Annotated in this window: 102 protein-coding genes and 1 tRNA gene; 43 read left to right on the forward strand and 60 right to left on the reverse strand. The window is 73.8% G+C overall.

Annotation, left to right across the window (positions count from 1 at the left end; translation table 11 throughout):
- The 4 genes from SM418_RS29090 to SM418_RS29105 all read right to left on the reverse strand — a co-directional run.
- On the reverse strand, positions 1–891 hold an 891-nt coding region (locus SM418_RS29090), incomplete at its 3' end, for an FGGY family carbohydrate kinase (protein ID WP_371944344.1).
- Positions 892–926: 35 nt separating this feature from the next.
- The gene (locus SM418_RS29095; protein WP_371944343.1) at positions 927–1,772 is read right to left on the reverse strand and encodes an MIP/aquaporin family protein; all 846 of its coding nucleotides are present in this window, start codon (positions 1,770–1,772) and stop codon (positions 927–929) included.
- 197 nt (positions 1,773–1,969) lie between these two features.
- Positions 1,970–3,682, reverse strand: coding sequence for a thiamine pyrophosphate-binding protein (locus tag SM418_RS29100; RefSeq protein WP_371944342.1), 1,713 nt, complete (start codon positions 3,680–3,682; stop codon positions 1,970–1,972).
- Positions 3,679–4,452: a cyclase family protein gene (locus SM418_RS29105; RefSeq protein WP_371944348.1), complete on the reverse strand. Its 774-nt coding sequence runs from the start codon at positions 4,450–4,452 to the stop codon at positions 3,679–3,681. The genes SM418_RS29100 and SM418_RS29105 overlap by 4 nt, the downstream gene beginning before the upstream one ends.
- Before the next feature lie 266 nt (positions 4,453–4,718).
- On the opposite strand from SM418_RS29105, the gene SM418_RS29110 reads away from it, so the two are divergent.
- Entirely contained in the window at positions 4,719–5,564 is an 846-nt protein-coding gene (locus SM418_RS29110) for a siderophore-interacting protein (protein ID WP_371944341.1), read from the forward strand.
- Positions 5,565–5,630: 66 nt separating this feature from the next.
- Here the strand turns inward: SM418_RS29110 and SM418_RS29115 are convergent, their stop codons facing one another.
- Complete coding sequence (locus SM418_RS29115) at positions 5,631–6,986, reverse strand: ABC1 kinase family protein (RefSeq protein ID WP_371944340.1); 1,356 nt, start codon at positions 6,984–6,986, stop codon at positions 5,631–5,633.
- A gap of 92 nt (positions 6,987–7,078) precedes the next feature.
- Positions 7,079–7,717, reverse strand: a complete 639-nt coding sequence (locus SM418_RS29120; RefSeq protein WP_371944339.1) for a QsdR family transcriptional regulator — start codon at positions 7,715–7,717, stop codon at positions 7,079–7,081.
- Between the two features lie 90 nt (positions 7,718–7,807).
- Here SM418_RS29120 and SM418_RS29125 point away from each other — a divergent pair, with 90 nt between their 5' ends.
- Entirely contained in the window at positions 7,808–8,644 is an 837-nt protein-coding gene (locus tag SM418_RS29125) for a cyanophycinase (RefSeq protein ID WP_371944338.1), read from the forward strand.
- 2 nt (positions 8,645–8,646) lie between these two features.
- Positions 8,647–11,286, forward strand: coding sequence for a cyanophycin synthetase (cphA, locus tag SM418_RS29130; protein WP_371944337.1), 2,640 nt, complete (start codon positions 8,647–8,649; stop codon positions 11,284–11,286).
- Here cphA and SM418_RS29135 read toward each other — a convergent pair.
- From SM418_RS29135 to SM418_RS29185, 11 genes are all read right to left on the reverse strand, one after another.
- Positions 11,283–12,086 carry a phosphatase PAP2 family protein gene (locus SM418_RS29135; RefSeq protein ID WP_371944336.1) on the reverse strand — a complete coding sequence of 268 codons (804 nt, stop codon included), beginning with the start codon at positions 12,084–12,086 and terminating at the stop codon, positions 11,283–11,285. The genes cphA and SM418_RS29135 overlap by 4 nt on opposite strands.
- Positions 12,087–12,167: 81 nt before the next feature.
- Positions 12,168–14,363 (reverse strand): MMPL family transporter, encoded by a 2,196-nt coding sequence (locus SM418_RS29140; RefSeq protein ID WP_371944335.1) that lies wholly within the window; start codon positions 14,361–14,363, stop codon positions 12,168–12,170.
- Between the two features lie 141 nt (positions 14,364–14,504).
- On the reverse strand, positions 14,505–15,662 hold the full coding sequence (locus tag SM418_RS29145; RefSeq protein ID WP_371944334.1) for a 4-hydroxybenzoate 3-monooxygenase: 1,158 nt from the start codon (positions 15,660–15,662) through the stop codon (positions 14,505–14,507).
- A gap of 51 nt (positions 15,663–15,713) precedes the next feature.
- On the reverse strand, positions 15,714–16,526 hold the full coding sequence (locus SM418_RS29150) for an IclR family transcriptional regulator (RefSeq protein WP_371944333.1): 813 nt from the start codon (positions 16,524–16,526) through the stop codon (positions 15,714–15,716).
- Between the two features lie 172 nt (positions 16,527–16,698).
- Positions 16,699–17,091: a 4-carboxymuconolactone decarboxylase gene (gene pcaC, locus SM418_RS29155; protein WP_371944332.1), complete on the reverse strand. Its 393-nt coding sequence runs from the start codon at positions 17,089–17,091 to the stop codon at positions 16,699–16,701.
- Positions 17,088–17,888 (reverse strand): 3-oxoadipate enol-lactonase, encoded by an 801-nt coding sequence (gene pcaD / locus SM418_RS29160; RefSeq protein WP_371944331.1) that lies wholly within the window; start codon positions 17,886–17,888, stop codon positions 17,088–17,090. The genes pcaC and pcaD overlap by 4 nt, the downstream gene beginning before the upstream one ends.
- Positions 17,885–19,072, reverse strand: coding sequence for a 3-carboxy-cis,cis-muconate cycloisomerase (gene pcaB, locus SM418_RS29165; protein WP_371944330.1), 1,188 nt, complete (start codon positions 19,070–19,072; stop codon positions 17,885–17,887). Before pcaB ends, pcaD begins: the two co-directional genes overlap by 4 nt.
- Positions 19,062–19,613 (reverse strand): protocatechuate 3,4-dioxygenase subunit alpha, encoded by a 552-nt coding sequence (gene pcaG, locus SM418_RS29170; RefSeq protein WP_371944329.1) that lies wholly within the window; start codon positions 19,611–19,613, stop codon positions 19,062–19,064. Before pcaG ends, pcaB begins: the two co-directional genes overlap by 11 nt.
- Positions 19,613–20,278 carry a protocatechuate 3,4-dioxygenase subunit beta gene (gene pcaH, locus SM418_RS29175; RefSeq protein ID WP_371944328.1) on the reverse strand — a complete coding sequence of 222 codons (666 nt, stop codon included), beginning with the start codon at positions 20,276–20,278 and terminating at the stop codon, positions 19,613–19,615. The genes pcaG and pcaH overlap by 1 nt, the downstream gene beginning before the upstream one ends.
- 265 nt (positions 20,279–20,543) lie before the next feature.
- A complete protein-coding gene (locus tag SM418_RS29180; protein ID WP_371944327.1) occupies positions 20,544–21,533 on the reverse strand; it encodes a sigma-70 family RNA polymerase sigma factor in 990 nt (329 codons plus the stop codon).
- A 176-nt stretch (positions 21,534–21,709) separates the two neighbouring features.
- The gene (locus SM418_RS29185; protein WP_371944326.1) at positions 21,710–22,207 is read right to left on the reverse strand and encodes an XdhC family protein; all 498 of its coding nucleotides are present in this window, start codon (positions 22,205–22,207) and stop codon (positions 21,710–21,712) included.
- Between the two features lie 155 nt (positions 22,208–22,362).
- Here SM418_RS29185 and SM418_RS29190 point away from each other — a divergent pair, with 155 nt between their 5' ends.
- The 3 genes from SM418_RS29190 to SM418_RS29200 are packed head-to-tail and all read left to right on the forward strand — an operon-like array spanning position 22,363 to position 24,442.
- A complete protein-coding gene (locus SM418_RS29190) occupies positions 22,363–22,917 on the forward strand; it encodes a universal stress protein (RefSeq protein ID WP_371944325.1) in 555 nt (184 codons plus the stop codon).
- Between the two features lie 44 nt (positions 22,918–22,961).
- Positions 22,962–23,606 carry an adenylate kinase family protein gene (locus SM418_RS29195; protein ID WP_371944324.1) on the forward strand — a complete coding sequence of 215 codons (645 nt, stop codon included), beginning with the start codon at positions 22,962–22,964 and terminating at the stop codon, positions 23,604–23,606.
- Entirely contained in the window at positions 23,603–24,442 is an 840-nt protein-coding gene (locus tag SM418_RS29200; protein WP_371944323.1) for a 1-aminocyclopropane-1-carboxylate deaminase/D-cysteine desulfhydrase, read from the forward strand. Before SM418_RS29195 ends, SM418_RS29200 begins: the two co-directional genes overlap by 4 nt.
- Positions 24,443–24,481: 39 nt before the next feature.
- Here SM418_RS29200 and SM418_RS29205 read toward each other — a convergent pair whose 3' ends face one another.
- The 3 genes from SM418_RS29205 to SM418_RS29215 form a co-directional block, all read right to left on the reverse strand.
- The gene (locus SM418_RS29205; RefSeq protein ID WP_371944322.1) at positions 24,482–25,555 is read right to left on the reverse strand and encodes an acyl-CoA dehydrogenase family protein; all 1,074 of its coding nucleotides are present in this window, start codon (positions 25,553–25,555) and stop codon (positions 24,482–24,484) included.
- Complete coding sequence (locus tag SM418_RS29210; protein ID WP_371944321.1) at positions 25,552–26,745, reverse strand: acyl-CoA dehydrogenase family protein; 1,194 nt, start codon at positions 26,743–26,745, stop codon at positions 25,552–25,554. Before SM418_RS29210 ends, SM418_RS29205 begins: the two co-directional genes overlap by 4 nt.
- A 134-nt stretch (positions 26,746–26,879) precedes the next feature.
- Positions 26,880–27,278, reverse strand: coding sequence for a nuclear transport factor 2 family protein (locus SM418_RS29215; RefSeq protein WP_371944320.1), 399 nt, complete (start codon positions 27,276–27,278; stop codon positions 26,880–26,882).
- An 81-nt stretch (positions 27,279–27,359) separates the two neighbouring features.
- On the opposite strand from SM418_RS29215, the gene SM418_RS29220 reads away from it, so the two are divergent.
- The gene (locus SM418_RS29220) at positions 27,360–27,953 is read left to right on the forward strand and encodes a TetR/AcrR family transcriptional regulator (protein ID WP_371944319.1); all 594 of its coding nucleotides are present in this window, start codon (positions 27,360–27,362) and stop codon (positions 27,951–27,953) included.
- A gap of 36 nt (positions 27,954–27,989) precedes the next feature.
- Here SM418_RS29220 and SM418_RS29225 read toward each other — a convergent pair whose 3' ends face one another.
- Complete coding sequence (locus SM418_RS29225; protein ID WP_371944318.1) at positions 27,990–30,059, reverse strand: HelD family protein; 2,070 nt, start codon at positions 30,057–30,059, stop codon at positions 27,990–27,992.
- 119 nt (positions 30,060–30,178) lie between these two features.
- On the opposite strand from SM418_RS29225, the gene SM418_RS29230 reads away from it, so the two are divergent.
- Positions 30,179–30,982 (forward strand): SDR family NAD(P)-dependent oxidoreductase, encoded by an 804-nt coding sequence (locus SM418_RS29230; RefSeq protein ID WP_371944317.1) that lies wholly within the window; start codon positions 30,179–30,181, stop codon positions 30,980–30,982.
- 114 nt (positions 30,983–31,096) lie between these two features.
- On the forward strand, positions 31,097–31,903 hold the full coding sequence (locus tag SM418_RS29235; protein WP_371944316.1) for an ATP-binding cassette domain-containing protein: 807 nt from the start codon (positions 31,097–31,099) through the stop codon (positions 31,901–31,903).
- Here SM418_RS29235 and SM418_RS29240 read toward each other — a convergent pair.
- On the reverse strand, positions 31,836–35,051 hold the full coding sequence (locus SM418_RS29240) for an acetyl-CoA carboxylase family protein (protein ID WP_371944315.1): 3,216 nt from the start codon (positions 35,049–35,051) through the stop codon (positions 31,836–31,838). The two genes, SM418_RS29235 and SM418_RS29240, sit on opposite strands and share 68 nt — an antisense overlap.
- A gap of 190 nt (positions 35,052–35,241) precedes the next feature.
- Between SM418_RS29240 and SM418_RS29245 the strand changes: the two genes are divergently transcribed.
- Positions 35,242–35,832, forward strand: coding sequence for a TetR/AcrR family transcriptional regulator (locus tag SM418_RS29245; protein WP_371944314.1), 591 nt, complete (start codon positions 35,242–35,244; stop codon positions 35,830–35,832).
- Positions 35,833–35,983: 151 nt separating this feature from the next.
- Positions 35,984–37,504: an RtcB family protein gene (locus SM418_RS29250; protein WP_371944313.1), complete on the forward strand. Its 1,521-nt coding sequence runs from the start codon at positions 35,984–35,986 to the stop codon at positions 37,502–37,504.
- Between the two features lie 19 nt (positions 37,505–37,523).
- On the opposite strand, the gene SM418_RS29255 is transcribed toward SM418_RS29250, so the two are convergent.
- Complete coding sequence (locus tag SM418_RS29255) at positions 37,524–38,945, reverse strand: aldehyde dehydrogenase family protein (RefSeq protein ID WP_371944312.1); 1,422 nt, start codon at positions 38,943–38,945, stop codon at positions 37,524–37,526.
- 134 nt (positions 38,946–39,079) lie between these two features.
- Between SM418_RS29255 and SM418_RS29260 the strand changes: the two genes are divergently transcribed.
- Complete coding sequence (locus SM418_RS29260) at positions 39,080–40,261, forward strand: acyl-CoA dehydrogenase family protein (protein WP_371944311.1); 1,182 nt, start codon at positions 39,080–39,082, stop codon at positions 40,259–40,261.
- A gap of 173 nt (positions 40,262–40,434) precedes the next feature.
- Positions 40,435–40,869 carry an SRPBCC family protein gene (locus SM418_RS29265; protein ID WP_371944310.1) on the forward strand — a complete coding sequence of 145 codons (435 nt, stop codon included), beginning with the start codon at positions 40,435–40,437 and terminating at the stop codon, positions 40,867–40,869.
- 89 nt (positions 40,870–40,958) lie between these two features.
- On the opposite strand, the gene SM418_RS29270 is transcribed toward SM418_RS29265, so the two are convergent.
- The 3 genes from SM418_RS29270 to SM418_RS29280 all read right to left on the reverse strand — a co-directional run bounded on the left by SM418_RS29270 (position 40,959) and on the right by SM418_RS29280 (position 43,529).
- A complete protein-coding gene (locus tag SM418_RS29270; RefSeq protein WP_371944309.1) occupies positions 40,959–41,747 on the reverse strand; it encodes an enoyl-CoA hydratase/isomerase family protein in 789 nt (262 codons plus the stop codon).
- On the reverse strand, positions 41,720–42,709 hold the full coding sequence (locus tag SM418_RS29275) for an alpha/beta hydrolase (protein WP_371944308.1): 990 nt from the start codon (positions 42,707–42,709) through the stop codon (positions 41,720–41,722). Before SM418_RS29275 ends, SM418_RS29270 begins: the two co-directional genes overlap by 28 nt.
- Positions 42,710–42,779: 70 nt before the next feature.
- Positions 42,780–43,529 (reverse strand): gamma-glutamyl-gamma-aminobutyrate hydrolase family protein, encoded by a 750-nt coding sequence (locus SM418_RS29280; RefSeq protein WP_371944307.1) that lies wholly within the window; start codon positions 43,527–43,529, stop codon positions 42,780–42,782.
- Positions 43,530–44,081: 552 nt separating this feature from the next.
- On the opposite strand from SM418_RS29280, the gene SM418_RS29285 reads away from it, so the two are divergent.
- Complete coding sequence (locus SM418_RS29285) at positions 44,082–45,284, forward strand: globin domain-containing protein (RefSeq protein ID WP_371944306.1); 1,203 nt, start codon at positions 44,082–44,084, stop codon at positions 45,282–45,284.
- Here SM418_RS29285 and SM418_RS29290 read toward each other — a convergent pair.
- The gene (locus SM418_RS29290) at positions 45,199–45,999 is read right to left on the reverse strand and encodes a helix-turn-helix domain-containing protein (protein ID WP_371944305.1); all 801 of its coding nucleotides are present in this window, start codon (positions 45,997–45,999) and stop codon (positions 45,199–45,201) included. The genes SM418_RS29285 and SM418_RS29290 overlap by 86 nt on opposite strands.
- Positions 46,000–46,110: 111 nt before the next feature.
- On the opposite strand from SM418_RS29290, the gene SM418_RS29295 reads away from it, so the two are divergent.
- Positions 46,111–46,515 (forward strand): PaaI family thioesterase, encoded by a 405-nt coding sequence (locus SM418_RS29295; RefSeq protein ID WP_371944304.1) that lies wholly within the window; start codon positions 46,111–46,113, stop codon positions 46,513–46,515.
- 20 nt (positions 46,516–46,535) lie between these two features.
- Here SM418_RS29295 and SM418_RS29300 read toward each other — a convergent pair whose 3' ends face one another.
- Both SM418_RS29300 and thyX read right to left on the reverse strand, forming a co-directional pair.
- Positions 46,536–47,237 carry a dienelactone hydrolase family protein gene (locus SM418_RS29300; RefSeq protein ID WP_371944303.1) on the reverse strand — a complete coding sequence of 234 codons (702 nt, stop codon included), beginning with the start codon at positions 47,235–47,237 and terminating at the stop codon, positions 46,536–46,538.
- Between the two features lie 121 nt (positions 47,238–47,358).
- A complete protein-coding gene (thyX, locus tag SM418_RS29305) occupies positions 47,359–48,090 on the reverse strand; it encodes an FAD-dependent thymidylate synthase (protein WP_371944302.1) in 732 nt (243 codons plus the stop codon).
- A gap of 198 nt (positions 48,091–48,288) precedes the next feature.
- On the opposite strand from thyX, the gene SM418_RS29310 reads away from it, so the two are divergent.
- Entirely contained in the window at positions 48,289–49,290 is a 1,002-nt protein-coding gene (locus SM418_RS29310; protein WP_371944347.1) for a helix-turn-helix transcriptional regulator, read from the forward strand.
- Here SM418_RS29310 and SM418_RS29315 read toward each other — a convergent pair.
- The 3 genes from SM418_RS29315 to SM418_RS29325 form a co-directional block, all read right to left on the reverse strand.
- Entirely contained in the window at positions 49,274–50,191 is a 918-nt protein-coding gene (locus tag SM418_RS29315; RefSeq protein ID WP_371944301.1) for an SDR family oxidoreductase, read from the reverse strand. The genes SM418_RS29310 and SM418_RS29315 overlap by 17 nt on opposite strands.
- A gap of 72 nt (positions 50,192–50,263) precedes the next feature.
- Positions 50,264–50,410: a GPGG-motif small membrane protein gene (locus SM418_RS29320; RefSeq protein ID WP_165959128.1), complete on the reverse strand. Its 147-nt coding sequence runs from the start codon at positions 50,408–50,410 to the stop codon at positions 50,264–50,266.
- A 260-nt stretch (positions 50,411–50,670) separates the two neighbouring features.
- Complete coding sequence (locus tag SM418_RS29325) at positions 50,671–52,893, reverse strand: anthranilate synthase component I (RefSeq protein WP_371944300.1); 2,223 nt, start codon at positions 52,891–52,893, stop codon at positions 50,671–50,673.
- Positions 52,894–53,391: 498 nt separating this feature from the next.
- Between SM418_RS29325 and SM418_RS29330 the strand changes: the two genes are divergently transcribed.
- Both SM418_RS29330 and mctP read left to right on the forward strand, forming a co-directional pair.
- A complete protein-coding gene (locus SM418_RS29330) occupies positions 53,392–53,637 on the forward strand; it encodes a DUF3311 domain-containing protein (protein ID WP_371944299.1) in 246 nt (81 codons plus the stop codon).
- A 3-nt stretch (positions 53,638–53,640) separates the two neighbouring features.
- Positions 53,641–55,251, forward strand: a complete 1,611-nt coding sequence (mctP, locus tag SM418_RS29335; RefSeq protein ID WP_371944298.1) for a monocarboxylate uptake permease MctP — start codon at positions 53,641–53,643, stop codon at positions 55,249–55,251.
- 39 nt (positions 55,252–55,290) lie between these two features.
- Here mctP and SM418_RS29340 read toward each other — a convergent pair whose 3' ends face one another.
- The 5 genes from SM418_RS29340 to SM418_RS29360 all read right to left on the reverse strand — a co-directional run bounded on the left by SM418_RS29340 (position 55,291) and on the right by SM418_RS29360 (position 63,188).
- The gene (locus SM418_RS29340) at positions 55,291–55,938 is read right to left on the reverse strand and encodes a TetR family transcriptional regulator (RefSeq protein WP_371944297.1); all 648 of its coding nucleotides are present in this window, start codon (positions 55,936–55,938) and stop codon (positions 55,291–55,293) included.
- 133 nt (positions 55,939–56,071) lie between these two features.
- The gene (locus SM418_RS29345; protein WP_371944296.1) at positions 56,072–58,948 is read right to left on the reverse strand and encodes a M36 family metallopeptidase; all 2,877 of its coding nucleotides are present in this window, start codon (positions 58,946–58,948) and stop codon (positions 56,072–56,074) included.
- 332 nt (positions 58,949–59,280) lie between these two features.
- Entirely contained in the window at positions 59,281–60,510 is a 1,230-nt protein-coding gene (locus tag SM418_RS29350) for an acyl-CoA dehydrogenase family protein (RefSeq protein WP_371944295.1), read from the reverse strand.
- A gap of 118 nt (positions 60,511–60,628) precedes the next feature.
- Complete coding sequence (locus SM418_RS29355) at positions 60,629–61,612, reverse strand: glucosyl-3-phosphoglycerate synthase (protein ID WP_371944294.1); 984 nt, start codon at positions 61,610–61,612, stop codon at positions 60,629–60,631.
- Positions 61,613–61,751: 139 nt separating this feature from the next.
- Entirely contained in the window at positions 61,752–63,188 is a 1,437-nt protein-coding gene (locus SM418_RS29360) for a helix-turn-helix domain-containing protein (RefSeq protein ID WP_371944293.1), read from the reverse strand.
- Between the two features lie 149 nt (positions 63,189–63,337).
- On the opposite strand from SM418_RS29360, the gene aceA reads away from it, so the two are divergent.
- The 5 genes from aceA (at position 63,338) to SM418_RS29385 (ending at position 69,074) form a co-directional block, all read left to right on the forward strand.
- Complete coding sequence (aceA, locus tag SM418_RS29365) at positions 63,338–64,621, forward strand: isocitrate lyase (RefSeq protein ID WP_371944292.1); 1,284 nt, start codon at positions 63,338–63,340, stop codon at positions 64,619–64,621.
- Positions 64,622–64,829: 208 nt separating this feature from the next.
- On the forward strand, positions 64,830–66,338 hold the full coding sequence (locus tag SM418_RS29370) for a M1 family metallopeptidase (protein WP_371944291.1): 1,509 nt from the start codon (positions 64,830–64,832) through the stop codon (positions 66,336–66,338).
- 146 nt (positions 66,339–66,484) lie between these two features.
- Positions 66,485–67,273, forward strand: coding sequence for an ABC transporter permease (locus SM418_RS29375; protein WP_371944290.1), 789 nt, complete (start codon positions 66,485–66,487; stop codon positions 67,271–67,273).
- Positions 67,266–68,084 carry an ABC transporter permease gene (locus tag SM418_RS29380; protein ID WP_371944289.1) on the forward strand — a complete coding sequence of 273 codons (819 nt, stop codon included), beginning with the start codon at positions 67,266–67,268 and terminating at the stop codon, positions 68,082–68,084. The genes SM418_RS29375 and SM418_RS29380 overlap by 8 nt, the downstream gene beginning before the upstream one ends.
- A 12-nt stretch (positions 68,085–68,096) precedes the next feature.
- Positions 68,097–69,074, forward strand: coding sequence for an ABC transporter ATP-binding protein (locus SM418_RS29385; protein ID WP_371944346.1), 978 nt, complete (start codon positions 68,097–68,099; stop codon positions 69,072–69,074).
- 63 nt (positions 69,075–69,137) lie between these two features.
- Here the strand turns inward: SM418_RS29385 and SM418_RS29390 are convergent, their stop codons facing one another.
- A complete protein-coding gene (locus SM418_RS29390; RefSeq protein ID WP_371944288.1) occupies positions 69,138–69,635 on the reverse strand; it encodes a hypothetical protein in 498 nt (165 codons plus the stop codon).
- Between the two features lie 299 nt (positions 69,636–69,934).
- Here SM418_RS29390 and SM418_RS29395 point away from each other — a divergent pair, with 299 nt between their 5' ends.
- The 3 genes from SM418_RS29395 (at position 69,935) to SM418_RS29405 (ending at position 73,485) form a co-directional block, all read left to right on the forward strand.
- Positions 69,935–71,962 carry a DUF6077 domain-containing protein gene (locus tag SM418_RS29395; protein ID WP_371944287.1) on the forward strand — a complete coding sequence of 676 codons (2,028 nt, stop codon included), beginning with the start codon at positions 69,935–69,937 and terminating at the stop codon, positions 71,960–71,962.
- A 111-nt stretch (positions 71,963–72,073) separates the two neighbouring features.
- Positions 72,074–72,748, forward strand: coding sequence for a hypothetical protein (locus tag SM418_RS29400; RefSeq protein WP_371944286.1), 675 nt, complete (start codon positions 72,074–72,076; stop codon positions 72,746–72,748).
- Between the two features lie 5 nt (positions 72,749–72,753).
- On the forward strand, positions 72,754–73,485 hold the full coding sequence (locus SM418_RS29405) for an MSCRAMM family adhesin (protein ID WP_371944285.1): 732 nt from the start codon (positions 72,754–72,756) through the stop codon (positions 73,483–73,485).
- 50 nt (positions 73,486–73,535) lie between these two features.
- On the opposite strand, the gene SM418_RS29410 is transcribed toward SM418_RS29405, so the two are convergent.
- Complete coding sequence (locus tag SM418_RS29410; protein WP_371944284.1) at positions 73,536–74,954, reverse strand: alpha/beta hydrolase; 1,419 nt, start codon at positions 74,952–74,954, stop codon at positions 73,536–73,538.
- A 156-nt stretch (positions 74,955–75,110) separates the two neighbouring features.
- Between SM418_RS29410 and SM418_RS29415 the strand changes: the two genes are divergently transcribed.
- The 3 genes from SM418_RS29415 (at position 75,111) to SM418_RS29425 (ending at position 78,361) form a co-directional block, all read left to right on the forward strand.
- Positions 75,111–76,520 (forward strand): aldehyde dehydrogenase family protein, encoded by a 1,410-nt coding sequence (locus tag SM418_RS29415; protein WP_371944283.1) that lies wholly within the window; start codon positions 75,111–75,113, stop codon positions 76,518–76,520.
- A 186-nt stretch (positions 76,521–76,706) separates the two neighbouring features.
- Positions 76,707–77,456, forward strand: a complete 750-nt coding sequence (locus SM418_RS29420) for a hypothetical protein (protein WP_371944282.1) — start codon at positions 76,707–76,709, stop codon at positions 77,454–77,456.
- Between the two features lie 53 nt (positions 77,457–77,509).
- Positions 77,510–78,361 carry a helix-turn-helix domain-containing protein gene (locus tag SM418_RS29425; RefSeq protein ID WP_371944281.1) on the forward strand — a complete coding sequence of 284 codons (852 nt, stop codon included), beginning with the start codon at positions 77,510–77,512 and terminating at the stop codon, positions 78,359–78,361.
- Positions 78,362–78,372: 11 nt separating this feature from the next.
- Here the strand turns inward: SM418_RS29425 and SM418_RS29430 are convergent, their stop codons facing one another.
- Genes SM418_RS29430 through SM418_RS29440 form a run of 3 tightly spaced genes read right to left on the reverse strand, consistent with a single transcriptional unit; the run spans position 78,373 to position 80,745 of the window.
- Positions 78,373–78,702, reverse strand: a complete 330-nt coding sequence (locus SM418_RS29430) for a DMT family transporter (RefSeq protein ID WP_371944280.1) — start codon at positions 78,700–78,702, stop codon at positions 78,373–78,375.
- Positions 78,702–79,571 (reverse strand): LLM class flavin-dependent oxidoreductase, encoded by an 870-nt coding sequence (locus tag SM418_RS29435; protein ID WP_371944279.1) that lies wholly within the window; start codon positions 79,569–79,571, stop codon positions 78,702–78,704. The genes SM418_RS29430 and SM418_RS29435 overlap by 1 nt, the downstream gene beginning before the upstream one ends.
- A 40-nt stretch (positions 79,572–79,611) precedes the next feature.
- Positions 79,612–80,745 carry an RsbRD N-terminal domain-containing protein gene (locus SM418_RS29440; protein ID WP_371944278.1) on the reverse strand — a complete coding sequence of 378 codons (1,134 nt, stop codon included), beginning with the start codon at positions 80,743–80,745 and terminating at the stop codon, positions 79,612–79,614.
- A 128-nt stretch (positions 80,746–80,873) separates the two neighbouring features.
- Between SM418_RS29440 and SM418_RS29445 the strand changes: the two genes are divergently transcribed.
- Entirely contained in the window at positions 80,874–81,668 is a 795-nt protein-coding gene (locus SM418_RS29445; protein ID WP_371944277.1) for a class II aldolase/adducin family protein, read from the forward strand.
- Positions 81,669–81,716: 48 nt separating this feature from the next.
- Here SM418_RS29445 and SM418_RS29450 read toward each other — a convergent pair whose 3' ends face one another.
- Positions 81,717–83,141 (reverse strand): ATP-binding protein, encoded by a 1,425-nt coding sequence (locus SM418_RS29450; protein WP_371944276.1) that lies wholly within the window; start codon positions 83,139–83,141, stop codon positions 81,717–81,719.
- 50 nt (positions 83,142–83,191) lie between these two features.
- Positions 83,192–84,838 carry an NAD(P)/FAD-dependent oxidoreductase gene (locus SM418_RS29455; RefSeq protein WP_371944275.1) on the reverse strand — a complete coding sequence of 549 codons (1,647 nt, stop codon included), beginning with the start codon at positions 84,836–84,838 and terminating at the stop codon, positions 83,192–83,194.
- A gap of 118 nt (positions 84,839–84,956) precedes the next feature.
- Here SM418_RS29455 and SM418_RS29460 point away from each other — a divergent pair, with 118 nt between their 5' ends.
- Entirely contained in the window at positions 84,957–86,012 is a 1,056-nt protein-coding gene (locus SM418_RS29460) for a Gfo/Idh/MocA family oxidoreductase (RefSeq protein WP_371944274.1), read from the forward strand.
- 89 nt (positions 86,013–86,101) lie between these two features.
- Here SM418_RS29460 and SM418_RS29465 read toward each other — a convergent pair whose 3' ends face one another.
- The 7 genes from SM418_RS29465 to SM418_RS29495 form a co-directional block, all read right to left on the reverse strand.
- A complete protein-coding gene (locus tag SM418_RS29465; protein ID WP_371944273.1) occupies positions 86,102–87,121 on the reverse strand; it encodes a coiled-coil domain-containing protein in 1,020 nt (339 codons plus the stop codon).
- Between the two features lie 216 nt (positions 87,122–87,337).
- Positions 87,338–87,778, reverse strand: a complete 441-nt coding sequence (locus tag SM418_RS29470; protein WP_371944272.1) for an HNH endonuclease — start codon at positions 87,776–87,778, stop codon at positions 87,338–87,340.
- 27 nt (positions 87,779–87,805) lie between these two features.
- Positions 87,806–87,936 (reverse strand) — tRNA-OTHER (locus SM418_RS29475).
- 243 nt (positions 87,937–88,179) lie between these two features.
- On the reverse strand, positions 88,180–89,154 hold the full coding sequence (locus SM418_RS29480; protein WP_371944271.1) for a GNAT family N-acetyltransferase: 975 nt from the start codon (positions 89,152–89,154) through the stop codon (positions 88,180–88,182).
- A gap of 55 nt (positions 89,155–89,209) precedes the next feature.
- A complete protein-coding gene (meaB, locus tag SM418_RS29485) occupies positions 89,210–90,190 on the reverse strand; it encodes a methylmalonyl Co-A mutase-associated GTPase MeaB (protein ID WP_371944345.1) in 981 nt (326 codons plus the stop codon).
- Entirely contained in the window at positions 90,190–92,388 is a 2,199-nt protein-coding gene (gene scpA / locus SM418_RS29490) for a methylmalonyl-CoA mutase (RefSeq protein ID WP_371944270.1), read from the reverse strand. Before scpA ends, meaB begins: the two co-directional genes overlap by 1 nt.
- Positions 92,385–94,208, reverse strand: coding sequence for a methylmalonyl-CoA mutase family protein (locus SM418_RS29495; protein WP_371944269.1), 1,824 nt, complete (start codon positions 94,206–94,208; stop codon positions 92,385–92,387). The genes scpA and SM418_RS29495 overlap by 4 nt, the downstream gene beginning before the upstream one ends.
- Positions 94,209–94,331: 123 nt before the next feature.
- Between SM418_RS29495 and SM418_RS29500 the strand changes: the two genes are divergently transcribed.
- The 3 genes from SM418_RS29500 to SM418_RS29510 all read left to right on the forward strand — a co-directional run bounded on the left by SM418_RS29500 (position 94,332) and on the right by SM418_RS29510 (position 96,039).
- Positions 94,332–95,510, forward strand: a complete 1,179-nt coding sequence (locus tag SM418_RS29500; protein ID WP_371944268.1) for an acyl-CoA dehydrogenase family protein — start codon at positions 94,332–94,334, stop codon at positions 95,508–95,510.
- A gap of 113 nt (positions 95,511–95,623) precedes the next feature.
- Entirely contained in the window at positions 95,624–95,833 is a 210-nt protein-coding gene (locus tag SM418_RS29505) for an HGxxPAAW family protein (protein ID WP_371944267.1), read from the forward strand.
- Between the two features lie 17 nt (positions 95,834–95,850).
- Positions 95,851–96,039 (forward strand): hypothetical protein, encoded by a 189-nt coding sequence (locus SM418_RS29510; RefSeq protein WP_371944266.1) that lies wholly within the window; start codon positions 95,851–95,853, stop codon positions 96,037–96,039.
- A gap of 39 nt (positions 96,040–96,078) precedes the next feature.
- On the opposite strand, the gene SM418_RS29515 is transcribed toward SM418_RS29510, so the two are convergent.
- On the reverse strand, positions 96,079–96,207 hold the full coding sequence (locus SM418_RS29515) for a hypothetical protein (RefSeq protein ID WP_371944265.1): 129 nt from the start codon (positions 96,205–96,207) through the stop codon (positions 96,079–96,081).
- A 183-nt stretch (positions 96,208–96,390) separates the two neighbouring features.
- Between SM418_RS29515 and SM418_RS29520 the strand changes: the two genes are divergently transcribed.
- The 7 genes from SM418_RS29520 (at position 96,391) to SM418_RS29550 (ending at position 103,948) form a co-directional block, all read left to right on the forward strand.
- The gene (locus SM418_RS29520) at positions 96,391–97,479 is read left to right on the forward strand and encodes a carboxylate-amine ligase (protein WP_371944264.1); all 1,089 of its coding nucleotides are present in this window, start codon (positions 96,391–96,393) and stop codon (positions 97,477–97,479) included.
- Positions 97,480–97,688: 209 nt separating this feature from the next.
- Complete coding sequence (locus tag SM418_RS29525; RefSeq protein ID WP_371944263.1) at positions 97,689–98,639, forward strand: anti-sigma factor RsbA family regulatory protein; 951 nt, start codon at positions 97,689–97,691, stop codon at positions 98,637–98,639.
- 131 nt (positions 98,640–98,770) lie between these two features.
- Complete coding sequence (locus SM418_RS29530; protein ID WP_371944262.1) at positions 98,771–99,214, forward strand: MauE/DoxX family redox-associated membrane protein; 444 nt, start codon at positions 98,771–98,773, stop codon at positions 99,212–99,214.
- 66 nt (positions 99,215–99,280) lie between these two features.
- Positions 99,281–99,916, forward strand: coding sequence for a GNAT family N-acetyltransferase (locus SM418_RS29535; protein WP_371944261.1), 636 nt, complete (start codon positions 99,281–99,283; stop codon positions 99,914–99,916).
- 325 nt (positions 99,917–100,241) lie between these two features.
- On the forward strand, positions 100,242–101,108 hold the full coding sequence (locus tag SM418_RS29540) for an SAM-dependent methyltransferase (RefSeq protein WP_371944260.1): 867 nt from the start codon (positions 100,242–100,244) through the stop codon (positions 101,106–101,108).
- 223 nt (positions 101,109–101,331) lie between these two features.
- A complete protein-coding gene (locus tag SM418_RS29545; RefSeq protein WP_371944259.1) occupies positions 101,332–102,663 on the forward strand; it encodes an acyltransferase family protein in 1,332 nt (443 codons plus the stop codon).
- A 103-nt stretch (positions 102,664–102,766) separates the two neighbouring features.
- Positions 102,767–103,948, forward strand: a complete 1,182-nt coding sequence (locus SM418_RS29550; protein ID WP_371944258.1) for a PucR family transcriptional regulator — start codon at positions 102,767–102,769, stop codon at positions 103,946–103,948.
- A 54-nt stretch (positions 103,949–104,002) separates the two neighbouring features.
- Here SM418_RS29550 and ligA read toward each other — a convergent pair whose 3' ends face one another.
- The 8 genes from ligA to SM418_RS29590 all read right to left on the reverse strand — a co-directional run bounded on the left by ligA (position 104,003) and on the right by SM418_RS29590 (position 112,222).
- Complete coding sequence (ligA, locus tag SM418_RS29555; protein WP_371944257.1) at positions 104,003–106,087, reverse strand: NAD-dependent DNA ligase LigA; 2,085 nt, start codon at positions 106,085–106,087, stop codon at positions 104,003–104,005.
- Positions 106,088–106,247: 160 nt separating this feature from the next.
- Positions 106,248–107,135 (reverse strand): DMT family transporter, encoded by an 888-nt coding sequence (locus SM418_RS29560; RefSeq protein ID WP_371944256.1) that lies wholly within the window; start codon positions 107,133–107,135, stop codon positions 106,248–106,250.
- On the reverse strand, positions 107,135–107,278 hold the full coding sequence (locus SM418_RS29565) for a hypothetical protein (protein ID WP_371944255.1): 144 nt from the start codon (positions 107,276–107,278) through the stop codon (positions 107,135–107,137). Before SM418_RS29565 ends, SM418_RS29560 begins: the two co-directional genes overlap by 1 nt.
- A 154-nt stretch (positions 107,279–107,432) precedes the next feature.
- Positions 107,433–108,743 (reverse strand): ABC transporter substrate-binding protein, encoded by a 1,311-nt coding sequence (locus tag SM418_RS29570; protein ID WP_371944254.1) that lies wholly within the window; start codon positions 108,741–108,743, stop codon positions 107,433–107,435.
- Positions 108,664–109,848 (reverse strand): branched-chain amino acid ABC transporter permease, encoded by a 1,185-nt coding sequence (locus SM418_RS29575; protein ID WP_371944253.1) that lies wholly within the window; start codon positions 109,846–109,848, stop codon positions 108,664–108,666. Before SM418_RS29575 ends, SM418_RS29570 begins: the two co-directional genes overlap by 80 nt.
- A gap of 4 nt (positions 109,849–109,852) precedes the next feature.
- A complete protein-coding gene (locus SM418_RS29580) occupies positions 109,853–110,731 on the reverse strand; it encodes a branched-chain amino acid ABC transporter permease (RefSeq protein ID WP_371944252.1) in 879 nt (292 codons plus the stop codon).
- The gene (locus SM418_RS29585; RefSeq protein ID WP_371944251.1) at positions 110,731–111,450 is read right to left on the reverse strand and encodes an ABC transporter ATP-binding protein; all 720 of its coding nucleotides are present in this window, start codon (positions 111,448–111,450) and stop codon (positions 110,731–110,733) included. Before SM418_RS29585 ends, SM418_RS29580 begins: the two co-directional genes overlap by 1 nt.
- On the reverse strand, positions 111,443–112,222 hold the full coding sequence (locus tag SM418_RS29590; RefSeq protein ID WP_371944250.1) for an ABC transporter ATP-binding protein: 780 nt from the start codon (positions 112,220–112,222) through the stop codon (positions 111,443–111,445). The genes SM418_RS29585 and SM418_RS29590 overlap by 8 nt, the downstream gene beginning before the upstream one ends.
- 231 nt (positions 112,223–112,453) lie before the next feature.
- Here SM418_RS29590 and SM418_RS29595 point away from each other — a divergent pair, with 231 nt between their 5' ends.
- Complete coding sequence (locus tag SM418_RS29595; protein ID WP_371944249.1) at positions 112,454–113,062, forward strand: TetR/AcrR family transcriptional regulator; 609 nt, start codon at positions 112,454–112,456, stop codon at positions 113,060–113,062.
- A 261-nt stretch (positions 113,063–113,323) separates the two neighbouring features.
- The gene (locus SM418_RS29600) at positions 113,324–113,653 is read left to right on the forward strand and encodes a PadR family transcriptional regulator (protein ID WP_371944248.1); all 330 of its coding nucleotides are present in this window, start codon (positions 113,324–113,326) and stop codon (positions 113,651–113,653) included.
- The last annotated feature ends 90 nt before the right edge of the window (positions 113,654–113,743 follow it).

Here is a 113,743-nt window from a genome sequence, read left to right on the forward strand (position 1 = left end):
CTGGTAGCAGACGGTCGTGAGCATCCCCGCCTTGGACCGGACGAGCTCCTCGCCCGTGTTGAGGAGCAGGAAGTTGCCGGTGCCGTAGGTGTTCTTGGCCTCGCCGGGGGCGAAGCACACCTGCCCGACCGTCGCCGCCTGCTGGTCGCCGAGGATGCCGGTCAGCGGCACCTCGCCGCCCAGCGGCCCGTTCGCGCGGGTCGCCCCGTACGGCTCGGGCGCCGAGGACGGCTTGATCTGCGGCAGCATCGAACGCGGGATCCCGAAGAACGACAGGAGCTGGTCGTCCCAGGTCAGGGTCTCCAGGTCCATCAGCATGGTGCGGCTGGCGTTGGTGGGGTCGGTGACGTGCACGCCGCCGTCCGTCCCGCCGGTGAGGTTCCACAGCACCCACGTGTCGATGTTGCCGAAGATCGCGTCGCCGTTCTCGGCGGCCTCGCGAACCCCGTCGACGTTCTCCAGGATCCACTGGACCTTGCCGCCGGAGAAGTACGTGGCGGGCGGCAGCCCGGCGCGGTGCCGGATCGTCTCGCCCCGTCCGTCGCGTTCGAGCGCGGACGCGATGCGGTCGGTGCGGGTGTCCTGCCAGACGATCGCGTTGTAGTAGGGGCGTCCGGTGCGGCGGTTCCACACCACGGCGGTCTCGCGCTGGTTGGTGACGCCGAACGCGGCCAGATCGGTGTGGCTCAGGTTCGCCTTGTTCAGCGTGGTCTCGACGACGGCGCGGGTCCGCTCCCAGATCTCGGTCGGGTTGTGCTCGACCCAGCCCGCCCGCGGCAGGATCTGCTCGTGCTCCAGCTGGTGGCGGGCGACCTCGCCGCCGCCGTGATCGAAGATCATGAAACGGGTGCTGGTCGTGCCCTGGTCGAGGGCTCCGACGAAGTCGGCCATGGACTTCTCCCTTCGTTCCGGCGGGCGGGACCCCGTCAGGAATCATCCTGGTCCAGGGTGGGCTCAAGCGACGGGGGCACTTCCTCCTCTTGCGGGATGTTGCGCCCGATGAGCAGCATGTAGAGGGCGGCGCCGAGGAGCCCGCCGATCAGGGGCGCGGCGATGGGCACCCAGAAGTAGAAGTGCCCGTACTGGTCCCTCCACGCGCTCCCGTATCCCGTGGCGTACTGGGCGAGGCGGGGGCCGAGGTCGCGCGCCGGGTTGATCGCGTAGCCGGCGGCGGAGCCGAACGCCATCCCGATCGCGACCACCACCAGCCCGATGATGAGCGGGGCCAGGTTGGCCAGCGGCGGCGCGTTGCGCGGGTCGACGAGGACGAGGACGAGGAAGAGCAGGATCGCCGTGCCGATGATCTGGTCGCGGAACGCGCCCCAGGTGTGGATCGGCAGCGTCCCGTTGCCGGGCATCGTGGAGAACACGAACTGGGTCTTGGCCGTCAGGCCGGGATCGAACTTGTGCAGGATCTCGGTGTAGTTCCACCGGACGATCAGCGCGGCCACGAAGGCGCCGAGAACCTGCGCGAAGCAGTACGGCAGCACCTTGCGCCACGGGAAGCCCCAGAAGGCGGCGAAGGCGACGGTCACCGCCGGGTTGATGTGCCCGCCGCTGATCCGCGCCGAGGTGTAGACGCCCAGCGTCACGCCGATGCCCCACGCCCAGGCGATGGCGTCGTGACCGCCGAGGCTCTGCGGCAGGCCGAGGCCGCTGCCCGCGACGACCTGGGCGACGACGCCGCAGCCGAACAGGATGAGGATCATGGTCCCGGCGAACTCCGCGGTCATCTCCCGGAGGAGGTCGGGGACCATCGGCCGTCGCGTCATGTCTCCTCCTGGACGTGCGACACAAGGCACAATCGCGGCGAACCTGGACATGCCCGAAGACGTGGGGCAACAGGTCCCTGTCGACGATGTCGAGGCCACACGCCGCCCATCACATCCCCCCGCCTCATGATCGAGATGGGAGTGATGCTTCCCAGGAGGAGCCGCGTTACACGGTCGGTGACCGCGGCATTACACGGTCAGTGACCGCGGAACGCCTCCGCCAGCCACCAGGCGGGCCGGCCTCGCGTGACCTTGGCGTCGACGACCATCGGCCGGTCCCGCGGGCCGGCCAGCCAGCCGGCCACCGCGGCGAGGTCGTCCGGGCGCCGGACGGTCGCCGCCGCGCAGCCGAAGCCGCCTCCGACGGCGGCCAGATCCACCGGCGGGAACGTCACCGTGTCGAGCGGATGCCCGCCCGGGCCGAAGTGGTGCACCTCCGCGCCGTACGCCTCGTCGTCGTAGACGACCACGAGCAGGCCGAGCCCGAGCCGGACGGCGGTCTCCAGCTCCGCGACCGACATCAGCGCGCCGCCGTCGCCGAGCGCGGCGACGGTGAGCCGGTCGGGACGCGCCAGGGCGGCGCCGATCGCGGTGGCGAGGCCGAGCCCGACCGACTGGAACGCCTGGGTGAACACGAGCCCGTCGCCGTCGGGGACGTCCAGGAACATCGCGGGGTAGCCCATGAAGTTGCCCGAGTCGACGGCGACGGTGCGCTCGCGGGGCAGCATCGCGTCGAGGGCGATCGTCAGCGTCCGGGGGTCGATGCGGGGCCCGCCCGCCCCGTCCCCGCCCGCCTCGTCCCCGGCGTCCGGGTGCTCCTCGTACGGGACGTCCTGCCAGCGTCCCTCGCGGGCGAGCAGCTCCGCCACCTCGGGCGTCCGGTAGCCGGCGGCCTCATGCCCGCGCGACCGCAGTTCGGCGGTCACCGCCCGCGCCGTCTCGGCGGCGTCGCCGATCAGGCCGAGGTCGACCGGGCGGTGCGCGCCGAGGGCGCGGGCGTCCACGTCGACCTGCACGACCTTGGCGTCCGGGCCGACGAGGGCGCCGTGCCGCGTCGTCCACATGGTCAGGGAGCAGCCCCAGCCGACGATCAGGTCGGCGCCGCGGATCAGCGTCGCGGCGGCCGGGGTGGCGAACCCGCCGCTGACGTCCAGCGCGAACGGGTCGCCGGTGAACAGGCCGCGCGCGACGGCGGACGTCGCGGGCAGCGCGCCGCAGCGTGCGGCCAGCTCGGCGAGCGGCTCGCGCGCGCCCGACAGCCGGGCGCCCCGCCCGGCGATGAACACCGGCCGCCGGGCCGCCTGCAGCGCGTCGGCGAGCCGGGCGACCGCCACCGGCGGCGGCACCGGCAGCGGCGGGATGCTGGGCGGTGCCGGCCGGCGGCCCGCGGGCGGCGCGGACCGGCGCGCCCGCTCGTCCGGGAGCGCGGCGCCCTGCACGTCCAGCGGCAGGCCGAGCAGCACCGTGCGGCGCTCGGCGACCGCCGTCCGGCAGGCGCGCGCCACGTCGTCGAGCGCCGTCTGCGGCGAGTGGACCCGCTCGGGCACGGCTCCCACGGCCGCGGCGATCGCCGCCTGGTCGATCCGGAAGTTCGACCGGACCGCGGCGGCGGCCACCTCGCCCGCGACCACGAGCAGCGGCGTGCGGCTCTTGGCGGCCTCGGCGATGCCGGTGACCGCGTTGGTGAGGCCGGGCCCCTGGTGGACGGTGACGACGCCGAGGCCGCCGCTCATCCGCGCGTAGGCGTCCGCCATCGTCACGGCGCCGCCCTCGTGCCGGGCGGCGACGTACCGGGCGCCGTTCGCGACGAGCGCGTTCGTGACATGGAAGTTCCCGCTGCCGACGACCCCGAAGGCGGTGCCGGCGCCGAGCCGCGCGAGGGCCTCCCCCACGGCCTCCGCGACGTTCATCGCTCGATCAGCGCGAGCACGCGGGCGGGGCTGCCGGAGCCGCCGACGATCGGCAGCGGCGAGGCGAGCAGCACGGCGCCGCGGGCGGGCAGCCGGTCCAGGTTCCGCAGCTGGGTGAGGCCGTACTTGCCGGCGCCGAGGAAGTAGGAGTGGCAGGGGAACGGCGGGTCGAACCCGTGCGCCGCGCCCGCGTCGGTGCCGACGGTCTCCACGCCGAGGCCGAGGACGGGGGTCTCCTCGGCGAGCCACCGGGCGCACTCGGCGGAGATCCCGGGCGTGTGGGGGCCGTTCTCGTCGGCGTTGAGGAAGGTGTCCTGGTCGCCGGACCGCGCGTCCCAGCCCGTCCGGTAGAGCAGCCAGCCGCCGTCCGGGAGCGGGCCGTTGGCCTTCTCCCAGTCCCGGACGTGGTCGATCTCCAGCAGGAAGTCGGGATCGTCCGCGACGTGCCCGGAGGCGTCCAGCACCACGGCCGGGGCGACGAGGCGGCCGGGCGGGACCTGCGCGACGTCCTCGCCGTCGCGGCCGGTGGCCCAGTGCACGGGCGCGTCGAAGTGGGTGCCGACGTGCTCGCCGGTCTCTATGTCGTTCCAGTACCACGCGGGGCCGCGGTCGTCGTACCGGCTGATCTCCTTGAGCCGGAAGGGGACGGTGTTGGCGAAGGGCTCGGGCAGCCGGAGGATCGGCGTCCGGTCCGACAGCGGCGCGGTCAGGTCGACGATCTCCACCGAGCCGTCGGCGACGGCGGTGAGCAACTGGGCGAGCACGGACATCATTCCTCCGGGCACGGGCGGCTGAGGGGGTCGCGGGCCCCCCGAACGTATCGCAGAAGGCCCTGCTCGGAGGGTCGTCCGGCCCAGGCCGCGCGGGTTCCCCGCCGCCCGGGCCGCATCGAGGGGCCACATCGAGGGGCCACATCGCCGGACCGTCCGCCCGGCGGTGATCCGGCACCCGCCGCGGGGCGAGAGGCGGGAACAAACCAGGCGTCCTCGCAGGTTAGCCTTGCCTAATACTGTGATCCGGATCATCGGAGGACTGCATGGCCACGGAACCGGCACGCAAGGGACGCGGGATCCACCGGGGGACGGTGCTGCGCACCGAGCGCCTCACACCGCACATGATCCGCGTCGTCCTCGGCGGCGCCGGGCTCGCGAACTTCGACGCGGGCGAGTTCACCGACCACTACGTGAAGCTGCTCTTCCCGAAGCCGGAGGTCGCCTACCCCGAGCCGTTCGACATGGAGCGGGTGCGCGCCGAGCTGCCGCGCGAGCAGTGGCCCAGCACCCGCACCTACACCGTCCGCGCGTGGGACGCGGAGGCGCGCGAACTGACGATCGACTTCGTCCACCACGGCGACAAGGGGCTCGCCGGGCCGTGGGCGGCGGGCGTCCGGCCGGGCGAGGAGATCGCGTTCACCGGCCCCGGCGGCGCCTACGCGCCCCGCGCCGATGCCGGCTGGCACCTGCTCGCCGGCGACGAGAGCACCCTGCCCGCGATCGCCGCGGCCCTCGAACGCGTCCCGGCCGGGGCCCCCGCCCGCGTGTTCATCGAGGTCGCCGGGCCCGAGGAGGAGCAGGACCTCCGGGCGCCGGACGGCGCCGAGATCGTCTGGCTGCACCGGGGCGCCGGCCAGACCGGCGACCTCCTGGTGGAGGCCGTCCGGAAACTGGACTTCCCGGACGGCGTGGTGCACGCGTTCGTCCACGGCGAGGCCGGCTTCGTCAAGGAGCTCCGCCGCCACCTCCGCGTCGAGCGCGGCCTGCCCCTGGAGCGGCTGTCGATCTCCGGCTACTGGCGCCGCGGCCGCGACGAGGACGGCTGGCAGGCCGGCAAGCGCGACTGGAACCGCCAGGTCGAGCAGGAGGAATCCGCGGCCCTGTCCTGAACGCGGGGACACGATCCCGGTGGACGCTCCGCCGCCCGCGCTCTCCGGCCGCTCCGGACGGGCGGGTCAGGCGGTGGCCTCGGTCTGGTCGTCCAGAGGCGGGTCGTCGTCGGCGAAGCCGGGGAGCCAGCGTTCGGCTTCGCCGCGGAAGGCGCCCTCGGCCTCCAGTTGGCAGAGGACGCCGCCGCAGCCGGAGAGGGCGCGGCTGACGGCGAGGTACTGGGGCGGCAGGCGGAAGGCGCGGGCCAGTGCGCCGGGACGCATGTCGGACGCGAGGCCGAGGCCGCGGGCGGTCTGCTCGCGGAGCCAGTCGCGGGAGTAGCGGAAGCGCTCCACGGCGAACGGGGCCGCGTGCGGGGCGACGAGGGCGGCGACCTCGTCGGGGTCCACCTCCGCCTCGGGGGCGAGGAAGCCCTCCTCGCAGAGAGCGTCGACGATCTCGTCGGGGTCGCCGAGGGTGCCGATGCGCAGCAGGCGGCCGATCGACCACTGGAGTTCGGCCGGGACGTGGGCGGCGCCGCCGAAGTCCAGGACGCCGAGGCGGCCGTCGTCCAGGAGGCGGAAGTTGCCCGGGTGCGGGTCGATGTGGATCATCTCGCAGCGGGCCGGGCCGGACAGCAGGAAGCGGAACAGCAGCAGGCCCGCGCGGTCGCGGGCGTCCTGGTCGCCCCCGGCGATGACCTTGGCGAGCGGGGTGCCGTCCAGCCACTCGGTGACCAGCACGTTGCCGGACTGGGCGACGACGGCGGGCACGGCGAAGTCGGGGTCGCCGGCGTAGGCGTCGTGGAAGGCGGTCTGCGCGCGGGCCTCGTCGACGTAGTCGAGTTCCTTCTCCAGGCGGCGTTTGAGGTCGGCGACGACGGGCTTGACCTCGACGCCCGGGAACAGCGGGGTGAAGAGCCTGCTGAGCCGGGCGATCTGGTTGAAGTCGCTCATCAGGGCCTGCGCGGCGCCGGGGTACTGCACCTTGACCGCGACCGTCCGGCCGTCGTGCCAGACGGCCTTGTGGACCTGCCCGATGGACGCGGCGGCCGCCGGGCGGTCGTCGAACTCGGCGAACCGGTCGCGCCAGTCGGCGCCGAGGCCCTCGGCGAGCACCGCGTGGGTGGTGGCGGCGGGCATCGGGGGCGCCGACTCCTGGAGCCGGGTCAGGCTGGCGCGGAACGGCCCGGCGATCTCCTCGGGCAGCCCGGCCTCGAAGATCGACAGCAGCTGGCCGACCTTCATCGCGCCGCCCTTCAACTCGCCGAGCACGGCGAACAGCTGCTCGGCGGTGCGGCGCTGGACCTCCAGCGCGACGGCCTCGGCGGGGCGGCCGAGGGTCCGCTTGCCGAGCCCGAGGGCGGTGCGCCCGGCGAACCCCAGCGGGAGGGTCGCCAGCTTGGCGGTGCGCGTCACCGCGCGGCGGGGGATGTCACTCACGGCCCGGCCGTCCCTCTTTCGACGATGCGTCCAATGACTAAGCCTCTCATGGCGAGCGCGTGCCACATAGTGGTCACTCCCCCGCAAAGGATTCAGCGTCGGGCCGGACCGGAAGATTCCCGGCCGTCCGTCCCGGCGCCCGGCGCGCACGGGCGCAGCAGCAGCTCGACCACCTCCAGGGCCTGCTCGATCTCCGGCCGGCCCCCGCCCAGGTAATGGGCGTACATGAATGAGTCGGCGACCCGGACGATCGCCTGCGCGAGCGTCCGGGTCGGCAGCGGGACGCGCAGCGCGCCGCGGTCGATCTCCGCCTGCAGCTCCCGGGTCAGCAGCTCGGTCGCGCGGTCCTCGATGGTGCCGGGCATGGTGGCCAGCCGCATGAACAGCCGCGGCTCGCGCTCGGTGAACGCCTTCAGCGGCGCCGCCTCCACGACCGCGCGCATGAACCGCTCCAGGACGGCGAGGATCCGCGCCCCGCCGGCGCCGCCCACGCCGCGCACCGCGACCCGGTACGTCCGCTCGGTCATCTCCGCGAGGACCGAGCCGAGGAGCTGCTCGCGGCTGCCGACCCACCGGTACAGGGTCGCGCGCCCGACCCCGAGCTCGGCGGCCAGCGCGGACATGTCGACCGGCTCGCCCCGCAGGTAGTGCGCGGACGCGGCGGCCAGCGCGGCGGACGGCCCGGCCGGGGACCGGGCGGGGACGTCCGGCGGAACGGGGCTGCCGCTCATCCGCACAGCATGGCACAGCGGCGGGACCGGCCCGCCCGCTCTCCCCGCGATCGGGCGACTACCCTGCGCAACCAGGGGTAGCTAGCTGACGTGAAGGCCAAAAACGGGGGTGCCGGACGCAAGGGCCGGCTGCTGATCATCGGTGGTGCGGAGAACCGGACCTGCGGGTCGGGGCCGCTTGAGACGTTCGTGGAGCTGTCCGGCGCCGAGGACGCGCGGATCGTCGTCGTGACGACGGCGACGGAGGTGCCCGAGGAGGTCGCCGAGGAGTACACGGCCGTGTTCGGGCGGCTCGGCGTGCCGTCGGTCCGGGAGCTGCGGCTGCTCGGCCGGGCCGCGGCCGACGACGCGGCGACGCTGCGCGCGCTGGACGCGGCGACCGGCGTGCTGTTCAGCGGCGGCGACCAGTCGCGGATCCGGACGCTGGTGGGGTCGAGGACCAACGAGTTGCTGAAGCGGCGGCTGGACCAGGAGGGCCTGGTCATCGCCGGGACGAGCGCCGGCGCGACCGCGATGGGCCACTGGATGATCCTGGGCGGGCACGGCCACGAGGTCGCCGCCTCCAGCGTGAAGGTCGGCCCGGGGCTCGCCCTGCTCGACAACGTGCTGATCGACATGCATTTCAACGAGCGGGGACGGCTGCCGAGACTGATGAGCGGCATAGCGCTGGACACCCGGCTGCTGGGCGTCGGGATAGACGAGGACACGGCGATCGTGGTGGGCGACGGCCAGTTCGAGGTCGTCGGGACGGGGGTGGTCACGGTCGTGGACGCCGGGCAGTCCACCATCGCCTACGCCGCCTCCGACGACGAGCCGATGGCGATGTTCGACGTCTCGCTGCACCTGCTGCCGGCCGGCTGCGCGTTCCAGATGAACGACAAGCTGCCCGCGATCGGCAACATGCGCGGCCCGGACGAGGAGGACTAGCCGTGCGGCTCGATCACGTGCGCCGCCTGAGCGGCCCGAACGTCTACCTGTCCCGTCCCGTCGCGATCGCGCGCCTGGACCTGCAGGGCCTGACCGGTCACGAGACGACCGACCATCCCGGTTTCGCCGCGCGGCTGGTGGAGGCGCTGCCGGGCCTTGCCGGGCACCACTGCTCGGCGGGCCGTCCCGGCGGTCTGCTGGACGCGATGGCGCGCGGCACCTATTTCGGTCATGTCACCGAGCACGTCACGCTGGAGCTGTCCGGGCTGATCGGCCGCGAGGTGTTCTTCGGGCGGACCGTCCTCGCGGGCGGGCCCGGCGACTACGAGGTGGTCCTGGAGTGCCCGCGGGACGAGCCGGCGGACAGCACGGTCGTGGAGCGCCTGATCACGCTCGCCGTGCGGACCGTGACCGGCGCGCTGGAGGGGCGGGTGCCCGACATCTCCGGCGACCTCGCCGAGATCGCCGCCGAGCACGAGGGCGAGCGGCTCGGGGTCAGCACGGCCGCGCTGGCGCGGGCGGCGCGGGAGCGGGGCGTGCCGGTCCGCCGCGTCGACGACCTCAACCTGCTGCGGCTCGGGTACGGGCGGTACCGCCGGACGGTGTGGGCGGCGATGACCGACACCACCTCGGCGATCGGGATGGAGGTCGCGGGCGACAAGCGGCTCGCGCACCGGGTGCTCGCCGACGCGGGCGTCCCCGTCCCCGAGGGGCGGGTCGCGGCGTCGCCCGCGGAGGCCCTGGAGGCGCTGCGCGAGGCGGGCGGCCCGGTGGTCGTCAAGCCGCTCGCCGGGCATCAGGGCGAGAACGTCCACATCGAGCTGACCGAGCCGCCCGAGGTCGTGGCCGCGTTCGCGGCCGCCGCCGGGGACGAGGGCGCGGTCCTCGTCGAATCCTACATCCCGGGCAAGGACTACCGGGTCCTGCTGGTCGGCGGCCGGGTCGTGGCGGCGGCCGAGCTGACCGCCGCGTGCGTGACCGGCGACGGGACGGCGACGGTCGCGGCCCTGGTGGCGCGGGTCAACGCCGACCCGGCGCGGGGCGAGGGCCACGACCGGCCGCTGACCCGGCTGGCGCTCGGCCCGACGGAGCTGGCGCTGATGGCGCGGCAGGGGCACGGCCCGGACTCGGTGCCGGGCGACGGGGAGCGGGTGTGGCTGCGCCGCAACGCGAACCTGTCCACGGGCGGCACCAGCCGGGACGTGACCGGCGACGTGCACGACGAGGTCGCCGCCATGTGCGTGCGGGCCGCCGCGGCCGTCGGCATGGACGTGTGCGGCATCGACCTGCGGCTGCCCGACATCGCCTCGCCGCCGCCCGCCGAGCGCGGCGCCGCCGGGATCCTGGAGGTCAACGCCGCGCCGGGCCTGCGCATGCACCTGGCGCCGCACGAGGGGACGGGGCGGGACGTCGCCGGCGACATCGTCGACCTGCTGTATCCGGCGGGGACGCCGTCGCGGGTGCCGGTCGTGTCGGTGACGGGCACCAACGGCAAGACGACGACCGTCCGGATGATCACGCACATCCTGGAGCTGGACGGCCGGCGGACCGGCATGACCAGCACCGAGGGCGTGTACGTGGGCGGGCGGCTCGTGCACATGTCCGACGCGTCCGGTCCCCGCTCGGCCGAGATGGTGCTGGGCGACCGGTCGGTGGAGGCGGCCGTCCTGGAGACCGCGCGGGGCGGCATCGTGCGGCGCGGCCTCGGCTACGACCGGGCCGACGTCGCGGTCGTCACCAACGTCACCCGCGACCATCTCGGCGTGGACGACACCGAGTCGCTGGACGACCTGCTCGACATCAAGGCGCTGGTCGCCGAGGAGATCCGGCGCGGCGGCCACGTCGTGCTGAACGCCGAGGACGAGGCGTCGGCGAGCATCGCCGAACGTCCCGGCGTCCGGGGGCGCGATCCGGTGGTGCGCTTCTTCTCGCTGTCGGCGGACGCGCCGGTCCTCGCGCGCCATCTGCGCGGCGGCGGCGTCGGCTACCACGTGGCGGACGGCTGGCTGACCGAGGCCCGCGGCGACCGCCTGACCCCGATCCTGCCGGCCGGGGAGGTGGCGGGCGCGTTCGGCGGGGACGCCGTCCACGTCCTCGCGAACGCGCTGGCCGCGTCCGCCGCGGCCCGCGCCCTCGGCGTCCCGGTGGACGTGCTGGCGCGCGCGCTGCGCTCGTTCGATCCGCACACCCGCAATCCCGGACGGGGCTGCGTGTACCAGGTCGGCGACAACCCGGTCCTGGTCGACTACGCGCACAACCCGGCGGCGGTCACGGCGATGGGCGCGTTCGTCGAGCGGCGGTGGGGCGCGGCGGGCGTCGCCGCGGTCACGCTGCCGGGCGACCGGTCCGACGAGCTGGTCGGCGAGACGGCGCGGGCCCTCGCCGGGGCGTTCGGCCGCGTCGTCGTCTACGAGGACGAGGACCTGCGCGGCCGCCGCTCGGGCGAGATGACCCGGCTGATCGTCCAGGGGCTGCGGGAGGTCCGCCCGGAGGTGCGCCACCATCCGGCGGGCGACCTGAAGGGGGCGCTGACCTCGGCGCTGGACCTCGCCGAGCCGGGCGAGCCCGTCCTGCTGCTGTACGAGAAGCTCCAGCCGGTGACCGAGCTGCTCGAGACGCTGGGGGCCGAGCCGGCCCCCTAACCGGACGCGGCCCGCCGCGCCCCGGGCGGGCGCAGGAGCAGGACGCTGACCGCCAGCAGGGCGAGCACCACGATCCCGTCCAGCCAGTAGTGGTTGGCGGTGCCGACCACGACGGCGACCGTCACGACCGGGTGCAGGAGCCACAGCCAGCGCCACCGCGTCCGGGACGTGAGGATCAGGCCGAGCGCGATGACGGCCGCCCAGCCGATGTGCAGGGACGGCATGGCCGCGTACTGGTTGGCGACCGTGTCGGTCTGCGGCGGCCCGTACACGGCCGGGCCGAACCGCGCCGCGGTGTCGATGAGCCCGGTCGTGGGCAGCATCCGCGGCGGCGCCAGCGGGACGAGCAGGTGCACGACGAGCGCGACGGCGGTCAGCGCGACCATGACCCGGCGGACCCACCGGTAGTGGACGGGCCGCCGCAGGTAGATCCAGAGCAGGAACAGGATCGCTGCCGGGAAGTGCACGTACGCGTAGTAGCAGTTGGCCGCGTTCACCAGGAACTGGCTCTGCATCAGGCCCTGCTGGACGCCGGTCTCGCTCGGCAGGTCGAGGAGGCGCTCCAGGTGCCAGACGCGGTGGGCGTTGTCGAACGCCTCCCCGACCCGCCCGCTCGCCAGCAGCCGGCCGAGCTTGTAGACGGTGAACAGCGCGATGATCAGCAGCAGTTCGCGGACGGCCCGGGGCCGCCCGCCGGGCCGCCCGCCGCCGTCCGCGTCCCGCCGCCCCAGACGGCAGGGGAACCGGCGCGTCCGCGCCGACGCGCCGCCCGCCTCGGGCGGTCGGTCGAGAAGGCTCACATCGCTGTCCTTCGGTTCGGGGCCGGGGCGGGTCCGGCCCGGGCGGGGGGATGGTCCGGGCGGGGGGACGGTCCGGGCCGGTCAGGTCCGGGCGGGGGCCGGCTCCCGCTCGCCGGCCCTCCCTTCGGCGTCATCGAGCAGATGCCGAAGCCTCTCACCTTCCACGTCCACGTTGGGCACGAGGCGCGCCAGCCACCTCGGCAGCCACCACGCGGCGCGGCCGGACAGCGCCATGACGGCGGGGACGATCGTCATGCGGACCACGAAGGCGTCCAGGGCGACCCCGGCGGCCAGCGCGAACCCCATCATCTTGATCATCGGCTCGGCGGAGGCGATGAACCCGGCGAACACCGCGATCATGATGACGGCGGCGGCGGTGACGACGCGGGCGCCGTGCCGGAACCCGGTGACGACGGCCTCGGTGGGGGCCGCGCCGTGCACGTGCTCCTCGCGCATCCGGGTCACCAGGAAGACCTGGTAGTCCATGGCGAGCCCGAACACCACGCCGATCAGGAAGATCGGCATCATGCTCATGATCGGGCCGGTCTCGGCGACGCCGAGCAGCCCGGCGAGCCAGCCCCACTGGAAGACGGCGACGACCGCGCCGAACGTGGCCGAGACGGTGAGCAGGAATCCGAGCGTCGCCTTCAGCGGCACGAGCAGCGACCGGAACACCAGCAGGAGCAGGACGAACGCGAGCCCGACGACGACGGCGAGGTAGGGGGCGAGCGCCTGGCCGAGCTTGGCGGAGACGTCGATCGCCATCGCGGTCTGCCCGGTCACCATGGCCTGGACGCCGGTGGCCTCGCCGCGGTCGCGGATGCCGGAGACGAGATCCTCGGTCTGCTCGGTGCTGGGCCCGCTCTCGGGCACCACGCTGAGGACGGCGGTGTCCCCGGCCTCGTTCACGACCGGCGGGGTCACGGCGGCGACGTCCGCCATGCCCTCGACCTCGCCCGCGAACCGCTGGGCTGTGTCCCCGGCCTGGCCGCCGTCCCCCTGGACGACGACCATCAGCGGCCCGTTGAAGCCGGGGCCGAAGCCCTCGGCGAGCAGGTCGTAGGCCTTGCGCTGGGTGGTGTCGGACGCGGCGATCTCGTCGCCGGGCAGGCCGAGCCGCAGGTCCAGGGCGGGCGCGGCGATGACGCCGAGGCCCGCGATCGCGGCGAGCAGGACCGGCAGCGGGCGGCGGACGACGAACCGGGCCCACCGCTCCCCCGCGGGCGCCCGGCCCTTCCGCGGCCGCCCGCCGCGCAGCCCGGGGAGCCGCCCGCCGAGCACCCGGCGGCCGGCGAAGCCGAGCAGCGCGGGCAGCAGGCTGAGCGCGATGAGGACGGCGACGACCACGGCGAACGCGGCGGCGAGCCCCATCTCGGTGAGGAGCGGGATGTCGACGACCGCGAGCCCGGCGAGGGCGATGACGACGGTCAGCCCGGCGAACACCACCGCGGACCCGGCGGTGCCGGCGGCGCGTCCGGCGGCCTCCTCGCCGGGCCGCCCCTCCTCCAGTTCGTGCCGGTAGCGGGAGACGATGAACAGGGCGTAGTCGATGGCGACGGCCAGGCCGAGCATCAGCGCGAGCGTCGAGGTCGTGGAGCTCATCTCGAACAGGCCGGTGGCCGCGGTGATCGCCGCCATCGCGATGCCGACGCCGAGGATCGCGTTGAGCAGCGGCAGCCCGGCGGCGACCAGCGACCCGAACGTGACGACCAGCACGACGGCGGCGATCGCGATGCCGATGATCTCGCTGGCGCTCTGCTCGGGCATGCCCTCGGTGGCGGTGCCGCCCATCTCGACCTGGAGCCCGGCGTCGTGGCCGGGGGCGGCCGCGGCGGCGAGCGCGTCCCGCGCCTCGTCGGTCACGTCGATCGGGGTGACCTTGTAGGTGACCTGGGCGTAGGCGATCCGCCCGTCCTTCGACACGGCCCCGGCGCCGTACGGGTCGACGACGGAGGCGACCTGCGGCGCGGCCTTCAGCTTCCCGACGACCTGCTCGACGGCCTCCTTGCCGGCCGGGTCGGTCACCGTGGACCCGGCGGGCGCGGCGAAGACGACCCTGGCGGTGGCGCCGTCCGCGGACGCCTGCGGCATCTTCTCCTTGAGCAGGTCGATCGCCTGCTGCGACTCGGTGCCGGGGATGGAGAAGTCGCTGGACGTCGGTCCCTTCAGCGCGGCCGCGCCCACCCCCGCGAGGACGAGGAGCCCGATCCACAGCAGCGCGACGAGCCTGCGCCTGCGGTATGAGAACCGGCCAAGCCGGTACAGGAGCGTGGCCAAGGATCCCCCAGTCGTTCGCGAAACACGGACATCTCACGCGAGACTCGTCCACGCTAAACGAACTTGCCCAAGCGGCAAAATTTCAGGCGCTGTCAATTCGCGTGATGTGCATCTCACTGCGCCGCCGGGCCGGGGCCGCCCCTAGAAGATCGGGAGGCCGGCGTAGTTCTCCGCCAGGGACGCCTTCGCCGCGTCCGACGAGGCCACATAGTCCAGGTGGGAGCGCTGGAGCCGCCGCTCGAAGTCGGTCGCGTGCGGGTCCACGTGCAGCAGCGTCGTCATCCAGTACGAGAAGTGCTCGGCCCGCCAGACCCGCCGCAGGCACGCGTCGGAGTAGCCGTCGAGCAGCGTCCGCGAGCCCGAGGCGTACCGCTCGGCGAGCGCCCGCGCCAGGATGATCACATCGGAGACCGCCAGGTTGAGGCCCTTCGCCCCGGTCGGCGGGACGATGTGCGCCGCGTCCCCGGCGAGGAACAGGCGGTCGTGCCGCATCGGCTCGGCCACGAAGCTGCGCATCGGCGTGACCGACCTGTCAGTGATCGGCCCGTCGTGCAGCTTCCAGCCGTCGTCGGTCGCGAACCGCGCCGCCAGCTCGTCCCAGATCCGGGCATCGGACCAGGCCGCCAGGTCCTCGTCCGGCGACACCTGCAGGTACAGGCGGCTGACGTGCGGCGAGCGCAGGCTGTGCAGCGCGAAGCCCCGGTCGTGGTTGGCGTAGATCAGCTCCTCGGTGGACGGCGGGACGTCGGCGAGGATGCCGAGCCAGGCGAACGGGTAGTCGCGCGAGAACGTCCGCAGGCCGGGCACCGCCGGCCGGCTGACGCCGTGGAACCCGTCGCAGCCCGCGATGTAGTCGCAGTCGAGGGTGTGCGTCCGCCCGCCGCTGCGGAAGGTCACGGCGGGCGCGGACGCGTCCAGGCTCACGACCTCGGCCTCGAAGCGGACGTCGCCGCCGTCCGCGAGCCGCCGGGCGACGAGGTCCTTGACGATCTCGGTCTGCGCGTACACGGTGACCGTCCGGCCGGTCAGGTCGGTCAGCGGGACGCGGTGCCCCGCGCCGCCGAACCGCAACTCCAGCCCGTGGTGGACGAGACCCTCCCGGTCGAGGCGCTCGCCGACGCCGCTCTCGCGCAGCACGTCGGTCGTGCCCTGCTCCAGCATCCCGGCCCGCTGCCGATGCTCCACGTACTCGCGGTCCCGGCTCTCCAGGACCACCGAGTCGATCCCCCACAGGTGCAGCAGGTGCGACAGCAGCAGCCCGGCGGGACCGCCGCCGATGATCGCGACCTGGGTACGCATCGAGCCTCCTCGTCATCGGCCACCGACGATGCTCGCCGCATCGCCGCAGGTTCAGGCACCGGCCTTCCGCCCACCGGAAAAGACGTCCGGATCACCGCGCCAGTGGGCCGCGACGTCCCGGGACAGAGCGCGCGCCGCCGTCGTCAGCGGCGGCAGCAGCCGCCGCAGGTCCGCCCCGCGGGTGCCCGCCACCAGCGACAGGGCCGCGACGACCTCGCCCGCCCCGTCCCGCACCGGGGCGCCGACGGACGCGGCGCCGAGCGTCATCTCGTCCCGGGTGACCGCGTAGCCGGAGCGGCGGACCTGCTCCAGGTTGCGGCGCAGCTTGGCCGGGTCGGTGATCGACCGGACCGCGTGCCGCGCCAGCCCGCCCGCCAGCATCTTCTCCCGCACCTCCGGCGGCGCGTACGCCAGCAGCACCTTGCCCACGCCCGTGGTGTGCAGCGGAAGCATCGCGCCGACCTGCGTCACGACCGGCACCGAGCGGGTGCCGCGCAGCCGCTCGACGATCAGCGCGCGATCCTCGCGCAGCACGCCGAGCTGCACGTTGTCGTGCGTGGCCTCGTAGAGGTCCTCCATGTGGGGCAGGGCCAGCTCGCGCAGCCCGGTGACGGCCGGGGCCTGGCTGCCGATCCGCCACAGCCGGGTGCCGATGCGGTACGTGCCGTCCGGAACCCGCTCCAGGAATCCGCCGCCGACCAGCTCGCCGACGAGGCGGTGCCCGGTCGCCGGCGGCAGGCCCGAGCGGCGGCAGATCTCGCTCAGGTTCGGGCGGACGCCGCCCTGGGCGAAGGCGTTCAGGATGGCCATCACCTTGCCCGCGACGCTCACCGGCCGCCCGCGTTCGGCCCTGTCACCACCCACCTGTCACCACCCACCTGTCACCACCCACCTGTCACCACCCACCTGTCACCACCCACCTGTCACCACCCGCCTGCCACCGCCTATGGGGCACCACCTACGGGTCACCGCTCGCAGGTCACCGCCGCGTGTCGCCTCCGGCGCGGCACGCGGCCTCCGCCCGGAGCCGCGCCCGTCACCCCTGCTCGTCGAGTACCCGCTGGGCGACGGCGAACGCCGAGTTCGCGGCGGGCACTCCACAATAGATCGCCGTCTGCAGGAGCACCTCTTTGATCTCCTCGGGCGTCAGCCCGTTGCGGACGGCGGCGCGCACGTGCATCGCCAGTTCGTCCAGGTGCCCGCCGGCGACCATGGCGGTGAGCGTGATGCAGCTGCGGGTCCTGCGGTCCAGGCCGGGACGGCTCCAGATCTCGCCCCACGCGTACCGGGTGATCATGTCCTGGAAGTCGGCGGTGAAGTCGTCCTTGCGGGCCTCGGCCCGGTCGACGTGCGCGTCGCCGAGCACCTCGCGGCGCGTCCGCATGCCCTGCGCGTGCCGCTCCCCGTCGCTCATCCGCTCCCCGCTCATCGGGCGTGTCCCTTCCAGGTGCGCTTCCAGGTGCGATCGAGGTGCGCGGTGATCTCCCGGGTGACCTCGGCCGGCCGCTCGACGTTGGCCAGGTGCCCGGCGCCCTCCACGACCGTCAGCCGTGCGTCCGGGATGCCCTCGGCCAGCAGGTCGGCGTGGCCCCGCGGCGGCGTGGGGACGTCCTGCGCGCCGGCGATCACCAGGGTCGGCGCGCGGATCCCGCCGAGCCGTCCGGTGACGTCGTACCCGGCCAGGGCGTCGCAGCAGGCCGCGTACCCCTCGGGATCGGTCGCCCGGAGCATCGCGACGTACGGCTCCGCGTTGTCGAACGCGGGGGTGAACCAGCGTCCGGCGGCCGAGTCGGCGACCGGGCCGACGCCCTCGCGGCGGACGAGCACGGCCCGCTCCCGCCACGGCCCCGGGTCGCCGAAGCGCGGGGACGTGCAGGCGAGGACCAGGCTGGCGACGCGGTCCGGGGCGCCGAGCGCAAGGGCGGCGCCGATCGCGCCGCCGAGCGACACGCCCGCGTAGGCGGCGCGCTCGATGCCGAGGTCGTCCAGCAGGGTGATGACCCCGGCGGCGAGGCCCTCGACGGTGGCCGGGCCGTCCGGCGCAGGGGCGCCGCCGTGGCCGGGCAGGTCGTAGCGCAGGACGCGCCAGTCGCGGGCCAGCGCGGGCAACTGCGGCAGCCACAGGTCCATGGACGTGCCGAGGGACGGGCCGAGCACGACGACCGGCGCTCCCTCCGGGCCGTCCAGGCGGTGTCGCGGCGCCGGCCGATGCTGCGGTGCGGTCATCCGCGGCTCCTCCGGTAGGCGTCGAGGGCCTGGCCGACGAGGACGGCGGCGGCGCCGGGCCCGGGGTCGCGCCCGAGCACACCGAGCAGGCCGTCGAGGCCGGCCCGCATCGACTCGGGGGAGACCTCCAGGCCGTCCAGCAGCTCGGCGGCCGTCTCGGCCGCGCCGCCGGTGAGGCGGAGGCATTCGCGCAGCGGCTGCCATTCGGCGTGCCACTCCCCCGCCGGCCGCTCGTGCGGCGCGGCCTGCGCGGCGAGGACCACCTGCGTCTGCGCCGGAACCTGCAGCGCGGCGGAGCGGATCAACGTGGACAGCGCCGGGTTGCGCTTGTGCGGCATCGACGACGAGCCGCCCCGGCCGGCGCCGGCGGCCTCGGCGGCCTCGCCCACCTCGCTCTGCGACAGCAGCCACACATCGGTGGCGATCTTGCCGAGGGCGCCGGCGGTGACGGCCAGCGCCGCCGCGAGCCCGGCGACGGGCGTGCGGCGGGTGTGCCACGGCAGGACCGGGCGCGCCAGCCCCGCCTCCTCGGCGTAGGCGGCGACGAGGTCGAGGGCCTGGTCGCCGAAGGCGTCGAGGGTTCCGGCGGGCCCGCCGAGCTGGACGGGCAGCGGCACGGCGGCAAGCCCTTCGCGGGCCTCCAGGCAGCCCATCAGCCAGTTCGCGGCCTTGGCGCCGAACGTCGTCGGCAGCGCCTGCCGGCCGAGCGTGCGGGCCGCCATCGGGGTGTCGCGGTACCGCTCCGCGAGCCCGGCCAGCGCGTCCAGCGCCCGGTCGAGGTGGGCGAGGACGACGCGCCTGGTCCGGGCCGCGACGAGCATGGCGCCGGTGTCGGCGATGTCCTGGCTGGTGGCGCCCTTGTGCACGTGCTCGCCGGCGGCTCCGGCGAGGGCGCGCAGGTCGGCGACGAGCGGCACGACGGGGTTGCCGGAGCCGCGGGCCCGGCGCGCGATCGCGACGAGGTCGAACCGGCGGGCGTCGGCGGCGGCCGTGATCGTCCCGGCCGCCTCCGCCGGGATGATCCCGAGGCGGGCCTGCGCGCGGGCGAGCGCCGCCTCGGCGTCCAGCATCGCGGCCAGGTAGGCGAGGTCGCTGGTGGCGGTCTCCGCCTCCGTGCCGGCCCGGACGGGGGACAGCAGTCCGGCGTCGGGCGGCGCCCCCGGATCGCGATCGTCAGAAGGCAAGGAAGACCGTCTCCCCTTCCCCTTGCAGCCGGATGTCGAAACGGTACTCGCGCTCGCCCGCCCGCTCGGCGATCAGGGTCGCGCGCCGCTCGGCCGGAACCTCGGCGAGCAGCGGGTCGGCGGCGTGCGCGGCCTGGTCCTCGGGGAAGTACAGCCGGGTGAAGACGGGCTTGAGCAGGCCGCGCGCGAACAGCAGGACGGCGATGTAGGGCGCGCCCCCGCCGGTCGCGCCGGGCTTGACGGTGCTGAACCAGTAGCCGCCGTCGGCGTCGGTGCCGCACCGGCCGAAACCGGAGAAGCCGTGCCCGGCCCGGACCCGCCCGCCCGGCCGGCGCCGGACCTCGCCGCTCCCGTCGGGCTGCCAGATCTCCAGCAGCGCGTCCGGCACCGGCTCGCCCGCGCCGTCGAGGACCCGCCCGCGCACCTGGATCGCGTCCGGCCGCCAGGGCGGCACGACCTCCGGACCGCCGGAGTAGGGCAGCGCGAACCCGAAGAAGGGGCCGACCGTCTGGGACGGAGTGGTGAGGGAAGGCGTGCTCATCAGCTCTCCATCGGGGTGTCGCCGAGGACGATGTCCCACTCGAAGCCGAGCGCCCACTCCGGCCTGGTGAGGTCCATGTCGAACCGGGAGATCAGCTTCTCCCGGTCCCGCTCGTCCGGGATCGACTGGAAGATCGGGTCGAACGCGAACAGCGGGTCGCCGGGGAAGTACATCTGGGTGACCAGGCGCTGGGTGAACGCCGTGCCGAACACGGAGAAGTGGATGTGCGCGGGCCGCCAGGCGTTGTGGTGGTTGCCCCACGGGTAGGCGCCCGGCTTGATCGTGATGAACCGGTAGCGGCCGTCGTCGTCGGTCAGGCAGCGCCCCGCGCCGGTGAAGTTCGGGTCGAGCGGGGCCGGGTGGATGTCGCCGAGGTGGGCGTACCGGCCGGCCGAGTTCGCCTGCCAGATCTCGACGAGCGCGCCGCGCACCGGCCGGCCCGCGCCGTCGAGCACCCGGCCGGTCACGATGATCCGCTGGCCGAGCGGCTCCCCGGAGTGCTGGACGGTGAGGTCCTCGTCCAGCCGGCCGAGCTCCTGGTGCCCGAAGACGGGCGAGGTCAGCTCGACGCTGTCCGGCCCGAGCTTGGGCATGATCAGCTCCTGCGCCGGGGCGCGGAGCACGGTGCTCCTGTAGCCCGGGTACAGGTACGGCGGATGTGTCATGCCCTCTTCCCTTCTGCCGCCGCGCACGACCGCCCGGGCACGGCCGGGTGCGGCCCGGTCAGGGGCGGCACTGTCAGGTGCTGCACTATCAAGTGCTGCACTGTCGCCGCGCGGATCTGCTCGCCGGTGGCGGACTGCGCCGCCGGGGCCACGACCTGGTCCATACGCCTCCCATTCCCACGTCACGGGAACCGTTCACCACCCTGGCAGTCCTGCGGGGCGTGCCGGGCGAGGGTTTCCGTCCAGTGGAAGACCGGGGGCCGGATCAGAGGTGTTCGGCCAGCCCGAACAGCGGGAACAGGCTCGTGTCGAAGAACGCCGAGACGTGCGCGACGCCGCCGGCGGTGACGCTCAGCACCTGCAGCTGGTACGCGCGGTGCACGCCCTCGTCGTCGCGCATGTAGAGCCCGAACGCCGGCTGGGCGTTGGCGGTCGCCGGGACCATCCGGATGTCGCCCGGGGCGGGCCCGCACTGGGCGAGGATGAGCCGCACGATGTCGTCGGCGCCCACGAACCATTCGGGGAACGGCGGCATCTCCCAGACGACGTCCTTCTTGAACAGCTCGATGAGGCCCGTGATGTCGGCGTCCTCGAACGCCTTGGCGTACCGTTCCAGCAGGTCGCGCCGGACGGGGTCGGTCGGCTCGACGAGCTCGTCCCGCAGGGGTGTGTCCTCCTCCAGCTGGGCCCGCGCCCGCTGCAGCGCGCTGTTCACCGCGGCGGTGGAGGTGTCGAGCAGCTCGGCGACCTCGGCCGCCCGCCACTTCAGGACGTCCCGCAGGATCAGCACCACCCGCTGCTTGGCGGGCAGGTGCTGCAGCGCCGCGACGAACGCCAGCCGGGTGCTCTCCCGTGCCGCGACGATCGTGGCCGGGTCGGCGGCGTCGGCGCCGAGGACGGTGTCGGGCGCCGGCTCCAGCCAGGGCACCTCCGGCGAGGCCACCACGGGGCGCTCCGGCTCGTCGCTCGGCGCGCCGAGCCCCGACGGCATCGGCCGCCTGCCGCGCTGGTCGATCGCGGTGAGGCACGCGTTCGTGGCGATCCGGTACAGCCACGTCCGCAGCGACGAGCGTCCCTCGAAGTCGCCGTAGGAGCGCCACGCCCGCAGGAAGGTCTCCTGGACGAGGTCCTCGGCGTCGTGGATCGAGCCGAGCATCCGGTAGCAGTGCGCCAGCAGCTCGCGCCGGTACGGATCGGCGAGTTCCTGGAAGTCGCGGTCTGTTCCGGTGGTGCTCTTCGCCATGTGGATCGTCACCTTCGTTCGGGCGGCATCGCTCGGACGGCGCGGCCGGCGGGCCTCGTCGGTCCGACCGTAGGTGACCCCACCGACAGAACGCGTGCGACCTGTGCATTCTACGCGTCCGCCTCCCCTCGCCCGGGGAGGCGGGAGATCACGGAGGCGCCGTCCGCCGCGCCCTGGGCGACCGCCCGCTAGAACTCGAAACCGCCCGGCCGGCCGTTGCGGTCGGCGATCAGCCCCGCGAGGGCCGCGATGGCGATCTCCGCCGGGGACTTCGAGCCGATGTTCAGGCCGATCGGACGGTGCACCCGGGCGATGTCGCTCGCGGGGACGCCGAGCTCGGTGAGCGCCGGGATGTGCGGGGCGGGGTGCCGCGGGTTGCCCATGACGCCGACCCACCGGACGGGCTGGGTCAGCACGTCGCGAAGGACGGGCCCGAGCTCGGGGCGGTGGTGGTCGGTGACGACGACGTCGGCGGTGCCGTCGAGGGGCGGCAGGTCGCAGGCCCCCTCGCGGTCCTTGTCGGGGTCGACGAGGAACGTCCGGTACCCGAGGTCGGCGCCGTAGCGGAGCAGGTGGTCGGCGACCGCGCCGGCGAACACCGCCACCAGCGTCCGCTCCTGCGCCGCGGGCGGAGCGTCGCCGTGCGCGACGGCGCAGGACGGGTCGGTCTCGTGCGGTGTGCCCATACCCGAAGTCTGCCGCGTGCGGCGCGGGCCGGTCCAGCGGCCACGCCTGCCCCGGAAACCGCTGTTTCCCGAGCGTGGGACTCCCTGCGCGGGGGGTGTGTGCCTAAACTGCTGGCACCTGGCGGACTGCAGGCACCGGGCGCACAGGAGGGATCGTGATCGCGAGACCGGAGGGCGGCCCCCGCATCGTGGTGGGGGTGGACGACTCCGCGGGAGCCCGCTGCGCGCTCTCCTGGGCGATCGGCGCGGCGCGGCTGCGCCGGCTGCCGCTGCTGGTCGCGCATGCGGCGCCGCTGCCGCCGCACGTGTCGGCGGCCGGGCAGCTCGGCTGCGGCATCACCGAGGCGCTGCGCGGCTCGGGCGCCGAGCTGATCGCGCGGCTGCTCACCGAGGTGTCCGGCGGCCCGCCCGACGGGGTGGAGCTGACCGCGCTCGCGCTGGTCGGCGAGCCGGGCGCCACGCTCGTGCGGCTGGCGGGCGACGACGACATCCTCGTCGTGGGGCACGGGACGCGCGGCGCGTTCTCCCGGCTGCTGCGGCCGTCGGTGCGGCTGCACTGCGCGCGGCGGGCCCGCGCCACGCTGGTGTGCGTCCAGCAGCCCGCCTTCGACACGCTGCTGGAGGGCCTCACCTCGCGGGGTGACGCGCCCGAGCACGTCTCCGACTCGCGTTTCCGCAGGCTGGGGCGGCGGCTGCGGCTGCCGCCGTGACCGGGCCCGCTCCCCGGGGACGGCGGCGCGCATAGGCTTGCCGCATGCGCAAGTACGTCATCATCGGCGCCATCGGCAGCGGCAAGGGGACCCAGTCGGGACTGCTCGCGCGGGATCTGGACATCGTCCACATCAGCGTCGGCGACATCTTCCGCTGGCACGTGAAGAACCACACCAAGCTGGGTGCGCAGGTGCGGCGGATCATGGCGGCCGGTGAGCTGGTCGGCGACGACCTGGCGGAGAACGTCGTCCGGGAGCGCCTCGACCAGCACGACTGGAACTACGGGTTCGTCGTCGACGGGTTCCCGCGCAGCCGGCGGCAGACCGAGTTCTTCCTGGAGAGCTACGACATCGACGGTGTGATCCATCTCGACCTGCCGGACGCGGAGGTCCGCCGCCGGGTGCTGGGCCGCCGGCTGTGCTCCCGGTGCGGGATGGACTACAACCTGATCGCCGACCGTCCCACGGTGGAGGGCCGCTGCGACGTGTGCGGGGGCGAGCTCGTGACCCGGGAGGACGACACCGAGGAGGCGCTCGCCGAGCGGCTGCGCGACTACCACGAGAAGACCGACCCCATCCTGGAGCTGTTCGGCCGCAAGGAGTACGTGGTGACCGTCGACGCGCGGCCCGGCATCGACGACGTGCAGCGGACGCTCCGCGAAAAGCTCCGGCTGCCGATGCCGCGATGACGTCCCCAGTGGTCGAGCTGGCCGACGAGCGTGCGGCGCGCCGAGGTCTGCGCCTGTTCCTGAAGCGGGACGATCTCATCCATCCCGAGCTCCCCGGCAACAAGTGGCGCAAGCTCCGGCACAACATCGAGCCGGCCCGCGCGCGGGGGACGCTCCTCACGTTCGGCGGCGCGTACTCCAACCACGTCCGGGCCACGGCCGCCGCCGGGAGGATCTTCGGGTTCGCGACCATCGGGATGATCCGCGGAGAGGAGCATCTGCCGCTGAACGATTCGCTGGCCTACGCCGAGCGGATGGGAATGCGCCTCGCCTACATGGACCGCGCCGCCTACCGGCGCAAACACGAGCCGGACGTCATCACCGCCCTGCACGACCGGTGGGGCGACTTCTATCTGCTGCCGGAGGGCGGCAGCAACGCCCTGGCCCTCAAGGGCTGCGCGGAGCTCGGCGCGGAAGTGCCGGGCTTCGACGTGGTGTGCTGCCCATGCGGGACGGGCGGGACGCTCGCGGGGCTGGCGGCGGGCCTGGCTCCGCACCAGCGAGCCCTCGGGTTCTCCGTGCTCAAGGGCGATTTCCTGGGCGTCGAGGTGGAGCGGCTCCAGCACGAGGCGTACGGCGAACGGCGGGGAGACTGGAACGTCGAAGGCGGCTTCCATTTCGGCGGTTACGCCAGGAAGACCCCGGAACTGGACGCGTTCATCGACGATTTCGCCGCGCGGCACGGGATCGTGCTCGACCGGATCTACACCGCGAAGATGATGTTCGGAATCCTCGCACTGGCCGGGCGCGGCGCCTTCCCGCAGGGCGCGCGGATCCTGGCCGTCATCACCGGCTAGCCGGGCGGCCCCGCGCCGAGGGCGGGGCCGCCCGGACGGTCAGGCCGGCGGCAGGTCGACCAGGGACGCGAGTGCGGCGCGGTGGTGGTCGGGCGTGCCCAGCGCGATGGAGTCGGCCTTGGCGCGCTTCAGGTAGAGGTGCGCCGGGTGCTCCCAGGTGAACCCGATGCCGCCGTGCATCTGGACGCACTCTTCGGCGGCCCGGACGGCGATCGCCGAGCAGTGCGCCTGCGCGACGGCCACCGCGATCGGCGTGTCGCCGTCGCCCGCGGCCACGCAGGACGCGGCATGGCGGGCGACCGCGCGGGCCTGCGTGACGGACGTCCACAGGTCGGCGAGGCGGTGCTTGAGGCCCTGGTAGGAGCCCACCGGACGGCCGAACTGGTAGCGCGTCCTCACGTAGGCGACGGTGTCGTCCAGGCAGCGTTCGGCGAGCCCGAGCTGCTCGGACGCCAGCATCGCCGCACCCGTCAGCAGGGCGGTGCGCACGGCGTCCGCGCCGCCCGCGACGCGCCGGGCGGGCGCGCCGGAGAAGGCGATGTCGGCGAGCCGCCGGGTCATGTCGAGCGAGGTCACGGCGGTGCGGCGGGCGTCGGCCGCGTCCACCGCGTACAGGCCGCCGGCGGCCGGGACGAGGAACACGTCCGCGGCCATGCCGTCCGCGACGCTGGTGACGTCGCCGGTCAGCGCGCCGTCCGCGGCCTGGACGGCGGTCGTCGCCGCCCCGGGCGCGGCGCTGAACGGGACGGCCAGCACCGCGATCCTCTCCCCCGCGGCCAGCTCGCCGAGCAGTTCGCGCTCCCCCGCGGCCAGCAGCGCGGCCGTCGCGATCACCGAGCTGGTCAGGAAGGGGACGGGCGCGGCGAACCGCCCCAGTTCCTCCATCACCACGGCGGTCTCCCGCCAGGTGGCGCCGGCGCCGCCGAGGTCCTCGGGCACGGGCAGCCCGGCGCAGCCGAGCTGGACGGCGACGGCGCGCCACAGCGCCGCGTCGTACGGCTCGTCCTTCTCGGTCCCGGCGAGGACGGACGTCCAGGGCGCCGTGTCGTCGAGCAGCTCGCGCACGCCCGCGCGCAGGTCGGTCTCGATCTCGCTGTACAGCAGGTCGCTCACTTGGGCAGGTCCTTCCACGCCACGTCCTTGTCGACGCGGATCTCACCGGGCAGGCCGAGGACGCGCTCGGCGATGATGTTGCGCAGGATCTCCGAGGTGCCGCCCTCGATGGAGTTGCCCTTGGCGCGCAGGTAGCGGTAGCCGGGCGAGCGGCGGGTGAAGTCGACCTCGGCGGGGCGGCGCATCGTCCAGTCGTCGTAGCGCAGGCCGTCCTCGCCGAGCAGTTCCAGCTCCAGCCCGGACACCTCCTGGTTGAGCTTGGCGAAGGCGAGCTTGGCGCTTGATCCCTCGGGCCCCGGCTGCCCGGCCGTGAGCTGCTGGCGCAGCCGCGCCCCGGTGAGCCGCGCCGCCTCGGTCTCCACCCACGCGCGCAGCACGGCGTCGTGCAGGCCGGAGGTGCGCAGCTCGGGCCGGTCGCGCCACAGCGCGGCGACGACGCCGATCATGCCGCTCTCGCGCGGGGCGGCGCTGCCGCCGATCGCGACCCGCTCGTTCATCAGCGTCGTGGTGGAGACCTGCCAGCCCTGGCCGACCTCGCCGAGCCGGTGCTCGTCGGGGATCCGCACGTCGGTGAAGAACACCTCGTTGAACTCGGCCTCGCCGGTCATCTGCCGCAGCGGCCGGACCTCGATGCCGGGCGCGGTCATGTCGCACACGAAGTAGGTCATGCCGCGGTGCTTCGGGACGTCCGGGTCGGTGCGGGTGACGAGGATCGCCCAGCGCGCCTCGTGGGCCATGGACGTCCAGACTTTCTGGCCGTTGACCGTCCAGGCGTCGCCGTCGCGGACGGCGCGGGTGGCGAGCGCGGCGAGGTCGGAGCCCGCGCCGGGCTCGCTGAACAGCTGGCACCACACCTCCTCGCCGGTCCACAGCGGGCGCAGGAAGCGGCGCTTCTGCTCCTCGGTGCCGAACGCGAGGATGGTCGGCGCGGCCATGCCGAGGCCGATGCCGTTGCGCTCCGGATGGTTCCCCGGCGCGCCGGCCTCGGCGAACGCCCGGTCCACGGCGGCCTGCAGGTGCCGCGGCACGCCGAGCCCGCCGAGCCCGGCGGGGTAGTGGACCCAGGCGAGCCCGGCGTCGAACCGGGCCCGGAGGAACTCCAGCGGCTCCATGGCCGAGGGGTCGTGTGCGGCGAGGAACTCGCCGACCCGCCTGCTCAGCTCGTCGGCGTCGGGCGGTGCTGTGCTCACAGGGCGAACCTCCGCGCGGGGCGGCGGGTGGCGGGGCGCCACCCGCGGAACGGACATACCAACCGGTCGGTATGGTCCGTCCAGCCTAGGAACCGCCGGGACGGCGAGTCAACCGGCCCCGGCTCAGCCGCCGCTCACGCCATCGCCTCGGCGAAGGCGCGATGGTCGGCGTAGTCGCGCGACTCCACGATGTGCCCGTCGCGCACCCGCAGGACGAAGATGTTGGGCACGACGAACTCGCGCCCGGTCTCGGTGTTGCGTCCCTCGTATTCGAACTCCGCGATGATCACCTCGGGGTCGGCGGTCTCGTGGACGACGACGTTGCGCGCCTTCATCTCCACCGGCATCGTCTCCAGCCGGGCGAAGTGCTCGCGCAGCGCCTCGCGGCCCTCCAGGCGCGAGGCGGGATGGGCGAACGGGTGCACGACCACCGCGTCCTCCGCGTAAAGCCGCGGCAGGCCGTCGGGCCGCCGCGCGGTGACCCCGTCGATCAGCCGCTGGAAGACGGCCCGGGGGCTGGCGAACTCGGACATGGCTCTCCTCTACAATCGGAGTTCAGGCTCCGCATGAGAAAATACGGAGTAGCGACTCCACTTGTCAACGGAAAGGCCGCGATGACATCACCCGCGTCCGGCAGGCCGCTGCGCGCCGACGCCCTGCGCAACCGCGCCAAGGTGCTCGCCGCGGCCGAGGAGGTCTTCGCCGTCCAGGGGACCTCCTCCTCCACCGAGGAGGTCGCCCGGAAGGCGGGAGTCGGGATCGGGACGGTGTTCCGGCACTTCCCGACCAAGGAGTCGCTGCTGGAGGCCGTCCTGGTCGCCCTGCTGGAACGCCTCGCGGCCGAGGCCGCGGAACTGCGGTCTTCGGCCGACCCCGGCGCCGCGTTCTTCGGGTTCTTCTCCCGGGTCGTCTCGCAGGCGGCCACCAAGCAGGCCATCACGGAGGCGCTGGCGGAGGCGGGCATCGACGCCCGCGAGACCACCGGGGGCGCCGGGTCGGGGTTGACGGCCGCCCTCGGCGTCCTCCTCGAACGGGCGCAGGAGGCGGGCGAGGTCCGCGCGGACGTCGGCCCCGGCGAGATCATGGCGCTGCTGGCCGGGATGTCCTACGCGGCCGCACGCGCCGGAGCCCGCGAGGACCTCCTCCGGATCGCCTTCGACGGCCTGCGCTCGCGCCCGGGCCCCGATCGAGGCGCCGCACGCGGGTAGCTGGCCGGGCGGCACCGGCGACGGCCGGGCCGCGCGTCAGGAGGCCAGCTCCACGGGGAGATCGTCCCGGTGCAGGACCGTCAGGGAGGTGACGGCCCTGGTCAGCACGACGTACAGCCGGGCGAGGCCGCGCGCCTCGGCGGCGGCGATGGCGGCCGGCTCGGCGACGATCACATGGTCGTACTCCAGGCCCTTGGCGAGCGCCGCCGGGACGACCAGCAGCCGGGCCGTGCCGTCGGACTCGGGCCCGAGCACCTCGGCCGCCAGACCCGCCGCCGCCAGCGCCGCGGCGTGCGCGCCGGTGTCGGCGTCCGGCACGATCAGGCCGACCGATCCCGGCCGGGCGAGGGCCTCGCGGGCGGCGCCGGCGGCCGCGGAGACAACGTCGGGAACGCGCCGGACGTCCAGGGCGCCGGCGCCCGGACGCAGCGAGCGCGGCCGTTCCAGGCCGGGCGCGACGTGCGGGAGCAGGCGGGCGGCGTAGTCGAGGACGGTCCCCGGGACGCGGAAGCCGAGGCTCAGCTCGGTGACCTCGCCGTCCTGCCCGAGGTGGGCGAGGACCTCCGTCCAGGAGCGCGCCGACCATGCGGTCGTGCCCTGCGCGAGGTCGCCGAGGACGGTCGCCGAGCCGGTCCCGCAGCGGCGGCCCAGCGCCCGGAGCTGCATCGCGGACAGGTCCTGCGCCTCGTCCACGACGAGATGGCCGAGCGACGCGGTCCGCTCGATGAGGCCGTTCAGCTCGTCGAGGAGCGCCCGGTCGGCGGCGGTCCACCTGACCGAGCGGTGGGAGCGCGGGGCCTTGGCCCAGCGGATCGCCGCCTGCTCGTCCTCGTCCAGGACGCCCTTGGCCGCCCTCCGCAGGAACTCGGCGTCCGACAGGAGCCGGTGCAGGACCTGCTCGGCCGTCACCTTCGGCCACACCGCGTCGAGCACCTGCCTGACCGGCCGGCTCCGGGCGACCTGGTCCTGGACGCGGTCGTCGGGCGCCTCGCCGCGCTGCTCCATCTGCACGAGGATCCGGTGGGCGAGGCGCTGCGCGAACGCGGCGCGGCCGGCGCCGTAGCGGGTGGTCCCGCGCAGCCCCGCGGCGATCTCGCGGACCTCGTGGTCGGCGAGCCGGTAGCGGGCCGAACCGCGGGTGACGACGAGGCCCTCCTCGGGCTTGCGGACGTGTTGCCACAGCGCCCGGCGGAGGACGTCCGCCAGCCGCGCGTCACCCTTGGCGGCGGAGACCGGCGCCGGCTCCTCCCCCAGCGGCGCGCCGAGCAGGTCGTCGATCGTGGCCTGCTCGACCCGCACCTCGCCGAGCGCGGGCAGCACCGCCGAGATGTAGGCGAGGAACGCCCGGTTCGGGCCGACGATCAGGACGCCGGACCGCGACAGCCGCTCCCGGTGCGTGAACAGCAGGTAGGCGGCGCGGTGCAGGCCGACGGCCGTCTTGCCGGTGCCGGGCGCGCCCTGGACGCACACCGTGGCGCCCAGGGCGGCGCGGACGATCGCGTCCTGCTCCGGCTGGATGGTGGCCACGATGTCGCGCATCGGGCCGGTGCGGGGACGCTCGATCTCCTCGGTCAGGATGCGGGACGTGCCCCGGTCGCTTTTGTGCGGATCGCTCTTGTGCGGATCGTTCTTGTGCGGATCGTTCTTGTGCGGGTCGCCGCCGTCCAGGGGTTCGTCCTCGAAGGCCGTCAGCTCGCCGGCCTGGAAGCCGAAGCGGCGCCGCAGCCGCCAGCCCATCGGGTCGGCGGGGCCGGCCTGGTAGAAGGCCCGCGAGACGGGGGCGCGCCAGTCCAGGACGAGCGGGCGTCCCTCGTCGCCGTCGTGGACGTGCCGGCGCCCCACGTACATGACCGCGGGCAGGTCGGGACCGCTCTCGCCGTCGCGGTCCATGCGTCCGAAGAACAGCGGGGTGCCGGGGCGGTCGGCGAGCGCCTCGACCCGCTGTTGGAGCAGCGACTCCAGGAACTGCCTGGACACCAGGTCGGCGGCGGTGTCGGCGGACAGGCTCTCGGCGTGCTCGCGCATCCGGCGCAGGGCGGCGCGCGACTCGGCCAGATGGGCGCGTTCGGCGGCGAGTATCTCCGATTCGTCGGCTACGGCGGGCATGCGGGCAGACCTCCGGTGGCGAGGGCGGCAGGGGAAACCCACGACCTTACCCGCCGATGGGCGGGGGCGGCGGCGCTTCGCCTTGCCCGGCGGGACGGGGGTGTGTGACGTTGGGCGGCATGGTGACTTTGACGGGACGGTCCGCGCTGGTCACGGGAGCCTCGTCCGGCATCGGCGCGGTCGTCGCGGAGGCGCTCGCCGCCGCCGGCGCCCGCGTGGGGCTGGTGGCGCGGCGCAAGGACAGGCTCGAACAGGTCCTCGCCCGGTGCCGCGAACACTCCCCGAGGTCGGCGATGTGGACGGCCGACCTCGGCGACCTCGACGGGATCGGCGAGCTGGCGGCGGCCGTGGAGCGCGAGTTCGGCGGCGTGGACGTGCTGGTCAACAACGCGGGGATGCCGAAGCGGCGCCGCGTCCAGGACCTGTCCCCCGCCGAGGCCGACGACGTGATGCGGCTGAACTACGCCTCCCCCGTGCGGCTCACGCTGGCACTCCTGCCCGGCATGATCGAGCGCGGGCACGGGCATCTGGTGGCGGTGGGATCGGTCGCGGCGCGGCTCGGCCCGCCGCACGAGGCCGCCTACGCGGCGTCCAAGGCGGCGCTGACGGCGTTCTGGGAGAGCATGGCGGTCGACCTGGACGGCACCGGCGTGCAGGCCCACGTGGTCCAGCCCGCACTCATCGCCGGCACCGAGCTGTTCACGCTGCCCGGCAACGAGCCGCCGCTGAGCGACGTCTCCGACGCGCTGCCGCCGCAGGAGGTCGCCGACGCCGTCCTGGCCGTCCTGGAGAGCGGCAGGTTCGAGGAGTACGTGCCGGGCTGGTTCACCGAGATGGCGTCCGGCAAGGCCGCCGACGTGGACGCCTTCGTCGCCGGTGTGAAGGAGTGGACCCGCGACCGGCTGGCGCCCCCCGCGCCCTGACCGGGGCGTTGCCGCCGCCCGCGCGCGTCAGTAGGGTGTGGACCCGCCAGTGATCCACATCACATGAGCCGCGAGGTGCGGGTGACTGCTCCAGCAGGTCTTCGGGTCCGCGACGTGACGGTCCGGTTCGGCCGGCTGACGGCCGTGGACGGCGCCGGGCTCACCGCGCCGCCCGGCGCGGTCACCGGGCTGGTCGGCCCGGACGGCGCCGGGAAGACCACGCTGTGCGACGTGATCACCGGGCTGCGGCGCCCGGCGGCGGGCACCGTCCACCTCGGCGACGCCGACCTCACCGGCAGCGCGGCGCGGGAGCGGGCCCGGCGCGGCATCGCGCGCACCGTGCGGCAGCCGTCCGGTGCGGCGACCGTCCGGGATACGGTGCGGGCCGCCGCCGCGCGGCACGCGATGGCGCGGGAGTACGCGGGCCGGACGGCGCGCGACCGGTGGCGGCGCCGCCTCGACGCCCGCCGGGACGCGGGCCTGCGCGCCGACGAGGTCCTCGCCCGCGTGGGCATCGAGGAGTACGCGGAGCAGTGCGCGCGGACGGCGCCGCCCGGCGTCGCGCTGCTGACCGACCTGGCGCGGGCCCTCACCACCGAGCCGGCCGTGCTGCTGCTGGACGAGCCGTGGGCGGGCCTGCCCGTGCGGCACGCGCGGGCTCTGGAGGTGCTGCTGCGCGACCTGGCCTGCGAGGGTCTCGCGGTGCTGCTCGCCGAGCGGGACCTGGAGCCGGTGCTGGGCGTCTGCGACGTCGTGCACGTCCTGGACGGCGGCAGGGTGATCGCGGCCGGCCCGCCGGCGGAGGTCCGCGCGGACTCCCGGGTCCGCGGCGCCTACCTCGCCGACCGGCCCGTCACCACGTGTCGATCCACGGCCGGGGCCGGTCCTCGATGGGCGGCGCTGCGGCGAGCACCGCGGTGATCCAGCGGCGCGTGTCGGCGGGGTCGATGACGTCGTCCAGCTCGAACACCGTCGCCGCGTGGAGCGCCTTGCCGTACTCGTAGGCGGCGGCGACCATCTGCTCGAACAGGGCCTGCGGGTCCTCGGCGGCCGCCAGTTCCTTGCGGAACCCGAGCCGGACGGCGCCCTCCAGGCCCATGCCGCCGATCTCGCCGGTGGGCCAGGCGACGGTCGCGAGCGGCGCCTTGAACCCGCCGCCCGCCATGGCCTGCGCGCCCAGTCCGTAGCCCTTGCGGAGCACGATCGTGATGACCGGGACGCGGAGGTTCGCGCCGATGACGAACAGCCGGCTGAAGTGCCGGACGGTCGCGGTGCGCTCCGCGTCGGGGCCGACCATGAAGCCGGGGGTGTCGCACAGGGAGACGACGGGCAGGCCGTGGGCGTCGCACAACTGCAGGAACCGGGCGGCCTTGTCGGCGGCGTCGCGGTCGATGGCGCCGCCGAGATGCGCCGGGTTGCTCGCGACGAGGCCCATCGGGCGGCCCTCGATCCGCACCAGCGCGGTGATGATCCCGATCCCGAAGGCGCGGCGGAGCTCCAGCACCGACCCGGTGTCGGCGAGGTGGGCGACCGCGCGGCGGACGTCGTAGGCGCGCATCCGGTTCTCCGGGACGACGTGCCGGAGGACGCGCTGGTCGTCGCAGGTCCACTCGTCCCCCGGACCCTGGAAGTAGGACAGGTAGCGGCGGGCGGCGTCGACCGCCTCCGCCTCGTCCTCCACGACGACGTCGACGACTCCGTTGGGTTCCTGGTCGCCGATCGGGCCGATCTCCTCCGGGGCGAACACGCCGAGCCCGCCGCCCTCGATCATGGCGGGGCCGCCCATGCCGATGTTGGCGTCGCGGGTGGCGATGATGACGTCGCAGCAGCCGAGCAGGGCCGCGTTCCCGGCGAAGCAGCGCCCGGAGGCGATCCCGACGGACGGGACGACGCCGCTCAGCCGCCCCATGGCGTGGAAGGTGGTCACGTCCAGGCCGGACACGCCGGAGGTGTCGGTGTCGCCGGGCCGCCCCCCGCCGCCCTCGGCGAACAGCACCAGCGGGAGGCGCCTCCGGTGGGCGATGTCGAGCATCCGGTCGGTCTTGCGGTGGTTCTGGTGGCCCTGCGTCCCGGCGAGGACCGTGTAGTCGTAGGACATGACGACGGCCTGCGCGCCGTCCACGTCCCCGATGCCGCACACCATGCCGTCGGCCGGGGTGCGCTCGATGAGGTCGTCCAGGGAGCGGCGCTGCCGCTGCGCTGCGATGGCGAGGGCGCCGTACTCCACGAACGTGCCGGCGTCGCACAGGTCGGCGATGTTCTCGCGGGCGGTGCGGTGGCCGCGCGCGTGCCGCTTGGCGACCGCCTCGGGGCGGGCCGCGTCGAGCCCGATCCGGTGCCGCCGCAGCGTCTCGGCGAGGTCGGCGCGGATCGCGTCGAGGTCGGCGGCGTCCTCCTCGGCCGCGTGGTCGCCGCCGGCTTCGGCGGGCTCGACGAACAGCAGCGGCGCGCCCTCGGCGACGGTGTCCCCGGGCGCGGCGGCCAGGCCCCGGACGACGCCCGCCTCGCCCGCGCGGACGACGTGCTCCATCTTCATCGCCTCGAGGATCAGGACCGGCGCCCCGGCCCCGACCAGGTCGCCCTCGGCCACCTCGACGCCGACGACCGTCCCCTGCATGGGCGCGGGGACGGCGACCGTGCCGGGCGGCGCGTCCGGGACGGCGACCGCCTCCGGCTCTGCGGCGTGCGCGGCCGTCTCGGGGTAGTAGCGGCGGTGCTCGCTCTCCAGCAGCCAAGCGAGCCGGTCGGCGACGAAGGACGTGTCCACGCCGCCGGACGTGAAGTCGGGATGCCGCAGGATCCCCTGGAGCAGCGGGATGCTCGTGGCCACGCCCGCGATCTCGAACTCGCCGAGCGCGCCGTGCGCACGCGCGGCGGCGGACGGCAGGTCCTCCGCGCGCGCGACGACCTTGGCGAGGAGCGGGTCGTAGCGAAGGCTGGTGCGGTATCCGGCGTATCCGCAGGTGTCCACGCGGACCCCGGGACCGGAGGGCGGCGCGAACGCCGTCAGCGTCCCCGCCCGGGGGCGGGGCGTGCCGTCCGCGTCGACCGTCTCGGTGTTGACCCGCACCTGGACGGCGCAGCCCGACACGGCCGGCGGCCCGGCCAGGTCCACGCCCGCGAGGTCCTCCCCCAGCGCGAGCCTGATCTGCGTCTTCACGAGATCGACGCCGGTGATCTCTTCGGTCACGGTGTGCTCGACCTGAAGCCGGGGGTTCGCCTCCAGGAACCAGAACTCATCGCCCGCGACGAGGAACTCGAAGGTGCCCAGGCTGTTGTAGCGGACCCGGGCGGCCATGCGGAGCGCCGCGTCCAGCAGCGCGTCGCGAACGCCCGGAGGCAGCGCGGGCGCGGGCGCGATCTCGATCAGCTTCTGGTGGCGCCGCTGGACGCTGCAGTCGCGTTCCCAGAGGTGGGTGACCGCGCCGGTGCCGTCCCCGGCGGCCTGGACCTCGATGTGGCGGGCGCGCGGCACGTGCTTCTCGGCGTACAGGTCCCCGCTGCCGAAGGAGGCGAGCGCCTCCGACCGGCACCGCTCGTACGCGGCGGCCACCTCCCCGGGATCCGCGACGAGGCGCATGCCGCGCCCGCCGCCTCCCGCGAGCGCCTTGAGCATCACGGGCCCGTGCTCGCGCGCGAACGCTTCGGCGTCCGCGAGGCTCACCGCGCCGCCCGTCCCGGGCGTCACGGGCACCCCCGTCTCGCGCGCCAGTTCCCGCGACCGCGCCTTGTCGCCGAACAGCTCCAGCAGCTCGGGTCGCGGCCCGGCGAACACCAGCCCGGCGGCGGCGCAGCGCGCGGCGAACCCGGCGTTCTCGCTCAGGAACCCGTAGCCGGGATGGACGGCGGCGACCCCGGCGTCCTTCGCGGCGGCGATGAGCGCGTCGGCGTCGAGGTAGCCCGCGACGCCCTCGCCGGGCAGCGCGCGCACGTCGTCGGCGCGGCGGACGTGCCCGGAGGCCGCGTCGTCGCGGGTGTGGACGGCGACCGTCCGCAGGCCGAGTTCGGCCGCGGCCCGCACGATCCGCAGCGCGATCTCCCCGCGGTTGGCCACCAGGATCCCGCCCACCCGGACCTCCTCAGCTCGCCTTGGCCGACACTCTAGAGAGCCGGACCGGCCCCGGACCCGCCGCCCTGCGCAGCCGCCGCCGCAGAGGCCGCCCCCGACGGATGATCCGGTCGTGGCCGCATGATGGCCGTACCACTGGAGCACGCGCGATAATGGAGGTCCGACCACCATCCCGGAGGAACGACGACACATGGGCACCGCCGGACGTCCCGTGCGCGAGTCCCTGCTCGACGCCGCCGCAGACCTTCTCGTGGAGCGCGGCTACCGGGGCGTCCGCATGCGGGACGTCGCGGAGGCCGCGGGGGTGAGCCGGCAGACCGTCTACAACGAGTTCGGCGACAAGTGGGGCCTGGCCCAGGCGGTCGTGGTCCGCGACAACGAGCACTACCTCGACGGCATCGACACCGTGCTGTCCGAGCACGAGGACGTGTACTCCGCCGTGGTCGCCGCTGTGACGTACACGCTGGAGACGTCCGCGGACGACCAGCTGAAGAAGGCGGTGCTGACCGGCGCGGGCGGCGACGAGATGCTCCCGCTGCTCACCACGCAGGCCGAGCCGGTGCTGTTCACCGCCAGCGCCCGGATCGCCGAGCACGCGCTGCGGCACTGGCCGCATCTGGACCGCGACGCCCTCACCGAGGTCGCCGACGCGGCGGTGCGGCTGACGATGAGCCACCTCATGCTGCCCTCGGGCCCGCCGGACGCCTTCGCCCACTTCGTCGCCCGCCTGGTGACCCGCTACCTGGCCGTCCCCGCGAAAACGGCTGGCCCGGACACCTGACCCCGCGTTAAAGTCTCAACCGCCTCGCGGCTGCTGAACCCGAGGAACGAGCGGGCCCCTCGCCCGCTCCCCCGCCGTCGCGCCCTCCGCGCGGACGGTCTCTCTGCGCGCGCCGACGCGCGCTTTCCGGCAGCCCCGAAGGAACCTCACCGTGTCCGCACGTCAAGATCACCGGCTCGTCCGCACGGGCGAGCACTGGCTCACCCTGCCCGGCCCGCACGGCGTCCCCGTCGAGATCTGCGCCGGCGGCGACGTCCCGGTGGAGCCCGCCGCCGTCACCGAGGCGCTGGCGCTCCTGGAGACCGCCGGCACGCTCGAACGCCTCGCCGAGGCCACGTCCGGCTACGACGGGCCGGTCCCGCGGATCACCCGGGTCGCCCTCACCCCCGACTTCCACAAGGGCGCCGGGATACCGATCGGGACCGTCCTGGAGACCGAGCACGCGCTCCTGCCGCAGGCGGTCGGCAACGACGTCAACTGCGGCATGCGGCTGGAGGTCACCACGCTGCGCGCGGACCGCGTCCGGGCCCGGCTGGACGCGCTGGAACGGCGGCTGCGGCATCTGTTCTTCCAGGGCGGCCGCCGGATCGCGCTGACCCCCGTCCAGCGCGAGGGCCTCCTGCGGGACGGCCTGCCGGGGCTGCTGCTCTCGGGCGGCACCCCGTGGCAGGGCCACCGCCCCGAGGACGCCGACGACGCCCTGGACCGCGTGCACGCCGCCGGCCACCCGGCGGCGACGGCGGACGCGTTCGCCGACTGGATCGGCAGCGCGGGCGGCGCCAGCCACGACAGCGTCATCGGCGGGATCGGCGGCGGCAACCACTTCGCCGAACTCCAGTACGTGGCGGACGTGCACGACGCCGCGGCCGCGCACGCCTGGGGCCTGACGCCCGGCACGGTCGTCACGATGGTGCACAGCGGGTCGCTGTCGCTGGGCCACCAGGCCAACGCGACGGCCCTGGCCGCGCTCCGCGCCGGCTGGCCGGCCGGTCTGCCCCGCCCGCGCAACGGCGTCCTGCCCTTCCTGCTGGACGAGCGGTCCGAGCCCGCCCGCCGCCGCTACCTGGACGCGTTCGGCAACGCCGCCAACTTCGCCGTCGGCAACCGGTACTTCCTCTCGCTGACGATGCGGGCGGGCCTCGCGGCCGAGTGCGGGGACGCGGGCCGCGGGATGTCGGCGCGGCTCCTGTACGACGCGCCGCACAACCTGTTCTGGCGGGACGGCGACCGGGCCGTCCACCGCAAGGGCGCCGCCCCGGCGGGCGGCCACGCCGAGATGGCGGGCGGCCCCTACGCCATGTGGGGCGAGCCGGTCATCGTGCCGGGTTCGATGGGAGCGCCGAGCTTCGTGCTGCGCGGGCACGGGAACCCGCGCACGCTGGCGAGCGCCTGCCATGGCGCCGGGCGCCGGATTCCGCGCGGCGCGTCCGCGCGCGGCGGCGACGCCGAACTGGACGCGTTCCTGCGCGAGTTCCGCGTCGTGACGCCGCTGGACCACCGCGACCCGATGGTGGCGCGGCGGCCTGACGTTATGGCGGCCTGGCGGCGCGACCTGAAGCAGGAGGCGCCGTGGGCCTACAAGGACATCGGCCCGGTCGTGTCGAGCCTGCGGGGCGGCGGCGTCGCGACGCCGGTCGCCGAGCTCCGGCCGCTGCTGACGGTCAAGGGATGACGAGTCAAGGAACGACGGGTCAAGGTATGACGGTGTGGACGTGGACGGACTTCACGGTCGTCAACTCGTCCAGGAGTTCGGGGCCGTGGCCGAAGCCGTGCGCGACGGCGCGACCGGGATCGGCGGCGCCGCCGAACACCGCGTTGATATCGACGGTGCCGGTGTTCAAGGTGCGCCAGGCGGCCTGGACGTGCGCCATGTCCCGGGTGAGGACGGTCGCGGCGAGTCCGCGGCGGGAGCGGCGCGCGGCCTTCAGCGCCTGCTCGAACGAGGCCACGGTGCGGACGGACGCGACCGGCCCGCACACCTCCCCCGCCATGATCGGCATGCGGTCGGTGCAGCCGGCGAGGACCGTGGCCGGGTAGAACGAGCCGGGGCCGTCCGGGACCTTCGCGCCGGTCAGGGGACGCGCACCGTCCGCGATCGCCTTCTCGACGTGCTGCCGGACGTGGTCGCGGTGGCGCTCGTCGACGAGCGGGCCGAGCTCGGTGGACATGTCGGCGCCCGGCCCCGTCCGCAGGTTCCGGGCGCGATCGGCGAGCGCGCCGAGGAACGCCTCGGACACGGCCTCGTGGACGTAGACGCGTTCGACCGAGGCGGGGCCCTGGCCCGCGTTGGCGAAGCACCCGGCGGCGGCCTGTTCGGCGGCCCAGCCGGCGTCGACGTCCGCGTCCACGACCAGCGGATCGCAGGCGCCGTTCTCCAGCAGGGTCTTGGCGCCCGTGTGGAAGGCCAGCTCGGCGACGCGGCGCCCGGCGGCGGTGGAGCCGACGTGCGCGACGACGTCCGCGTCCGCGTGTCCGGCGAGGGCCTCCCCCGTCCCCACGCCGCCGGTGACCATGTTCAGGACGCCGTCGGGCAGGCACCCGGCGAGCAGTTCGGCGAGCATCGCGCCGGTGTGCGGTGTCCGCTCGGACGGCTTGTGCACCACGGTGTTGCCGGTGACCACGGCGGCGCCGATCAGGTCGCACGCGACGGCGACCGGGTCGTTCCACGGCGTGAGGACGGCGATGACGCCGCGCGGCTCGCGGACCGAAAAGTCGGTGGCGTCCCGGCCGCCCCGCAGGCCGCGCCCGCCGTGCAGCGGCCCCAGTTCGGCGTGGCGGCGCAGCGTCGCGATCCCGGCCTCGACACCGCCGAGCGCGTCCCCGGACGGCTTGCCCATCTCGGCGGTCACCAGCGCCGCCAGCTCGTCCATGCGCTCCTCGACCGCGTGCGCCGCGGCGTGCAGGGCCGCGCCCCGGCCCGCGGGCGCCGTGGCGGCCCAGCGGGGTGCGGCGTCGCGGGCCGCCGCCATGGCGGCGCCGACGTCCGCCGGCGTGGACACGGCCACCACCCCCAGCGGCTCGCCGGTCGCCGGGTCGGTGATCGTGAACGCGTCCTCCCCGGTACCCTGGCTCCATCGTCCGCCGGCCAGCATCCACCTGTCGCGCGGCCGCATGGCGTCCCCCTCCCCGTTCGGGTCCCCGTCCGGTCGCCTACCCGGCGAGGCGGTCTTCAATGGCCGCACCCCGCGTCAGTGACCACTTACTCAAATCGGCTACCGTTGTGCGGACGCGAATTGAGGGAGGCGCGGTGGACTTCGACCTGCCGGAGAGCGCGGCCGCGGTGCGCGAGGGCGTGCTGGCGATCGCCGGGAAGTACGACCAGGACTACTGGGGCCGGTGCGACGCGGAGAAGCGCTGGCCGGAGGAGGTCTGGCGGGAGCTGGTCCAGGGCGGCTGGCACGCCCTGGCCATCCCGGAGGAGTACGGCGGCGGAGGCCAGGGACTGCTGGAGCTCGCGGTCGCCCTGGAGGCGCTGGCCGAGGGCGGCGCGGGCGGCGCCGCCTCGTTCATGTACCTGCTCACGCCCGCGTTCGGCGGGCTCACCATCAACCAGCACGGGACGGAGGAGCAAAAGCGCGAGTTCCTCCCGAAGATCGCCGCCGGGGAGATCGAGACCTGCTTCGCGATCACCGAGCCGGACGCGGGCAGCAACGCCGTCAACATCTCCACCCAGGCGCGGCGCGACGGCGACCACTTCGTGGTCAGCGGCCAGAAGATCTGGATCTCCGGCGTCGAGCGGGCCGACCACCTCGTCCTCGTCACCCGGACGATCCCGGCGGCCGAGGCGCGGCCCCGCACGTCCGGGTTCACCGTCCTGCTGGTGGACGTCGCGCAGGCCGTCGCCGACGGGACGCTGACCTACCGGCCGATCCCCAAGCTCGGCACCAACACCGTCGCGTCCAGCATGGTGTTCCTGGACGAGGTGCGCGTGCCGGTGAGCCGCGTGCTCGGCGAGGTCGACCAGGGGTTCCTCGTCCTGTGGGACATCCTCAACCCCGAGCGCATCCTGGCCGCGGCCGGCGGCGTCGGCTCGGGCGGGCTGGTGCTGAAGCTCGCCTGCGAGTACGCCACGGACCGGGCGCCGTTCGGCAAGCCGATCGGGGCGAACCAGGCCATCGCGTTCCCGCTGGCCAAGGCCAAGGCGCAGCTGGAGCTGGCGCGGCTGATGACCTACAAGGCCGCCTGGCTGTGGGACCGGGGCCGCCCGTGCGGCTCGGAGGCCAACATCGCCAAGCTCACCGCGGCGGACGCGGCCTGGCAGGCGGCCGACCGCACGTTCCAGACCTACGGCGGCATGGCGTACTCGATGGAGTACCCGATCGCCCGGATGTTCCGCGATGCCCGCATCGCCAAGAACATTCCGATCGCGGAGGAACTCGTCCTCGCCCACATCGCGCAGCACGAACTGGGCCTGCCCAAGTCGTACTAGCCGCCGGTCCCGGGCACGGCCACACGGTCCCGGTCGGCACCGCGACACGGTCGCCGGGACGCACTCCCCCGGCGGCCGGCGGGCCGCCCCGATCGCGTTCGGGGCGGTCGGCCTGTTGCCCGGATCACATCCGGCGGGCCAGCATGAGGGTCCCCCCATCGCGAGGAGTGCCCATGCCCCGCTCGTACGCCAGCGCCGTGCTCACCTCCACCGCCGACGAGGTGTGGTCCTACGTGCGGGATTTCGGCAACCTCGCCGAGTGGATGCCGGGCGTGCAGACCGGCGTGATCGAGGACGGCGGCCCCGGCGACCGCGTCGGCTGCGTGCGCCGGCTGATCGACCCCGGCGACTCGGTGTTCCGCGAGCGCCTCGCCGGGCTGGACGAGGCCGGCCGCGGCTACTGGTACGACATCCTGGAGTGCCCGCTGCCGGTGCGCGGCGCCCGCGGCCACCTGCGCGTCTCGCCCGTCACCGCGACCGGCCAGGCGTTCGTCGAGTGGTGGGGCGAATTCTCCGCCGACGCCGCCGACGAGGAGGCGATGACCAAGACCCTCGCGCAGGGCATCTACGCGACCGGCCTGGACGCCCTGGCCAAGCGCTTCAGCTGACCCCGCCCACCTGACCCGCCCACCTGACCCCGCCCACCTGACGCGGCTTACCTGACGCGGCTCACCTGCACCGGATCACTCGAACCGGATCACCCGAACTTGGGCGGGCGCTTCTCCCGGATCGCCGCGACGCCCTCCCGCACGTCCGGGCCGGTGAACCCGAAGAACTCCATGGCCAGCGACGCGTCGAACGTCGGGCCCGCGAGGCGCAGCCAGTTGTTCAGCGCGTGCTTGGTGAACGACACCGCCTCGGCGGGCCCGGCGGCGAGCCGGCCGGCGATCTCCAGCGCGCGCTCGTGCACCTCGCCGTCGTCCACGCAGAGCGAGACCAGGCCGATTCGCTCGGCCTCCTCGCCGGTCAGGACGTCGTTGAGCAGCAGGTAGTACTTCGCCTTGGCCATCCCGCACAGCAGCGGCCAGACGATCGCCGAGTGGTCGCCGGCCGCCACGCCGAGCCGCACATGACCGTCGATGATCTTCGCGGTGCGGCCGGCCACCGAGATGTCGGCCAGCAGCGCCACCGCGAGCCCCGCGCCCACCGCCGGGCCCTGCACGGCGCTGACCACCGGCTTCGAGCAGTTCAGCACGTTCATCACGATGTCGCGGGCCTCGCGCATGATCCGGCGGCGGGCGGCGTGGTCGGCCATCATGTCCTCGATCATGGCCATGTCGCCGCCCGCGGAGAAGGCCGTCCCCTCGCCGCGCACGACGATCGCGCGCACCTCGTCGTCGGCGTCGGCGTCCCGCCAGATCCGCGCCAGCTCCCCGTGCCCGACCGCGTCGACCGCGTTGAGCTTGCCCGGCGTGCTGATCGTGACCCGCAGCACCCCGTCCGCCGCCCAGTCGATCCTCAGCCTCTCGTACGCGTCGTACCGCATACCGCCTCGCCCTCCCGCTCGCGATCTCCGAATGCCGCGCGCAATCGTCGCACAGCGAAGTCCATCGCCTCGGCACCGGCGTCGAAGATCTCGGGCAGCAGGAAGAAGGAGTGCACGACGCCGTCGTAGCGGCGCAGCTCGACCGGCACCCCCGCCGCGGCGAGGCGGTGCGCGTACGCCTCGGCCTCGTCGCGCAGGATGTCGCACTCGGCGGTGATGACGGTGGCGGGCGCGGCGCCCGCGAGGTCGGGGGCGCGCAGCGGGGCCAGCCGGAAGTCGGACGGGTCGGCGCCGTCCCGGTACAGGTCCATGAAGCGGGCGAGCGAGCCCGCGTCGAGCCCGTACCCGGTGCCGTACTCGCGCCAGCTCGGGGTGTCCATCGCCGTGTCGGTCACCGGGTAGACGAGCAGCTGGTGGACGAGGGGGAGCCCGCGGTCCCGGGCCAGCAGCGCGACGGCGGCGGCGAGGTTCCCGCCGGCGCTGTCACCGGCCACCGCCACCGCGCCGGGGACGACGCCGTAGCGGCCGGGCTCGCGCACCGCGGACGCGACGACGGCCCACGCGTCGTCCACGGCCGCGGGGAACGGATGCTCCGGGGCCAGCCGGTACCCGACGTTGAGGACGACGCACCCGGCGGCGGCCGCGAGGTCGCGGCACGCGGCGTCCACGTTGTCGACACCGCCGAGCACCCAGCCGCCGCCGTGCAGGTAGACGACCGCGGGGAGCGGGCCCCGCTCGGGCGGCGCCGGGCGGTACAGCCGCACCGGCACCGGCCCACCAGGGCCCCGCACCGTGATGTCGCACACCCGCGGGAGCTCCCGCCGCACGACCGGGAAGGCCGCGCCGATCCGCGCCCGCATCTCCTCGATCGTGGGCTCGGCCGCCCCGTCCGCGCCCGGCTGCGGGGCCGTCCAGGAGGCGAGCAGCTCCAGGAAGCTCACGGTCTGCGGGTGGACGGGCATGCGGCGACCTCCGGGCTTGTGGCGGTTTCTCCGGGGTCGCCTTCCCCGGAACCGGAGCGTCAATCCCGGGTCAGCGGCCGGCGGCCTCCGCGACGAGCGCCTCGAACAGGCGCTTGTCGTCGCCCTCCTCGGGGTGCCACTGCACGGCGAGGCCGAAGCGGTGGCCCTGCAGCTCGACGGCCTCCACGACCTGGTCCCGCGCCCAGGCCACGGCCGTCAGGCCCTTGCCGAGCCGTCCGACCGCCTGATGGTGGTAGGTGGGGACGTCGGCCGCGTCGCCCAGGATCTTGCCGACCAGGCTGGTCGCGCTGATCTGCACCGGGTGCGAGCCGACGATGCCGGTCTCCGGGGCGTGGTCCTCGTGCCCGACGGCCTCCGGCAGGTGCTGGATGAGGGCGCCGCCGCGGGCGACGTTCAGCACCTGCATGCCCCGGCAGATCGCCAGGAACGGCAGGTCCGCGGCCACGATCGCGCGGACGAGCGCCAGCTCGAACCGGTCGCGCTGGGGCTGCGGCGGCCCGGTCTGCCGGTGCCGGGACGCGCCGTACAGGCTGGGGTCGACGTCGCCGCCGCCGGCCAGCACGATGCCGTCGAGCCGCGCGACCAGGGCGTCCACCCCGCGCAGGCTCGCCGTCGGGGGCAGCAGCACCGGGGTTCCGCCGGCCCGCTCGACCGAGCGCGCGTAGGGCGCGGGCAGGAGCGCGGCCTCGCGCACCCACACCCCCCAGCGGGCCGGCTCCTGGTAGGTGGTGATGCCGATGAGCGGCGGCGCGCCGGCCTCGGCGGCGGGGCCGGGAGCCCCGCGGACGGCCTCGGACATTTGCCTGTCTCCCCCTCTGCTGAGCACTGGCCACAGGACGGCACCCTCTATGGACGATCTGCCGGTTCGGCCGCGCCTCATGGCGCCCCGCCCACCCCCTGAGCCGCCCCGCCCTCGGCCTTTCTCCCGGCCAGCTTGCCCCACGTGGCGGGTCCGCGCAGGCCGAAGCGGCCAGATCGCCACCGCGACGACCCGCCGCGACGACCCACTACGACGACCGGGTGCGGGCGGACCGGGGCCGGGCCGCGGCGAAGAAATCCGGAATCTTCCACCGGGGAGTGCTTTCCTCCCCCATGCCCGACCCGCTCTTCAGCCGCCGTTCGCCCGCCCATCGATACCGATCAGTATGCGTGCCCTTTCCGGGGGTCGTCCGGTAACGCGGAATCCCCGTCCGGTCACGCAGCGCATCGATCGCAGCCCGCCCGCGGAGGCCCGCTTGAGGAGCCGCCGGATCCGGCGAGAGAATCTCATAAAGCCGGGCGCCGGTCCGCCGCGACCGCCGGTGCCGGGCCCCGGAAGGCCCAGGGGAGTGGGCCGGAAGCGAGCTCGGACATGCCACCGGAACCCCGTACCGTCAAGCTGTGCTTCGCCCGGCTCGAAGCCGACCCGGCGCGTGCCACGAGCTTTTTCTACGGCCGCCTCTTCGCGGCCGAGCCGCAGCTGCGCGCCCTCTTCCCGCCCGCGATGGGCCACCAGCGCGACCGGTTCTTCCACGCGCTCCTGCGGATCGTGTGGAGCCAGGACGACCCCGGCGAACTCGCCGACCACCTCGGCGGGCTCGGCCGCGGCCACCGCAGGTACGGCGTGCTGCGCGAGCACTACGCCGCCGTCGGCGCCGCGCTCACCGCCACGCTGCGCGTCTTCGCCGCCGACGTGTGGACGGACGAGGCCGAGGACGCCTGGGCCGCCGCCTACCGGCACGCCGCCGACACCATGATCGGCGCCGCCGAGCGGGACGCCGCGCAGGCCCCGCCGTGGTGGGCCGCCGAGGTCACCGGGCACGACCGCCGCGCCCCCGACCTCGCGGTGGTCACCCTGCGCCCCGAGCGGCCGCTCCCCTTCGCCCCCGGGCAGCACGTCGGCGTGCAGACCGCCCGCTGGCCCCGGGTGTGGCGCCGCTACTCGATCGCGAACGCGCCCCGGCCGGACGGGACGCTGCGGCTGCACGTCCGGGCCCGTCCCGGCGGCTGGGTGAGCGGGGCGCTGGTCCGCTGCACCTCCCCCGGCGACAGCGTGCTGCTCGGCCCGGCGGAGGGCGCGATGACCCTCGACCCGGACGCGGACCGCGAGCTGCTCCTGGTCGGCGGCGGCACCGGGCTCGCCCCCATGAAGGCCCTGGCCGAGGAGGCCGCCGGGTCCGGCCGCGCCGTCCGCCTCCTGGTCGCGGCCCGCACCCCGGACGGCCTCTACGACCTGCCCGACCTGCGGCTGCTGGAGGCGGCCTGCCCGCGGCTGCGGGTTCTCCCCGTCCTGTCCCGATCACCGGGGGCCGGCGCGCTGAGCGGTCGCGTGCCCGACGTCCTGCCCGGCCTCCTGGACGACGCCGGCGGCCTCGCCGCCTACGTCGCCGGGCCCGCCCCGCTGGTCCGGGGAACGGTCACCGCGCTGCAGCGGCTCGGCGTGCCGCTGCAGCGCGTCCACCACGACCTGCTCACGGCCGACGACCCGGTCACCAGCCGGCCCGCTCCCGCAGGAACGCCGTCGTCGTCGCGTCCGCCGGATAGAACGACTCGATCGCGAGCTCCGCGACCGTGATGTCGACCGGCGTGCCGAACGTCGCGATCGTGCTGAAGAACGAGAGCTCCCGGCCGTCCACCCGCATCCGCAGCGGGATGAAGACGTCGTGCCCGGAGGGCGGGGCGCTCGCCTCGCCGACGTCCCGGGCGTAGCTCCGCATCTCCTGGTAGAGCTGGGTGAGCGACGCGTCCGCCGTCAGCGCCACATGCCGCCGCAACCGGTCGACCATGTGGGCGCACCACTCGGCCAGGTTCAGGATGTTCTTCGCCATCCCGTCGGGATGCATGCTGAGCCGCAGCACGTTCAGCGGCGGCTCCAGCAGCTCCGGCGGCGCGCCCTCCATGAAGAACGCGGCGGCGCCGTTGGCGTCGATGAGGTTCCAGAACCGGTCGACGACCACGGCGGGGTACGGCTCGTGCCCGGCCAGCACCTGCTTCAGCGCCGCCCGGACCGCGTCCATCTTCGGCTCCTCGATCGACGTCTCGTCGAACACCGGCGCGTACCCGGCCGACACCAGCAGCAGGTTGCGGTCGCGCAGCGGCACCTCCAGGTGCTCGGCGAGCCGCAGCACCATCTCCCGGCTCGGCGCCGACCGCCCCGTCTCCACGAAGCTCAGATGCCGGGTCGACACGTCCGCCTCCGACGCCAGCTCCAGCTGGCTCAGCCGCCGCCGCTGCCGCCAGGCCCGCAGCTCGTCCCCGATGGGTCGCACATCACTCAACGCCGTGGTCACGTGCTGGACGCTACCGGCTCCGCGATCACTCCGGCGATTACGTCCGGGGTAATGGACGCCGTGAGGGCCCGGCCGCCAGGGTGGGCCCGAGACGTTCGCCGAGGAGGCTCCATGACCACCGGGCTCACCCCCGACCAGCTGACCGACGCCATGCCGTTCGCCCGCGCGCTCGGCGTGCGGATCGACACCGCCGCGCCGGACGAGGTGACCGGCCGGCTGGGCTGGGCCCCGGACCGCTGCACCGCCGGCGGCCTCCTGCACGGCGGCGCCGTCATGGCGCTCGCCGACACCCTCGGCGCCGCCTGCGCCTTCCTCAACCTTCCGCCGGACACGTCCACGACGACGCTGGAGTCGAAGACCAACTTCTTCCGCGGGGTCAGGGACGGATGCGTCAAGGGAGTCGCGCACCCGCTGCACACCGGCCGCACGTCCATCGTCGTCCAGACCGACCTCTACGACGCCGCCGGCCGCCGGGTCGCCCAGGTGACCCAGACCCAGGCCGTCCTGCGCTCCTGATCGGCCGCAGGCGACTGCCTTTACGTTGTAGATTTTTTGGAGAGGTATTCGCCGAAGAAGGCGAAGAGGCGGTCCCAGGCGTCGGCGGAGTTCTCCCGGCCCCGGCCGAGGCCGAAGACGATCTTGGCGACCGGGCCGAGCGGGGGCGGCGGGGTGAACTCCGTGAGGAAGCTGTGACCGGTCGCCGGGTACTCCTTCACGTCGTGGGGGACGCCGGCGGTCGTGAGGGCCCGTTCCAGCTTGGCCGCGGCGCCGCGGAGCGTGTGATCGGCGCCGCCGTAGCTGCCGACGATCGGGCACGCGCCGCGCAGCGACTCCGCCGGGCGGCGCGGCAGGATGCCGTAGTTGGCGGCGGCGGCCTTGAAGTCGTACTTGGCCGCCGCGACCAGCGCGAACCCGCCGCCCATGCAGAAGCCGCACACGCCCACGTCGCCGGAGCAGTCGTCGCGTCCCGCGAGCCAGGCGCGGGCCGCCTCGATGTGGTCGTAGGTGGGGCCGCGCTGGGCGCGCATGTCGCGCATCGCCTTGGTGACGCACCGCACCCAGGGCGCCCCGTCGTAAAGGTCCGGCAGGACGGCGAGGTATCCCCGCGCGGCGAACCGGTCGGCCTGGGCGCGCATGTCCGCGTTCGCGCCCATCGCCTCGAAGACGATGACGACGCCCGGCCAGGGCCCCTCGCCCTCGGGGGCGGCGAGGTACCCGGGCAGCTCTCGCGCGCCCACCGGAATCACAATGTCAGACATAACGCCCGATGATTCCGCAGGCATACACCGTACGCCTAGACCCAAGCCGGAGCCGCGGGCCCGCCCGCCGGCGCGGCCGAAGGTCGCGTGCGTACCGCCCCTACGGGCAGACGCGGCCGTTGGCCTCGAAGGCGGCGTGGGTCAGCGGCATGAGCTTCGCCCACTCCTCCTCCATCAACTCGGCGACCATCTCGATCTCGCGCTGCGGGAACGAGGGGAAGGTGGCGTCCTCCCGCTTGACGCGCAGGGAGAGGAAGTTCATCAAGGCGCGCGCGTTGCAGGTCACGTACATCGAGGAGTAGAGCCCGACCGGAAGGACGCTCCTCGCCACCTCGCGCGCGACGCCCGCGTCCAGCATCTCCGTGTAGGCGCGGTAAGCCTGCCGGTAGCTCTCCTTCGTGACCTCAGTGACGGTCTTGTGCTGCTCGGGGGTTCCGTCGACGAACACGTACTTGCCCGGCTTGCCCTCCTGGACCAGTTTCCGGTCCGGTCCGGGCACGTAGAAGACCGGTTCCAGCCTGCGGTAGCGGCCGCTCTCCTCGTTGAAGGAGAACGTCCGGTGCCGCATCTGCTCGCGGAACACGAAGATCGGCGCCTTGACGTAGAAGGTCATCGAGGAGTGCTCGAACGGGGTGCCGTGCCTGTCCCGCATCAGGAAGTTGATGAGGCCCTTGGAGCGTTCCGGGTCGGCCTCCACCTCCGCCAGCGAGTTCTCCCCCTTGGTCGACACGCGCGCCGCCCAGAGCACGTCGGCGTCCGACGCGGCGGATTTGATCAGCTCCACCACCACGTCGCTGCGGAACTCGATCTCCATGGCCTGTTCGTCCGCCATCGGCCTCCCCCTTCATCTCGCCTGACCCGCCCCCGCAACCTTAGTGGCGGCCGCCGACAGCCGCCGCCGAGGCCGCCCGCAGGCCGCGCGACTCGACGCCGGCGGCGCGACACGGGTCCCCTGGGCCGGGCTCGGAAGGCGGGCGGGGACGGGGGCCCGCCGCGGAGGCATCGGGAAAGCTGCGGCAGGATGGTGTCCGTGCGTGCGGCCCGGCTGATCTCCATGGTGCTGCTCCTGCAGGCGCGGGAGACGATGACGGCGGGCGAGCTGGCCCGCGAGCTGGAGGTCTCCGAGCGCACCGTGTACCGGGACATGGAGGCGCTGTCGGCGGCCGGCGTCCCGGTCTACGCCGACCAGGGACGCGGCGGCGGGTACCGGCTCGTCGGGGGGTACCGGACGCGGTTGACCGGGCTCACCCGCGAGGAGGCCGAGGCGCTGTTCCTGTCCGGCCTGCCCGGTCCGGCCGGTGACATGGGACGCGCCGGCGCCCTGGCCGCCGCCGAGCTGAAGCTCCTCGCGGCGCTGCCCGCCGCGCTGCGGGACGCGCCCGCTCGGGCGAGCCAGCGGTTCCTGCTGGACGCGCCGGGCTGGTTCGGCCGGAGCGGGCCGCCGCCGCTGCTGCGCGACCTCGCCCGCGCGGTCTGGCAGGACGAGACCGTCGAGCTGCGCTACCGCCGCGGGGACACCGAGGTGGCCCGGACGGCCGAGCCGTACGCGCTCGTCCTGAAGAACGGCACCTGGTACCTGGTCGCGCGCGTCGGCGGCGGCTTCCGCACCTATCGCGTCGACCGCGTCGGAGAGGTCGGCGCGACCGGGGCCGTCTTCGACCGGGACGAGGGGTTCGATCTCGCCGCGCACTGGCGCGAGGAGGCGGCGGCGTTCGTGCGCTCGATGCTGCGCGAGGAGGTCACCGTGCGGCTCTCCCCCGCCGGGGTGCGGATGCTGCGGTACGCGGTCGAGCCGCACGCGGCCCGCCGCGCGGAGCAGGACGCGGGAGATCCCGACGAGGGCGGCCGCGTGGTGACCACGCTGCCGGTCGAGTCGATGGCCGTCGCGGCGTCGGAGCTGATGCGGCTCGGCGCGGAGGCCGAGGTCCTCGCGCCGCCGGAGCTGCGGGCGCGGATGGCGGAGAACGCCGCCCGCCTGGCCGAGCTGTACGGCCCGCCCGCCGCCCCCGGTCCGGCTACCGGTAGCCGGTGACGTCGGCCGGGCGGCCCGCGTGCACCACCTCGTCGAGGTAGCGCCACATGTCGGGGCGGCTGCCGTCGGTGTCGGTGAAGCCGTAGACCTGGGCCAGCCCGCCGCTGGAGAGGGCCTGCCCGTTCCAGCGGGCCCGCTCGGGGTCGGCGGCGAGCGCCGCGACGGCGCGGCCGGTGAAGGCGGGCGACTCGGCCATGGCGAAGTGCGGGTCCTTCGCGGCCCCCTCCCGCCAGGTGGCCTCGGTGACGCCGAAGTGTTCGAGCATCGCCTCCGAGCGCAGCCATCCCGGCGTCAGCGCGACGGCGGTGCCCCCGAAGGGCGCGATCTCCTCGGACTGGGCGAGCGCCATCCGGATCACGGCGGTCTTCACGATGTCGTAGAAGTAGCCGCACTCACCGCGGTACTTCGCGTTGTACTCGGCGGTCCCGTCGGTCATCTCGACGACGAGCCCGCCCGGCTCGCGGATCAGCAGCGGCAGGGCGTGGTGGCTGGTGATGGCGTGGGTGTCGAGCGCCAGCCGGAACATGCGCAGCCCGTCCTCGAGCGACTGCTCCCACAGGCGCTTCCCGAACTCGAAGAGGCGGTCCGATCCCCAGATGTCGTTGACGAGGACGTCCAGCCGGCCGCGCTCGCCGTCGATGCGGCGGACGAGCGCGGCGACCTGGCCGGGGTCGAGGTGGTCGACCTGGACGGCGATGCCCTCGCCGCCCGCGGCCGTCACCAGGTCCGCGGTGTCCTGGATGGTCTCGGGACGGTCCATCTCCGATCGCTGCGACCGGGTGGACCGTCCCGTCACGTACACGGTCGCCCCTGCGGCGCCGAGCTCGGCGGCGATGCCGCGGCCGGCGCCGCGTGCGCCACCGGCGACCAGTGCTGTCTTTCCTGTCAGTGCACGGCTCATGGGGACGATGGTGGCACCGAAACCTGACAGTTCACGTCAGGTTTCACGTCCCCGGCCGCGCGGTCGGACGGGTCAAGTGAAGATGCTCACGCCGCCGGGGCCGACGAGCAGGCCGACGACGATCAGGACGATGCCCCAGAGGAGATCGCGACGGGCGAGGATCACGTAGATACCGGCGATCACCAGGATCACGGCGATGAGCCAGAGGATAGTCATCATGACCCCCGGCGTCCCCCAGGAGGACGCCAAGAAACCGCAACTCCGTATCGGATGACCGAATTATTCGTTATGGACGGGGAAGGGGGACGGCCCCTCCCCCGTCCGGGATAACGGCGGTCACCGCGCCGCGGGCGTACGGCGCCGTGGGGCCGTGTCCACATCCTCCGCCGCGTCCCCGGCCGCCGCATCGGTCTCAGGGCCGGTTCCGCGCGCCCGTCCCTCGTGCTCGGGAACTAGGAGGACTCGGCTTCTGGAACGGTTCAACCGCGCGAACGGCTCAGCCGGAGCACGTTGGCGACGATCCGGTGCCCGGCGCCGCCCGCCGCGGTGAGGATCGACTCCGGGTGGAACTGCACGGCCCAGCGCCGCCGCTCCGGATCCTCGATCGCCATCACCACGTCCCCGGTCAGGGCCGTCACCTGGTACCCCTTCACCCGGTCCGGCGTCGCGTGCAGCGAGTGGTAGCGGGCGGCGGTGAACTCGTCCGGAAGCCCCTCGAACAGCCCGCCGCCGGTCACCTTGACCTGGCCGGGCTTGCCGTGGGACGGCTCGGGCAGCAGCGCCAGCTCGCCGCCCGCGTGCTCCACCATCGCCTGGAGGCCGAGGCAGACGCCGAAGACGGGCAGGTCGCGCTCGGCGAGGGCGTCCAGCAGCCCGCGGGTGGCGAAGTCCTCCGGACGCCCGGGGCCGGGCGACAGCACCACCAGGTCGGGGGCATGCTCGTCCAGCATCCGCACCGGGAAGCCGTGCCGCAGCGTGACCACGCCGGCGCCGTTCTGGCGGAAGTAGTCGGCGAGCGTGTTGACGAACGAGTCCTCGTGGTCGACGAGCAGCACCTTCAGGCCGTCCCCCGGCAGCGGGGGAAGCGGCGCCTCCTCGGACGCGGCCGCCCCGGCGCCCTGCTCGGACGCGGCGAGCGCGCCCAGCAGCGCGCTGGCCTTGAGGTGCGTCTCGCGCTCCTCCTCGGCCGGATCGGAGTCGTAGAGCAGCGTCGCCCCGGCCCGGACGGTCGCGACGCCGTCGCGGATCTGCGCCGTCCGCAGCGTCAGGCCGGTGTTCATCGACCCGTCGAACCCGACGCAGCCGACGGCGCCGCCGTACCAGCGGCGCGGCGAGTCCTCGTGGTCCTCGATGAACTGCATCGCCCACGTCTTCGGCGCGCCGGTGACGGTGACCGCCCACATGTGGGTGAGGAACGCGTCGAGCGCGTCGAAGCCCGGCCGCAGCCGGCCCTCGATGTGGTCGACGGTGTGGATCAGCCGGGAGTACATCTCGATCTGCCGGCGGCCGAGGACGCGCACGCTGCCGGGCACGCAGATCCGCGACTTGTCGTTGCGGTCGACGTCCGTGCACATCGTCAGCTCGGACTCGTCCTTGGCGGACGAAAGGATCGTGCGGATCTGCTCGGCGTCCTGCAGCGCGTCGGCGCCGCGCTTGATCGTCCCGGCGATCGGGCACGTCTCGACGCGGTCGCCGGAGACCCGGACGAACATCTCCGGCGACGCGCCGACCAGGTACTCGCCGTCGCCCAGGTTGAACATGAACTCGTACGGGGCCGGGTTGGTCTCCCGGAGCCGCTCGAAGAACGCGGCGGGCGAGTCGCAGCGCCCGTACATCGCGTGGCCCGGCGTGACCTCGAACAGGTCGCCGCGGACGAACTTCTCCTTGGCCTCCCGCACCATCCGCGCGTACACGCCGGGGACGGGCTGCGCCGGGAGTTCGGCCGCCCGCGCCGGCGCCGGCGTCGGCTCGGTGGCGCGCGGCAGCCCGGCGGTGCTCCTCGCACCGTCCTCCAGTCCCCGCCCGCCACCGGCCAGAGGACGAGCCCCGCTCGGCCCGCCGACCTCGAAGTCGTAGGAGATCCGGTGCGAGGTCTCGCGCTTGCGGTCCACGACGACCATCTCGTCGGCCAGGTGCAGGACGAGGTCGCGCTGGTCGTCCGGGCGCTCCAGCCGGGTGCGCAGCGGCTCGAACTGCAGCGACAGGTCGTAGCCGAACGCCCCGTACAGGCCGAGGTGCGGGTCGTCGCAGCCGAACAGGGCGACGACGGCGCGCAGGGCGGTGAAGACGGTCGGCTGGCGGCTGCGCTCCTCCTCGGGGAAGAACTCCTCCCCGGGCGGGACGAACACCTCGAACAGGGCCGCCTCGTCGGCGCGGACCTCGCCGGTGTCGCGGAGCACGGCGGCGACGGCGGGCAGGACGACCCGGCCGCGGTCGTTGAGGGCGCGCACCGCGACCGCCCGCCCGCGCGCGACGATCTCCAGGCAGGGATCGACGTAGGCCATGTGCCAGCGGCTGTAGCGGCCCGGATACTCCATGCCGGAGCTGAGCACGCCGCCGCGCCGCTCCCCCACGGCGGCGACGAGGGCGTTCAGCACATCGGACTTGCGCTCGGAGTCGACCGGGACGGCGGTACGGGTCACCCGTACGCCTCCGGCCGTGACGAACTCACTGGTCAGCGGCTGCTGTGGGACGGTCTCCACCGCGGTGGCCCCTCTATCGGGCCCCCACCGGACGGCGCACACGAGAAAGCGACCGCCGGTGAGGGCGGTCGCCTGGTCTGAGCATGCACGAACCGGCGCCGCCTCAGCGGCGCCACCACCACCGGTAGGTTGCGGTTCGCATTCGGCGAGATTACCACGGAAGCGACCTCGGGGGCCCGCCCGCGTCACCGGACCGGCGGCAGCCTCATGACCAGGAAGAACACCGGGTCCGAACTGCGCGGGGCCGGCCTTCTCGCGCTCGTCTGCGCCGGCACGAATCGGCCGGTGCCGGCCGACCTCTCTGACCGCTCATTGACATCCGGTCGAACCGAGCCTGACTCTCCCTTCCCGGATGGAACGATCCACCCAGTCGTGCTGTGACCGATATCACGTCGTGATTTTCGGACGGGTACTCTCGCCCGGCCGCACCACCGGGCACGGCACCGTCGCGAGATCCGGGCGGGCCGTGCGCGCGACGCACGACGAGGAGGACTCCCTTTGACTCCCGACACTCCGCGGGAACCGGCGTCGACGGAACCGCCACCCGCCACCCGCTCCGACCGCAGCGCCTGGAACTGGCTGCTGCTCGTCCCCATCGTGATCCCGCTGCTGACGTTCCTGTTCAACAGCGACGGCCCCCGGCTGGCCGGCTTCCCCGCCTTCTACTGGATCCAGCTCGCCTTCATCCCGCTCGGCGTGGCCTGCACGGTCATCGTCCACCAGCTGACGAAGAAGCGGAGCTGAGCCGTGGCGAGCGACCACCTCACCGAGATCGTCATCTTCACGCTGCTCTTCCTGCTGGTCAGCGGGATGGGCTTCGTCGCCGCCCGGTGGCGGCGCCCCGACACCATGCACAGCCTGGACGAGTGGGGCCTCGGCGGCCGCAGCTTCGGCAGCTGGGTCACCTGGTTCCTGATCGGCGGCGACCTCTACACCGCCTACACCTTCGTGGCCGTCCCGGCGCTGGTGTTCGGCGCGGGCGCGGCGGGCTTCTTCGCCGTCCCGTACACGATCATCGTGTACCCGCTGGTGTTCCTGTTCCTGATCAGGCTCTGGTCGGTGTCGCACGTGCACGGCTTCGTGACCCCGGCCGACTTCGTCCGGGCCAGGTTCGGCTCGCCGACGCTGGCGCTGCTGGTCGCGATCACCGGCATCGTCGCCACGATGCCCTACATCGCGCTGCAGCTCGTCGGCATCGAGGCCGTGCTCAAGACGATGGGCGTGAACGGCCACTGGCCCCTCGTCATCGCCTTCGTCGTCCTCGCGGCCTACACCTACCAGTCCGGGCTGCGGGCGCCGGCGCTGATCGCGTTCGTCAAGGACGTGCTGATCTACCTGGTCATCATCGTCGCGGTGCTGTACATCCCGTCCAAGCTCGGCGGCTGGGGCGGCATCTTCGACTCGGCGAAGGCCAAGTTCGAGGCGACGCCGGCGCCGGGCGACGGCATCACGATCGCCGGCAGCGGCCAGCTGAACTACGCGATGCTCGCGCTCGGCTCGGCGATGGCGCTGTTCCTGTACCCGCACAGCATCACCGGCGTGCTGGCCAGCCGGAACCGCACCGTGATCAGGCGGAACATGGCGGCGCTGCCCGCCTACAGCTTCGTGCTCGGCCTGATCGCGCTGCTCGGCTACATGGCCATCGCGGCCGGCGTGAAGCCGATCAGCACCGACGGCAAGCCCGACACCAACACCGCCGTCCCGGTGCTGTTCGACCACGTGTTCCCCGACTGGTTCGCGGGTGTCGCGTTCGCCGCCATCGGCATCGGCGCGCTCGTCCCCGCGGCCATCATGTCGATCGCGGCGGCGAACCTGTTCACCCGCAACATCTACAAGGAGTACCTGAAGCGGGACGCCACGGCGAAGCAGGAGGCCACGGTCAGCAAGCTGGTGTCGCTGGTCGTCAAGGCCGGCGCCGTGGTGTGCATCCTGGCGCTGGACCCGCAGTTCTCCATCGACCTGCAGCTCATCGGCGGAATCATCATCCTGCAGACGCTCCCGTCGGTGGGGCTCGGCCTGATGACGCGCTGGTTCCACCGCGGCGCGCTCATCGCGGGCTGGGCCGGCGGCATGATCGCGGGCCTGTGGATGCTGTACCAGATCCCGAACCCGGCGAAGGGCAAGGAGCACTTCGGCGGCTCGGCGTACCCGCTGAGCGATCTCGGCTTCGACACGCAGACGACGATCTACGCCGGCGTGCTCGCGCTCGCCGTCAACGTCGCCGTCGTGGTCATCGGCACGGTGGTCTGCAGGACGGCCGGGCTCGCGGACGGCGCGGACGCCACCCGCACGGGCGACTACTTCGCCGACGAGGGCGACGCCCGGGTCAAGGAACTGGATCTCACCGGGACCACCTGACCCGCCCTGCGTCGCCGGCCCCGCGGCCCGGCCGTCCCCTCAGCGGATGACCGGGCCGCCGGGCGTCCCGGCATCGCGGGCGCCGGACGCGGCGGCCGGCAGCCCGCCGAGGACGAGGTCGACGAGGCCGTCCACGACGGCCTCGCGCGGCACCTCATCGGCGTGGTCGAGCCACCAGTCGCCGGCGGTCTGCACCATGCCGACGATCGCGTGGCCCCACACGTAGCCTCGGGTGCGGTCGGCCATCTCGGCCTCGGCGATCATCACCTCGGCCAGCTCCCGGCTCACGTCGCGGATCATCGTGCTCATCGCGCTGTGCGTGGCGGTGTCCTCGGCGCTGGCCCGGTGCATCAGGAACCGGTAGAGGTTGAGGTTCTTGGAGATCGTCGCCAGGTAGGTGTCGATGGTGGAGCGGGTGCGGTCGCGGATCGGGTCGTCGCGGGAGAACTCGTCCCGGATGCCCTCGATCAGCTTGCGCGTGTGCCGTTCCGCCAGCGCCTGGTACAGCCCGCTCTTGTCGCCGAAGTGGCGGTAGAGGATCGGCTTGCTGATCCCCGCCTCCGCGGCGATCGCGGCCATCGACGCCTCCGGCCCCTCCCGCTGGATGACCTGGTCGGCGGCCTCCAGCAGCGCGCGGCGGCGACCGGGGTCGCGCCGCGATCCGGGCTTGCCGGCCGCAGTCGTCATGGACAGCACGCTACCGAGGGTGTTACCGGGTGACAACACCGGCTGGCCTGCACGGAACTCCGCGCAGGCCAGCCGGTACAAGCCGCTGCGATCGCCCTCTCCTTCCCACCGGCCGCGCCGGCTCGCGCGGGGCCTACCGGGCGAACGCCTGGAGTTCGGCCGCGCGGACGACGCCCGCCAGCGGGGCGTTGCCGCCGCAGTCGGTGCCGGAGCGGGGGTCGGCGTCCTGCTCGCCCGCGTACGCCGGCGCGCCGGTGCACTGGCTGGAGACCACCTGCAGCCGCAGGTGCGTCGCCTCGGTGCCCCGCAGGTCGAACGAGCGCAGGGTGATGTCGGGCGCCGTCGGCCGCGGCCGGTCCGCCGGGAAGGCGTCGGCCGGGCTCGTGTAGACGGTGCGGTACCCCGCGTCCTGCGAGCAGTCGGCCCTGGTGGCGTCGCAGGCCAGCAGCCGGAAGGCGCGCAGCGCCGTGAACCGGTTCTGCGACGAGCCCGCGCCCTCCGGATCACCGGCCACCGACGGGCGCAGCATCGCGCTCACCTGCACGCGGCCGATCCTGACCGGGCGGTCGCCGGCCAGGTCGACGGTCACCTGGCGTCCCGCGACCGGGGCCTGCACCGACTGCCAGTTCGTCGCCTCGGTCTCGTCCAGCAGCGCCGGCTGGGAGACGCCGTCACCCGCGGCCGTCGCACCGTTGGCGGCAGCCGCCTCGTTGCGGGACATCGCGACAGGCAGCGTCCGCTGGGACGAGCCGATCGCGGCGGTGAACCGCCTGTGGCCGAGGCCCTCGCCCACCGCGACGAAGGAGTAGCGGCCGGGCGCGATCGCGAAGGTCGCGCCGAGCGGAGTGGCCGGGTCGGTGTCGGCGACCGGGACGGCCCGCGCCTCGTAGTCGCCGACGTAGAGCCGGACCTTGCCGCCCTTCGCGTCACCGGCGGGCTGCAGCGTCACCTCGGCGTCGCGTGACATCGGCGAGGCGAAGCTCGGCCGCGGGTCGGCGTCGCCGGGTCCGTTGCTGGCCGCGTCCTCTCCCAGTCCGTGCTGGGCGAAGACCTTCCACATCATGGCGTGGTCCTTGCCGCCGAAGCGGATGGTGTCGGCGGCGAGAAGAGCGTTGCGGTGGTCCACGTAGCTGACCGCCCCGGTGGCCATGAGCAGCAGCGCGTCGAACGACAGCTGCGCCCAGCGCCGGTTGCCGGGGCACTCGTCGACCGGCACCGCACCGTCCGCGCACTTGCGCTGGAGGGAGGCGCTGCCCGCGCCGTACCGTCCGACGAACGCCTGCCGCAGATCGAACTGGGTGGCGCTCCAGATCTCGCCGTCGGCGTGGACCTGGGTGCCGACCAGGTCGTAGCCGAGGTCGCCGTAGTTGAGCGGGCTCCGGCTCATGTCGTAGTTGCGGATCCCGGAGCGCGGCTCGCCCGTGACGTACGCGCCGGTGACGTACGGCGTCCGGCCGGGCGCGCGGAACCCGTGCTCGTTGAGGTACTCCATCGCGAACAGGTCGGAGGTGCTCTCGTTCATGGCACCGGCCTGCGGCCCGCTCCACCCGGCGTCCGGCCCGCCGATCATGCGGCCGGAGATGGCGTGGGAGTACTCGTGCCCGATGACGCTCATGTCGAAGTCGCCGTCGACGCAGGGCGGGTAGAACGCGCCCGCGATCGGCTGCCACAGGTACATGTTGCTGACGGCGGGCGTGCCGTCGGGCGGCGTGATCTGGTTCGCGTTGTCGCGGATGCTCGCGATCCTCGCCCCGGCCTGCGCGTTCCCCTGCTCGGGGTCGCCGCCCAGCCCGCCGCGGTCGCCGTTGCCGGCCTGCATGTTCCACGCCGACTCGGTGAAGCCGAGCCGGTAGGACCAGTCGTGCATGCGGTTGTGCTGGACGAACAGGTTCGAGATGGCCGCCTCGACGTCCGCCTCCTGCGGGCTGTCCAGCGTCGCCGGGTCGCACCTGCTCTCGAACCACTGGTTGGCCCAGGGGTAGTCGTACACGCGGTCCGGCTTCGGCGCCCCGCTGCGGGTGCCGACCGAGAAGGGGTCGCCGCTCGCCCGGTTCTCGTGGGTGCGGGCGGCGTTCCCCAGGCTGGTCGTGGTCGGGGCGCCGGTCGCCGGGTCGACGTCCCAGGGCCGTCCGGTGGACGGATCGCCGCCGGCGACGTACTGGCAGCCCGGCGCGGGCGCGAAGCACCACGTCCGCCTGGTGTCGCGGGACGAGTAGTCGCCGGACGGGGTCGCCGGGAACACCGACCAGCGCGGGTCGTCGCTGTCGTGGTCGACGAGGTTCTCCCGCACGAGGACCGACCCGGTACGGGCGTCGACGTGGGAGGTGACGGCCTTGGGCTCGCTCCCGGCGGCGTCGATCAGCGTGACCTGGTAGGCGCTGCGGACGCCCTCGGCGGTGGGGACCGCCACGAGCCGCGCCTTGCGGGTCGTGCGGTCCGAGACGGTGATGCCCGCGTCCCGTCCGGCCGCGGCCACCGCCTCCTTCTCCGACAGCGTCGCCGGGGCCGGGGCGGCGTCGTCGCGGGCGAGCGTCGAGGTGACCGAGACGACCTCGTTCTCGCGGACGCCGACCGCGACGAGACCGTCGTGGCCGGCGGGCAGGTCGCCGAAACGCTGGCGCAGCAGCACGGCCGCGCCCTTCCCGATGGGGTTGACCCCGACCTTCTCCAGGGCGGCGACGGCCGCGGCGTCCAGGCCGAACAGGTCCCGGTGACCGGCGAGGTAGGCGCGGGCGGCCTTCTCCGGATCGGCGGGCAGGCCGCCCGCCAGGGGTTCCGCGTCCGTCACCGTCGCGGGCGTGCCGAGCCTGTTCCAGCGCACGGCCACCCCGCGGGCGGCGTCCTGCTGGCGCGTCGTGGGGGCCAGCCGGCCGGTACGGGCATCCTTGTCCGGCAGTTCGGGATGGTCGCCGGGTGGCTGAGAGCGCGGCGGCGGGGGCGCGGCCCGTCCGGGGACTGCGAGGCCGGCGGTGAGGAGCGTCCCCGTGGCCGCGAGGGCGGTCACGGTCATCCAGCGTGTCCTGGGCACCATTGCCTCCTGGAGGCGGGCGGACGGCCCGCACTCGGGGATCGGCCGGGTGATCAACCGGCCGATCTAGAGACAAGCAGCGCACCAGAGGCACAACTATGGCGAGTTACAACATTTAGGACATGCCCTCCGCGGGCGGTCTTCGCCCTTGACAGCGCCCGTTCTCCATGGGCGCCATGTCCCGCGGCCCGGAACCGGCCCCGCGTCGGCGATTCCGGGCCCCGGCGGACGGTGGCCGTCGTCGGCCACTCGGCCACCGCCCGGTTGCCGGGCGGTGGCCGAGTGGCCGGGCGAGGCGGTGCCGGGCGGGAGCGTCAGCGGATGGGCAGTCCGGTGACGGTGCGGCCGATGACGAGGCGCTGGATCTCCGAGGTGCCCTCGAAGATCGTGAAGATCTTGGAGTCGCGGTGCATGCGCTCGACCGGGTACTCGCGGGTGTAGCCGTTGCCGCCGAGGATCTGGATGGCCTCCTCGGTGACGTACACCGACATCTCGCTGGCCATGAGCTTGGCCATCGAGCCCTCGGCGTTCTCGAAGTCCTTGCCGGTGCGCGCCATCCAGGCGGCCCGCCACACCATGAGGCGCGCGGCGTCCAGGCGGGTCTTCATGTCGGCGAGCTTGAAGGCGATGGCCTGGAAGTCGCCGATCTTCCTGCCGAACTGCTCGCGCTCCTGCGCGTACTGGAGGGCGTAGTCGTAGGCGGCGCGGCCCACGCCGAGGGCCATGGCGCCGACGGACGGGCGGGTCGTCTCGAACGTCTTCAGCGCGGCCTGGCCCTTGGAGCTCTTGCCCTCGCGGGTCCGCGCGATGCGCTCGTCGAACCTCTCCTTGCCGCCGACGATCAGGTGGGACGGGACGCGCACGTCGTCGAGGACGACCTCGGCGGTGTGGGAGGCGCGGATGCCGTGCTTCTTGAACTTCTGCCCCTGCCTCAGGCCGGGGGTGTTCGGCGGGACGATGAAGCTGGCCTGGCCGCGGCTGCCGAGTTCGGGGTACACCGACGCCACGATCACGTGGACGTCGGCGATGCCGCCGTTGGTCGCCCAGGTCTTGGTGCCGTTCAGCACCCACTCGTCCTTGGCCTCGTCGAAGACGGCGCGGGTGCGGATCGAGCCGACGTCGCTGCCGGCGTCGGGCTCGGAGGCGCAGAACGCGCCCAGCTTGATGTCGTCGGGGCTGCCGAACATCTGCGGGACCCACTCGGCGACCTGCTCGGGGGTGCCCACGGCGGCGACGGACGCGGCGGCGAGGCCGGTGCCCACGATGGACAGCGCGATGCCCGCGTCGCCCCAGAACAGCTCCTCGAACGCCACCGGAATGCCGAGGCCGGTCGGCTCCAGCCACTGGGTGGCGAAGAAGTCCAGGGAGTAGATGCCGACCTTGGACGCCTCCTGGATCAGCGGCCAGGGGGTCTCCTCGCGCTCGTCCCACTCCTCGGCGGCGGGGCGGATGACGTCCTTGGCGAACTCGTGCACCCAGTCCCTGACCTCGCGAACGTCCTCGCTGGGCTCCAGCGAGAACGGCGTCTGATCCGCGCTCGTCATGATTATTCAACCCCTTCTCCAATATGGCTGTTACCAACGGTAGCACCAATCGGAGTTACCGCGGGTAACACCGACATCCCGGCGACGACCGCGACCGGGGTCATCGGCGCGCAGGCGGCTACCTGCGGCCGGGGGTGAAGGAGCGGGCGGCGGCGTAGCCGGGCACCTCGATCATCGGCGGGCGCTCCCCCACGGCCACGTCGGTGGTGCGGGCGTCGTGTCCGTCCGCGGCGCGGTGGAACCGGGTCAGCGCGGTGGACGGCGCTTCGAGCGGCACCATCCGGCCGTGCCGCTCCAGCCGCGACCAGGCGGTGATCATGATCTGCCCCGCCATCGCGCCGAGCGCCTCGGTGGACTGGTGCGCGTGCACCCGGCGACCGAGGTCGACCTGCGCGATCGCGTCGAGCCCGGCGTCCTGGTAGACGTCCAGCAGCAGGCCGAGCTCCACGCCGTAGCCGGTGACGAACGGCAGCCGCTCCAGCAGCGCGCGACGCCCCGCGTACTCCCCGCCGAGCGGCTGCATGACCCCGGCGAGCAGCGGCCAGTGCATGTTGATCAGCGGGCGCGCGACCAGCTCGGTGACCCGGCCGCCGCCGCCCTCGACGCGGCGCTCGCCCTCCACCAGCGGACGGTCGTAGCAGCCCTTGACGTAGCCGACGGACGGGTCGGTCAGCAGCGGCCCGAGCAGCCCCGTGACGTAGGACGAGGTGAACTCGCGCAGGTCGGCGTCCACGAACACGAGCAGGTCGCCGGACGTCGCGTACAGCGACTTCCACAGCGCCTCGCCCTTGCCGGACATGCGGCCGTGCCGGGGCAGGACGGCGTCCTGCGCGACCACCTCGGCGCCCGCGGCGGCGGCGACGGCGGCGGTCCGGTCGGCCGAGCGCGAGTCGACCACGAGGATCTCGTCCACCAGCGGGACCCGCTCGACGAGGTCGGTCCGGATCGCCGCGACGATCGCGCCGACCGTGGCCTCCTCGTCCCGCGCCGGCAGCACGACGCTGACCCTGGTGTCGCCCTTGGCGGCGAGCAGGAGGCGCGGCGGCCAGTCCTCCGCCGTGCTCGTGCGGCGGGCCAACCACGACGCGACCTCGGGCAGCACGCGCTCTCCCTCCCCTCTGGGCCGTCCCGGCAGGACGCCCCCTCACCTACAGGGAACGCCAGATCCTCCCAGATCATTCACTGCCGGGACGGGAGGGAACGAACCGACCCGAAGAGTTGACGCGGCCGCAACACACCGGTCATTCGGCGGCGTGCTTGTCCAGGAACGCGTAGACGTCGGCCTCGTCCACCCCGGGGAACGCGCCGGGCGGCAGGACGGACAGGACGTGCGAGTGCGCGCGCGCAGACGGCCAGGCCATGCCCTCCCACCGGTCCGACAGCTCCTTCGGGGGGCGCTGGCAGCAGTCGCCGTCCGGGCAGGCCGACTTGACCCGCCGGGTCGTCTCCCGGCCGCGGAACCAGCGCGAGTCCTCGAACCGGACGCCCAGCGTGATCGCGAAGTCGCGCTCGTGGCTCGGATCGATGTGCGACAGGCACCAGTACGTCCCCTGGGGGGTGTCGGTGTACTGGTAGTAGACGGAGAAGCGGTCCGCGGCGCCGAACACGTGCCGCCCGGCCCACTCCCGGCACATCCGCTGGCCCTCGATCGCGCCGTCCTCGTCCTGCGGGAAGGCCAGGCCGTCGTTGGCGTACGCCTTGTAGATGGTGCCGTTCTCGTCGTTCTTGGTGAAGTGCAGTTGGAGATCCAGGTGGTGGGTCGCCATGTTGGTGAAGCGGTGCGCGGCCATCTCGTAGGAGACGGAGAAGACGTCCGCAAGATCCTCCACGGACAGCTCCCGCGCCGCCTTGGCCTCCTGCAGGAACGGGACGACGCTGCGCTCGGGCATCAGGATCGCCGCGCCGAAGTAGTTGGCCTCGACGCGCTGGCGGAGGAAGTCGGCGAAGTCGCGCGGCTGGTCGTGGTCGAGCGCGATGTGCCCGAGCGTCTGCAGCAGGATCGTCCGCGGCGTGTGCATGCCGAGCTGCTCGCGCTCCAGGTAGATCCGCCGGTTGCGGAGGTCGGTGACGGACCGGACCGAGCGCGGCAGGTCCTGGACGTACTGGAGGCTGAACCCGAAGTGGCCGACCAGCGTCATCAGCAGGCCCTGCGAGACCGCGCCGCGCCGGTAGCCGACGGAGTCGAGGGTCTGGGAGGCGACGCGCTCGATCTCGGCGAAGTGGTTGCCGCGCTCGTGCATCTGGCGGCGCAGCTCGGCGTTGGCCTTGCGCGCCTCCTCGGGGCTCGCGGTCGGCTTGGTGCGGCTGCGTTTCAGCTCCCCGTACAGGGCGAGAATGTGCTCTATGACCTCGTTCGGCATCCGCTTGCCGACCTTGAGATAGGAGAGCCCGAGCGTCCGGTACAGCGGGTCGCGCTGGGCCTCCTCCAACTGGATCTCCAGCTGCGCGCGGCGGCTCGGCGGCTGGCGCCGCAGCAGCTCCTCCACCGGGCACTCCAGCGCGGTGGCGAGGGCCTGCAGCAGCGACAGCTTGGGCTCGCGCCGGCCGTTCTCCAGCAGGGAGAGCTGGGACGGGGCTCGGCCGACGCGCTCGCCGAGCTCCGACAGCGTCAGGCCGCGGCCGCGGCGCAGATGACGGAGCCGCTGCCCGAAGGTGACGAGATCTACGTCACTCGTCAAGTTGAGGGGTTCTTCTGGTCGCAAGGTCGTCACCGCTTCATCGTAGCGGAAATTTCGCAGTTCTTTCGTTACTCGCGAGTTCATTTTGGGGTTGCTACCTGGGCATAGTCGTAGCAAGCACCCAGGGGACGACACGGAAGGGTTGGACGATGAGCGATAGTCGCCTCAAGGGCGCAGCCGAGGAGCTGCAGCGACAGTGGGAGACCGACGAGCGCTGGAAGGGCGTCGAGCGGACCTACACGGCCGAGGACGTCGTGAGGATCCGCGGTTCGGTCCAGGAGGAGCACACCCTCGCGCGCCTCGGCGCCGAGCGGCTGTGGAACCTCCTGCAGGAGGAGGACTACGTCCACTCCCTCGGCGCGCTGACCGGGCTGCAGGCCGTCCAGCAGGTCAAGGCCGGCCTCAAGGCCATCTACCTGTCCGGCTGGCAGGTCGCCGCCGACGCCAACCTGGCGGGCCAGACCTACCCGGACCAGAGCATCTACCCGGCGAACTCGGTCCCGGCCGTGGTCCGCCGGATCAACAACGCGCTGCTGCGCGCCGACCAGGTCCAGTGGGCCGAGGGCGAGGGCGACACCCACTTCCTCGCCCCGATCGTGGCCGACGCCGAGGCCGGCTTCGGCGGCGTGCTGAACGCCTTCGAGCTGATGAAGGGCATGATCGCCGCGGGCGCCGCGGGCGTGCACTGGGAGGACCAGCTGGCCTCCGAGAAGAAGTGCGGCCACCTCGGCGGCAAGGTCCTCATCCCGACCTCGCAGCACATCAAGACCCTCAACACCGCCCGTCTCGCCGCGGACATCTCCGGCGTGTCATCTCTGATCATCGCGCGGACCGACGCCGAGGCCGCGACCCTGATCACGACGGACGTCGACGAGCGCGACCGCGAGTTCATCACCGGCGAGCGCACCGCCGAGGGCTTCTACCGGGTCCGCAACGGCATCGAGCCCTGCATCGCCCGCGCCAAGGCCTACGCGCCGTACTCCGACCTCATCTGGATGGAGACCGGCACCCCGGACCTGGAGCAGGCCCGCAAGTTCGCCGAGGCCGTCAAGGCCGAGTACCCGGACCAGATGCTGGCCTACAACTGCTCGCCGTCCTTCAACTGGAAGGCGCACCTGGACGACGCGACCATCGCCAAGTTCCAGCGCGAGCTCGGCCACATGGGCTTCAAGTTCCAGTTCATCACCCTGGCCGGCTTCCACGCGCTCAACTACGGCATGTTCGACCTGGCCCACGGCTACGCCCGCGAGGGCATGACCGCCTACGTCGACCTGCAGGAGCGCGAGTTCGCTGCGGCCGAGAAGGGCTTCACCGCGGTCAAGCACCAGCGCGAGGCCGGCACCGGCTACTTCGACCTGGTGAGCACCGCGATCGCGCCCGACTCGTCCACCACGGCGCTGAAGGGCTCCACGGAGGAGGGTCAGTTCCACTGATCCGCCCCGGCCGGCAGCGCCGCCGGCCCCACCTTCCGGTCTGATCCCCCCTAGGCCCCGAAGGCCCCCGCGTCCTACACCCGCGGGGGCCTTACGGTGTGCGCGGCACCCCTGCCCACCCGGCCACATGCGGCAACGGACCTCGACAACGCCGGATAATCGGCGCATCGTGAGCGCGCTAGTTGATCACTCGCAGAGAGGATCTCTGATGGCGCGTCACCCTCGGTCCGTCCGGTCCCGGGCGATACCCGGCCGGATGCTCCCGATCGCCGTCGCCGCCGTGAGCGTCGTCGCGTTCGCGCCCGCCGCCTCCGCGGACGGCCACGGACGCTTCGCCCCCGGCGCACAGGGAGTCGGCGACCCCTACTTCCCGCTGGAGGGCAACGGCGGCTACGACGTCCGGCACTACTCGCTGGACCTGAGCTACGACCCCGACCACGACCAGCTCGACGGCACCGTGACCATCACCGCCCGGGCCACGCAGAACCTCTCCCGGTTCGACCTGGACCTGTCCGGCATGGACGTGCGGCGGATCCGGGTCGACCAGCGCACCGCCCGCTACACCCGGGAGGGCCAGGAGCTGATCATCACGCCGCGCGAGGGCCTGCGGAAGGGGTCGGTCTTCCGGACGGTCGTCGAGTACGGCGGCGTCCCGCAGACCATCGTCGGCTCGCCCATCGTGTTCGGCTCCCCCTACGGGTTCCTGCACACGCCCGACGGCGCGTTCGTCGGCGGCGAGCCGAACGGCGCCAGCACGTGGTTCCCGGTGAACGACCACCCGAGCGACAAGGCGACCTACGACTACACCGTCACGGTGCCGGAGGGCCTGACGGCCGTCGCCAACGGCCGCCTCGCGAGCCACCGCTCCGCCACCGCGTCGTTCGGCCGCCGTGGCGCGCAGACCCGCGCCGAGGTCTTCCGATGGCACGAGGACAGCCCGATGGCGAGCTACCTCACCACGATCGACATCGGCAAGTGGGACGTCAAGCAGGGCCTCACACCGGGCGGCGTCCCGAACTACACGGCCGTCGATCCCGTGCTCCTCGCGAACCAGCCCGACGCGGTGGACTTCTTCTTCGGTACCACCAGCGAGGTCACGGACCTGTGGTCGAAGACCTTCGGCCGCTACCCGTTCGCCAGCACCGGCGCGATCGCAGACGACGCCCAGTTCGACGGGCAGCCGCTCGGGTTCTCGCTGGAGACGCAGAGCAAGCCCGTCTACTCGGCGGTGCGCAGCACCGGGACGATCGTGCACGAGCTGGCGCACCAGTGGTACGGCGACGCGGTCTCGCCGGCGCAGTGGAAGGACGTCTGGCTGAACGAGAGCTTCGCCACCTGGGCCGCCTGGTACTACACCGAGCTCCACGGAGGCCGGAGCGCCCACGACGCGGCCCGCGCCGCCTACGCCGCCCGCCCGTTCCCCGACCGTGAGGGGCGGCCGTTCTGGTCGGTGCTGACGGCCGACCCGCAGCGGGACACGATGTTCAACGACCGCGTCTACAACGGCGGCGGCATGATGCTGCAGTTCCTCCGGGAGAGGATGGGCGACGACGCCTTCCTCACCCTGCTGCGGTCCTGGTACGCCCGGCACAAGTACGGCAACGCCAGGACCGACCAGTTCACCTCACTCGCGCAGCAGATCGCCGGCCAGGACCTGAGCACCTTCTTCACCGACTGGCTCTACTCGCCCGTCAAGCCCGAAATCCCGCAGGACTGACATCGGGACCGGACTGACATAGCCAGTACACGGAGTCGGTAAACGGGGGCGGTACACGGAACCGGGCCCCGGCGCGATCGGCCGGGGCTCCGTTCTGTGGCGAATTACGTGGTGATTGGCGGAAGGTGTCCTTAGGCTCTCCGCAAGTGGGCGTTCTTCCGTGGGTGTGGTGGTACGGCTTCCGTCGGCACACCGCGTATCCGCTCGGCTCGCTGGCCGAGTCCCTGACCAACACCATGTTCGGGTTCATGCGCGCCTACGTCTTGCTGGCCCTGTGGCAGGTCAAGCCGTCCCTCGGCGGGTACGACGCCACGGACGCCGTCACGTTCTGCTTCATCACCCAGGCGCTGATCGGGCCGGTGCAGGTCTTCGGCGGGATGGAGCTCACCGAGCGCATCCGCAACGGCGACGTGGCGATCGACCTGTACCGGCCGGTGGGGCTGCAGGGCTGGTGGCTGGCCGACGACCTCGGCCGCGCGGCCGGCGCGCTGGCGCTGCGCGCGGTTCCGCCGCTGCTGGCCGGCGCCCTGGTCTTCCCGTTCCGCGCGCCCGCCCCGGCGCACCTCGCGGCGTTCGCGCTGGCGTTCGTCCTCGCCGTGACGGTGAGCTTCGGGCTGCGGTACCTGGTGGCGCTCGGGATGTTCTGGCTGCACGACGACCGCGGGCTGAGCGGCGTCACGCTCGTGATGTCGCTGTTCTTCTCCGGGATGATCCTGCCGCTCGTCGTCTTCCCCGGGCGGCTCGGCACCGTCGCGCAGGCGCTGCCGTGGGCGGCGCAGATCCAGGTGCCGGCCGACGTGTTCCTCGGCCGGCACAGCGGCCCCGGGCTCCTCGGCGCTCTGGCGTTCCAGGCGCTGTGGGCCGTGCTCCTGCTCGGGGCGGGGGCGCTGCTGACGCGGGCCGCCAGGCGGAAGCTGGTGGTGCACGGTGGCTGAACCCGCGGTGGCCGGCGCGGTCCGCGTGTACGGGCTGCTCGCCTGGACGTGGATACGGGCGGCGGCGCAGTACCCGGTGTCGATGGTGCTGCTGGCCCTGACGACGGCGTTCGTCACCGGGCTGGACGTCGCCGCGATCGTGCTGCTGTTCGCGCACGCCCCGCGCATCGCCGGCTTCACGGCGCCCGAGGTCCTGTTCCTGTACGGGACGGCCTCGCTGGCGTTCGGGTTATCCGACATCGCGCTCGGCACCACCGAGCGGCTCGGGGAGCACGTGCGGCGCGGGACGCTGGACGCGATGCTGGTGCGGCCGGTGAGCCCGCTCGTCCAGGTCGCGACGGAGGAGTTCTCGCCCCGGCGGTTCGGCAAGCTCGTCCCGGCGGTCCTCGTCCTCGGGTACGCGCTGGCCGCCGTGGACGTGCCGTGGACGCCGGGCCGGGTCGCGATGGTCCCGGTCATGGTCCTGGCGGGGACGGCGATCTTCGGCGGGCTGTGGGTGCTGGCGGGCGCGGTGCAGTTCCTGCTGGTCGACAGCCATGGCGCGAGCAAGTCGATGACCTACGGCGGCGCGTTCCTCACCCAGTACCCGATGACCATGTTCGCCCGCGACTTCGTGCGCGGGGTGACGTTCGTCGTGCCGCTGGCGTTCGTCAACTGGCAGCCCGCCCTGTACGTCCTGGACCGTCCCGACCCGCTCGGGCTGCCCGCCGCGGCGCGGTTCGCGTCCCCGGCGGTCGCCGTGCTCATGTGCGTGCTGGGCGGGCTGGCATGGCGGGCGGGGCTGCGGCACTACCGATCGACAGGGAGCTGATGCCGGGTGCCGATGATCGAGGCCGTGGACGTGGCCAAGTCGTTCACCGTCCGGGCGCGCTCGGGCGGCCTGCGCCGGACCCGCACGACCGTGCGCGCGGTGGACGGGGTGACGTTCGCCGTCGAGCAGGGCGAGTTCGTCGGGTACCTCGGGCCGAACGGGGCCGGCAAGTCCACGACGATCAAGATGCTGACCGGGATCCTCACCGCCTCGTCCGGCCGGCTGCGGGTCTGCGGGCTGGACCCGTCGCGACGGCGCACCACGCTCGCGCGCAGGCTCGGGGTGGTGTTCGGCCAGCGGACCACCCTCTGGTGGGACCTGCCGCTGCGCGACAGCCTGGCCCTCGTCCGGCGGCTGTACCGGGTGGAGGCGGCGGCGCACCGGGCGCGGCTCGCCGAGCTGACCGCGCTGCTGGAGCTGGAGCCGTTCCTGGACACCCCGGTCCGGCAGCTCAGCCTCGGCCAGCGGATGCGCGGCGACCTCGCCGCCGCCCTGCTGCACGACCCCGAACTCCTCGTGCTGGACGAGCCGACGATCGGGCTGGACGTGGTGAGCAAGGCGACCGTCCGCGACTTCCTGGAACGCATCAACGCCGAGCGCGGCACCACGATCCTGCTGACCACGCACGACCTCGGAGACATCGAGCGGCTCTGCCGCCGCGTGATGATCATCGACCATGGGCGGCTCGCCTACGACGGCGGGCTGGACGCGCTGCGCCGCACCGTGGACGCCGACCGGCAGCTGGTCGTCGAGCTGGCCCGGCCGGGCCCGCCGATCAGGCTGGCCGGGATCGAGGCCGAGCGGGTGGAGGGGCCGCGGCAGTGGCTGCGGCTGCCGCGCTCGGCGAACGCGGCGGCGGTCATCGCCGAGCTGGCGCGCGTCCACGAGGTCCGCGACATCGCGCTGCGGGAGTCGGGGATCGAGGAGGTCCTCGCCGGCCTCTACCGGGGCGACCACGCGTACCTGCGCTCCCGCCCCGTGGCGCCGTAGCGGAGCGCCGCCGGGACGCTCCTCGCGCCGACCGGCGTGCCCGGCCGTCAGCGCATCCGGCCGTCAGCGCATCCGGTCGCGTGCCCGGCCGTCCCGCTCCATGGCGGAGTAGAACTCCATGTCGGCGGCGTCCTCGTCGCGGCGGGAGCTCCAGCGGCGCGGCGCCCACGTCGGCATCAGCAGGGCGAGCCCCATCATCGCGTACAGGCCGGAGCCGAGCAGCATGCGCAGCCCGGAGTCCATGTCGCCCGCCGGCGGCACCTCGCCGGGCAGGTCGAGGACGCGGCCGGGGTCGACCAGGAACCAGCCGGTGAAGCCGAGCAGTGCCAGCGCGGGCACGAGCGAGACCAGCGGCGACGCCCACCGCGCGACGATGATCACGCCCATCACCAGGCCCACGGCGGCGAGCAGGGCGAACGCGCCGTAGATGCGGGTGCGGTCGGTGATCTCCTGCCCGGCGCCGTCGAAGGACTGGCCGGCCTGCACGTACCCCCAGGCCGCGCCGTAGAGCAGCGCGGGCGTCAGCAGGACGCCGAGGAGGAAGCCGAACGCGTGGCGCACCGCGCATCACATCCATTCGAACGCGCCCGCCACTGGGCGCACAGAAGTCGGATAGCGCCCCAATCACAACACGAGAATCGGGTATAGCGCAGTAGATCCGCACTAATTCCCTCGGGTTGGCGATCTTGATCGCGCCATCTCGGCGTGGCGTGTCAACTCCGGGGCCCGGTGAGGCGTCGCATATTCAAACAAGATCATTCGAGGGCACCGCGCCCCGGCCGCTCCCGGTCCCCCGCCGGCAAGGGCGCTTCGGCGATGGGCGCGCCCGCGTACAGAAGGGGGACCGGATGGTCCAGCTCATGGACCGCACGGCAGTCTCGCGCGGCGGGGAGCCGGAAGGCACCCGGACGACACGGCTGGTGGACGGCGTCACCGACGGGATCGTCCTGTCGTTCGCCGTCTGGACCGTGCTCTATCACCTCGGCCTGCTGATCCGGCCGCACACCTCGGTGCTGCTGGCGGTGTGGCTGCTCGGCTGCGGCGCGCTCGCCGCGCTGTATGCCGCCCGCCGCGGCTGGTGGGCCACGCCGTCGCCGGACCGGCCGGGCCCCGGGAACCGGCCGATCCCGCGCGTGCCGGCCGCGGTCGCGATCGTGGCGGGCATCGCGGCGGGAACGTGCGCGGGCCTGCACGAATCCGGCGTCCCCTGGTGGTGCGCGTGGGCGCCGGGGATCGTCAGCGCCGCCGCGGCCGCCGCCGTGCTCCGGCGCCGGACGGGGGCGCCGGAACCCGCCGCCGGCGACGGACACGCCGCGCAGGCGCCGGACGCCGGCCGGGACGAGACCCGCTGGGGCACGCCGCTGGCGCTGCTGACCGGCGCCGGGTTCGCCGTCGCCTCGCTGTTCATCGTGAACTCCGACGGCGACGACGCCTACTTCGTCTCGCGCTCGGTGGCCACGGCGGCGAGCGGCGAGATCCCGGTCAAGGACGTGATCTTCACCCCGGGGACGTCGGGCCCGATCGCGGGCGAGCCGCCGGTGTCCTCCATCGAGGTCCTCGCCGGGGCCATCGCCCGGCTGTTCGGGATCCCCGCGGCGTCCTTCGTCTGGTACGTGTTCCTGCCGCCGGCCGTGTTCCTGGCGATCTGGGCGCTGTGGCGGCTCGTCCGCGCCTGGGCGCCGCGCCGCGCGACCGCGTGCTTCGTCGTCGGGGCGGCCTACCTGCTGTGGACGGGGACGAGCGCGGCGTCGCTCGGTTCCTTCCATCTCCTGCGCATGTGGCAGGGCAAGGCCGTGCTGGTGTCGGTGCTGGTTCCGCTGATCTTCGTCTACCTGACCCGGTGGGCCGAGCGGCGCTCCCGCGCGGACCTCGCGCTGCTCGCCGCCGCCGGGGTGGCCGCGGTCGGGCTCACCTCGTCCGCCGCGTTCGTCGTGCCGCTGGTGGCGGGGGCAGCGGCCGCCGCGCTCGCCGCCGCCGGGCGCGTCCGGGCCGCCGCGGGCGCGTGCGCGGCGATGGCCTATCCGGTCGGCAGCGGTCTCGTGGTCGTGCTGTTCCACAAGGACACGAGCGTGGTCGGAACAATCCACGACGCGCCCGGCAGCTGGCGGTGGGTCCTGCTCCAGTCGACCCTGGGCGTGATCGCGGGATGCGCGCTCTGGCTCGCGCCCTGGACGGCCCGCCGTGGCGTCCCCGCGCTGATCCTCACGGGTGTCGCGGCCATCCTGACGGTGCTGCTCCTCCCCGGCGTGCTGGAGGCGACCGCGCACCTGTCGGGAGCCGGCCAGGTGCTCTGGCGGACGATGTGGCTCGTGCCCGCGCCGGCCCTGATCGGGTTGCTCGCGGCGGTGCGCGTCCCCGTACCCGGCCGGGCGGGCCCGTGGCGCGCCCTCCTGGCCGGCGTCCCCGCCGCGGTCCTCGTCGCGGCGTTCGTGGTGGGCGGCACTCCGGTGTGGTCGAGCGCGAACGGGTCCGTCGTCACGTCCCGCCCGTCGTGGAAGGTCTCGGCGGTCGCCGTCGGCACGACCCGGAGCGTGGTGGGGCTCGTGAAGCCGGGCTCCCTCGTCCTGATGCCGACCGCCTACATGCGGACGGTGCCGCTGCTGACCGTCCGGACGCAAGCGGTGAACCCGAACGGCCACTACCTGCGACTGCTGCCCGTCTCCGCCCAGGTCATCGGCGACCGGCAGGCGCTCACCGAAGCCGTCCGCCTGCCGTACGGCGAGAAGCCGGATCAGGCCGCGGTCACGGCGGCGCTGCGGCGCACCGGCGTGGACGTGGCGTGCGGATGGCGCCGGGACGCGCGGGGGCTGGCGCTGCTCCGGAACGCCGGATTCGGCGGTGAACGGCGGGTCGGGCGGCTGCTCTGCCTCTTCCCGCCGGGGGCCTGATTTCGCTCCTCCTCACCGGCCCGGCGATTGACCGTTTCTTGGTGGTTCGTTTTGAACGCCATTGACCGGGAATCGCCGGGTCATTCAATCCGACGCACGTTGGAGGAGACAATGTCGACCGCCATATGGGTCGTCATCGCGGTAGCCGTCATCGCCGTTCTCGTCGCGGCCGGGTACCTGGCTCAGTCCAGGGCCCGGACGCAACGGCTGAGGCGGCGGTTCGGCCCCGAGTACGACCGGGCCGTGCGGAGCGAGGGCGGCCGCGCCGCCGCGGAGCGCGAGCTGCGCTCCCGCGAGCGGCGCCACGAGGAGCTGGAACTGCGCGACCTCGACCCGCGCAAACGCGAGCAGTACCAGGAGCAGTGGGTGCGGGTTCAGGAGCGCTTCGTCGACAGCCCGGAGGCGGCGGTCGAGGAGGCCGACCGCCTCGTCACGGTCGTGATGGGCGAGCGCGGCTATCCGACGGACAAGTTCGAGGACAAGGTCGCCCACCTCTCGGTCGAGCACGGCCGCACGATGGACCACTACCGGCGCGCCCACACGATCAGCGGGAAGACCGCGTCCGGGCAGGCGTCCACCGAGGACCTGCGGCAGGCCATGGTGCACTACCGCGCCCTGTTCGAGGAACTGCTGGCCGCGCCCGGCGGGGAGCGGACCGGCCGCCACGCGGCGCAGGATCCCGCCCGCGAAGCGCCCGCCGAGGCGCCCCCCGCCGCTACTGGCACCGGTGCGGCGGGCACCGGTGCGGCGGCCGGACGCCGCGACGACGAGACCCCGAGGAGGTGACCCCCATGGAGCACAGCCGACGCGATGAGCGCGGACCGCGCCCCGGCGGGGCCGGTGACACGCACGTCGCCGGCCCGGCGCCGGAGCCTCCGGGGATGGACGCGCCGGACCCCGTCCCGGACACGTCTCCGGACCCGATGCCGATGCCGGGGGCAGGCCCGGGTACGGCCCCGCAGGCCGGGGACCGTGACAAGGCCCGGGACCGGGACGAGCCCTTGAACCAGAACGAGCCCTTGGACCAGAACGAGCCCTTGAACCAGGGCGGGTCCTTGAACCAGGAAGAGACCTTGGACCAGGACGAGACCTTGACCCCGCACGAGACCTTGGACCAGGGTGCGCCCTTGAACACGCACGACACCATCACCCGGGACGAGACCATGACCCGGGACGAGACCATGACCCGGGGCGAGACCGGGGCCGGGTCGCCGTCCCCCGCGCACGCCGGAACCCGGGCCCACGGCGCCGTTCCGAGCCGCCTGTTCGACCCGGCCGAGACCGAGCGGTTCCGGGAGCGCTGGCGCGAGGTGCAGTCGGCGTTCGTCGACGATCCGGGCGACTCCGTGCGCAAGGCCGACGAGCTGGCCTCCGAGGCGATCGACGCCCTCAAGGAGGCGATCGCCGCCCAGCGGCGGACGCTGTCGAACGAGCCGGAGAGCGGCGGCCAAGGCGACACCGAGCGGCTCCGCCTGGCGCTGCGCGGCTACCGCGATCTCCTGGAGCGCATCTACACCTCGTGACAGCCGGTCAGGGACGCCCCCGCGATGCCCGCGGGGGCGTCCTTCTGCTGTCAGCCGTTGAGGAACCGGTACACCGCTTCGCGTCCCTGCGTTCCGCGTTCGCGGTTCTGGACGGAGTGCGAGGCGCCCTTCACCACGACGAGCTTGCCGCGCGGAGCGTTGCGGAGTTCCTCCCACGCCCATTCGAGCGGCGTCGACAGGTCGCGGTCACCGTTCAGGAGCAGCACCGGCACGGAGATCGCCGTCCGGTGCGGCTCGGCGGTGTGCCGCGCCCACGGCCAGCGGAGGCATTCCTGGATGAACCCGTTGCCCACGGCGGTGTCGGCGGTGAACGGCCAGGTGGCGCGCGACGGAAGGCGCTCGCGCGTCCGCTCCAGGGCGGCGCCGCGGAGGGCGACCGGCGTCTCGGACGTCCCCCACGGGAAGTGGCCGTCCCCGCAGATCGTGGCGATGTGCAGACCGGAGCTGTACCGGGTGACGTCGTCGCCGCCGGAGTTCAGGATCCGCAGCAGCCGGTCGAGCCGCGCCGGGTCGCCGTGGCGGGCCTCGTGGATGGCCGCCACCGCGTCGCCCCAGCCGTTCGGCAGGGCGCCCGCGTCCCGGTAGGTCGGGTCGAGGAACTCGTAGGTCACCAGCATGTCCCAGATCAGGACGGCGTCCTTGCGGTTCCGGGCGAGCCAGGCCAGGTCCGCGGCCGGGTCGAACCCGCAGGCGGGCGCGGCCTCGCAGGCGTCCCGCAGGACGCGCGCGGTGGCCCGCAGGCCGGTGAGGTAGAGCATGTCGTCGCCCTGCGGGTCGACGTGCGGCAGCACCGAGTCGAGCACGAGCCTGCTCACGTGCTGCGGATACCGGACGGCGTAGCTCGCGCCGGTCATGGTGCCGTAGGAGACGCCGTCCACCGTCATCTGCCGGACGCCGAGCGCGCGGCGCAGCAGGTCGAGGTCGCCGACGGTCTGCTCGGTGGTGAAGTAGTGCCGCCGGTCGCCGAGGACGCCTGCGCACTCCGCGACGGCCTCGGGCGTGGGCGGCTCGATGTCGCCGCTGCCCACCTCCGCCTGCAGCCTCGGGCAGTCGATCGCGCCGAACTCGCCGGTGCCGCGCTGGTCGATCATGACGAGCCGGTAGTTCTTCGCGAGTTCCGGCATGCGCGCGGCGATGCCGTCGGCGAACGGGACCCCGGGCTGGCCGGGCCCGCCGGTCAGGAACAGCAGGACGCCCTTCGGCGCGCCCGCGTTGTCCGCCGTGGCCACCTGGAGCCTCAGGCTGCCCGCGCCGGGGCGCCGGTGGTCGAGCGGGACGGTCAGGAACGAGCAGGTGAAACCGGGCTTGCCCGCGCACGGGCGCGGATCGGCCAGCCGCGTCGCGGCCGGTTCGGACGGGGACTCGGTGGGTGCCGCGGCCGCCGTCGCCCCGCCGGATGCGGCGAGGGCGAGGGCGAGGGCTAACACCAGGCTGGGACGTGATCGCATGTGGTGATCATCACTCCGATCGGCGCCGGGCGCACGGATCCAGCCCGATCCGGCCACCGGCGCGCCGCGGGGCGTCCGGGGGCCGGACGCTCGTCAAGACAGGGGCGAGGGTGAATACTGAATCTCGTTCGGTAACCCCTGAGCGGAGGATCAACGGTGTCCGAGACCTTCTCGATGACCATCGACGGCGCGGCCGTCGACGCGCCCGGCACCTTCGGCGTGATCAATCCGGCGACCGGCGAGGTGGCCGAGCAGGCGCCCGACGCCTCCAGGGAGCAGCTCGACGCGGCGATGGCCTCGGCGCAGGCCGCCCTCGCGGAGTGGCGCCGGGACGAGTCCGTGCGCCGCAAGGCGCTGCTCGCGGCGGCCGACGTCATGTTCGCCCGGGCCGAGGAGATCGGCCGCATCCTGACCCTGGAGCAGGGCAAGCCCCTCGGCGACGCGACCATGGAGGTCGTCGGCGCGGGCGTGTGGCTGAAGTACTTCGCCGACCTGGAACTGCCCCGCGAGGTCATCCAGGACGACGACAACGCGCTGGTCGAGGTCGTCCGCCGCCCGATGGGCGTCGTCGCCGCGATCACCCCGTGGAACTTCCCGCTGCTGCTCGCGGTGTGGAAGATCGCGCCGGCGCTGCTCGCGGGCAACACGCTCGTCCTCAAGCCGTCCCCGTACACCCCGCTGTCCAGCCTGAAGCTCGGCGAGGTGCTGCGGGACGTCCTGCCGCCCGGCGTGCTGAACGTCGTCACCGGCGGCGACCGGCTCGGCGAGTGGATGACCGCGCACGACGTCCCCCGCAAGATCAGCTTCACCGGCAGCGTCGCGACCGGCAAGCGGGTCGCGGCGGCGGCGGCGCCCGACCTGAAGCGCGTCACGCTGGAGCTCGGCGGCAACGACCCGGCGATCCTGCTGGACGACGCCGACCCCGCCGCGGTCGCCGACCGGCTGTTCGGCGCCGCGTTCCAGAACAACGGCCAGGTCTGCTCGGCGATCAAGCGCGTGTACGTGCCCGAGGCGCTCTACGGCGACGTCGTCGACGCGCTCGCCGAGCGGGCGAAGGCCGCAAGGGTCGGCGACGGCATGGAGGAGGGCGTCCAGTACGGGCCGATCAACAACAGGCCCCAGTACGAGCGGGTGTCGGAGCTCGTCGCGGACGCGATCGCGGGAGGCGCCCGCGCGGCGGCGGGCGGCAAGCCCGTCGACGGGCCCGGCTACTTCTTCGAGCCGACGATCCTCGCCGACATCGAGGACGGCGCGCGCATCGTGGACGAGGAGCAGTTCGGCCCGGCGCTGCCGATCGTGAAGTACACCGACCTCGAGGAGGCCCTCGCCCGCGCGAACGGCACCCACTTCGGGCTGTCGGGCTCGGTGTGGGGCGCGGACGCCGACCGGGCCGCCGAGGTCGCCGGGCGGCTGGAGTGCGGCACCGCATGGGTCAACACCCACCTGGCGCTCTCCCCGAGCCAGCCCTTCGGCGGTTTCAAGTGGAGCGGCGTCGGCGTCGAGAACGGGCCGTGGGGCCTTTACGGGTTCACCGAGCTCCAGGTGATCCACCGCTCGAAGCGCTGAGCGACCCGCCGGTGAGGGCCCGGCGCCGCCGGGCCCCACCCGTCCCGGCCCCGTATTACATGAGCGGAAAGTCACGACTTCGAGTCCGGAAAGTGACATGGCCACTACTAGTGGTCCGCTCCTGGAATGGGACACTTTCAGAGCGGGGGCGTGGGAGACCGCACCGCGACCTTGTGAAGGAGCCCCATGCAAACGTGGGACGTCATGCGCCAGGACGACCTCGGCAACACCTTCCATGTGGCCACGCACGACTCGCGCATCTCCGCCTTGGCACAGGTCATGGCGATGGAGAGCGGCGTCCAGCACAAGCAGGCCTACTGGGTCGAGGGCCCGCCGGGGCCCGCCCTCCGCACCAACCGCGACCTTTACCTGGTGTTCCTCCATCTCGGCCAGGAGGCCAGGGCGGCGTCCTGGTCGCTATCGGCGTTCCTGCGCGCCCTGTGGAAGATCAGCGCTCCGCTGAGTGACCAGACCAGCCTGGAGCCCGACGACGTGGCGGCGATGTTCGCGGCGGCCTCCACCACCCCGCCCGCCGACTTCGACCCGGCGTGGAGCGGAAAGGACCTCTCGCTCCCCGGTGCCGAGCCCCGCGGGTACGCCGACTGGGAGCGGGTGCTGCTGTCCCAGATCGCCGACCTGGAGGACTTCCTCGACCATCCCCCGGGCCCGCAGGCGCGGTTCGGCGTGGACGCGCCCCGCCCGGCCGGCTCGGGCGCCCGCGCCACCCCGGCCCGCTGGTACAACTTCGACCCGGCGACCTATCTGGAGTGCGCGGTCGCCGGCAGCCTCGGCGGCTGGGACGCCGCGGACGGCGCCCGGGTGCCGCTGCCCACCCGGGCCGGCGAGCCGCCGGCGCGCTCCTACGTCCGTGCGATCACCACCATGACCTGGGGAGACCTGGCCCGCATCGCGGTGTGCGGCCAGGTGTACGAGTAGCCCCGTCTTCCTGCGGGCCCGTTCCGTCCGGCCCGCGTGGTAAGACTGGGCGCATGAGCGACAGGCCGGTCGCGATCTCCGACCGGGGCGGCTGGCGGATGGCGCGGGGCCGCCCGCACCCCGCGCTGCGCCCGTTCCTGCGCTCCTATGACGGCTACCTGGAGACCGCCGCCGTCCCGGCCCGGACGCGCACGCTGCCGGCCCGCACCACCGTCATGATCATCAATCTGGGCCCGCCGCTGCACCTCGCGGTCCCCGACCCCGGCGTCCGCGACCGCGAGTACGCCTCGTTCGCCGCCGGGATGCACGACGGCCACGGCATGTACGTGAGCCCCGGCGGGCAGCGCGGCATCCAGCTCGACGTGACCCCGCTCGGCGCCTACACGCTGCTCGGCGTCCCCATGGCCCGCCTCACCAACGCCGCCGCCGACCTGCCCGACCTGCTCGGCCGCGAGGCGCGGACGCTGGTGGAGCGGCTCGCCGACGCCCCGTCCTGGAGCGCGCGCTTCGACATCCTGGACGGTTTCCTGCTGCGCCGCCTCGCCGCGGGTCCCGTCCCCGACCGGGAGGTGGCGCGGGCGTGGCGGCTGCTGGAGGGCGACCACGGCGTCACGGTCGCCGCCCTCGCCGCCGACGTCGGCTGGAGCCGCAAGCACCTGAACCACCGGTTCCGCGAGCAGGTGGGACTGCCGCCCAAGGTGACGGCGCGGGTGCTGCGCTTCCGGCGCGCGGTCGAGCTGCTGGCCGGCGGCGCCGGTTTCGCCGAGGCCGCGCTCGCCTGCGGCTACTACGACCAGGCCCACCTCAACCGCGAGTTCCGCGCCCTGTCGGGCTGCACCCCGACCGAGCTGGCCGGCGGCCGGCCGGAGCGGCGGCCCGCCACGCCCCTCGCCGAGCCGGCCTGACCCGCGCGGGCTCAGCTCTGGTGCACCCCGCCGCCGAGGTTCATCACGACGACCCCGATCACGATGATCACCGCGCCGGCGATCGTGACGGGCTTGACCGGCTCGCCGAACAGCAGCACCCCGCCGGCGAACGCGCCGACCGTCCCGAGCGCGGACCAGATCGCGTAGACCGGCCCCACGTTCAGCGAGGTCAGCGCCCTGGCCATGAGGGCGAACGAGATCAGGTACCCGGCCACGACGATGAGCGACGGCCACAGCCTGCTGAGCCCCTCGGAGGCGCGCATCGCCAGCGTGGCCGTCACCTCGAACGCGATCGCCAGCCCGAGCAGCACGAACGGCATCAGCGGGCCTCGCCGTAGTCGGCGGCGACCGCCTCGAACACGTTCATGTCGGCGTCGAACGGCGTGCCGGGACGCGGCCAGTGCACCACGATCTCCGTGATCCCCAGCTCCGCGTAGCGTCCCGCGAGGTCGGCGAACGCGGCGGGCGACTCCAGCCACGGCTCCTCGGTGAAGCCCGTCATGAGGACGAGGTCGTCGAGCTCCCGGCCCTCCGCCTCGCACGCCGCCGTGAGCGCGGCGAGCCGGGAGCGGACGACGTCCTGCGGTTCCCTGCCCTCGGCGTGGCCGCTGGTCACCCATCCGGCGCCGTGCCGGGCGGCGACCCGCATCCCGCGCGGCCCGTCGCCCGCGATGACGAACGGGACGCGGGGGCGCTGGACGCAGCCCGGCTCCTCGACGACCTCCCGCGCGCTGTAGTACGTCCCCTCGAAGGACGTCTCCGGCCCGGTCAGCAGCCGGTCGAGCAGCTCCGTCCACTCGGCGAAGCGGGACGCGCGCTCGGCCGGCGTCCACTCCCGCCCGCCGAGGACGCCGGCGTCGCTGGTGCGCCGGGTGCCGCCCGCCCCGATGCCCACGGTCAGGCGCCCGCCGCTCACATGGTCGATCGTCTTGATCGCGTGCGCGGCGGGGACGGGGTGCCGGAAGTTCGGCGAGGTCACCAGCGTGCCGATCCGGACCCGCGAGGTCACCGTGGCGGCCGCCGCCAGCGTCGTGTACGCGTCGTACCAGGGAGTCGCGCCCCGCCACGCGAGGTGGTCGTAGACCCAGGCGTGCCGGAACCCGAGGTCCTCGGCGCGCCGCCACAGCTCCCCCGCCTCGGGCCAGGACCGCACCGGCCACATCACGGTGCCGATCTTCGGTGCCGTCATCCGTTCCTTCGCCCCCATCGCTCGGTGATCGCGCCGCCCATCATGTCGTGTTCTCCGCGAGCCAGCGGTGCAGGGCCCACCACCAGTTCGCGGCCCGCGCCACCGCCGCGCCGCCCGCCGGGTCGTGCAGCGGGCGGCCGGTCAGCTCCTGCAGCCGCCGGATCCGGTACTTGACGGTGTTGCCGTGGACGTGCAGCGCCGCCGCCGTCGGCTCGATCCGGCCGCCGTGGTCGAGGTAGGCCAGCCCCGTCTCCGCGAGCTCCCGGTGGAACGGCTCGTCCGGGTCCAGCCCGGCCAGCAGCGCGGCGGCCAGCAGCCCGCCCAGCTCCGGCTCGGCCTCGGTGACGGTGAGCAGCGCGAGATCGGCCAGTTCCCGCATGCCGGTGAGCCCGGCGCCGGCGCCGGCCCGCAGCGCGCGCCGCCCCAGCGCGTACATCGGCGCGACGCCGGCGAGGCCGGCCGGCGGCGAGGCCACCAGCAGCGGCCCGGGCGGCGCGGGCTCCGGAAGGCGGGCGACCAGGGCGGCGAACCGGCCGTCCACCAGCCCGCACAGGCCCGGGCCCGCGGCGGTCAGCTCCGCCTCCAGCCGCGCCGCCACCGCCGGGTCGCTGACGTCGGACACCACGCAGTGGTAGGCGGCGGCCGGGTCGAGTGGCGCGCGGACCTGGGCGGCCTCGCCGTGCAGCAGCTGCCGCAGCGCCTGGACGCGGGCCTCCCGCGCGGTGCGGGCCGTCTCCAGCTCGGTGACCCGGTGCGCGTGCACCATCCGGTGGACGAGCGCGGTAGTGATCTCGTCGATGCGGGTCACCCCGTCCAGCAGCACGGCGTCCGGCACGCCGGCGCGGCGGCCCTCGGCGACGAGCGTGCGGACGAGATGGGCGCGGCCCGCCTGGAAGCCGTCCAGGAACGCCGCGACCGGGACGCCCTGCCGCGCCCGGTCCGAACCGAGCCGCTCCGCCGCGGCGAGGACCTCCCCGCCAGGCCCGCCGTCCTCCAGCGCGGCGAGGACCCCGCGCACGAGGGCGCGGACGTGCCGCCGGGTCTCCTCCTCCGGCAGCGCCGCCACCAGCTCCGACCGGCCGCGGGCGGCGCGGACCGTCGCCTCCAGCAGGACCGGGTCCTCGCCGTACTCGATCAGCAGCCGCAGGAACCGGTCGCCCGTTCCGACCTCCATGCCGTTATTCTGCCGCCCCGTTGTCCCGTCCGGACAACCGGGCGCGGGACGCTTGGGCCGCTCCGGTCTAGCCGGACCCCCGGGCCATGGTGTTCGGTGGGGGCACACAAGCCCGAGGAGTGCGCCCGATGTCCGATGAGGAAGAGTTCCTGGAGAAGCTGCCGACCGACCTGATCTTCCGGTTGCCGCCCTCCTTCGACAACGTCGAGGACGAGCGCAGGCACCGCAAGGAACGGCTGGCCGCCGCGCTGCGCATCTTCGGGAAGTTCGGCTTCGAGGAGGGGGTGGCGGGCCACATCACCGCCCGCGACCCGGAGCGCGCCGACCATTTCTGGGTCAACCCGTTCGGCATGTCGTTCAAGCACATCAAGGTCAGCGACCTGATCCTGGTCGACCACGACGGGAAGGTCGTCGAGGGGCGCTACCCGGTCAACGAGGCCGCGTTCGCGATCCACTCCCAGGTCCACCAGGCCCGCCCGGACGTGGTCGCCGCCGCGCACAGCCACTCCACCTACGGCAGGGCGATCTCGGCGCTCGGCCAGAAGCTGGAGCCGATCACGCAGGACGTTTGCGCGTTCTACCAGGACCACGGCCTGTTCGACGACTACACGGGCGTCGTCACCGACCTGGAGGAGGGCAAGCGCATCGCCGCCGCCCTCGGCGGCGACAAGGCCGTCATCCTGCGCAACCACGGCCTCCTCACCGTCGGCGACACCGTGGACGCAGCCGCCTGGTGGTTCATCACGATGGAGCGCTCCTGCCAGGTGCAGCTCCTCGCCAAGGCCGCCGGCCAGGTCGTCCCCATCGAGCACGACAACGCCGTCCTGACCCACGAGCAGATCGGCAACGACCTGGTCGGCTGGATCAACTACCAGCCCCTCTACGACCAGATCACCAGGGAGCAGCCCGACCTGTTCGAGTAGTGCGCACCGCTCCGGCCCCGGCCGGGCGGCCCGGCCGGGCGGCTCGCCCTACCGGGCGGGGTCCTCGGCCGCGGGCCCGGCGAGCGGGAGGAGCACCTGGAAGCGGGTGTCGCCGGGCAGGGACTCCACCCGGATGTCACCGCCGTGGCGGTCGACGACGATGCGCCAGGAGATGTCGAGGCCGAGGCCGGTGCCCTCCCCGACCGGCTTGGTGGTGAAGAACGGCGTGAAGATCCGGTCGATGTTCTCCTCGGGGATGCCCGGCCCGGTGTCGCCGATCTCCACGAGCGCGTGGTCGTTCTCCCGTGCCGTCCGGACGGTGAGGGTCCCCGCTCCCCCCATCGCGTAGAGCGCGTTGACGATCAGGTTCGTCCAGACCTGGTTCAGCTCCGCCGCGTAGACCGGGACGGGCGGCAGCGACTCGTCGTAGTCGACCTTCACCGTCACGTCCGCGCCGAACTTGCGCTTGAGCATGGTGAGCGTGCTGTCCAGCAGCTCGCGCAGGTCGACCCGCTGGTAGGCGGCGCGGTCGAGCTGGGAGTACTGGCGGGCCGAGTCCAGCAGCGCGGTGATGCGGCCCATCGCGTCGGAGATCTCCGCCTGGAGCTGCGCGACCTCCAGCACCTCGGCGAGCCACCGCATCGCCGCCGGCAGGTGCCCGCCCGCCGCGCTCGCGACCTCCTCGGCCTGCTCGATCCCGACGCCCGCGGCGACCAGGCCGGGGGTGAGGTCCCAGGCGCCCTCGACACCGTGCTCCTCCAGCCAGTCGCCCAGCTCGTCCTCGGCGTCGCTGATCTCCAGCGGGCTGCGGCGGCCGGACGGCGGCGCGGGCAGCGCGGGACCCAGCGACACGAGCGCGCTCAGATGCAGGCAGTCGACGCCGTGCGCGGCGAGGTCGGCGAGGCTGCGCTGCGCGGCGAGCAGCCGGTCGCCGAGTTCGGCGCTGGCCCGCGCGGCGGCCGCGGCCGGGTTGTTCAGCTCGTGGGTGAGCCCCGCGGTGATCGTGCCGAGCGCGGTGAGCCGCTCGCGCTGGTCCACGATCCGCCGCGCGTTGGACATCCCGAAGAAGATGCCCTCCAGCAGGTGCGTGGCCATCGGGAACCACTTGCGGACGGCCTTGGCGAACTTGCGGGCCGGCAGCACGAAGACCCGCGCCGGGCTCGTCGCCCGCAGCGTGTGCTGGTACCTCTGCTCGATCTTCTCGCCCAGGTACGCCTGCACGGCGCCGCCGTAGGTGCCGGGACGGTCCGTCCGGCTGACCTCGAGCGCGTGGCCCCGCACGGTCTGGGTCATCACCATCTCGCCGTCCAGCAGCACGTACAGGAACTCCGCCGCGGCGCCCTGGGCGCAGATCACGCCGTCGGCGGGATACTCCTCGACCGTCCCGCACAACGACAGCCAGGCGAGCTGATCCTCGGCGAGATCCTCGAAGAGGAACAGCCCGCGCAGCTCCTCCGGTGACGCGGTCGTCATGCCTGCACCCTGCGGGGGGACGACCCCCCGCACCCCCCGGTTCGCTCCACTCATGCCTGCTCCAGATAACGGTGGACGAGCGCGACGGCCATCGCGCCGTCGCCGACCGCCGAGGCGACGCGCTTCATCGACTCCGCGCGGACGTCGCCCGCGGCGAACACCCCGGGAACGCTGGTCTCCAGGTGGTAGGGCTGGCGGGCGAGCGGCCAGCCCGCCGGGCGGCGGCCCCCGGCGACGAGGTCCGGGCCGGTCAGCACGTACCCGCGCGGGTCGCGCTCGACGAAGCCGTCCAGCCACCCGGTGCCGGGCTCGGCGCCGATGAACACGAACAGCCAGTGCGCGTCGATCGTCTTCTTGCCGGCCGGGGACGCGAACGTGAGCCGCTCCAGCCGGTCGGCGCCGTCCGCGCCGCACACGGTCTTGCCGGTGTGGACCTCGATGTTGGGCGTCGCGGCGATCTGCTCGATCAGGTAGTGCGACATCGACCGCTCCAGGCCGTCCGCCCGGACGATGATGTGCACCTTCTTCGCGAACCGGGCGAGGTACACGGCGGCCTGCCCGGCGGAGTTGGCGCCGCCGACGACGGCGACCTCCTCGTCCCTGCACGACGGGGCCTCGGTGAGCGCGGCGCCGTAGAACACGCCGCGCCCGACGAAGTCCTCCACGCCCTCGGCGTCGAGGCGCCGGTAGGCGACGCCGGTCGCGAGGATGGCGGCGTGCGCGGCGATCTCCGTGCCGTCCGACAGCCGCACCACCCGGGCGGTGCCGCGCGACTCCAGCGCGGTGACCTCCCCGGCCTGCAGCAGCTCGGCGCCGAACCGGTCGGCCTGCCGCCGGGCGCGGTCGGCGAGCTGCGCCCCGGTCACCCCGTCGGGGAAGCCGAGGTAGTTCTCGATGCGGGAGCTCTGCCCGGCCTGCCCGCCGAGCGCGCGCCGCTCGACGACGACCGTCCGCAGCCCCTCGGACGCCGCGTACACGGCCGCGCCCAGCCCGGACGGCCCGCCGCCCACGACGATCAGGTCGTAGAACCCGGTGGACGGCGTGCTGGACAGCCCGATCGCGGCGGCCAGCTCGGTGTCGGAGGGGGCGGCCAGCGTGCCGCCGTCCGCCTGCACCACCAGCGGCAGCTCCGGGGACCCGGCGGCCTCGATCAGCTCGGCGCCCTCCGGGTCGGTGTCCATCAGCCAGGTGTAGGGCACCTGGTTGCGGGCGAGGAGGTCGCGGACCTCGTAGGAGCGCGACGACCAGCGGTGCCCCACGACCCGCAGCGCGCCGGGCGGCCGCCGGTCCTCCCGCGCCCACGCGTCCAGCAACCCGTCGATCACCGGGTAGAACTTCTCCTCCGGCGGATCCCACGGCTTCAGCAGGTAGTGGTCGAGGTCGACGTCGTTGATCGCGCGGATCGCCGCGTCGGTCTCGGCGTAGGCGGTGAGCAGGACGCGCCGCGCGAAGGGGAACAGGTCCATGGCGCGTTCCAGGAACTCCACGCCGTCCATCTCGGGCATCCGGTGGTCGGCGAGCAGCATCGCGGTGTCCTCGCCGCGCAGCCGCAGCTCGCTCAGCGCGTCCAGGGCCTCCCGGCCCGAGTCCGCGCGCACGATCCGGTACCTCTCGGCGTACCTCCTGCGCAGATCCCGCGCGACGGCCCGGGACACGCCCGGATCGTCGTCGACGGTCAGCAGCACTGGTTTCGGCAACGCGCCCCCCTCGTCCGGTATGACCCGGGACAAAAGCCTACGTGGGCCGGTCCGTCCGCGCACCCGCCGGGTCACCCCGCCTCCCGGCCGCGCCCGCGCCATCGGACATGATCGGGGCATGGACCTGCGTGTTGCGCTGATCGGATACGGCACCGGCGGCTCGGTGTTCCACGCCCCGCTGATCTCGTCCGTCCCCGGCATGCGGCTCGCCGCGGTCGTCACCCGCGCGCCGGAACGGCAGCGGGCCGCCCGGGAGCGGTACCCGGACGCGGACGTCGTGGACCGGGCCGACCGGCTGTGGGGGGCGCCGGGCGCCTACGACCTCGTCGTCGTCGCCGCGCCGAACCGGCAGCACGTCCCGCTGGCCCGGACGGCGCTGACCGCGGGCGTCCCCGTCGTCGTGGACAAGCCGGTGGCGGCCTCGGCGGCCGACGCCCGCTCGCTCGCCGCGCTGAGCGCCGTCCGGGGGCTGCCGGTCTTCCCGTTCCACAACCGCCGGTGGGACGGCGACTACCGGACGGCGGCGCGCCTGATCGCCTCCGGGGCCCTCGGTGACGTCCACCGGTTCGAGTCCCGCTTCGAACGCTGGCGGCCCGAGGTGAGCGAGAGCTGGAAGGAGAGCACCGACCCCCGCGACGCGGGCGGCATCCTGTTCGACCTCGGCTCCCACCTCATCGACCAGGTGATCGCGCTGTTCGGCCGTCCCGCCCGCGTCTACGCCGAGCTCGGCACCCGCCGCGCCGGGGCCACCGCCCCCGATGACGCGTTCGTCGCCCTCGCCCACCCGGGCGGCGCCCGCTCGCACCTGTGGATGAGCGCGACCGCCGCCCAGCTCGGCCCGCGCTTCCGGGTGCTCGGCAGCCGCGCGTCCTACACCGTCTCCGGGATGGACCCGCAGGAAGAGCAACTGCGCGCGGGCCTCACCCCGAAGGACCCCGGCTACGGGATCGCCCCGCCGGAGTCGCACGGCCTTCTCGGCGTCCCCGGCGAAGCGGCCCCTGAGCCCACCTCGCCGGGCGCCTACCAGGAGTTCTACGCGAGCGTCGCCCGCAGCCTCCGCGACGGCGCGCCCCCGCCGACCACCCTCGCCGACGCGATCAACGGTTTGGAGGTCATCGAGGCGGCGGCCCGCTCCGCCGCCGAAGGCGCCGTCGTCGACCTCGACGCGCAGTAGCGCAGGCCGCCGAGCACGCCGAAGAGTCCGGCGCGACGACTCCGAAGGGCCGCTCGATGTCGTAGGCCACGCCGGTGCGGGCCGCGAGATCAGAGGACGGAGACGTGGACGTGGTCGAAGTGGTTCTGGGTGATGCTGCCGCGGTCCTCCATCTGGCGCCAGCCGCCGCTGCTGCGCATGTCGTAGATGCGCTGCTTCCAGATGACGTACTTGATGCCGAGGCGGGAGGCGTTGTCGATGACGTACTGGGCGACGCGGTCGCCGTGCGCCTGAGCGGACGCGCTCGGCATCTTCCCGCCGGTGCTCTCCATGAAGTCGCAGGCGGTGCCGGAGCCGTGGTCCTGCGGGTCGCCGGGACGGGCGCAGCCGATGGTCGGGAACGCGCCGAACTTGCCGTCGATCTCCACCAGCGCGGTGCGCATGCGGGCGGTCATCGAGTTGCCGACGATCGGGGACTTGGTTCCGCTGGCGCCGTCGGGACGCCCGCCGCCGGCGGCCGGGGTCTGCGTCACCTCGGGCTTGTACTTGGCGAGCAGCTTCTTGACGCGGGCGCGCTGGCTCTCCAGGTCCTCGATCTCCTTCTCGACCTCCCCCAGCTTCTTCTTCGCCGTCTCGTTCGACTGCGCCGCCTTGGTGGTGAGGGCCTGGAGGTCCTGGATGCGGCGGCCGTTGTTGCGGCTGATGTGCTCGATGACCGCGGCGTCGTGGACGGCCGCGCCGGGCTCGGCCGCGGAGATCATCGGGATCATGTCGAGCCGGCCGGTCATGTAGGTGCTGGAGGCGAGTTGGGCGACGCCCGCGCGGGCCGCCTCGAACTCGCGGCCGGTCTTCGCCGCGTCCGCGCCCGCGCGCTCGGCGGCCTTCTTCGCCTCCTCCAGGGAGACCAGCTCGCCCCGGTACTCCTTCGACAGCTTCTCCGAGCGCGCCTTCAGCTCGGCGTACTCCTTCTTCAGATCCTTCGGCTCCTGCGGGAGCCCCGCCGCCGTCCCGGTCACCGGCGGCAGCGCCGCCGACACGCCCACCGCGAGGACGAGCGCGGTGAGGCGCCTCGCCGCCGTGCGCCCGCGCGACGCGCGGGCCGTCCTGCCGTCTGGATCGAGGGCCGCCACAGATCTCTCCTAGATAACAAAGCTCAGATTGGCGGGCACGCTACCACAATCGCTCTTTTAGCCTCAGACGCTTCAGAAAACACACAGGGTCACTTGCGGGCTACCGAGACCGGGCAAACGGTACAGGGGCCGGACCGCCGCTCGGCGGTCCGGCCCCTGTACCCCCCCGGCACTGCACGCATCCGCGGCACGGCACGCGGCCGCGGACCGGCCCCGTCACGGGCCCACGAGCTCCTCCCAGTGCGGGACGCGCGGCTGCCAGAGCAGCCGCAGACCGGCCTCGGAGACCGTCCGGTCCCCCTTGCGGTTGTTGCACTTCCCGCACGCCAGGACGGTGTTCTCCCAGGTGTCGCCGCCGCCGCGCGACTGCGGGTGGACGTGGTCGATCGTGTTGCCGCGCTTGCCGCAGTAGCAGCAGCGGCCCTGGTCGCGCAGGTACACGCCGCGCTTGCTCCACGGCGGGCGCCTCCCGTGCCGCCAGCGCATCGCGACGTACCGGACGAGCCGCAGGACCCGCGGCACCGGGAAACGGCCGAAGGTCCGGCCTTCCTCCGCCTCCTCGACAACCGCCACCTCGCGCACCAGCATGCGGATGGCGTGCCGCAGGTCCACCCTTTGTAAGGGCTCGTACGACGCGTTCAGGACGAGCACGTTCACGGGGTCACCTCCTTTGCCCGTGTGCCGCTCCCCCACCGGGATTCGAACCCGGACCGCCCGCCCCGAGCCCTTTCATCCGCCAAGGGCCGCTCGGCCCCAGGCGCTATACCGGATGAATAAATCGTCGGCGCGGCGTTCTTCCTTTGAACTACGGGGAAATACTCCGGCAATTCCAAAGCCTCCGGGTATTTCCCGGAACGGCCTCCACAAGACTGCCGACGCGCGGGTGGCGGCAGCAACACATTTTCAAGCGGTCGCGGGCCTCGCGTCGACCGCCGGCAGCCGGGCGGCCCCTCCGCGTGCGCACCGGCGGGCTTGGCCTCGATCGCCGCCGCCCGACCCCGGGACGGCACGGACGCTGGCCGCGACCAGGAGCCGCGCGGTGGCCTCGTCGCGCCAGGTCAGGGGAGGGCGGTGGCGGGAGCCTGGTATTCCAGGGACTCGCGCTCGGTGCGGAAGCCCAGTTCCTCGTTGACGGCGATCATGTGCGCATTATCGCCCGAATTGTCCGTTTCTATTTCCCGAACGTCCGGGCGCGTCTCGGTCAGCCACGCCAGCATCGCGGCCTTCGACCAGATGCCGATGCGCCTGCCCCGGTGTTCGGGGACGACCGCCGTGTCGTACTGGGCGGCCCGGCCGGCGGCGTCGTGCGGGACGACGATCTCGGTGAACCCCGCGATGGCCCCGTCGTGCAGCGCGGCGACCGTGTACAGGTCGTCGCCGCGCTTGGCGACGGCCTCGGCCGTCTCCCGGACGCGGTGCGCGTCCCACGTCGTGCCCTCGTACTCGGCGAGGTCCGCCATGGCGTGCTTGGCGCGGGCCAGCGCGGCGGCGTACTCGTCCGGCACCACGCCCCGCCAGCGGACGAGGCCGTAGCCGGCGGGGGCCTCGGCCAGGAGCCGGGTGACGCGTTCCTGGGGGACGTCGTCCAGCCGCAGCAGCATGCCGCGCAGGGTGAGCACGCACTCGAACCCGTGCGACTCCAGGAACGGGACGGCCGGGGTTCCGGCGAGGACCTGGGCGATCACGCTGGAGCGTCCGTCGGCGCGCAGCCCCCCGGCGGCGGCGGCGAGGAGGCGGCGGCCGAGCCCGTGCCGGCGGTGGGCGGGGTGCACCTGGACGTCGATCTCGCCGGGACGGTCCGTGCCGGGCTCGCCGGACAGCCGGAGCGCGGCCACCGCCACCAGCCGGCCGCCGTCCGCCACCGCCCAGAGCCGCTGCCGCGATCCGGGGTCGGCGCCGAGCAGCAGCCGCGCCGTCCCGTCCGGATGCGGGGCGGGGTCCCCGGCCGGGTCGGCGGCGTGGACGGCCGCGAGCACCTCGTGCCACGCGCGGATCTGCGCGTCCGTCGGAGCGTCGAGCGCGATGACGTCCATCCGACTTTTGTACCGGATCCCGGCCCGCCGCGACCGGGACCTTGGACAACCGGGGTCAGGCGTCCCGCGTGAACGCCGCCAGGATGCGGTCGGCGGCGAGGGCCGGGGTGAGCGTCCCGCCGGCGACCTCCTGCTCCAGCCGGGGCGCCAGCTTCCGGACGTCCGGGTGCGCGTGCAGCTCGGTGAGCAGCCGCTCGCGGACCATCTCCCACGTCCAGCCGACCTGCTGGCGGCGGCGCCTGGTCTCCAGCTCGCCGGACTCGCGCAGCCGCTCCTGGTGCTCGACCAGCCGGCCCCAGACCTCCTCCAGGCCGGTGCCCTCGCGGGCGCTGCAGGTGAGGACGGGGGTGTCGCGGACGCGCTCGTCGCTGCGCAGCAGCCGCAGCGCCCCCGACAGCTCCCGGGCGGCGCGCTCGGCCTCCCTCTTGTGGTCGCCGTCGGCCTTGTTGACGGCGATGACGTCGGCCAGCTCCAGGACGCCCTTCTTGATGCCCTGGAGCTGGTCGCCGGTGCGGGCGAGGGTGAGGAACAGGAACGAGTCCACCATCTCGGCGACGGTCGTCTCCGACTGGCCGACGCCGACCGTCTCGACGAGGACGACGTCGTAGCCGGCGGCCTCCATGACGACCATCGCCTCGCGGGTGGCCTTGGCGACGCCGCCGAGCGTCCCGGCCGTCGGGGACGGGCGGATGAACGCGTCCGGGTCGACGGCGAGGCGCTGCATGCGGGTCTTGTCGCCGAGGATGCTGCCGCCCGTCCGGGTCGAGGACGGGTCGACGGCGAGAACCGCGACCTTGTGCCCCTCCCCCGTCAGCTTCGTGCCGAGCGCGTCGATGAACGTGGACTTGCCGACCCCGGGCACGCCGGTGATCCCGACGCGGCGGGCCCGCCCGGTGTGCGGGGTCAGCTCGACCAGCAGTTCCTGGGCCAGCTCCCGGTGGTCGGGGCGGGTCGACTCCACGAGCGTGACCGCACGCGCGATCCACGCCCGCGACCCGTCCCGCACCCCGGCGACGTAGTCGTCGAGCCCCGGCATCACGGGGTGACGTGCCCCAGCTTGGCGGTCAGCTCGGCGAGCAGGCCGATCGCCGCGTCCGCGAGGACGGTGCCGGGCGGGAAGATCGCCGAGGCGCCGGCGGCGCGCAGCTCGTCGAAGTCCTGCGGCGGGATGACCCCGCCCACGACGATCATGATGTCGTCGCGGCCGAGCGCGGCCAGCTCCTCGCGCAGCGCGGGCACCAGCGTGAGGTGGCCGGCGGCGAGCGAGTTGACTCCGACGATGTGCACGTCGGCCTCGACGGCCTGCCGGGCGACCTCCCCCGGGGTCTGGAACAGCGGGCCCACGTCGACGTCGAAGCCGAGGTCGGCGAACCCGGTCGCGATCACCTTCTGGCCGCGGTCGTGGCCGTCCTGCCCCATCTTGGCGACCAGGATGCGCGGGCGGCGCCCCTCGGCCTCCTCGAACGCGGCGGTCGCGGCGCGCGCCTTCTCGATGGCGGTCACCTGTCCCGCTTCCTCCCGGTACACACCGGAGATCGTACGGATCTGCGCCGCGTGCCGCCCGTACGCCTTCTCCAGGGCGTCGGAGATCTCACCGACCGTGGCCTTGGCGCGGGCCGCGCCGATGGCGAGCGCGAGGAGGTTGCCCTCCATGCCGGAGGCACGGGTGCCCTTCTCGGCGGCATCGGCGGCGCGGGTCAGCGCGTCCAGCGCAGACATCGTCGCGGCCTCGTCGCGCTCCTCGCGCAGCCGGCGCAGCTTCTCGATCTGCTGCGCCCGGACGGAGGCGTTGTCGACCTTCAGGACCTCGATCTCCTGCTCGACGTCCGGACGGTACTTGTTGACGCCGATGACGGGCTGCCGCCCGGAGTCGATGCGGGCCTGGGTGCGGGCCGCGGCCTCCTCGATGCGCAGCTTGGGCAGCCCCTCGTCGATCGCCTTCGCCATGCCGCCGGCCTGCTCGACCTCGGTGATGTGCCCCCAGGCGCGGCGGGCCAGGTCGTAGGTGAGGCGCTCGACGTAGGCGCTGCCGCCCCACGGGTCGATGGTCCGGGTCGTCCCGGACTCCTGCTGCAGGAGCAGCTGGGTGTTGCGGGCGATGCGGGCCGAGAAGTCGGTCGGCAGGGCGAGGGCCTCGTCGAGCGCGTTGGTGTGCAGCGACTGGGTGTGGCCCTGCGTGGCCGCCATGGCCTCGATGCAGGTGCGGGCGACGTTGTTGAAGACGTCCTGCGCGGTGAGGGACCAGCCGGACGTCTGCGAGTGCGTCCGCAGCGACAGCGACTTGGGGTTCCGCGGGCCGAACGTCTTCACCAGCCGCGCCCACAGCAGCCGGGCGGCGCGCAGCTTGGCGACCTCCATGAAGAAGTTCATCCCGATCGCCCAGAAGAAGGACAGGCGGGGCGCGAACGCGTCGATGTCCAGGCCGGCCTCGCGTCCGGCGCGGATGTACTCGACGCCGTCGGCGAGGGTGTAGGCCAGCTCCAGGTCGGCGGTGGCCCCGGCCTCCTGGATGTGGTAGCCGGAGATCGAGATGGAGTTGTACTTGGGCATCCGCTGGGAGGTGAAGGCGAAGATGTCGGAGATGATCCGCATCGAGGGCTGCGGCGGGTAGATGTAGGTGTTGCGGACCATGAACTCCTTGAGGATGTCGTTCTGGATGGTCCCCGCCAGCGCCTCCGGCTTCACCCCCTGCTCCTCGGCGGCGGCGATGTAGAGCGCCAGCACGGGCAGGACGGCGCCGTTCATGGTCATCGACACGCTCATCCTGTCGAGCGGGATGCCGTCGAACAGCTGGCGCATGTCGTAGATGGAGTCGATCGCCACCCCGGCCATGCCGACGTCCCCGGAGACGCGCGGATGGTCGGAGTCGTAGCCGCGGTGGGTGGCGAGGTCGAACGCGACCGACAGGCCCTTCTGCCCGGCGGCGAGGTTGCGCCGGTAGAACGCGTTGGACTCCTCGGCGGTGGAGAACCCGGCGTACTGCCGGATCGTCCACGGCTGGGTCGCGTACATCGCGGGGTAGGGGCCGCGCAGGAACGGCGCGATGCCCGGCAGCGTGTCGAGGAAGTCGAGCCCGGCCAGGTCGTCGCCGGTGTAGAGCGGCTTGACGGCGATGCCCTCCGGGGTGTCCCAGCTCCCGGCGTCGCCGTCGGGGACGGCGGCGCGCCACCGCTTGGCGGCCTCGTCGGCGGCGGGCGCCGTCCCGAGCTCGATCTCGGTGAAGTCGGGGATCATTCGTTCACTCCCAGATCGTGGAGGGTGGTCTCCAGTACCCCGATCGCGTCGCATCCCGCGTACACGTTGGCGTCGACCCCCTCGAAGGTTCCCTTACCCGCGAGCCAGACCTTCACCGCGCCCGCCTCGCGCAGAACCCGCGCGGCGTCAGCGGCCCGTTCCTCGTACAGCCGGTCGCTGGAGCACAGGCACGCGACGGCGGCGCCCGACGTCCCGAACTCCTCGGGCGCCCCGCTGACCGTCTCGATCCCGCCCGCCTGGAAGAGGTTGGCGGCGAAGGACGCCCGCGCCGTGTGGACGGCGATGGGCCCGAGCGTCGCCAGGAACACCCTGGGGCGTGCGCCGGTCGCGTCCAGGTGCGCGTCGGAGCGGTCCCGGAGGGCCTCGAAGTCCTGCGCGTAGGTCACCACCGGGAGGCCCCCGCCGGGCGGAGCCGGCGCGGCGTCCCGCTCGGGCAGCCTCTCGGTCAGGTCGGGGAACTCGCTGACGCCGGTGAGCGGGGCCTTGCGCCGGGCGACGTCCGCGCGGCGCCGGGCCCAGGTCGCGGCGAGCCGGTCGGCGACGAGGCCCGAGTCCAGGGCGGCGGCGAGGCCCCCGGCCTTCTCGATCTCGGTGAACCACGTCCAGGCGGACCGGGCGAGGCCCTCGGTGAGGCTCTCGGCGTACCAGGAGCCGCCGGCCGGGTCGACGACGCGGGCGAGGCTCGACTCCTCCAGCAGGAGGGTCTGGGTGTTGCGGGCGATGCGGCGGGCGAAGTCGTCCGGCAGCCCGATGCGGGCGTCGAACGGCTGGACGGTGACCGCGTCCGCGCCGCCCACCCCCGCCGCGAACGCCGCGACGGTCGTGCGGAGCATGTTCACCCACGGGTCGCGGCGCGTCATCATCGCCGAGGAGGTCACGGCGTGGAGGCGGGCGCTCGTCCCGTCGGCGGCGCCGCTGACCTCGGCGACCCGCGCCCACAGCCGGCGCATGGCGCGCAGCTTGGCGATCGAGGAGAACTGGTCGGCGTTGACGGCGAGCCGGAACTCGATCTGCCCGAAGGCCTCGTCCACGCTCAGCCCGGCGCCGGTCAGGGCGCGCAGGTAGGCGACTCCGGCGGCGGCGGCCGCGCCCAGATCCTCGGCGTCGCTCCCGCCCGCGTCGTGGTACGGGGTGGCGTCCACGGTGATCGCGCGGAGCTTCGGGAACTCGCGGACGCACCGGACGGCCAGCGCGGCGGCCTCGTCCGGCGATCCGGCGGTCCCGGTCCGCGCGGCCAGCCCGAGCGGGTCCGCGCCGAGGCTCCCGGACACGCCGGCGGCGTTCCCCCGCTCGGCGGCCAGGGCGAGGAATGCCTCCGCCGCCTGAGCCGTCGCCGCGCCCGCGTCCAGCACGACCGGCGCGAGGTCGAGCAGCACCCCGCGCAGCGCGTCCGGGAGGCCGTCGACCGGCAGGCCGCCCTCGCCGAGCCGCAGCCAGACCGACGTGGCGCCGTTCTCCAGGTCGGCGAGGATCGCCTCCCGGGTGACGGCGGGATCGGGGTGCGCGTGCCGCTGCCGGACGTCCCATCCGGCGACGCCCTCCCCGTCCGGCCGCACCTCGCGGACGTAGGGGGCCAGCCCGGGACGTCCCGGCGGGGCGTCGCCGCGGGTGTAGAGCGCCGCGATCGGCACTGCGTCGTAGGAGTCGCGGGTCAGCAGACCCTCGATCTCGTCGAGGGGGGTGTCGTCTGTCGCCGCGCCGGACTTGCGCAGCACCCCCTTCACCATCTCCCGCCACCGGTCGCGCTCGGCCGGGGGGAAGGCGGCGGCCAGTTCGAGTTCCTCAGGCGGCACCGTCATGCCCGAATCGTAGGCGAGCGGCCGAACGCCGCTCTGAAGCGGGTCCCGCTGACCAGAATCCGGCGCCGGTCGGCCGGGGCCGGCCCGCCGGTTAGCCGCCCGGCGTCCGGGAACAGGGGGCCCATGACCTTGGATCCACTTCCCGGTGACCTCTACCGCATGCAGGAACTCCTCGACGGGCCGGAGAAGGAGATCGTCGGGCGGGTGCGCGACTTCCTGGAGTCGAAGGTCGCGCCGATCGCGACCGACTGCTGGGCGCGGGCCGAGTTCCCGTTCGATCTGATCCCGCAGTACGGGGAGCTCGGCATCGCCGGGCTCGCCCATGACGAGTGCCCCGGGGAGAGGCCGAGCAGCCTGCTGACCGGGTTCCTCGCGATGGACATGGCGCGCGTGGACCCGTCCATGGCGACCTTCTTCGGCGTCCACACCGGCCTCGCGATGGGCAGCATCGGCCGGTGCGGCTCCCCGGAGCAGCGTGCTCGGTGGCTGCCCGCGATGGGGCGGATGGAGCGGATCGGCGCGTTCGCGCTCACCGAGCCCGAGGGCGGGTCGGACGTCGCGCTCGGCCTGCGCACCACGGCGCGCCGCGACGGCGACCACTGGGTCCTGAACGGCGCCAAGCGCTGGATCGGCAACGCCACGTTCGCCGACTACACCGTCGTGTGGGCGCGGGACGAGGCGGACGACCAGGTGAAGGGCTTCGTCGTCACCAAGGGGACGCCGGGGTTCACCGCCACCCCGATCCAGAACAAGATCGCACTGCGGACCGTCCAGAACGCCGACATCGCGCTGGAGGACTGCCGCGTCCCCGAGTCCGACCGGCTCGCGGGGGCGAACAGCTTCAAGGACACCGCGGCGATCCTGCGCCGCACCCGCAGCGGCGTGGCCTGGCAGGCCGTCGGCGTGATGCTGGCCGCCTACGAGATCGCCCGCGACTACGCGGTGGAGCGCGAGCAGTTCGGGCGGCCGATCGCCAAGTTCCAGCTCGTCCAGGACCTGCTGGTCAGGATGCTGGGGAACGCGACCGCCTCGCTCGGCATGGTGGTGCGGCTCGCCCAGCTCCAGGACGGCGAGCTGTACCGCGACGAGCACTCGGCGCTCGCCAAGGCGTACTGCACCACCCGCATGCGGGAGGTCGTCGGGTGGGCCCGCGAGCTGATGGCGGGCAACGGGATCGTCCTCGACTACGGCATCGGCCGCTTCGTCGCCGACGCCGAGGCGCTCTACTCCTACGAGGGCACCCGGGAGATCAACACGCTGATCGTCGGCCGCGCGGCGACCGGAATGGGGGCGTTCGTCTGACTTGGCACCCGCCGGGACGATCTACGAGGCACCCCGGAAGGCCCTGTGGCTAGGGACGTTGCTAGAGTCGGCGGCGTATCGCCCCACCGGATTCCTGCAGAGGTAGACCACACATGTCGGCTGGCAGCCACGCCGGGCGCCCGAAGTCCTGGGTCGCCGTGGCCATCATCTTCATCGGTTTCGTCGTCGGCGGTGTCGGCATCACCATGGGGCCGAACTGGGTCGTGTTCGGCGTGGGCGCCGCGGTGATCGCGCTCGGCGGCGTCGTCGCGCTGGCCGTCGACATCATGACCGACGTCATCGTCGACGACCCCCGGGCCTAGCGGGCGAGGCGGCGACGATGCTGGGGCGTCCTCCCATCGAGGAGCGGATCGCCGCGCGTCAGCGCGAACTGGGCGAGCTCAAGCGGGGCAGCGTCTTCCCGCACGGTCCCGCCAAGATGCTGTTCTTCTTCAGCATGGGCGTGGTCGTGATCACGCACATCGTCGCGCTGTGCATGTACTTCGTGGACGCCGGCCCCCCGCGCTAGCCGGGGGCGCACCGGCATCGAACGTGCCGAGGGCCCGCCTCAACGGCCTCCGTCGGAGCCGTTGGGCGGGCCCTTTCGCTTGTCCCCCAGGTAGAACAGCCCCGCCAGGAGGAAGACGGCGACGGCGAGCAGGAGAACGAGCACGCCGACCACAGTCGATCCGGTCATGAGGGCCACCTTTCCTTCCGCAGCGACGTCTCCCTCTGCACTCTGCCCACTGGACGGCGGGTCAAGAGAGCATCAAGAAGATCCCTTACCGCCGTTTACGGGCCGACCGGCAGGTGCGGGCGCGGCGGCTTCGACGTACCGTCGAGGGGAAGGTGGCCGCGTCGCCCGAGCCCGAGGTGGTGGATGGCCCTGCGATTCGGAATCGAGGAAGAGTACTTCGTCGTCGATCCCGTCTCCCGGGAGGTCGTCCCCCGTGCCGCCGCCGTCGTGCGGCGCGCCGGCGCGGCGCTCGGCGAGCGCGTCTCCACGGAACTGGTGGCGTTCCTCGCCGAGGCGAAGACGTCGCCGTGCGACGACCTGGACAAGCTCCGCGATCAGATCCGCGCGATGCGTGCGGCGATGGCGGCCGCCGCGGCGGCGGAGGGCGTGCGGCTCGCCGCCACCGGGACGCCGGTGCTGGGCGAGCTGCTCCCCGCGCCGATCGGCGCCGGGCCTCGCTACGCCGAGAGCCTGGCCGTGTACCGGGGGCTGGACGACGAGCAGAGCATCTGCTCGTGCCACGTCCACGTCGAGATGCCCGACCGGGAGCGCGCCGTCCAGGTCAGCAACCACCTGCGGCCGTGGCTGCCGACGCTGCTCGCGCTGGCGGCGAATTCCCCGTACTGGGCGGGGCGCGACACCGGCCACGCCTGCTGGCGGGCGCTGGCGTGGGCGCGGTGGCCGGTGGCGGGCCCGCCGCCGTTCTTCGCCTCCGCCGCGCACTACGACGATCTCGTCGGGACGCTGCTCGGCTGCGGCGCCCTGATGGACACCGGGACGGTCTTCTGGGACGTCCGGCCGTCGGCGCGGCTGCCCACGGTGGAGATCCGGCTCGCCGACGTCGCCCCGACCGCCGCCGACGCGGCCGTGTTCGCCGCGCTGGTCCGGGCGCTCGTGCGGGTGTCGTCCGACGCGGTGGACGCCGGGGAGCGGGCGCCCGACCCGCCGCACGAGATGCTGCGCGCCGCGTACTGGCTGGCCGCGCGGGACGGCCTGGCGGGCCGGGGCGTGGACGTGCGCACGGGCCGGCCCGCCGGGTTCGGCGAGCTGGCGGGCGACCTGCTGGCGCACGCGCTGCCCGCGCTGGCCGACACCGGGGACCTCCCCTTCGTCGCCCGCGGCGTCCGGCGCCTGCTCGCGGGCGGGACGGGGGCCGAGCGGCAGCGCGCCGCCTACCGCGAGCGCGGGCGGCTGGCCGACGCCGTCGACGCCGTGCTGCTGCCGGACCGGTGAGCCGCCCCCGGCCCCCGGTCCGGAAAGTCCACTTCGCCGATTTCGACGGTTTTCCCTGGCCTGCCGCGGGGTACCTCTGCCCGGGACCCGGTACCGATCGTCGTCGGGGGACGTCACGGATGGGACCCGTCTCGCACCGCCGCGCGCGCGCCGCGTACCCTCGACTCGATGCAGGTGACCACGGCGATTCCGGACGGAGCGACCGCGCGATGAGCCTCAGGCCCGCTTCGCCGGGCGTGACGCCGCGGGGTCCGTTCCTCCACCCCGCGCTCTTCTACCGGGGCGACGAGGAGTACCTCGCCGGCACCGTCCCGTTCGTCCGCGCGGGACGCGCGGCCGGAGAACCGGTCGCGGTGGCGGTCCCCGGCCCCCGCCTCGGCATGCTGCGGGAAGCGCTGGACGGGACCGCCCGCGAGGTCACCTGGCTGGACATGACCGAGGCGGGACGCAACCCGGGGCGCATCATCCCCGGCGTCCTCCGCGAGTTCGCCGACCGGCACACCGCCGGGCGGGTGCGGATCATCGGCGAGCCGGTCTGGCCCGGCCGGACCGCCACCGAGTACCCCGCCTGCGTCCAGCACGAGGCGCTGATCAACCTGGCGTTCGCCGGCCGCGGCGTGTCGATCCTGTGCCCCTACGACGAGGCCGGGCTGGACGACGTCGCCCTCGCCGACGCCCGCGCCACCCACCCCGTCGTCGTCGACCGGCACGGCGAGCGGGTGAGCGGCGACTACGCGCCGCACCGCGTGATCCGCGCCTACAACCGGCCGCTGCCGGAACCGGCCGGCGGCGCGGCCACGATGAGCTTCGACCTCGACGCGCTGCCGCTCGTCCGCGAGTTCGCCTGCCGCTGGTCGGCGCGCCTCGGCCTGGACGCCGGCGCCGTGGGCGACATGGAGCTCGCGGTGAGCGAGCTGGCCGCGAACTCCTGCCTGCACGGCGGCGGGACCGGCACCGCCCGGTTCTGGTCCGAGGACGGCCAGGTCGTGTGCGAGGTCCGCGACAGCGGCACGATCACCGACCCGCTCGCCGGGCGCCGTCCCGCGGACATGAGCCCGCACGGCGGACGGGGCATCCTGCTGGTCAACCATCTCGCCGACCTCGTCCGCGTCCACACCGGCCCGGACGGCACCGCGATCCGCGTCTACCTGCGCAAGTAGGCCGCCCGGCCGGCAGGTCGAGACTTGACCGGGCCTTCAGATGCACCGGGCGATCGGCGGGAATGATCCCTGCGCCCGAACTCTCCCGACCGATGTGGGGAACGATGCGTCTTCTTGCTCGTGTTCACCAGATGCCGGTCCGGCTGGCCGTGGGGGCGTTCGTCCTGAACTCGGGCCTGTCCAAGCTCCAGGCCCTGGACGAGTCGGCCGAACAGACCCACGGCATGGCGAAGACCGCCTACCCGTTCCTCGGGTCGCAGGACGCGCGGACCTTCACCCGCACCCTCGGCACGACCGAGATCGCGCTCGGCGCCGCGCTGCTGGCGCCGTTCGTGCCCTCGCTGGTCGCGGGCGCGGCGCTGACCGCGTTCTCCGCCGGGCTGACCGGCCTCTACCTGCGGCTGCCGGGCATGCGGCAGGAGGGCGGCATCCGTCCCACCCAGCAGGGCACCGCGCTCGCCAAGGACACCTGGCTGGTGGGGGCGGGCCTCACGCTCGTCCTGGACGAGCTGATCCGGCCGCGCGCGGAACGCCGTCGCCGCTCATGCTCCCGGTTCCGGGGCCTGCGCCGCTGATCCGCCTCCTTGACGCCGGGCCGCACGGCCGGTGAGGATCGGCGCGTCCCTCCAGGAGGCCGCGCCATGACATCACCTTCCCAGCCCTCCCCGCTCGTCCGCACGGCCGCGGGCGCCGACGCCGCGCCGATCGCGGCGCTGCTCGGGCGCGCCTTCGACGACGACCCGGTCTGGTGCTGGCTGCTGCCGGACGAGGCGTCCCGGGTGCGGCGGCTGGCCGGGCTGTTCGAGGTCCTGCTGCGGCGGGTGCACCTGCGGCACGGCGCCACCGAGGCCACCGGGCGGGACGGCGGGACCGAGGCGGCCGCGCTGTGGGACCCGCCCGGCCACTGGCGGGTGCCGGTCCGGTTGCAGGCGGCGCAGGCGGTGCCGCTGCTGCGGATCCTCGGCACGCGGGTGCCGATCACGCTGCGCACGCTCGGGGAGATCGAGCGGCACCATCCGCGGGAGCCGCACTGGTACCTGTCGGTGCTCGGCACCGACCCGCCGGCGCAGGGCAACGGCCTCGGCGGCGCGCTGCTGCGGTCCCGGCTCGACCGCTGCGACGCCGAGGGCCTCCCCGCCTACCTCGAAAGCTCCAAGGAGCGGAACGTTCCCTACTACGAGCGCTTCGGGTTCCGGGTGACGCGGGAACTGGCCCTGCCGGGCCGCGGCTGCCCGCCGGTCTGGCTCATGTGGCGGGACTCCGGGCAGGGAGGCTGACCGGGACGCCGACCGGGTCTTCCCCACGGGCCGCACCCTCCCGGTCAGATCCTTGTCATGGCCGGAAGCGGCCACGCGCCGCGGGCGTCCTCGCGGCGCTGTGAGCGCGCGGCGACCGTCCGTTCCGTCGTTTCCGATGCCGATCACCGGCGACTTCCCGGTCCGGCGGAACGCCGCCAAACACGGCTGGCCCGATGCGGCCGTCCTGGCGCCCACGGCTCGCGGGCCGCGCCACCGGACGGCCATGCCTTCCCCCGCCGCGCCGCCTACCGTCGGAAGCGGGGGCCATTGCACTGCTCTCCGGCGAAGGCGGTGAAGGCGATAGGTGGACGGCTTGAGGGGGACGACGTGGCCTCCTCACTCTCCTGGAAGCGGGGGCCTGCACGAAGAGAACCCGCACGGAGAGAACCCGGCGACCACGGCGGGAACGCGGGCGGCGGAGACCCCGCTCGCCCTGCACAGGCCGGGTCCGGCGCGAGTACACGACTACCTCCTCGGCGGGAAGGACAACTACTCCTGCGACCGCAGGCTCGCGCACCGGATCCTCGACGTCCTCCCCCAGTCGGCGGAGGCCGCGCACTGCGCCCGCGCGTTCCTCGCCGGATCGGTCCGGCTGCTCGCGGAACGCGGGCTCCGGCAGTTCCTCGACCTCGGCTGCGGCCTGCCCAGGGCCGACAACCTGCACCAGATCGCGGCCCGCCACATCGGCGGCACCCGCGTCGTCTACGTCGACCACGACCCGCTCGTCATCGCCCACGCCCGCGCGCTGCTGATCGACGGCGGCAACGTCGCGGCGCTGCGGGCCGACCTGCGCGACCCCGCCTCGGTCCTGGAGAGCCCCGAAGTGCGCCGGCTCATCGACCCGTCCGAACCGGTGGCGCTGGTGCTGTCCTCCGTGCTGCACTTCCTGCCCGGCGCCCGGGGCCTCGTCGCCGAACTGGCCGCGGCGGCGGCCGCGCCGGGCAGCGCCCTGGTCGTCTCGCACCTCACCGCCGACTTCGCCCCGGCCGAGATCGCCGAGGCCGCGCGGCGCTACCGGGAGGCGAGCGGCGTCGCCGTGCGCCCGCGGGCCGGCGCCGAGGTGGCGCGGCTGCTCGGCCCCTTCCGTGCGCTGCCGCCCGGCGTGAGTCCGCTGTCAGGCGGGGCGCTCCTGCGCGATCCACTCATGTACGGGGTCGTGGGCGTCCTGTGACCCGCCCTCGGGGCACCCCGCCGCAGTGTGGTTTTGGTCACACTGTCCCCGTCCGGCGGGTTCCTCCGCTTTGTCCCGCCGCACCTCGCGACGGCCCTGCTCCCGCCGCTCGTGCGGGCATCCCGCGCCCGTCACGCTGAGTCAGAAGGCCGGAGCGGAAGCTCAGAAGAATCTCATTCCCTCGTTAGAGAAGGTAACGGTTCGGCCCCTATGGTGGCCCCCGATGCCGACGAAGACCTTGATCCCATCGGACCCGACGCTCGGCGCTCCTCCGGAGCGCGCTCCCCGGATGGGGTGGCTGGACGCCCTGCGGGGCCTGGCCGCCATGGTGGTGGTGTTCGAGCACTCCCTGGACGTGCTGCTGCCCGAGGTGCGCAGGACGGCCAGCCCCTGGTTCGACTTCGGCCGGTACGGGGTCTTCGTGTTCTTCCTCGTCAGCGGCTACGTCGTCCCGTTCTCACTGCAGCGGCGCGGCAGCGTCCGGCAGTTCTGGGCCGGGCGGCTCTTCCGGCTGTACCCGGCCTGGGCCGTGTCGCTGGCGCTGGCGCTCCTGCTCGGGGCGGCCGGCGTGACCTACGGGCTGCCCGCCGCGCTCGCCGACCGGCCGTGGGCGTCCGGCCTCGCGCACCTGACGATGCTCCAGGACCTGCTGGGCGTGCCGAACGCCGTCAACGTCCTGTGGACGCTCTCCTACGAGATGGTCTTCTACCTGCTCATCACGGCGATGTTCGTCGCCGGCGTGCACCGCTCCAGCGCCCGGGTCGCGCTGGGGTTCGGCGTGGGCGCCGCGATCCTCGGCGTGGCGCTTCCGTCGGCTCTGCTGGCCTCCCGGTGGCCCGGCGGGACGATCCTCGCCGCCGCGCTGCTGCTGGCCGGCGGTCTCGCCGCCATGCTCAGCCGCCGCCGCGCGGTGCGGCGGGCCGGGGTCGTCGTCGTGGCGGCGCTGGCCCTGACACTGCTCGTGCTCAACAGCCGCATCGGCGCCATCGAGAGCCTGTGCATCATCGCCACGATGTTCGCCGGGACGGCGGTCCGCGGAATCCAGGAGGGGCGGCTCCGGCGCGGGCCGGCCGTGGCGATGGTCGCCATCGTGCCCGCCCTCACCCTGGTGGCGGGCATGCGGACCCCGACGTCCTGGGCTCTGCACGCCAACCCGAACCCGCTCGGACCGGACTGGTCCATCGCCGTGGCCGCCGCCTGGCTGACCTTCCTGGCCGGCCTCGCGCTGCGCCACCGGCGCATGCCCCGGTTCCTGGTGTGGTCGGGGCTGGTGAGCTACTCGGTCTACCTGCTGCACCCGCTGGTCGTCCAGGTCGTCTGGTACGCGGCCGGGCCGGACACCTGGAGCCTGCCCGGCCCCGTCCGGGCGGCCTGGGGGGTGGTGCTGGTCGCCGGCGTCCTCGTGTGCGCGGCGCTCACGCACCGGTACGTCGAACGGCCGGCGCAGCGCCTCGGACGCCGCCTGACGGCACGCGGCCGCGCGACCCCGGGCACCGCTCCGGGCACCGCTCCGGGCACTGCTCCGGGGGCCGCCCCGCAGCCCGCGCAGACCTGAGCGCCGTCCGGCGGGGGCCGGGGGCGGGTGATGACAGCCTTTCCTTTCTTGCCTAGGGTGAGGCCGATTCGTTCCCCACCCCCGAGCCGCGAACGGACACCGGATGACACAAGGGCCCTCCATGCCCGCCGAGCTGCCGGAACTCCTGCGGCAGCACCTTCAGGCCGCCGTCGACGAGATGGAGCGGGAGATCCGCGACCAGGTGCCGGAGTACGCGGGCGACGACGGCGGCGAGTACGCCAGGCGGGTGGAGCGGACGGTGAGCGACACCGTCGCGTTCTTCGTCGACTCCGTCGACCACCCGAACCCGGACGCGCACACGCTGACCGAGCTGTACATGCGGCTCGGCGAGGAGGAGGCCCGGCAGGGCCGCAGCCTCGCCGCCCTGCAGAACGCGATGCGGGTGAGCAGCCAGGTCGCGTGCCGCCGGTTCATCAAGGACGCCTACCGGCTCGGCTGGTCGCGCGAGACGCTGAGCCGGCTGACCGACTCGCTGTTCATGCTGCTGGCCCGGGTCGCCGACGCCGCCGCGCAGGGGTACGCCCGCCAGCAGGGGCAGCTGGCGACCGAGCGGGAGCGCCGCCGCGACCGGCTGCGGGACCTGCTGGTCGCCGAGCCGCCGGCCGGCGCCGACACCCTCGCCGCGCTGGCCGTCGCCGCCCGCTGGGAGCCGCCGAAGAGCATCGCCGTGATCGCGCTGCCGGCCGGTGCGCCCGCCGGCGCGCGGATCCTGCCGCCCGCCGTGCTCGCCGACTGGGACGCGCCGGCCCCGTACCTGGTGGTGCCCGACCCGGAGGGCCCCGGCCAGGACCGGCTGCGGCCGGTGCTGCGCAAGCTCGGCACGGCCGCGATCGGGCCGACCGTGCCGCTCGGTCAGGGCGCGGTCTCGCTGCGGTGGGCCCGGCACGCGCTGACCCTGGCCGAGCGCGGCCTGCTGCCGTGCGACGGCCCCGTCCGGTGCGCGGACCACATCGCGGCGCTGGCCACGCTCGCGGCGGAGGAGCTGGTCGGCGCGACCGCCGAGGCCGTCCTCGGGCCGCTGCTGGAGCTGGCCCCGGCGCGCCGGCAGCCGCTCGCCGAGACGCTGCTGACCTACCTGGAGTGCGGCGACAACGCGGTGATCGCGGCGGAGCGGCTGCACATCCACGAGCAGACCGTCCGGTACCGGCTGCGCCGGATCGCCGAGCTGACCGGAGGCCGGTTCTCCGAGCTGGACGGCAGGCTCGACGTCATGCTGATGCTGAGCTGGCTGGTGCGCACCGGCCGCGCCGACCGGCCCGCCTGAGCCCGGCCCGCCTGAGCCCGGCCCTTCTGAGCCCGGCGCGCCGCCGCGCGGCGGTCACAGGTGGGCGGCGACGCGGGCGGCGAACTCCTCCGGCGTGACGATCTCGACGCCGAGCTTGTCGGCCTTGGCCCTCTTCGAGCCGGCCTTCTCCCCCGCGACGAGCAGGGAGGTGCGCGCCGACACCGACGAGGACGCCCTGCCGCCGGCGCGTTCGATCAGCTCGTTCACCTGGTTGCGGGACAGGCCCTCAAGGGGCCCGGACATCGATCCGGTGGCGACGACGGACAGCCCGGCGAGCGGAAGGCCGGAGCTCTCGGACTCGGCCTCCTCGGCGGAGCCGCCGGGGGCGGCGGGGCCGGCGGGCCCGGGCTCGGTCATCGTGACGCCCGCCGCGACGAGCTTGTCGATCAGCGGGGCCAGCTCGGCGATCTCGGCGACCAGCATCGCCGCGCGCTCGGGGCCGACGCCCTCGACCTCCTGGAACGCCTCGGCGTCGGCGGCGCGGATCGCGTCCATCGTGGTGAAGTGCCGGGCGATGCGCCGCGACATGGACCGGCCGGTGCCGCGCACGCCGAGCGCGCAGAACACCTTGTTCAGCGGCTTGGCCTTCGCGCCCTCGATCGCGGCGAGCAGGGCCGCGGTGCTGGTCTCGCCCATGCGGTCGAGCCCGACGATCTGGTCGTGCGTCAGGACGAACAGGTCGGCGAAGTCGTCGATCAGCCCCGCCTGGACGAGCTGGTCGATGCGGTTCTCGCCGAGGCCCTCGATGTCGAGCTGGTCGCGGCCGGCGGCGTACCGGACGGACGCGACGGCATGGCAGGACCGCCCCCGCACGCACCGCCACCGCTGCTGCGAGGCGTCGATCTCGTCGCCGCAGCGCGGGCACGCCGACGGCGCCTCGATCGGCCGCTCCTGCCCGGTGCGCAGGTGCACGACCGGGGCCTCCACGCGCGGGATCACGTCGCCGGCCTTGTAGACGGTGACGTGGTCGCCGAGGCGCAGGCCGCGCCGCTCGATGTCGGCGGCGTTGTGGAGGGTCGCGTAGGTGACGGTCGAGCCGTCCACCTCGACGGGCTCCAGTACGGCGCGCGGCGCGATGACACCGGTGCGGCCGACGTTCCACTCCACGGCCAGCAGCCGGGTGATCTTCTCGGCGGCGGGCAGCTTGTAGGCGATCGCCCAGCGGGGCGCGCGGGAGGAGATCCCGGCCTCGGCCTGGTCGGCCGCCGCGTCCGCCTTGATCACGATGCCGTCGATGCCGAAGTCCAGCTCGGCGCGCAGGGCGGCGATCTCCTCGACGCGCTCGCCGGCCGCCTCGATCGTGGTCGCGGTGATCCCGGGGACGGGCGTCGCGGCGGTGGTGTGCGCGCCGAGCCCGGCGACCAGCTCCATGATCCCGCTGTGCGGCAGGTCGCGCAGCCGCGCGGCGGTCTCGCCGTCGGTGCCGTCCAGGGGGAGGCAGCCGTAGGCGAAGAAGGTCATCTCGACCTGGTAGGGACGGTCCTTGGCGCGCAGCGACCCGGCGGCGGCGCTGCGCGGGTTGGCGAACGCCGTCCCGCCGGCTCCCGTGCGGGCGGTGTTGGCGGCCTCGAACTGCGCGCGCGTCATCAGCACCTCGCCGCGCAGCTCGACGGTGAGCGGCTCGGCCAGCCGCCCGGGCAGCCCGACGATCATGCCGATGCCGTGTGAGACGTCCTCGCCGGCGGCCCCGTCACCGCGGGTCACCAGCTGGACGAGCCGGCCTCCCGAGTAGCGGGCGGAGATCGCCAGCCCGTCCAGCTTCGGCTCGACGCTCCAGGCCGCGACCTCGCGGCCGAGCCTGCGGACCAGGCCCGCCGCCCACGCCCGCAGGCCGTCGGCGGAGAACACGTTGTCGAGGCTGAGCATCGGGACGGTGTGCGGAACGTCCCCGATGACCGCTCCCCCGGCGACCTTGCCCGTCGGCGAGCCGGGCAGGACCTCGTCGGGATGCCCGCTCTCGTAGGCGGCGATGCCGCGCACCAGCCGGTCGAAGGCGTCGTCGTCGAGCGGCGAGTCGCCCTCGCCGTAGTAGGCGGCGGAGGCGGCGACGGCGGTCTGGACCGCGGCGGCATAGGCGGCCTGGTCGCCGATCTCGGTGCGGGCCGGTGTCTCGGTCATGGGCACATCATGCCTGGTGCCACCGACATTTCCGGGCCGTCAGCCGCCGCCCAGGCGGTGCCCGGGGAAGGCGAGCTGGGGACGCAGGCGAGACCGCCAGAAGGCGCCGTCGTGGCACCCGCCGGGCAGGGGCGCACGCCGGATGATCATTGCGAGTCCCTCATGTCGGGAGTGTATGGGGATCTTCGTGCCCGCGGGCGGCGTGCGCGGACCGGGACAGCAGCGCCACCCCGCCCGTCAGCAGCAGGACGCTGAAGGACAGGGCGGTGAACGCCGCGGCGGTCCGGGGCGGCAGGGTCTCGAAGGCGAAGGCCGCCACCAGGTAGGAGGCGATCGGGTTGGTCATCGTCATCGCGGTCATCGCGGCGGGCAGCGACCCGGCGGCGAACGCCCGCTGCTCCAGCACGAGCCCGAGCAGCGTGCTGCCCGCGAGCGCGTAGCCGGGCCAGTCCACCGCGGTGGCCGCGACGCCGCGGTCGAGGAGGTCGGCGGTGGTCAGCTTGATCAGGACCGCGGTGGCGGCGAAGCACAGGCCCGCGCAGACGCCGAGGAGCGTGGCCCGTACCGGTCCCGCGCGCAGCCACGCCGCCCGCGACAGCACGACGATGACCGGCGCCGCGATCAGGCCGGCGAGCAGGATCCGCGGCCGGGACGGCTCGCCCTGCGGCGGGATCGCGCCCGGCACCGTGAACAGCACGGCGAGGCCCGCCGACACGGCCACGCCGCCGAGCAGGTCCAGCCGCGCGGGACGGCGTCCGGTGCCGACCGCGCCGAGCACGATGGTGAAGACGAGCTGGGTGACCAGCAGCGGCTGCACGATGGCGGTCGAGCCGAAGTGCAGGGCGATCGCCTGGGCGCCGAAGCCGGCCAGGTTCACCGCCCAGCCGGTCAGCCAAACCGGGTCCCGGACGAGCCGGCGGATCAGCCCGTGCGCGGCGCCGGCGTCCGAGCGTCCGTGCACCGCCCGCCTGGCGGCCCGGTACTGCAGCGCGGCGGCGGCGGCGAACAGGAACGCCGCGACCAGGGCGAAGCAGACCGACCACGCCATCAGGCCGTCCCGCCCCGCGCCTCGCCGACGCTCCCGGCGCCCTCGTCACCGACGGACGCGTCACCGACGGCCGGGGCCGGGTGCGCCCGGCGCTCGGACTCCGGCAGCGGTCGCCCGGGCGCGGCCGTCCGGGCCCGGCTCACGATGCCGCTCCCGCCTCGCGCATCGCCCCACCCCCTTCCGACCATCCTCCCCACGATCGGACGAGACGACCATGAACCACCGCAACTCTTCCCATCCGCCCCGGCCGCCGTCCCGCGGCTGCGCGGCGGTCGCGCGGGACGGCGGCGGTGCCCGTCAGCCGGCGGCGGGGATGCCGTTGGCGGGCGCCTGCGGTTGCGGCGCGGTGTACGGCTGGATCGGGCCGTCGCCGTCGTCGGTCGTCATCGGCTGCCCCTCCGGCACGACGTTCTGGCCCTCGATCTTGCCGATCACCGCGCCGGTGTACCCGGCGTGCGACCCTGCGCCGAACGCGAACGGGACGACGCCCGGCCCGGTGAAGCGGGACTTCTCCAGCGCCTCGACGAGGCCCTTGCGGGTCGGGTTCTCGCCGGCCGCCTGCAGCGCCTGGACGAAGGTGTAGGCGACCGACATCCCGTAGACGATGTTCCCGTTGAACGGCAGCTTCGGGATGTACTGGGCGTGGATCTTCTTGAACAGCCGCGTCCAGCTGTTGGAGGCGTCGCCCGGCGCCGCCAGGTAGCCGTCAGTGATCATGCCCTGGATGAGCGGGCTGCCCTCGACCTCGCTGCCGCCCTTCTTGGCGAAGCTCTCCAGCAGCCCGGTGAGGGTGATCGGGTCGGACCCGACGTTGCTGACGACGAAGGTCGGCTTGTAGTTCAGCTTCAGCGCGGCGAGCCGGAACAGCGCGGTGTAGGTGGGGATGCTGAACAGCACGACGACGTCCGCCTTGGACTGGGCGATCGCCTGGGCCTGCGCTCCGATGTCGGTGTTGCCCGGCTGGTAGGACTGCCGGGACACCACGTCCGCCTTCGGGACGTACTTGTCGAGGCCCTTCACCCCGTCCTGGCCGAAGTCGTCGTTCTGGTAGAAGTAGGCGACCTTCTTCCCGGCGAACGTCTTCTTCACGTGGTCGCCGAGGATCTTGCCCTCGCGGATGTAGTCGACCTGCCAGCCGAACGTCTGCGGGTGCTTGTCCGGCTGGTCCCAGCAACCGCAGCCGGACGCGACGAACAGGTCCGGGACGCGCTGCGCGTTGAGGTAGTCGACGACCTTGGAGTGCGTGGGGGTGCCCAGCCCGTTGAAGATCGCGAAGACCTTGTCCTGGAGGACGAGCTTCTGCGTCACGCTCACGGTCTGGGTCGGGTTGTAGGCGTCGTCCACGTACTTGTAGACGATCTTGCGGCCGTGCACGCCGCCGTTGGCGTTGACGTAGTCGAAGAACGCCTTGGACGCCGCCGAGTTGGCGCTGTAGCCGGGCGCGGCCGGGCCGGTCAGCGGCTGGTGGCTGCCGATGGTGACGGTGGTGGCGGTGACGCCGGGCGCGCCCGACCCGCCGTCCCCGCCGTCACCGCCGCAGCCGCTCGCCGCGACCGCCAGCGTCACCGCGGTCATCAGGGCGAGGGCCCTGGTCCGGGGTCGCTTCATCTGCTCCTCCTGGGTGCGTGGTGGTTGGCCCCGATGTGACTGTCGATGCGGAACCGCGCGGCCCGGGAGCCCGGTCGCGCCTCTTGGCGGCACGGCGCCGGACGGCGCCGCCGATGCCGCGCAGTCCTCCCTGGAGACCGCGCGGGAAGGCCAGCGTCACCATGATGAGGACGAGGCCGTAGATGGCGAGGGGCAGGTTCGAGGCGATGTTGTGCGACAGGCCGGACGAGGACGACAGGTCGGACGCCCACGTCGGCACGTACACCAGGATCAGCGCGCCCCACACGGCGCCCGCCAGGCTGCCGAGGCCGCCGATGATGATCGCGGCGATCAGCTGGAGGGAGAGGGTGAGCGGGAACGCGCCCGGCGCGGCCAGCGTGGCGACCACCGCGAGCAGCCCGCCGCCGAGGCCGGCGCAGGCCGCCGAGACGACGGTCGCGGCGATCCGCAGCCGGGCGACGCGGACCCCGCTGAGCGCGGCCGCGATCTCGTCGTCGCGGCTGGCCCGCAGCGTCCGGCCGAACCGGCCGCGGGTGAGGTTGGCGAGCAGGAACAGGGTGACGACGGCGCCGAGACAGGAGATCCACGCCTGCCAGCGCTCCAGCGGGAACGCCGCGCCGAGTGACTCGGGCGGGACCGGCGGGGCGAGCGTCAGCCCGTTCTGCCCGCCGAGCAGGTCGGTGAGCGGCTCGTAGTTGGCGAGGCCGGGCAGCCCGACGGCGAAGGCGAGGGTGGCGCCGGCGAGGTAGGGGCCGTGCAGCCGGGCGGCGACCGCGCCGACCAGCACGCCCGCGACGGCGGTGACGCCGGCCGCGGCCGCGAGGACGGCGGCGAGCGGCCAGCCCCAGTGCCCGCTGATCAGCACGGCGGTGTAGGCGCCGACGGCCATGAACGCGCCGTGCCCGAGCGAGATCTGCCCGCCGAGCCCGGTCAGCACGGTGAGGCCCGCGACCGCGCAGGTGAGGTAGGCGGCCTGGGCGATCTGCAGGTCCCGGTAGGGGCCGACCGCGGTCGTCAGGAAGTACAGCGCGACGATCGCCGCCAGGGCGCCCGCGGTGTGCCGCGTCAGCGTGGAGCGGCGCAGGACGTTCAGGACGGTGTCCACCGCGCTACACCCGCCGTCCCGTACTCGCCGTGAACAGGCCGTTCGGTCTGATCATCAGGACGGTGATGAGCGCGGCGAGCGCCCCGAAGGTGACCAGGTCGGAGCTGACGTAGCCGGACACGTAGCTGAGCGCGCAGCCGAGCAGCAGCCCGCCGGTGACGGCGCCGGCCGGGCTGTCCAGCCCGCCGATGACCGCAGCGGTGAACCCGAACACGAGCATCGCGTCGAACTGGGCGGGGCCGACGAACACCGAGGGGGCGATCAGCACCCCGGCGAGCGACCCGACGAGCGCGGCGAGCGCCCACCCGAGGGTCAGCATCCGGCCGACGCGGACGCCCTGCAGCCGGGCGATCTCCGGCGCGAACGCGGCGGCCCGCAGCCGCAGCCCGAGGTCGGTGCGAACGAACAGCAGCGTCAGCAGCACCATCACCGCGGCGACCGCGGCGATCACGAACAGGTCGAACGGGGACAGCAGCAGCCGCGTCCCGCCCACCGACAGCCCCTGGATCGGGAAGGCGGGCGGGTAGGAGTGGGGCGTGTCGCCCCAGATCATGCCCGCGCCCGCCTGCAGCAGCACGTACAGGCCGAGCGTGACGATGACGGCGTTGAGCGGCGGCTTGTTCTCCACCGGCCGGACCACCACCCGCTCGATCACCGCGCCGAGGACCAGCCCGGACGCCAGCGCTACCCCGAGCGCGAGCCAGTAGGAGCCGCCGTGGTCGACGACGCTCCAGGCGAGGAACGTCGTGAACATCAGCATGCCGCCCTGCGCGAAGTTCACGATGCGGGTGGCCCGCCAGATCAGCACCAGCGCGAGCGCGACCGCCGCGAAGACCATGCCGGAGGTGATTCCGGCGACCGTCAGATTGATGAAGCGCACCATCAGAACCCCAGGTAGGCGTGGCGGAGGCGGTCGTCGGCGGCGATGGCCGCGGCGGCCTCGGCCGCGACCACCGCGCCGAGGTCCAGGACGACCGCGCGGTCGGCGACCGACAGGGCGCTGCGGGCGTTCTGCTCGACGAGCAGGACGGTGCGGCCGTCCTCGTCGCACAGCCGCCGCAGCACGGCCATCAGCTGGGCGACGACGCGCGGCGCCAGGCCGAGGGACGGCTCGTCCACCAGCAGCAGCCGGGGCGCGCCGGTGAGCGCCCGCGACAGCGCGAGCATCTGCCGTTCCCCGCCGGACAGGGTGGCGGCCGTCCTCGTCCGGCGCTCGGCGAGCGGCGGGAACAGCTCGTACATCTCGGCGACGCGCCGCGTCAGGGCCGCCCGGTCGCGCCGCCCCGCCACCGTCCAGAGCCCGCCGAGGCGCAGGTTGTCCTCGACGGTCAGCTCGGTGATGACGCCGCCGCTCTGCGGGACGTGCGCGACGCCGAGCCGGACGATGTCCTCGACCGGCAGCCGGGTGACGTCCCTCCCGTCCAGCTCGACGCGCCCCGCCTTCGGCCGCAGCAGCCCGGAGATCGTGCGCAGCAGCGTGGTCTTCCCGGCCCCGTTCGCTCCCAGCACGGCCGTCACGGAGCCCTCGTCCACCGACAGGTCCACCCCGCCGAGCGCGCGGACCGCCCCGTAGTGGACGGTGAGGTCCCTCACCTCAAGCACCGGCGACCTCCTGGCCGAGGTAGGCGTCGAGCACGGCCGGGTCGTCGCGCACGTCCGCGGGCGCGCCGCCGGCGATGACCCTGCCGAAGTCCAGCACGACGACCTGGTCGCAGACGTTCATGACCAGGTCCATGTGGTGCTCGACGAGGACGACGGCCGGGCCGCCGCGCAACCCGCGGATCAGCTCGGCCAGCTCGTCCATCTCCCCCGCCGAGAGCCCCGCGGCCGGCTCGTCCAGCAGCAGCAGGTCGGGCTCGGCGACCAGCGCCCGGGCCAGCGCGACCCGTTTCTGCACGCCGTAGGGGAGCTGGCCGGGCAGCCGCCCCGCCTCGCCCGCCACGCCCAGCTCCGCGAGCCGGGCCCGCGCCCGCTCCCGCAGCGCGGCCTCGTCACGGTCGGCGCGCGGCAGCGCGAAGAGCCCGGACCAGAACCCGGCCCCGGCCCGCCCGCCGGCCCCGACCATCACGTTCTCCAGGACGGTGAGCCCGGGAAAGAGCCCGAGGCCCTGCAAGGTACGGGCGATGCCGAGCCGCGTCAGGTCGTGCGGCCGATGCCGGCCGAGGACCTTCCCCCGCCAGCGCACCTCGCCCGACCGCGGCCGGACGAACCCGCACACGACGTTGAAGAGCGTGGTCTTGCCGGCCCCGTTCGGGCCGATCACGCCGGTGACCCGGCCCTGCGGCGCGGACAGCGACACGCCGTCCAGTGCGACCAGCCCGGCGAAGCGGACGGTCACCTCTCGTAGTTCCAGGTTCGCGGAGGAGCCGGACACAACGCCTCACCTCGCCGATGAATCAGCGCCAATCCCCCGAGGCCGAAAAGCACATACCGACTGGTCGGATTCCATGAAGATAGAATCATCGGCGGTCCCGGTCAACAGCCGGTGCGCAGGTCCCGGCACGCGCCTCGCGCGCACCGCCGGTAGGCTGTCGGCGATCTACGGGCGGCCGTTGCCGGGACGGCGCGAGACCCCGGGGGGCATTCCCGGAACGGAGGTGGAGTGATGACGCAGGCGCCCATGGGCCGGATCCCCGCCGACCTGAACCTGCCGCTGCCCGACCGGCTGCTGGCCGTGGCGACGCGCATGTTCGCCGAGAAGGGCTTCGAGAACACCTCGGTCCAGGAGATCGTGAACGCCGCCGGCGTCACCAAAGGAGCCATGTACCACTACTTCGGCTCCAAGGACGACCTCCTCTACGAGATCTACCACCGGCTCCTCGGCCTGCAGATGTCGCGCCTGGAGCAGATCGCCGACGGCCCCGGCACCGCCGAGGAGCGCCTCCGCGCGGCGGCCGTCGACGTCCTCAACACCTCGTTCCTCTACCTGGACGACTTCACCGTCTTCTTCCGCTCGACGCACCTGCTCCCCCGCGACCGCCGCGAGGCCGTCCGCGCCGAGCGCCGCCGCTACCACGAGCGCTTCCGCGACCTGGTCGAGGAGGGCCAGCGCGCGGGCAGCTTCCGCCCCGCCACCCCCGCCGACATCGCCGTCCACTTCTTCTTCGGCACCGTCCACCAGATCGGCGTCTGGTACCGCCCCGGCGGCACCCTGAAGACCGAAGCCATCAGCGACCATTACGTGGACCTCCTCCTCAACGGTCTGAAGAACTAGCCGCACGCGGTCGCGGTGCCGCCTCGCTCACCCCGCGCCGTGCCCTTCTGCTGGTGGGTCAGATTCTGTGTCACAGCCACGGCGGAGTCCGATGTCACTCGTCAGTACGCCAACCCGGCCGACCGGCGGCCGGCGAGCAACTGGCCGACCTGGTTCCCAGCGGCGACCTAGTCGGTGGCTAGTCGGTGTTGCTATGTACCGGTAGTCAGTATTACCGTGTACTGGTAGTCAGTGCCGCCGAGTAGCCGGAAGGGGGTGTTCATGGACAAGCAGTTGACGGAGATGCTCAAGGGCACACTTGAGGGCTGCGTTCTCGAAATCCTCGGCAGCGAGGAGACCTACGGGTACGCCATCAGGCGTCGGCTGAATGAACTCGGCTTCGCCGATGTCGTCGAGGGGACGGTCTACGCCATCCTGCAGCGACTGGAGAAGAACGGACTCGTCCAGGTGACGAAACGACCGTCCGGGCTGGGCCCGCCGCGCAAGTTCTATGCGCTCAACGAGGCGGGTCGCGAAGAACTCGCAACGTTCTGGGCGAAGTGGGAGTACATCACATCACGGATCGACAAGCTCAAGGGGGGCGGGAGATGAAGTTCTGGGAGACGATGACAGGCAGCGATCTCACCAGGGAATGGAAGGCGTTCGAAACCCGGGCCGAGATGTTGCCAGCCGACTACCGGG

The organism is Actinomadura chokoriensis (genome assembly GCF_041463665.1).
GTDB classification, from domain to species: domain Bacteria; phylum Actinomycetota; class Actinomycetes; order Streptosporangiales; family Streptosporangiaceae; genus Spirillospora; species Spirillospora chokoriensis_A.

What these genes read in the sequence shown, in the direction of transcription:
- SM418_RS29095 (WP_371944343.1), bottom strand. Translation starts at nt 1,772, where the DNA reads ATGACGCGACGGCCGATGGTCCCCGACCTCCTCCGGGAGATGACCGCG.
- SM418_RS29100 (WP_371944342.1), bottom strand. Translation starts at nt 3,682, where the DNA reads ATGAACGTCGCGGAGGCCGTGGGGGAGGCCCTCGCGCGGCTCGGCGCC.
- SM418_RS29105 (WP_371944348.1), bottom strand. Translation starts at nt 4,452, where the DNA reads ATGTCCGTGCTCGCCCAGTTGCTCACCGCCGTCGCCGACGGCTCGGTG.
- SM418_RS29110 (WP_371944341.1), top strand. Translation starts at nt 4,719, where the DNA reads ATGGCCACGGAACCGGCACGCAAGGGACGCGGGATCCACCGGGGGACG.
- SM418_RS29120 (WP_371944339.1), bottom strand. Translation starts at nt 7,717, where the DNA reads ATGAGCGGCAGCCCCGTTCCGCCGGACGTCCCCGCCCGGTCCCCGGCC.
- SM418_RS29145 (WP_371944334.1), bottom strand. Translation starts at nt 15,662, where the DNA reads ATGCGTACCCAGGTCGCGATCATCGGCGGCGGTCCCGCCGGGCTGCTG.
- pcaC (WP_371944332.1), bottom strand. Translation starts at nt 17,091, where the DNA reads ATGAGCGGGGAGCGGATGAGCGACGGGGAGCGGCACGCGCAGGGCATG.
- pcaD (WP_371944331.1), bottom strand. Translation starts at nt 17,888, where the DNA reads ATGACCGCACCGCAGCATCGGCCGGCGCCGCGACACCGCCTGGACGGC.
- pcaG (WP_371944329.1), bottom strand. Translation starts at nt 19,613, where the DNA reads ATGAGCACGCCTTCCCTCACCACTCCGTCCCAGACGGTCGGCCCCTTC.
- pcaH (WP_371944328.1), bottom strand. Translation starts at nt 20,278, where the DNA reads ATGACACATCCGCCGTACCTGTACCCGGGCTACAGGAGCACCGTGCTC.
- SM418_RS29185 (WP_371944326.1), bottom strand. Translation starts at nt 22,207, where the DNA reads ATGGGCACACCGCACGAGACCGACCCGTCCTGCGCCGTCGCGCACGGC.
- SM418_RS29195 (WP_371944324.1), top strand. Translation starts at nt 22,962, where the DNA reads ATGCGCAAGTACGTCATCATCGGCGCCATCGGCAGCGGCAAGGGGACC.
- SM418_RS29200 (WP_371944323.1), top strand. Translation starts at nt 23,603, where the DNA reads ATGACGTCCCCAGTGGTCGAGCTGGCCGACGAGCGTGCGGCGCGCCGA.
- SM418_RS29215 (WP_371944320.1), bottom strand. Translation starts at nt 27,278, where the DNA reads ATGTCCGAGTTCGCCAGCCCCCGGGCCGTCTTCCAGCGGCTGATCGAC.
- SM418_RS29220 (WP_371944319.1), top strand. Translation starts at nt 27,360, where the DNA reads ATGACATCACCCGCGTCCGGCAGGCCGCTGCGCGCCGACGCCCTGCGC.
- SM418_RS29225 (WP_371944318.1), bottom strand. Translation starts at nt 30,059, where the DNA reads ATGCCCGCCGTAGCCGACGAATCGGAGATACTCGCCGCCGAACGCGCC.
- SM418_RS29230 (WP_371944317.1), top strand. Translation starts at nt 30,179, where the DNA reads ATGGTGACTTTGACGGGACGGTCCGCGCTGGTCACGGGAGCCTCGTCC.
- SM418_RS29245 (WP_371944314.1), top strand. Translation starts at nt 35,242, where the DNA reads ATGGGCACCGCCGGACGTCCCGTGCGCGAGTCCCTGCTCGACGCCGCC.
- SM418_RS29255 (WP_371944312.1), bottom strand. Translation starts at nt 38,945, where the DNA reads ATGCGGCCGCGCGACAGGTGGATGCTGGCCGGCGGACGATGGAGCCAG.
- SM418_RS29265 (WP_371944310.1), top strand. Translation starts at nt 40,435, where the DNA reads ATGCCCCGCTCGTACGCCAGCGCCGTGCTCACCTCCACCGCCGACGAG.
- SM418_RS29270 (WP_371944309.1), bottom strand. Translation starts at nt 41,747, where the DNA reads ATGCGGTACGACGCGTACGAGAGGCTGAGGATCGACTGGGCGGCGGAC.
- SM418_RS29275 (WP_371944308.1), bottom strand. Translation starts at nt 42,709, where the DNA reads ATGCCCGTCCACCCGCAGACCGTGAGCTTCCTGGAGCTGCTCGCCTCC.
- SM418_RS29280 (WP_371944307.1), bottom strand. Translation starts at nt 43,529, where the DNA reads ATGTCCGAGGCCGTCCGCGGGGCTCCCGGCCCCGCCGCCGAGGCCGGC.
- SM418_RS29285 (WP_371944306.1), top strand. Translation starts at nt 44,082, where the DNA reads ATGCCACCGGAACCCCGTACCGTCAAGCTGTGCTTCGCCCGGCTCGAA.
- SM418_RS29295 (WP_371944304.1), top strand. Translation starts at nt 46,111, where the DNA reads ATGACCACCGGGCTCACCCCCGACCAGCTGACCGACGCCATGCCGTTC.
- thyX (WP_371944302.1), bottom strand. Translation starts at nt 48,090, where the DNA reads ATGGCGGACGAACAGGCCATGGAGATCGAGTTCCGCAGCGACGTGGTG.
- SM418_RS29315 (WP_371944301.1), bottom strand. Translation starts at nt 50,191, where the DNA reads ATGAGCCGTGCACTGACAGGAAAGACAGCACTGGTCGCCGGTGGCGCA.
- SM418_RS29320 (WP_165959128.1), bottom strand. Translation starts at nt 50,410, where the DNA reads ATGATGACTATCCTCTGGCTCATCGCCGTGATCCTGGTGATCGCCGGT.
- SM418_RS29340 (WP_371944297.1), bottom strand. Translation starts at nt 55,938, where the DNA reads ATGACGACTGCGGCCGGCAAGCCCGGATCGCGGCGCGACCCCGGTCGC.
- SM418_RS29345 (WP_371944296.1), bottom strand. Translation starts at nt 58,948, where the DNA reads ATGACCGTGACCGCCCTCGCGGCCACGGGGACGCTCCTCACCGCCGGC.
- SM418_RS29350 (WP_371944295.1), bottom strand. Translation starts at nt 60,510, where the DNA reads ATGACGAGCGCGGATCAGACGCCGTTCTCGCTGGAGCCCAGCGAGGAC.
- aceA (WP_371944292.1), top strand. Translation starts at nt 63,338, where the DNA reads ATGAGCGATAGTCGCCTCAAGGGCGCAGCCGAGGAGCTGCAGCGACAG.
- SM418_RS29370 (WP_371944291.1), top strand. Translation starts at nt 64,830, where the DNA reads ATGGCGCGTCACCCTCGGTCCGTCCGGTCCCGGGCGATACCCGGCCGG.
- SM418_RS29385 (WP_371944346.1), top strand. Translation starts at nt 68,097, where the DNA reads ATGATCGAGGCCGTGGACGTGGCCAAGTCGTTCACCGTCCGGGCGCGC.
- SM418_RS29395 (WP_371944287.1), top strand. Translation starts at nt 69,935, where the DNA reads ATGGACCGCACGGCAGTCTCGCGCGGCGGGGAGCCGGAAGGCACCCGG.
- SM418_RS29400 (WP_371944286.1), top strand. Translation starts at nt 72,074, where the DNA reads ATGTCGACCGCCATATGGGTCGTCATCGCGGTAGCCGTCATCGCCGTT.
- SM418_RS29405 (WP_371944285.1), top strand. Translation starts at nt 72,754, where the DNA reads ATGGAGCACAGCCGACGCGATGAGCGCGGACCGCGCCCCGGCGGGGCC.
- SM418_RS29410 (WP_371944284.1), bottom strand. Translation starts at nt 74,954, where the DNA reads ATGCGATCACGTCCCAGCCTGGTGTTAGCCCTCGCCCTCGCCCTCGCC.
- SM418_RS29420 (WP_371944282.1), top strand. Translation starts at nt 76,707, where the DNA reads ATGCAAACGTGGGACGTCATGCGCCAGGACGACCTCGGCAACACCTTC.
- SM418_RS29425 (WP_371944281.1), top strand. Translation starts at nt 77,510, where the DNA reads ATGAGCGACAGGCCGGTCGCGATCTCCGACCGGGGCGGCTGGCGGATG.
- SM418_RS29430 (WP_371944280.1), bottom strand. Translation starts at nt 78,702, where the DNA reads ATGCCGTTCGTGCTGCTCGGGCTGGCGATCGCGTTCGAGGTGACGGCC.
- SM418_RS29435 (WP_371944279.1), bottom strand. Translation starts at nt 79,571, where the DNA reads ATGACGGCACCGAAGATCGGCACCGTGATGTGGCCGGTGCGGTCCTGG.
- SM418_RS29440 (WP_371944278.1), bottom strand. Translation starts at nt 80,745, where the DNA reads ATGGAGGTCGGAACGGGCGACCGGTTCCTGCGGCTGCTGATCGAGTAC.
- SM418_RS29445 (WP_371944277.1), top strand. Translation starts at nt 80,874, where the DNA reads ATGTCCGATGAGGAAGAGTTCCTGGAGAAGCTGCCGACCGACCTGATC.
- SM418_RS29450 (WP_371944276.1), bottom strand. Translation starts at nt 83,141, where the DNA reads ATGACGACCGCGTCACCGGAGGAGCTGCGCGGGCTGTTCCTCTTCGAG.
- SM418_RS29460 (WP_371944274.1), top strand. Translation starts at nt 84,957, where the DNA reads ATGGACCTGCGTGTTGCGCTGATCGGATACGGCACCGGCGGCTCGGTG.
- SM418_RS29480 (WP_371944271.1), bottom strand. Translation starts at nt 89,154, where the DNA reads ATGGACGTCATCGCGCTCGACGCTCCGACGGACGCGCAGATCCGCGCG.
- meaB (WP_371944345.1), bottom strand. Translation starts at nt 90,190, where the DNA reads ATGCCGGGGCTCGACGACTACGTCGCCGGGGTGCGGGACGGGTCGCGG.
- scpA (WP_371944270.1), bottom strand. Translation starts at nt 92,388, where the DNA reads ATGATCCCCGACTTCACCGAGATCGAGCTCGGGACGGCGCCCGCCGCC.
- SM418_RS29495 (WP_371944269.1), bottom strand. Translation starts at nt 94,208, where the DNA reads ATGACGGTGCCGCCTGAGGAACTCGAACTGGCCGCCGCCTTCCCCCCG.
- SM418_RS29500 (WP_371944268.1), top strand. Translation starts at nt 94,332, where the DNA reads ATGACCTTGGATCCACTTCCCGGTGACCTCTACCGCATGCAGGAACTC.
- SM418_RS29505 (WP_371944267.1), top strand. Translation starts at nt 95,624, where the DNA reads ATGTCGGCTGGCAGCCACGCCGGGCGCCCGAAGTCCTGGGTCGCCGTG.
- SM418_RS29510 (WP_371944266.1), top strand. Translation starts at nt 95,851, where the DNA reads ATGCTGGGGCGTCCTCCCATCGAGGAGCGGATCGCCGCGCGTCAGCGC.
- SM418_RS29515 (WP_371944265.1), bottom strand. Translation starts at nt 96,207, where the DNA reads ATGACCGGATCGACTGTGGTCGGCGTGCTCGTTCTCCTGCTCGCCGTC.
- SM418_RS29520 (WP_371944264.1), top strand. Translation starts at nt 96,391, where the DNA reads ATGGCCCTGCGATTCGGAATCGAGGAAGAGTACTTCGTCGTCGATCCC.
- SM418_RS29525 (WP_371944263.1), top strand. Translation starts at nt 97,689, where the DNA reads ATGAGCCTCAGGCCCGCTTCGCCGGGCGTGACGCCGCGGGGTCCGTTC.
- SM418_RS29530 (WP_371944262.1), top strand. Translation starts at nt 98,771, where the DNA reads ATGCCGGTCCGGCTGGCCGTGGGGGCGTTCGTCCTGAACTCGGGCCTG.
- SM418_RS29535 (WP_371944261.1), top strand. Translation starts at nt 99,281, where the DNA reads ATGACATCACCTTCCCAGCCCTCCCCGCTCGTCCGCACGGCCGCGGGC.
- SM418_RS29545 (WP_371944259.1), top strand. Translation starts at nt 101,332, where the DNA reads ATGCCGACGAAGACCTTGATCCCATCGGACCCGACGCTCGGCGCTCCT.
- SM418_RS29550 (WP_371944258.1), top strand. Translation starts at nt 102,767, where the DNA reads ATGACACAAGGGCCCTCCATGCCCGCCGAGCTGCCGGAACTCCTGCGG.
- ligA (WP_371944257.1), bottom strand. Translation starts at nt 106,087, where the DNA reads ATGACCGAGACACCGGCCCGCACCGAGATCGGCGACCAGGCCGCCTAT.
- SM418_RS29560 (WP_371944256.1), bottom strand. Translation starts at nt 107,135, where the DNA reads ATGGCGTGGTCGGTCTGCTTCGCCCTGGTCGCGGCGTTCCTGTTCGCC.
- SM418_RS29570 (WP_371944254.1), bottom strand. Translation starts at nt 108,743, where the DNA reads ATGAAGCGACCCCGGACCAGGGCCCTCGCCCTGATGACCGCGGTGACG.
- SM418_RS29580 (WP_371944252.1), bottom strand. Translation starts at nt 110,731, where the DNA reads ATGGTGCGCTTCATCAATCTGACGGTCGCCGGAATCACCTCCGGCATG.
- SM418_RS29595 (WP_371944249.1), top strand. Translation starts at nt 112,454, where the DNA reads ATGACGCAGGCGCCCATGGGCCGGATCCCCGCCGACCTGAACCTGCCG.
- SM418_RS29600 (WP_371944248.1), top strand. Translation starts at nt 113,324, where the DNA reads ATGGACAAGCAGTTGACGGAGATGCTCAAGGGCACACTTGAGGGCTGC.